This window comes from Saccharicrinis aurantiacus, from assembly GCF_947489045.1.
In the GTDB taxonomy this organism is placed as follows: Bacteria; Bacteroidota; Bacteroidia; order Bacteroidales; family Marinilabiliaceae; genus Saccharicrinis; species Saccharicrinis aurantiacus.
This window is the reverse complement of sequence record NZ_CANLCN010000002.1, coordinates 288,357-403,699: the sequence shown is the minus strand read 5'-3', so window position 1 is coordinate 403,699 and position 115,343 is coordinate 288,357. Positions and strand designations below refer to the sequence as shown.

Genomic DNA, 115,343 nt, shown 5'->3' with positions numbered 1-115,343 from the left:
CTCACCTTCGCTCATTTCTTGCACTGCGTGCGATATTACCTTAAGCTCATCAATCCTATCGTTATTTAAGGCCGTCATTAAACCTCGCGATAAAAAGTAATCGCCAACTAAAACCGATATTTTTGTTTTCCAAAGTGCATTAACCGAGAAGAATCCGCGTCGTTGGTAGGTTTCATCCACAACATCATCATGAATTAATGTAGCCGTATGCAGTAATTCAATTAAAGCAGCTGCCACATAGGAGGCATCGTTGGTTTGCCCATTCAGTTTAGCCGATAGAAATACCAACATTGGCCGCATTTGTTTTCCCTTACGGCGTAAAACGTAATTGGTAACTATACTCAGTAGTGGAATTTTTGATTTGAGTTGCTCCTTAAAATAAGGCTCAAAGGCTTCCATCTCTGATTTAATAGGCTGCTTTATCTTTTTTAATCCTGACATTATTCTCCTCTCCTGTTCTTCAGCCTTATTGATAAAGGCAATTTTGATCAGTCAAATTTAGTAATTTATACCAATTTGAAGATTCAAAAAGATGAATTGTTAGCATAGAGTTAATTCGTGGGTGATTTCGTATTCATATAGTGTAACTAAGCGTTAAGTTTTACGCCTTCCCGACGTAGGTATTCACGATACCCGACGTAGATTTTTACGCCACTCGACGTAAATATTCACGCTACTCGGCGTAGATGTTCACGCAAGGGCTGCGTGAAATTTCACGGAAGCTCTAAGTAAATAGTAGTAGTATTCGTTATGATGATAGAACTGGATTTAATTTCTAAAAAAATCCTTGTACCTTCAATGCAGACAAAATAAACCAAAATTTATGGCAAAGTATAGATGTTTAGCATGTGGTTACGAGTATGATGAAGAAAGTGAGCACAAAGTTTGGAGCGAATTAGAAGACGATTACCTATGTCCTATCTGTAGTTCCGACAAATCCTTCTTCGAGGAAGTTGAAGAAACCGCAGAAAATACAGTAGCAGAAACAACAAAAAACGTTGATCAATCAAAAACCTATTTATCAGAGTGGGCTAAAAGCGATGAAGCTACAGAACCTTACTTTAGAAAGATTCATGCTATGGCAGATGGTTTACCCTTGGAAACGGAAGCCATGAAAACACTTCGCCCAATAATTTCATGGGATAGTGTTTTAATTAAAGGAGCACAATTGGCTAAATTTCCCTTGAACAATGACGAAGAAGTAAAAACCAAAACCATTATTGGCCCCAATGCAAAGAAACCTTTAGAAATTGATACGCCTATATACATCAGTCATATGTCTTACGGGGCCTTATCGGCCGAAATAAAAACAGCATTAGCTAAAGGAAGCGCCAAAGCCAAAACATTAATTTGCTCTGGTGAGGGTGGTATATTACCCGATGAAATTGATAATGCCTACAAATATATTTTTGAGTATATCCCCAATGAATACAGTTGCACTGATGAAAACTTTAAACGCGCCGATGCCATTGAAATTAAAATAGGACAAAGTGCAAAGCCTGGTATGGGCGGACATTTACCGGGCGATAAAGTAACGGCTGAAATTGCCAAAGTACGAGGCAAAAAAGAAGGTGAAGATATTCATAGTCCTGCTAATTTTAAGGATATCAAAAGTAAAGAAGACCTAAAAGCTAAGGTAGATTGGCTGAGAGAGAAATCAGATGGTCGCCCTATCGGGATAAAAATTGCTGCCGGCAATATTGAAGCCGATTTAGAAGTAATTCTTTTTGCCAAACCCGATTTTATCACCATTGATGGCAGAGGTGGTGCAACAGGTTCAGCCCCAAAGCACATTAAAGACCACACCTCAGTTCCAACGTTATTTGCACTAAGCAGAGCTCGCAAATACCTCGATGCCAATAACGCTTCAGACATTAGCTTAATTATTACTGGTGGCTTACGAGTAGCTTCCGACTTTGCCAAGGCAATTGCCCTCGGTGCTGATGCCATAGCTGTAGCTTCTGCTGCAATGATTGCAGGCGGTTGTCAACAATACCGCATTTGTAACACAGGAAACTGCCCAGTAGGAATTGCCACACAAGATCCTGAACTCAGAAAAAGATTAAATATTGAAAAAAGTGCCGAACGTGTTGCAAACTATTTAATTCAATCCACTGAAGAATTAAAAGATTTTGGACGAATAACAGGCAATCATCATATCCACAATTTAAATGTAAGTGATTTGTGTACTGACAACAGCGAAATATCAGATCATACAGATATAGAGCATGTTTAATTAATAAATAAGGGTGCAAAAGGTACAAGTACTATGAGTAATTGAGAATAAAAGATTTGGCGTAAAAGCTGACTTTTATCTTTTATTAAATCAATCACTTTTAGTACTTATGCCCCATAAAATTTAATTATTATTCATGAGTCAAGGAAAAAGAAAGTTTTCGCCAGCATTCTGGACAGCAAACTTTGCCGAATTGCTAGAACGCGCGGCGTATTACGGAGTATTTATTGTTATCACGCTATATCTATCAAGAATATTAGCCTTTAATGATATAGAGGCAGCAGCTATTGCAGGTACATTCTCTGCATTATTATATTTTTTACCAACATTTGCCGGTGCTTATGCCGACAAAATTGGCTTTAAAAAATCCTTATTAGTTGCTTTCTCATTTTTAACACTAGGGTATTTGGGACTTGGCTTATTTCCAACTATGTTAGAAGGAGCAGGTTTAGCACATTATGATATTGAAACCACATTTACAGGTTTAGAGGATAGCAATTGGCGTTATGGAATAATACCAATAATGGCACTTATTATTATTGGTGGTAGTTTTATTAAATCGGTAATTACAGGTACCGTATCCTTAGAAACCACAGCTGAAAACAGAGCCACTGGTTTTTCAATATTCTACACCATCGTAAACATTGGTGCGTTCTCTGGTAAAACAATCGTAAAGCCACTAAGAGATGCTATGGGTAATGTGGGATTAATTCACATTAGTTACTTCTCTGCGGGTATGACCTTATTAGCACTAATAGCTGTTTGGTTCTTCTTTAAGCCATCAACAGCACAGCGTGAGGGTAAAACTTTTTCTGAAATATGGACTGCTTTTATTAAGGTATTAGGCAATACTCGTTTAATTGTACTAATTGTTATTATCACAGGTTTCTGGATGGTTCAACATCAACTTTACGCTACCATGCCTAAGTATGTATTGCGTATGGCGGGAGAAAGTGCTTCACCAAGTTGGTATGCAAATGTTAACCCATTAATTGTATTTACAACAGTAGGTTTAATAACCTCGTTAATGAAGAAACGCTCTGCCTTATATTCAATGACCATTGGTATGTTTATTATGCCAGTATCGGCATTTTGTATGGCTGCTGGCAATATGATTGGCGGAGAAACCATGAGTTTTATAAATATGCACCCAATTGCTTTTATGATGATTGTGGGTATTGCTTTTCAAGGATTGGCAGAATCATTTATCTCGCCAAGATTCTTAGAGTACTTCTCTTTTCAAGCACCTAAAGGTGAAGAAGGATTGTATTTAGGATTTAGCCATTTACATTCTTTCTTATCAAGTATACTTGGATTTTTAATGTCGGGGGTATTATTAGATCAATACTGTCCTGACCCAATTAAATTTGGAGGTAGAACAGCTGAATGGGCCGAAGCTACTTCGCATGCTCATTATATTTGGTACTACTTTGGAGCCATTGCGCTTATATCAGCAATATCATTAGTAGCATACGGATATATTGTAAAAAGAATTGATGCTAAAAAAGCATAAGTAAACTAGATTATATCTATACAATACACGTTGCAAAGTGTATTCACTCGCGCAACTAAAAGAGTCGGCATTATTACCCATCCCACCGGGTAAGCCGGCTCTTTCTTTTTTTATACAACTTTGTACTCAACAGTATTTCGTATTCGTAGACACACTATAATTACGTCTGTCCCCCATAAAATTTTATGCTTACACTACTTTTATAGCTCTTAACTATAACAATCGTAAAAAGCACTAAAAGTAAATGAAATACCTAAAACTTCTCATCCTTCTGGCAATGCCACTAATTAGCCGGGCTCAAAATGAATCGTCAATTACAGGAATAGTTACCAATAGCAAAGGCGAAACAGTGCCCTTTGCAAATGTAGCGCTATACACACAAGAAGAAAATGCTTTAGTTGGAGGCGTAACTACGAATATCGATGGTGAATTTACCATACCGAATCTAGCCTCCAACACATACTCTATAATGGTTTCTTTTTTAGGATATGAACCATTAACCACAAACAATATCGTCGTCAATGGTAATGTTAACTTAGGAGCCCTTCAACTACAGGACCAGTTAACGGAGTTAGAAGAAGTAGAAGTAAAAGCACAACGCCCTACCATTGAACAAGGCTTAGGAAAAACTACACTTAATGTGGGCAATGATTTAAGCAATGCCAACGAAAGCGCTTTAGATTTGATTCAATATGTACCATCCGGTTCAACCGATGCCGATGGTAACGTAACGCTTAGAGGAGCACCTGCAACCATATTAATTGATGGCGTACCAACCGATTTGCAGAATGCCTTAGAAACGATACCTGTTGATGCTATCGATAAACTAGAAATTATTAATAACCCATCGGCCAAATATGCTTCACAAAATGGTGCTGGTGTTATTAATATCGTATTAAAAAAGGATAACCTAAAAGGATCAAATGGAAGAGTAACTGGGATGTTAGGAACTCCTGATAGACAGCAACTGAGTGGCAATATCATGTTACAGGATAACAAACTGAGTTCGAGTACGAATGTAAACTACACTCATGTTTATGATGAAATTGATGCCAATTCAAAAAGAATTACGATTTCTGATACCAACCCTACTTTTTTAAATAACACCGGAACTAGCGAAAAAAACACCAGCAAAATTACCATCCGTCAGAAATTTAAATATCAAATCAATAAGAAATCATCAGCTAGAATTTCAGGAAACTACCAAAAATACGATACGGATAATAATGGTTATAACAGGGCCTTAAATTACAAAGCTGATTCTACACTACGAAGTGATAATAGAAACTCTACAATAGCAAATTATGAACGTGAATACTGGAGCATTAATGCACGCTATAATTACGACTTTAGTAGTAATACGAGCCTAATAATTAATGCCAAACACGAAGGCCAAAATAGTTTGAACCAATCAGACCGTACTATTAACTTTTACGAGCCTGATACTGGTGAAGAAGAAAAGAGGTACAAAACTCAGGATAGATTTGTGCCCGAATATATGAACAGCACAAGATTAAATATCGATTTTGAACATAGCTTTAACAAACATCTAAAAATAGAATCGGGTCTATTCTTTGTTAATAAATATGCTAATACTGATAATCAGTTTCTAAGAACTGATTACAACTGGAGTGAAGATGATGATGACTATATTCCTGATGTAGATAGTTCACAGTTCTACATTTTTGAAACAACAGAAAGAAATGCAACAGGATATTCTGTTTTATCAACTCAACTTGGGAAGTGGGAGCTTGCCGGTGGATTACGCTATGAATATATTACGCTTGAGCCCTACTCTCCTACTAATGATTCTGGTGCAGTAAATAGAAATCATAATTTTTTACCTTCACTACAAGTTCGAAATGTAGTCAGTGATAATTTCGACTTTGGTTTTAGCTACTCTAAAAGAGTAAAAATGCCCAACTATCGACAATTGAACCCTATGGTGGTCTACAATGGTTTATATAATAAAAGCAGTGGTAATCCTTACTTGTCGCCTGAGCAAATTCATAATATCGAACTAAGTGCAAATCTTAGAATTGGTAATCACCGTTTTATGCCTTCTATATTCTACAAGCATCATACCGATGTTATAACACAATATCAAGAGTTAGTTGAGGAAGATGGAGAAGAAATATTACATCGTAAGTTTGAAAATATTGGTGATATGGAACAAACTGGATTTGAGTTAAATATAAGCAACCGATTTTTTGAAGTATGGCGCTTGAAGACAAACTTCCTAAGTTATTACCAAGGCATTGATAATTTTAAAGATGGTGAGTTTGAAAGAATAAATGATTGGGTAAACAACGTTAAAATAACTTCGGATATTACTTTTCTGAAAACCTTTAAATGGCAAGTTACCGGAACCTATGAATCTCCAAGGAATACAACTGTTGGGCAAAATTACGAACGTATGTTTGTAAATACCAACATAAGAAAATCGTTTTTAGACAATCAGGCTACACTTACCTTTAGAGTTAATGATGTATTTAATACACTTGATAGAGGCCGAGAAAACACCTCTTCTCCGAAATTTGTATCCACAAGCTACACCAAAGGAATCAGTAGGTATATGGCCCTTGCCTTTTCGTATCGATTCAATACAATGAAGAGAAACTAAAACAAAATAACCTATGTAACTGAAACTTCAATTACATAGGTTATTGATATCTTTTTACTTATTGATCACTTGCATGCCACTCAGCAAAGGAGTTGGCAGTTTCGTTTAATCGTAAGCTATGTAGCTCTACTTCTTTTGGTAAACGTGCAGAAATACGTTCTGCCATTTCAATAATCATGTTTTCACAGGTTGGTTGGTAATCTGTTAGTATTACACGTTCGCCCATTTGTGGAATTTCTAAGAACCCTTTAATATCAGCATTTTTATTAAGCACCACTGTGTGATCCATCCTATCCACCACCTCTTCGTGTACTATCCGTTTTAGTACACCAAAATCAAGTACCATCCCATCTTTAGGGCTATTATTATCAGCAATAGGTTCTCCTAGTACTGTAACTCGCAATATATATGAATGCCCATGAAAATGCTTACATAAACCATCATAATTCCATAAGGCATGAGCCATCTCAAACCTAAATTCTTTTGTTAATCTTACTTTCCTCATCTATCCCAACTGTTCACGAACATGATAATTGACAACTGCAATTAAGTTCGGGCACATTTACTTACACAATTAATAATATTTTGAATGCTCTCATACTTTAATGAGTAGTACGTGTTTTTACCTTCACGCTGAGATACAAGCACTCCTTTATCCTTTAGTATCCCTAAATGATGAGAAGTAGTACTTTGTTCTATATTAAGATTTTTATGTATCTCTGAAACGGTAAATCTATTATCCTCAAGCAAACTTAAAATTGCAATACGCGTTGGATGCGCAATTGCCTTTAACATACTTGCCGCTCTATCTAATTCATTTGCATCTAAGTCCTGAATCTTCATCTCTTTATAATATTTTTCCTGTTTAATATAGATTAAACTAGCACATTTCCGCGGTAAATATATAATATTCATTCCAAAACACATTTATTACATATAGATATTTAAATATATTTATTAAAAATTACCGTTTTTCAGAATATTCAATTGTATATTAATGAGCTTAATGCATATTATTATATTTGCGGAAAACTAATTTTCATGCTACAAACTACCAGAGGAATTGTACTAAATTATACTAGATATGGAGAAACAAGTGTTATCTCTCATATTTTCACTGAAGAATTTGGCAGACAATCCTATATGATTAATGGCGTGAAAAGCAGAAAAAATAAAGGGAAGAATATATTCCTTCAGCCTTTAGCCCTAGTTGATTTAGAGGTATACAATAAAAATAAATCACAAATTCAGCGAATAAAAGACTTTAAAGTCAATACTCCATTCTTCCAAATTCCATTTGAACCCCTCAGAAGAAGCATTGCCTTTTTTATGGCGGAAGTTTTAAGTAAAAGCCTCACTGAAGAGCACAAACCCCATAATAACCTATTCGACTTTTTACATCAAAGTATTGAAATATTAGATTCTGATATTCAAGGACTCGAAAACTATCATCTATTTTTGCTTCTGCAATTAACAAAACCACTAGGGTTCTTCCCTAACATTAATAACCATATTAACAGCAGGTATTTTGATTTAAACAACGGGCACTTCACAGATATAGAACCAAGCCACAAACATTATATGAATGCATGGGAAACTGAGATATTAAAAGAAATAAGCCAGTTAGGTTTAACTCAATTAGGAGAACTAAAGCTTAATCGCGAAAGTAGGACACAGTTTCTTGAAAAACTCCTTCAATACTATAATTACCATCTTCATGGCTTTACTAAAATCAAATCATTAGAAATACTAAAAGAGCTATTTGAATAAAACAGCTTTGTGAATTTTTATATCAGAAAAGTTTTGTAAATTGTGTGAACGCATTTTTCATTAAACCCCTCACTAACCTATTTAAAACCTCTAATTATGAATTCACCATTAATCAATTCAGATAGTAGAACCTTTACATCCCCAAGAAGTATCATTGAGTACGCACGAAACAATAACCTGATTAACCTTGCTGAGAGTTCATCAGCATTACTGGCAAATAATGAACTTATAGATAGCCTCCAAAAATATTCTTTAGAGTATTCAAATCAAAGAAGTCCGAAGTTTGGTAATATTCAACTAAGAGAGTTTATTGCTGCAAAAACAAAAAAGCTTTACGATTACGATTACTGTCCACAAAAAGAAATAACAATTACGGCTGGTATTAAACAAGCGGTGTTTTCAGCAATACTAGCTCTTATAAAAGAAGGTGATGATGTGGTAATATTTGAACCTACACACCAGAGCTATAAAACAGCAATTGATATTGTTGGGGCAAATGCAGTATATGTTCCTTTAAAACAGCCTTCATTCGAAGTGAATTGGGATGATGTGCAGAAGGTGATTACTGCAAATACCAGAATGATTATAATTAATACGCCTCAATACCCTGCAGGATCGATTTTTACTGAACTTGATATGCTTAGGCTACAGAAAGTAATTAATGGTACTAATGTTATAATTGTTAGTGACGAATCCTTTGAACAAGTTTTGTTTGATGGCAATATGCATCAAAGTGTTTGCCTATACCCTAAACTGCAAAAGAAGAGCATTATTGTTTCCTCATTTAGCGAATCTCTTTTAATTCCTAATTGGAACATTAGTTATTGTAGTGCCCCTGAACATTACATGAAATCTATTAGAAAGATATTAGCATCCATGAGTGAAGGAGTGCCTCTACCTTACCAAATGGCAGTTAAAAATTATCTTCAAAAACAAGGTTACGATAGCTCTTTGTTTAAAACATATCAAGATAAAAGAGATCAACTATTATCTGGTTTAGATGATACTGAAATTAAACTTGTTCCTTCAATGGGAACTTATTTTCAATTAATTAATATTGAAAGTCTAACTTCGAAAAACGATGTTGATTTCGCAATTGAATTAATGGAAAAACATGGGTTAGCAACAATGCCTACTAGCTTTTATTATCACCAAAAGGTAAAATCTAAACACCTCCGTTTAAATATTTCTGTGGGAGAGAAAGATCTTGAAGCAGCTATTGAAGTATTAAATAAAGTTGCCAAATAATCTCGATCAACTTATTCTGAAATAACGTTATATAACTAAACCACTATGGACTGCAAGTCCATAAGTTTAAGAAACAGAATAACTGAAAGTTATTCTTCAAAGCATTTTTGGTTTTTTGCATAAATCATCTTAAAATTCTTAAGAATGATAAAACATGTTTAAAAACTCAACTCCAACAATAGAATTTTTAGAAGCTAAAGCGGATGCACTAAAGTGCATAGTTTTAACTACTATTGAGACCAATAAAAAAGCCGATGAAAGTTTAATAATCATCGGCTTTATCTTTTCTCTGTAAACTTCTATCCTAGCGAAGCCAATATCTGCACACATATAATCAATAATACCATAGCTACCGGATATACAGTTGCATAGGCAATTGAAGGGGCATTAGTATCTGTCATTGGATCAACAGCTGCTAGTCCAGGTGTACTGGTCATAGATCCTGTTAAAGCACCAAGCATAGACAACACATTTACCTTAAAGAATATTTTTGCTACCAAGGCTCCTAAAAACATTGGTACAAGAGTAATAATTGCACCTGCTAAAAATAGCATCGATCCGTATTCATTATAAGTTTCTACAATGCTAGAACCTGCTTTTGTTCCAACTGCAGCTAAAAAGAACATCAATCCCAGTGTTCGTAATAATTGGTTGGCTCCACCGGACATAGACCAAATTATAGGGCCTGTTTTTCCAATTCTACTTAATATCATCGCAACTGTTAAAACACCTCCGGTTAAACCTAAAGAGAATGTAAAAGAATCACCTAGGTTCAATGAAAACTTACCCAATAAAAAGCCAAGTACTATACCGGCAGCAATTGGAAAGAAATCAGTATCCGATAGTTTTTTACTATTACCCCCAAACATTTTAGTAACCATTTTTAAGTGGTCTTTACTTACGGATATTTTTATTTTATCTCCCATCTGTAAAGTTAAGTTAGGACTTGGTGTAATATCGATACCAGATCTGCGTACTCTAGTAATGGTTAAGTCATATGTAGATGTCCACTGACTTATTTCTCTAATTGTTTTATTAACAACCTCTGGGTTAGAAACTAATATAGATTGAATCTCATATCCCTTAATTAGTGGAATAGACTCTTGTGTTTGAGATCCTATTAAGATCTCAACTTTTTTAAGCGCATCTTGTGTACCAACCGCTTTAATAATGTCACCCTTTCCTAAAATCATTGATGAGGTTGGTGCTTTTACTTCCCCTCCTGCTTTAATTCTTGAAATAACACCTTGTGTCATTGTACGCACCTTTAAATCTCTAATAGACTTACCAACTACGTTATCATTTTCAACTACAAAGTGGCAAGTGCTAATCTCTGGAAAGGCATCTACTGTTCCCGATTCGTATTCTTCTTCTGCTTTCTTAATATTTACTCTAAATATTTTAGGATATAACCTTACAAAAAGAATTACTCCAATTACTCCAAAGGGATATGCAATACCATAACCAATAGAAACGTTAGGCGATCCGGTACTTTCAATGGCTGCCGCTAAACCAGGTGTAGATGTTAATCCACCAGTTAACAAACCTATGGCTACAGGTACATCTATATCAAACAACAATATACACCCATAGGTAACCAATGACGCCGATATTATTACAACAGCTGCCATTACCACCAATGTTCTACCCTGCTTTTTGAAAGAATCAAAAAAACCTGGACCAGCCTGAATTCCAATGGTGTAAACAAATAATATTAATCCGATCTTTTCAATAATCTTTGGCATCATGACACCATGATGTCCGAAAACCAGAGCTACAAAAATAATTGCAGATATATCTAAAGAAATTCCTTTAAACTTAATGTTACCAATAATATAACCGATACAAATAATTAAAAATAAGGCGATATACCCTTCTTGAAAGTATTCCATAATTGTTTGATATTTTTTTTGCAAAAATAAACAATATAATGCGCAATAATGACAAAAATCACTTTTACAACTGTTAAATTTAACTAAAGAACCATCTCTTTTTTGCAAAAATAGACTAACGCCCTCGTCAAATTATATACTTTTGCGCAAAAGGTGCATATTTTATCATAAGCACCTATATATTTTTAATACATTCTCCAGAAAAATGAAAAACAAAAGAATTATTACTGTTCTTATTATGTCAATTGGTTTAATAATTTCAGTGAATGCACAAAACCATCACCAAACTATCACTAAGAGTGAGCATCATCACGAATCAACCAACTTAGTTCATGCAGAGCATGGCAAACATAAGATTGCAGCCTATGGCGGATTTACCCATATTAGCTCAGCCTTTTATGAACACGAAACGCATGTTGAAAGTACAGGTAAGTGGGTTCCAACATTTGGTATAGAATATTATTACAAACTAAACCACCACTTCGAGGTAGGATTTATTGGAGATGTTGAAACGGATCAATATTATATTAGAACCACACATGAAGAAGAATTAGAAAGAAATAACGTACTTGTGGTTGCTGCTGTAGTTCGTTACTCTCCTATCAATAGACTTGGTGTATTTTTAGGGCCTGGTTATGAGACTGAATTTGTTGGTAAAAATGAAGCGACCTCTTTCTTTGTAGCTAAACTAGGGATTGATTATGAAATTGAAATTGAAAATGGTTGGGAGTTAACCCCTATATTTTCATACGATATAAAAGAGGAATATTCAGCTTATTCATTTGGAGTTTCCCTTGGTAAACGATTCTAATAGTTAATAAACTAAGCTAAAGCCTTTCATTTATAATGGAAGGCTTTTTTTGTATACAAAACATTTTTATATTCACGATGCATTATAAATATTAAGAAAATGAATACATACGCATTAATTGCCGGTATAATAGCACTTTTTGCCACCTTGGGACACCTTACAATAGGCAATCAGTCTTACTATAAACCTTTAAACAAAAGTGATATTGACATCACAGTTAAAACCATATTTAAAGCCCTATTTCATTACATAACAGGCTTTCAAGTCTTATCATCTTTCATATTAATTATGATAGGAATTAGAGGTAATGGGTGTAATTTTGAACCGCTTTTAGTATTAGGGTTTATTGCAGCTAACTATATCTTTTGGATGATTACACAACTAATTATTGCCGCTAAATCTCCAATTAAAGGAGCTATTACAAAACTATTCCAATGGATTTTTTGGCTACTGATATCAGTCTTTACAATATTGGCCTTTATTCATTCGTGGAACTACATTAACGAATGGGTGTAAATTTTTAATTTACATCAGGATATAAATCACTTTTAAATCTTGCCTTGTTAATAAGTACTGAGTACATTTACGCCGATTTTACAATAACCTAAGGGTATGAAAGATAAGAAAAGAGCCAAACGACAGCTGATTAATTCATATTTTACTACAGTAATAAGTATAACGCTTGTACTATTTTTATTGGGTTCTGTTGGGTACCTCATTTTAAATGCCAACCGCTTATCAAATTATGTAAAAGAAAATATTGGTTTTAATGTTGTTTTAAAAGATAACATTAGAGAAGTAGAGGTGAAACGCTTACAAAAGTATTTGGATGCCTCTTCGTTTGTTAAATCAACCGAATATATTGATAAAGATGAAGCTGCTGAAGAATTGCAAAAGCAGTTAGGAGAAGATTTTGTTGATTTTTTAGGATACAATCCTCTTCTTTCTTCTATTGAAGTAAAACTATACGCACAATACGCAAACCCCGATAGCATTAAAAAAGTAGAAGCAATCTTTAACTCCTTTACCCAAGTTAAAGAGGTTTATTATCAAAAAAACCTAATTGAAAAGGTAAATGATAATGTAAATAAAATTAGCATTGTACTACTTGTATTTAGTGGTTTACTACTTTTAATTGCCATTGCTCTTATAAACAACACCATAAGATTATCGGTATATGCCAAACGTTTTTTAATAAATACCATGCAACTTGTTGGCGCTACAAAAGGATTTATAAGGCAACCCTTTATCAGCATAAGTTTATTTCATGGTTTTATTGGCGCAATTATTGCAAACGGAATGTTGGCTGGAGTAATTTATATTCTTCACCATGAGCTAGGTGGCTTTATAGGTTTTGATAACATTGAACTCATCGGAATACTTTTTATTTTGGTGATTTTACTTGGCATAACCTTATCATTTACATCAACTTACTTTGCTGTAAATAAATATTTAAAATTAAAAACAGATCAATTATATTTCTAACAATCTCGATATGTCTAATAAAGAAAACTCCAAATTCGAATTTGCCCTTTCTAAAGAAAACTATATTTTAATGGCAATTGGTTTTGGTATAATTATTCTCGGTTTCATTTTAATGATAGGTGGAAGAAGTGAAGACCCAAATGTTTTTAGTGAAGAGCTTTACGGATTTCAAAGAATTACACTTGCCCCAATGCTAGTTTTATTTGGCTTTATATTTGAAATATATGCCATCATGAAAAAACCAAAACAATAGTATTAAACATCACTTCCATAATCACAACAACTAATTACACTTATTAAATGACTTGGATTGAAGCATTAATTCTTGGAATTATTCAAGGACTTACAGAATTCCTGCCCGTAAGTAGCAGTGGTCACCTCGAAATTGGCAAACAACTACTAGGCGTAGAAGCCACTGATAACCTAACCTTTACTGTTATAGTTCATGGAGCAACTGTATTGAGTACAATTGTAGTATTTCGTAAAGAGATACTTCAACTACTTATGGGTCTATTTTCTTTTAAATGGAACGAGGACACCCAATACATTGCAAAAATTGCGGTAAGTATGATTCCAATCGGCATAGTTGGTGTCTTTTTCAAAGACTATGTTGAAGAAATTTTTAACTCTGGTAATATCTTACTTTTAGTAGGTTGCATGTTATTAATCACAGCAACCCTATTAGCATTTACCTTTTATGCAAAATCGAAGCAAAAAGAGATTTCATTTAAAGATGCTTTTATAATTGGTATTGCTCAAACTGTTGCAGTACTTCCTGGTATTTCGAGGTCGGGATCAACCATTGCAACAGGATTATTACTTGGGAATAAAAGAGAATCAGTAGCTAAGTTTTCATTTTTAATGGTACTTGTACCAATTTTAGGAGAAAATGTATTAAGCATACTTAAAACCGATTTCTCAGCAGAATCTTCTATTGGTGCCCTTCCTCTTCTAATAGGTTTTATTGCTGCTTTTACAGCAGGTTTACTTGCCTGTACTGCAATGATTAACCTAGTAAAAAAAGGTAAACTAATTTACTTTGCAATCTATTGTGCTATTGTTGGTGCTATAGCAATAACATTTGCTCTATAAATTTATATTTGTGAATACAGAATCAGAATACGACTTTAAGGAAGGTGCTCTCCTTCTTTTTGATAAACCATATGAATGGACTTCATTTGATATGGTTAATAAGGTTAGAAAAAGAATATGCAGTTACCTTGGCGTTAAAAAGCTCAAAGTTGGTCATGCCGGAACGCTTGACCCTTTAGCAACAGGTTTACTAATCATTTGTACTGGTAAAGCCACTAAAACTATTGACAGTTACCAAGCCAAGGAAAAAGAATATGTGGCTACTCTTAAATTGGGCGCCACTACTCCATCGTTTGATTTAGAAACTGAAATTGATAAGACTTTTCCAACAGAACATATCGATAGAGCTCTAATAGATAAAGAACTTTTAAACTTTGTAGGAGAATTAGATCAAATTCCTCCTGCTTTTTCTGCGGTAAAAGTAAAAGGTAAAAGAGCCTATGAGTTAGCTCGCGAAGGAAAAACGCCTGAACTAAAACCTAAAAAGCTTGTTATAAAAGAGATCGAAGTTGTTGATTTTAAAAATGATGAACTTGTTTTAAGAATTGTTTGCAGCAAAGGTACGTACATAAGAGGGTTGGCTAGAGATATTGGTTATGCTTTAAAAAGCGGATCACACCTAACTACCTTACGCAGAACCAGAATTGGTAAATATTCTGTAGAAAATACTCTTAGTTTAGAGGAATTTGAAAAAAAATTAAATTAATTTGTAACTTATTCAAAAACCTTACGTATAACCGACCTGCAAATCACTGCAGAATAATATCGAATAATTTAGTATTAATCACATAATATACTGCCACTTACTATTATTAAGTGGAGTAAAACTAAAGAAAGCAAATGAAGTTATCGAAGTTTAAATACGACCTTCCTGAGGAATTAATTGCATCTCATCCTACCTATAATCGCGATGAATCTCGCATGCTAGTGTTAGATAGAAAAACTGGAGAAATAGAGCACAAAATCTTTAAAGATATTGTTGATTATTTCGACGATCAAGATGTAATGATCTTCAACAACACAAAAGTTTTTCCTGCCCGCTTATACGGTAATAAAGAAAAAACAGGTGCTGAGATTGAGGTGTTTTTACTTCGTGAATTAAATAGAGACCAGAAACTTTGGGATGTTTTGGTAGATCCTGCTCGTAAAATTCGTATTGGTAATAAGCTATACTTTGGCGAAAACGATGAGATGGTAGCCGAGGTTATTGATAACACAACTTCAAGAGGAAGAACGCTTCGCTTTTTATACGATGGTCCGTATGACGAATTTAAGAAGTCACTTTTTGCTTTAGGAGAAACTCCACTTCCTAAGTCTATCGACCGTGAGGTTGAGCCTGAGGATAGAGAGCGTTACCAAACCATTTATGCCAAACACGAAGGAGCTGTGGCTGCCCCAACTGCAGGTATGCACTTTAGCCGTGAGTTAATGAAACGCCTTGAAATTATAGGGGTAAACTTCTCAGAAGTTACATTACATGCTGGCTTAGGTAATTTCCGTTCTGTTGACGTTGAAGATTTAACAAAGCACAAGATGGATTCAGAGCAAATTTTTATTACTGATGAAGCGTGTGATATTATTAATAAAGGAAAAGACCAACGAAGAAAAATTTGTGCTGTAGGAACTACGGTAATGCGCACAATTGAAACTTCGGTTTCAACATTTGGTCATGTTAAACCTTTTGAAGGTTGGACTAACAAATTTATTTTCCCTCCATATGAATTTCGTGTTGCAAACTGCATGGTTACTAACCTGCACCTACCTTTGTCTACTCTAATGATGATGGGAGCTGCATTTGCAGGTTACGATCATTTAATGAATGCCTATGCTGTTGCAGTTAAAGAGAAGTATCGTTTTGGAACTTACGGAGATGCACTATTAATTATCTAATAAAGCATCACTTAAAATATAGAAAGGCTGTGTTTAACTCACAGCCTTTTTTTGGCCCTAATCCAAGCATAATGTCTAAAATATTTGGTTAAAGTTGAGTTAATTGACGATTAAAAAAGTTCGAGTAGCTTTATAAAACAGTATTTTTCAATTAAATTTACCATTTCACAGATTATTTCTAGAATCATGGCAAATAAAAAATTAAAGATTGGCATTCTTTCTGCTGGCGGCGATTGCCCTGGTATTAATGCCGCCATCCGTGGCGTTGGTAAAACTGCAATTGTACAATACGGAATGGAAGTAATTGGCATATCAAATGGCTTCAGTGGCCTTATTGACATGAATACACAACCTCTTACAGAAGATCACCTCTCTGGGATATTAACACTGGGTGGTACCATCCTTGGAACTTCAAGAATGAAACCATTTAAACCTCAGGAAGGAGATACTGTTGAGAATAAACCTGAAGTAATAAAGGAAAACTACGAAAAACTTGGTTTAGATGCCCTTGTATGCATTGGCGGAAATGGAACCCAAAAAACTGCAAATCTACTTTCTAAAGAAGGTTTGAATATTGTTGGGCTACCAAAAACAATTGATAATGATGTTTGGGGAACTGATGTTACATTTGGATTTGATTCTGCTGTAAATATAGCAACAGATGCCATTGATAGACTTCATACCACAGCAAACTCGCACAAACGAGTAATGGTAATTGAAGTAATGGGACATAATGCTGGTTGGATTGCTCTATACTCAGGTATGGCTGCCGGTGGCGATATTATCCTTTTACCTGAATTAGATTATGATATGAATGTAGTAGCCAATACACTCAAAGATAGAGCTGAAAAAGGCAAGGCCTATTCAATTGTAGTTGTTGGCGAAGGCATCGAACGCCCAGGCAAAAAAAGTGCAGCCCGATATGTGGCCAAGCAAATACAAGAATTAACTGGTCTTGAAACCAGGGAAACAATATTAGGATACATTCAACGAGGTGGAAGCCCATCTCCTGCTGATAGAATTTTAGCAACACGATATGGCGCTCATGCTGCCAAATTAATATACGAAGGTAATTTTGGTACAATGGTTTGCCTTGATAAAGGAAACATAACCTCTATCCCACTTGAAGAAGTTGGAGGGAAAACTCAATTACTAAGCCCCGACCACTCCCTTATTGAGAAGGCTCGCAACATGGGCGTATGTTTCGGCAATAAATAGGCTACCAAAGATAGAAACAAAACTTAATGCGGTTTGTGATGTTAATAATTAAACATCAAAAACCGCTTATTTACTATAAAGCATATAATAATTAACGATGACCAAAGAACAAATAAACGCACTAAATCAGCAATTTAAAGATGCAAGCCCAATTGAACTAATCACTTTTTTTTTAGATAAGTATGAAGATAAAATAGCCCTATCTTCAAGTCTTGGTGCAGAAGACCAAGTTCTTACACAAATGGTAACATCTATTAAATCAGATGCTAGTATTTTCACATTAGATACCGGACGTTTATTTCCTGAGACTTACGACTTAATTGACCGCACATCAAAAAAATATAAAACCAACATACAAGTATACTTTCCACAGCCTACTGCCGTTGAAGCGATGGTGAAAGAAAAGGGAATTAATCTATTTTTCGATAGTATTGAAAATAGAAAGCAATGCTGTAATACTCGTAAAATAGAGCCTTTAAAAAGAGCTTTTAAAGGATTAGATGCTTGGATATGTGGTTTACGTGCAGATCAGTCTGTTACGCGATCTGAAATCCAATTAATTGAATGGGATGAAAATAACAACATCGTAAAAATTAATCCGCTTGCATTTTGGAGCGAACAAGATGTTTGGGATTATATTGATGAAAAAGGAATTCCGGTTAACCCATTACATAAAAAAGGTTTCCCAAGCATTGGTTGCCAACCATGTACAAGAGCCATCATGGAAGGTGAAGATGTTAGAGCTGGTCGATGGTATTGGGAAAACCCGGATACCAAAGAATGTGGCCTACACAAAAAATAATCCACAATATTTAAATTTATCATTTACCAAAAAATCATTATAAATGAGCAAATTAAAAAAACAAGGTCGTGCTAAATGGATAGGTATCTCGCTTATCGTTGTGCTTTTATCAGGAGGCTTAGCTGGCTTTATTAACGATGATCAACGCAATTTCTCAATAGTTAAGAATCTTGATATTTTCTATACTTTATTTAGAGAGTTAAACAGTTATTATGTTGACGAAACAGATCCTGAGGATCTTATTAAAACTGGAATAGACAACATGTTAGAGTCGCTTGACCCTTATACTACCTATATTCCGGAAGACGACATGGAAGATTTCAATTTCATGACTACTGGTGAATATGGAGGTATTGGATCTCTCATCTCAAAAAGCGATGAATATATTATTATTGCTGAGCCATATGAAGGTTTCCCTGCACAATTGGCTGGATTAAAAGCAGGTGATAAATTACTTGAAATTAACGATGTTGATGTTGTTGGTAAAAAATCAAGCGAAGTAAGTGACTTATTAAAAGGGCCTGTAAATACACCTCTAAAATTAAAAATTGATAGACCGGGTGAAGAGAAAGCCCTAACCATTGATTTAACTCGTCAGAAGATATCCATTAACCCAGTGCCTTATTACGGAATGGTGAATGATAAAACGGGTATCATCATGCTAAATAATTTTACTCAAAATTGTTCTGCTGAGGTAGCAAAAGCTTTCAAAGACTTAAAAGAAAACCAAGGTGCCGAGAGCATTGTACTTGACTTACGCGGAAACCCAGGTGGTTTATTAGATGATGCTGTTAAAATAGTTAACCTATTTATTGAAAAAGGAAACGAAGTAGTTTCAACAAGAGGTAAGGTAAAACAATGGGATAAAGTTTATAAAGCAACTTCAACACCTTTAGATACGGTAATGCCATTAGCAGTGTTAATCAGTCGTGGTTCTGCTTCTGCTTCCGAAATTGTATCTGGTAGTTTGCAAGACTTCGATAGAGCTGTTTTAATAGGCCAACGTTCATTTGGCAAGGGATTAGTACAAAGTACACGCAACTTATCATATAACGCCAAATTAAAGGTTACTACAGCCAAATATTATATCCCAAGTGGAAGATGTATTCAGGCAGTAGATTATACACACAGAAATGATGATGGAAGTGTTGGTTTAGTGCCAGATTCACTAATTACTGAATTTAAAACCTCAGGTGGCCGTTCTGTATACGATGGTGGCGGTGTATCACCAGATATTATGGTTGAAACAGATAAATTCAAGAACATCACTTTTGCCTTGGTAGCTCAATCTATGATGTTTGATTATGCAACTGAATTTGTTCTTAAAAACAAAGAAATTGCAGCTCCAAATCAATTTGAAATAAGTGATGATGTTTACAATGAGTTTGTAAGCTTTGTTGAAGCCAAAGAAGATTTTTCTTATAAATCAGCAACACAAGAATCTTTAAAAAAGCTAGTTGATGTTGCCAAAAAAGAAAAGTATTACGATAAAAACAAAGAAGAATTTGAAGAGCTTGAATCCTTACTTACTCTGAATGTAAAAGAGGATATGATGTTGTTTAGAGACGAAATTGAAGAGTTCTTAGCTTCTGAAATTATCAAACGCTACTACTATCAAAAAGGAGCCATTAAGTATACCCTTAAAGACGATAAAGAATTAGCTAAAGCTATTGAAGTGCTTGGTGATAAAAGTACGTACAATGGTATTTTAGATGGAAGCATAGCTTCACACGCTGGTGATAAAAGAAGCATGAAATCGAAAGATTAAATAATCTGATATATTATATAAAAAATCCGATGCCATTTGGTATCGGATTTTTTTATGCCCTTAATTCAAATGTAATACAATTAAAGGTTTCAGTTATTTTATAATGATAAATCAATCTAAACATAAGCACGAAGTTAAAAATACCCAGTGGCTATTTTAAAATAGCCACTGGGTAAATAGAAATAGCCAGTGGATAAATTTAATTACCCACTGGCTATTTACTAATTTATAGTTATAGTTTTATTACTTTAACGGCATCTTAAAACTAAACTTAGGTATAAAAACACAAAACCCACAAGTAATGAATAGCTTCCTTAAACATGGGTTATGTGTTAGAATAACGTTATTTCACTTTATAGAGAAATAATACTATTGGATTATCAACTTTTGCGTAGCTGTTGAGCCATTCTCAAAATACACCTCTACAATATAAATCCCCTTATTTAAGTTTAACTTGAGTTGAGAAGTAGGGTTTGAATTTTCTTGAACAACCAACCCTTGTGTACTTAAGATACGAACATAGCTAATTATATTAACTGAATTAATATTAATATAGCTATTCGCAGGATTAGGGTACATACTAAAGCTTGTATAATCAGTTTTCTTAACAGCATTATCCCCAACAACTGATAAATCCCACTCAAATTGTGCATCGCCCTTTACTGACCAAGCTATGTAATATTCAACTCCTGCTAAAGCAGAAAATACTATTTCTGATTGAAGTTTACATACATCATCATTATAAGCAATTAACTTGCTATTCTCACAAGATTCAAAAACATAAAGTTTGGTATCTAAGTCTGTTTTATCGCAAGAACTTACTTTTATTTGTTGGTCTTCTTCTGGTATATAAACAAACCATTGGGCATTTTCTCCTTTGTATGTATTATTACCCTCAATAGAAGTATGTGCTGAGTTACAGAACTCCCCAGCCAACAACTCACTTTCTGTAATAGTCCAAGTAAATTCAGGTATGCCATAACCTGTTGACCACTTGATAAGATAAGTTTGGCCTTTTTCTACAACGAACGTTGAAAAGTTGCTACCTGAAGCCATATAATTACTGCTACAATTATTATATACTTTAAAAGTAGAGCCCCAGAAATCATCATTCTTATTAATAGTAACTTTGCCATCTTCAGCTGCGGTATAACTATACCAGACATCCTTATTCAGGTTTGATGTAAAATTGATATCCGTATCAGATTCAACAGATATTGGATTTAAACAGCCTTCTCCTAAATCATAAGAACCTCCTTCATTTATAATCCATTCAAATGGAAATGCAGAATTATTCACCCACTCAATATAGTAGGTCATTCCTTCTTCTGCACTAAATTCAATGATATTACTAGAAGAATTTATACTTGATAAATTACAATTATTAGATACACTAACATATGCATTTAAGACACTTCCGTTAGCTGTAAGTGTAGTTTTACCAGTTTGTGTTGCAGTATATTCATACCACCTTGTTTTTAAATCATTATCGAATAGAATACTTTCGGCAATAGGAGCAGTAATAGCATCTTCACAAATCTCATAGTCATAAAATTCGCGCTCTGAAATTTGCCATGTGCAAGATTTCCATGCTTCAATATCCAAATAATACAATTGTCCTTTTTTAACCCTCATAGATCTTCCTGACGAAACCCTATCATTACAATCTAAATACCAGTAAGTATTTAGTGATGAGTTATCACTAGTTACAATATCGGCAACACCATCAACTTGTGCTTCAAATATAAACCATTGACTTAGGTAATTTTCCTTTGTGTATTCTATATCGGTATCAATCACTACAGGGATAGCTTCATCACAAGTATTTCCTGCTGTATCGTCAGAAACGCTTGGTGACAATTGCCATTTAATGGTTTCATCAATATTACCATATACCTTAATATAGTAGGTAACTCCAGCTATTGCATCCCAACCTGAGGATTCGTATCCTTCAAAGAAAACTTGTGTACCACAAGCTTTATAAATATCATATCCAATAAGTTCACTTTTATCACTATCTAAAGTAGCTACATGTAATTTAATATCCTCAGCAGGGGTATATTTAAACCATTTCTCAGAGATACCAGGTAACCAATCATAGCTATTATTGATGCGCATTTCTTCAGCAAAAGAACAATGTTCACCCTCATTGTAAGATTCTTCTGTGATGGTCCAATTAAAATCGGATGCTATATTATTAGTCCATGATATATAGTATGTAGTTCCCTCTTCTGCATCGAAGAACAATTCATTAACACCACTTTTTATAAAAGAATATAAACCACAGTCTCGTTTGATACTAACAAAGGCATCTGAACCTTCAGTTATTGATTTAACAACTACCTTACCTGTTATATCAGCTGTTAGTTCATGGTAAACTGTTTCATCAATTGTAGAATTGTGAGTTATCTGATCATCTAAATTTGCTATAATAGCTGTTGTACAATCTTCCCCTACTTCATAGTCAGTAAGACTTAAACTCCACATTACAGAGGAATAATAATTAAAAACTCTAAAGGTTATTATATCGCCTTCTTCAACATAGAAAGAGACAGTGTTAGTGTTACCCTGAAATAAGTTTTGAACACATGATTTCCTTATAAACAATTCTGCCTCTATTAATTTATTAGTTGTTTCGAATGTTAACTTACCACTTGATGTTGCCTCAAAAGTATAATAATAATAACCACTCCATGGTGTAGAATAAACCTGATCAAGAGAAACTGGAATTCCATTAGAACAATCAGTACCTTCTATTAAATCACCTTCATTAATAGAATATGTTAATGGGTCACTTTGCTTACTATTAATATAGAAATAGTATACATTACCTTGAGATACTGATTGGGTAATACTATTTTGACTTATATTATTTAAGCTTGAAGAATTTGTACAATTACTTTTTATACCTAACTCAGCTAAGCCACCATTATTTACACTAACAGTAACAGTACCAGACGTTTTAGCAATATAATAATACCATTTATACTCTCCAATTTCACCTTCATGCACATTTGCTTCACCTTCATTTGCAAGAATTGCAGTAGAGCAATGTTCAGCTTCCGAATATGCATTTGCTGTTAAAACCCAATCGAATTCAGCTCCTAAACTATTGCTCCAATTAATAAGGTAAGTTTCTCCCTCAATAGCAAAAAAGTCCAACTCATTTTGTTCCACTTTCACGTAATTGTTACATCCATTATATACTGAAATATTATTATAATTATTATCACTTATTGTTTTGCGAATATTAATATTACCAGTAAGAGTGGCAGTGTACGAGAACCAATTACCGAACTCATTAACTACTGCAATATCCTGATTATCATAAACCTCAACCGGATTATTGCAAAAATCACCAGGCTCAGTAACTACGTTGGTTATTTTCCACTCAAATTTATCACCTGAGTTATTAATCAACTTAAATAAATATGTAATTCCAGCTTCTACTTCGAAATACCCTTCTGAATAACTTGTTGAATACATATTCCAGGTGTCGCATGATGTAAAGGCTTCAAAACGAATACCTGAAACTTCAGATAAATTTTCATAGATAACTTTACCTGTTACGCTTGCAGTAAACTGATACCATTGATCTATATCTTTACCCTTATCGTGTTCAATGCTTACATCTGCATCTACCTCAATTGGGTCAAAGCAAAAATCACCTAACTCGATATCCTCTTCTGATATACTCCAATTGAAAGAATTTAAACCGTAATTATCACATTTAATTAAATATGTAGTACCAAGAGTTGATTCAAATACACAAAGATTACTATTATAGGCAATGTAATTGCTTTCACATTGTGTATATACGGTAAAATTGCCATCAACCTCGTCTGATAAATTATTTAAAGTAATCTTACCATCTTTTGCAGCTGTATAACTAAACCATTGAGAGCCGTATAAATTATATTCGTTATCAGAACCAATAGTTGCCGTAATAGGTATAGAACAGTCTTCTCCTTCTTGAAATTCTCGCTCTATTATACTCCAACTAAAATCTTCAATAGTATTATTAATCCAACTAATAGTATATGTAATACCTTCAGTACAAACAAAACTACCCATGTTATATCCAGAGTAATTGTTCCATTTAGAACATGATGAGGTAAATACTTCGTATTCTGAATTGGGATTTAAGCTTAAATTATTAAGCTCAATTATACCATTTTTAGTAGCCTTATAAATATACCATTGTTTAATGCCCTTACCAAAAGTGTGTACATTTATAGCTTCAGTATTAACAGTTATAGGTGTAGAGCAATCTTCACCGATTACAAATTCGGTTTCTTCTAAACTCCAATTGAAGTTATTAACATCATAATTTCTCCATTTAACATAATAAGTAACTCCGGCTTCCGCTTTAAAAAAGCCCTCATTATCACCAGAAATGTCACTCCAATAACCGCACTGAGTATAAACGCTGTAACTAGAGTTGGCAGTAGAACTTAAATTCTTAATCTCTATTTTACCTGATAGAATAGCTGTGTAGCTAAACCATTGATCAGTATTATGGGCAAAATTAAATTGATTATCCGCACTTGCACTAGCCTCTATAGCAACGTCACATTTTTCGCCATCTAGGTAATCTTCCTCTTCAAGAGTCCAAGAAAATACATCAGAAGCATCATACCAACTAATATAAAAAGTTTCTCCAGCTTGAGCTTCGAAAGATCCATTATTAAAACCTGAAGCATTTGAATAGTTATTACCACAAGATGTATATACTCGATATCGTGCTGATATATCTGTTGTTATATTGTTTAATTTTATTCGGCAAAATTTTGAAGCTGTATACTTATACCATTGTGTTAAACCATTACTAAAAGTGTAGTTATTATTACCATCAAAATTAACAGATGAAGCCGTTGAACAATCTTCCCCTTCTATAAATTCATCATATTCAATCGTCCACTCAAAACTATTAGGATTATTGTTCGTCCACTTAATAAGATATTCTTTCCCTTCTTCTGCATTAAAATAACCAGAAGTGTTACCTGAATTCGAGTAACCATAATCACTACATGTATTGTATACAAAGTAATCAGAGTTCCCATCTGTAGTTATATTACTTAAAATTAACTTTCCAGATTGGGTTGGTGTAAAAGAAAACCATTGCTCTTCTCCCTGGTTAAGCGTAAAAGAATTATTGTCAGTTGAAGTTGCTGCTATTGCTACATTACAAAATTCCCCATCGAGCAAATCCTCTTCAGATAAACTCCAATTAAAATTTTCACTTCGATAATTTCTCCATTTAATATAATATGTAACATCTTTGCTACATTGAAATTTTCCTTTATTATAACCATCCAGATCTGAATAACCTTGACAGTTTGAATAAATATAATAGTAAGAACTTCCATCAATAGAGAGATTCTCTAACAAAATTTTACAATCTCGGGTGGCAGTATAACGGTACCACTGATCAGTGTAGGAGCCTAATGTATGCTCATTGCCATCGTCGGCTGTAGCTGTAATAGCATTTGCACAGCTAACGCCAGGAGTTTCGCTTGCAAAAATACTAATAGCACATAATACCATTAGTATGGTAAGGTAAGTCTTTTTCATGTATGATTGTGTTTAAATTAGTTTACAATTATACTAAAAATCAATACATACAAATCACTATAAATTATACATTTAACACTTAATAATAGAATTACATCAAATATATATAAATGATAATCCAAGTAATAAACACATCCTATACTTATATCACAGTTAATCTTTTAATTTAGGAAATACCACTAATAAACAACATACCTGACACTTAAAAAAAAATCCTCTAAGTAGAACACTAGAACATTTCAATTTATTAATAACAAAATATACTATACCCGTAAATAGAAGTATTGCAATTTAAATTTATTCTAAATCAAACCCCTATCCTTAACCTCTAAGTATTTATTAATTACTGAAATCGTTAACTCATCAGGGCGCACGCTAATGTTTAATATGCCATGATGTGTAAGTTCTTCCATCAAAGCATACTTATTATTAATATAGTTATTAGCTAATGCCTTCTGGTAAATATCCTCCATGTTTTTGGCAGAATCATGAGTAAGTTCCTCTAGCTCGGTATTAATAAAGGTAACTAGCAATACGAGGTGTCTTTTGGCCATCTTTTTTAATAATGGTAACTGACGTTCAAGACTTGGGTTACTCTCAAAATTAGTGTAGAAAATAAGCATGCTCCTACCCTGCGTATTTTTTTCTAATGCCGCAAAAACCTGTTCTAGATTTGATTCATTAAATTGGGTTTCTTGTGCATAAAGAGTTTCTAAAATACGATTGAGTTGCAATTGCCTGTTATCACTTTTTATGAGCGAATGTACTTTTGAAGAATAGGTTAACAACCCCGTTTTATCTTGCTTTTTTAAAATTATATTTGATAATGCTAAACTCGAGTTAATAGCATAATCTAGTAAAGTCATTCCTGAAAAAGGCATCTTCATGGTACGCCCCATATCTATAAGCTGATAAATATGTCGCGATCGTTCTTCTTGATACTCGTTTACCATCAATTTATTAAATCGAGCTGTAGCTTTCCAATTTAATTTTCGGTAATCATCGCCAATTACATATTCTTTTATTTGCTCAAATTCACGACTATTTCCTGGTCGTTGGTATAATTGGTTGTTTTGTTGGTTTCTATTGTAAGAAAAGGCTAATAACTCATGCTTTTTTAGCTGTATAAACGAAGGGTAAACAGCCACATCTTTATTTGCATCAATACTATAACGCATTGAAAAAAAACCAATTTTACTACTAACCAACACATGCAATTTCCCGAAATGATAGACACCACGCTTTACCGGTCTAACACTATAATCGAAACTATGAGATTCGGATGGCGCAAAATCTTTATTTATTAAGCTGCTGCGCTTCTGAAACTGCACGGGTAGTTCATCAATAAAAACAACCCTAGTTCTAATTCGATAGGCACTTTTTAGCTCATACTTAATGCTATTATAATCTCCATTTGAAAAGCGTTCGGCCACTGTACGAGAAGCCGAGAATGAACCTTGCCAAATCAAAAACAGATCAACAATGATTAAAATTGATAATGCAAATAACAACACCCTTGAGAGTACAAATAAAGGGCTAAAGAAGTGCCCGAATACAAACAATACGATCAATATAAAAAGAGCAGTATAAAAACGTTGATTCAGAAATATATTTAAAACTCGCTTCATTGAAGAATAATTTGTTTTGGGCTACCTAGGTACCTCAACCTTACTTAGTATTGATTGTACAATATCGGCTGAACTAATTCCTTCTATTTCCTTTTCAGCGGATGGAATAATACGATGAATTAATGCGGATGTGGCCACCATTTTAATATCATCAGGAGTTACAAAATCACGACCTTGGATAACAGCAAAAGCTTTAGCACTGCGCAAAATTGCCAAACTAGCTCGTGGCGAAGCCCCCAAATATATATCGGGGTTATTTCGGGTACTATTAACAATTGCAGCAATATAAGCTAACAAAGACTCCTCAACATGGATCTCATCTACTTGCTCACGTAACTGTATTAATTCATCAGCACTCAAAACAGGTTGAACATTTTCCATTTGCTGATTTGAGTTTTGCTTACTAAAACGCATTAAAATAGCGGTTTCCTCTTCAAGTGTTGGAAAACCCATCTCTATTTTAAATAAGAAACGATCGAGCTGAGCTTCAGGTAAACGGTAAGTTCCTTCATGCTCAATAGGGTTTTGAGTACCAACCACCAAAAAAGGTTTGTCTAATTTATATGTTGTTCCTTCAACACTAATGCTGCGCTCTTCCATAACCTCAAATAAGGCCGATTGTGTTTTAGCCGGAGCTCTATTAATCTCATCAATCAATACAATATTAGAGAACAATGGTCCTTTCTTAAACTCAAAATCTGATTTTTGTGCATTGTAAACTGAAGTTCCAATTAAATCTGCAGGCATCAAATCGGGGGTAAACTGTATACGAGTAAAATTAGTATTTACCAATTTCGCCAATAATTTGGCAGATAATGTTTTGGCAATTCCAGGAACTCCTTCTAACAAAATATGCCCATCGGCAATTAAAGCAGTTAGTAATAATTCAACTGTTTTATCCTGACCAATTAGGAGTTTTTGAATTCCTGTTCTAACTTGATCTAGTTTTTCTTTTATCTGATTAATATCGACACGTTGTATATTTTCCATAGGATATATCTCTCTTTAAAATATCTGTTACAAAAACTTTTCGATGGTTTTATTTATTTCAATTAATTGCTCTTGCGATATGTTTGTACCACTTTTGGCTATGTTAATTTGTTGCAATAATTTATCAACCTCAACTTCCGACTTACCTGTTTTTTTCATCAATTGATCCTTAACTTGTAATGTAGGCCTATTCCATTGTATAAGGTACTTTCTCTTGGTTTTAATACGTAGGTTACGTACAACATATTGGGCTATTGTTCCATTGTTTTTATTACTTAAATACAAATTTGTTAAGGTATTAAGAAAAGCAATTGAAGCATTCTCAGGAGGATTAATTACCGGAATCAATTCTTGCTTACGGCGCCAAAAAAGTGAGAAAAAGATAACGAATACGAAGGTTAATAGATAGAAAGCATAACGCATTGGTGCAGAACTTAACACGTAACGCAACTCTGATTGCGAAGAAGAACTTCCATTATTAAGAAAATCATCCCAAACAATTGGAGCATCAGGCATTTTTGAAAACACACCATTAACATATTGGTAATTATACCCATGCGCAAAGTAATAGTTGGTAAAAACCAGTGGCGATAAATGCATTAATATTGTTCCGTTAGAAAGCTGAGCTTCAATAAAATTGGGTTTATCGTTAATTGTACCTAAAACTTTTACATTCTTAACACTATCTGCTACACGAAAGTAATAGTGATTATTATAAGCCTTTATCTTATTTAAGGTATCTGTAAAAACAATGTTGCTATCACTTAACTTTAATTGCTTTACAGTATGGTTTTCGTAAGCGTATTCTTTACTTATTCCTAGGGTATCCATCAACTTATATGGCATTTGCTCTGAAACAAGCATTATAGTGTTTCCTGCGTTTAAATGTTTGAGTAAGCTTTCAGTTGATTGCTCATCAAAACCAATACCAGGTGCCATAAAAACAAGGCTATAATCAGAAGAATCTTCTTTGCCGTATTCAAAAAATGTTTGATTAATACGCGTTAAACTATCCTGCCAAAGCCCTGTTTTAACCATCTCATATAAAATACTTGTACCATATGGTATTTTGTCGCGGCTTGATAAAGTGGCTTTCCAATTTAATTCTTCCTTTTTATAGAATTCAAAAATCCCCATCAAAATAAAGCCTACGCTTAACCAGATATAATATTGCTTTGGTATCTTCATTTTGAATGTATTTGTGCTGAAATAGCTGTAATCTCAACTTTTAAACTATCATACTTACTCTTATACTCATCGTTGGTCCATGGCATTTCTCCATACCAAGCATCCTCAAAAGTACGAGTAGCGTATGTAAATTGATTATAAAATGGTTTCGATTTTAATTGCAGTAAATATTCAAAATTCGATTTTTGCTTCTCCCATACAATAAGCTCTACTTCATCAAGCTTTTGTAACAATTGCAAATAAGAATATCGGATGGCTAACCTATAATCAAAGTCTGATATAGCTGCCAAAATCAGGTTATCAAAGTTCACTTTCCCAATAACATCATCACCTATAAATCCATCTGCATTTTTAATGGTTTTCAGTTTAGGCTTTCGAAGATCGCTAAAACTTAAACCTGCAATTTTCATTACAATTAACACAAGAGTTACTATAACAATTATATAAGGCAATACTTCTGCAAAATGAAAAGATGCCTTGTTGCCAAATAACTTTGAAAGAAACCAAACAATCCACTTTTTAAGTGCAGATAAACTAAAGGTATTATCCTCAACCTCAATATAGGATGTATAAGGCTCCTCCAACTGAAGCTGCTGCAATGTTTGCTCACTCAAAACCTCATGGTCATCGGCAATAAATACATGAGCCTGAAGTTTTGATACACTATGCAATTGAATGATTGCAAATACGATAAAGCAGATGTATCGGTTTACTAAAATGGGTTTGCGAATCATAAATCTAGAACAAAGGCTTTTCTGTACTATCATCTATCACATTCATAGCTTCAATTTGCTCGGTTAAACCAACCTCTTCTTTTAATTCAACTAAAGAAAAGTATCTCATGCCAAAACCAACTGAATAAAAACAGTATAGAAACAAAGAAACGAACATGACAATTGGAATACCAAAAGTCATTACAGAGCCTAAGTAAGAAAAATCAGGCTGAGTATTAGGGTTAGTAATTAGTTGCGAAAACATTTTATAAAATGCCAAAATGTAAAAAGGGACTATTACTATAGCTGAAATAAAGCCTTGGATAAAGTATAATAAAATATAGTACCCAAATGTACTCCACCAATTACCTTTAATCAACTCAAATGATCGTCCGAAAGAATCTGTTACTGAAGCATCCTCAATACCAATTGAAAAAGGATAAATACTAAATGCAATCATCAGGTATATTAAACCGAACATCATAACAAAAACACCTAAAACCGGCGATATTATAGATAACACCAATGTTACTATAAATCCAACAAAACCAATACCTATGCCCAACAATAGACCAGCGCCCAAGTATTTCCAGAAATACTTTTTTATATCACTAAATATTAACTGTAAGGTAATTTCATCTTTGGCATGTTTTAAACTCATTTTCATATAAGAAACAATAGATGCTTGATAAAAAATCCCTCCGATTATAAGAAGAATATATGCCGGAATAAAAAGAGCAAAATCGAATGGGTTGGGCTCAAGGGTTGTTTCAAACATTGAAAACATGGTACCATAAACCCGTCCTATTAGGATACCTCCTAGTATAAAAAACGGACCTACTAAAACCATCATAAGTTTAAGCAAATTCCAAATATGAATTTTTAAATAGTTAAATACATCACTAACGGATTCTGATACAGTTCTTTTTTTTCTAAGCTGAAATGTGTTGTACATGCTTTTTATAAACTAAGTGTGGATAAATAAAAAAGTAAAATATAATAGTAATTAACGATATAGTTATGACGAAAATACTAAGCCATTGAATTTGTGAATGTCTGGTTAAAAAAGATTCAATAAACCCTGCAATTATAAAAAAAGGCACTAGGCCGGCAACAATTTTGACTCCTGTTATTGCCCCTTTCTGGAAGGAGTGTATACGAGAGTAGGTACCCGGAAACAATATGCTATTTCCCATAACAAGACCAGCCGCACCTGCTACAACTATACTAAATATTTCAATAGTTCCGTGCATCCAAATACCAGATGCCGACTCCCAAAGTAAATTGTAATTGTAAAAAAAGTATTGAAAAGAGCCCAACATTACACCATTTTTAAAAAGCATAAAAGCTGTTCCAACAGATAAAAGCGCGCCCATTGCAAAGGCAATTAAAGCTACTCGTATGTTGTTAAGTGTGATCATAAAAAACATCGAAATTTCGTTTTGAGAAGCGTATACCCCAAGAGGCTCCCCTTTTTCAATATTTTCGATGGTCATATTAACGTAATTATCTCCTGTAATTAAACGTACGTAATCAACATCATTTGCGGCAGAAAAGGCTCCTATTAGAACCGCAATTAAAAAGATTAGGCAACTATAGAACAGTTGTTTGTAATGAGAATGAATTAAAAGTGGGTAGTCCTTTTTGAAAAATGTATATATTCGTGACCAGTTTTCGCGCTTAGCAGTATGCATAAACTGATGCGAATTAAGCACCAACTTATTTAAATAAGCTGTAGTGTTACTATTAGGATAATAGGTTCTGGCATAGGACAAATCATCGCTTAATTGCATATAAACTTTAGATATAACCTCAGGGTCAACCTTTTGCTTTTTTGTCAGCAGTTGCTCTGCTTCAAGCCAACGTTTTTTATTAATTTTAGAGAAGATTATTTCACGCAAAACCTTAAATCTTTAAATATGGATCCGAAATTTAACATAAATAATTCTCAAAATGTAAATATTGAGGTCAATTTTGCAGGTGTAGGCGAAAGATTACTTGCACTCATTATTGATGGCCTCGTTTTAGGTGGCATTGGAATGGCACTTTCAATTGCCGTGGCAACAGCACAACCGGGAGATACAATTGTCATCATAGTATTTTCAATATATACTTTTGCAGCCATGCTATATTATTTTTTTATGGAGTGGCTTTTTAAAGGACAAACCATTGGAAAAAAATACCAGAAGATAAAAGTTATACATAAATCGGGTACTGATGCCTCTGTATTTCAATTACTCATCAGAAATTTAATTCGTGTATTCGATTCTATTTACGGACTTGGTTTACTAGTCATATTCTTTAGTAAGAAATCTCAACGTTTAGGAGATTTAGCAGCTGGTACTATAGTGGTAAAAACGCATCAGAACATTAAGTTTAATGAAACTGCATTTGCTGAAACCGAAGAAAACTACTCTCCTACTTTTGATAAATTAGAGATACTTAGAATTGACGAGAAGGATATAGAAATTATTAAGCACGTGATTGAGCGAGATACCATGGAAATTAATTGGAAAATAGTTGGTGCCTTGGCTACAAAAATTAAAGCCAAAGCACAAATCAATAATAATGAATTAAAATCGCTTGAAGTTCTGAAATGTGTGGTTAAAGATTTTCAGTATTACCATGCAGGATAAATTACTTTCCTGTTAAAGTTCTGATGACATAGGAAGCAGCATAACAACCAAACATTGCAGGTAAATAAGAAATAGTGCCCAAAGTGGACTTTTTATTTCTTTCTCCTTCAGTTTTAATTACATATTCTTTGGGTGCTTCCTCTGTTGAAAATACAACCTTAACACCTTTTCTAATGCCTTGTTTGTACAAACGTTTTCTAACACTACGGGCTAACATACAATATTCAGATTTAGAAATATCGGCAATTTTAATTTGAGCAGGATCAAACTTCCCACCTGCCCCCATGGCTGATATAATAGGTGTTTTAGTATCAACGGCCGACTTTATTAAAGCAACTTTTGGCGATAAAGTATCAATAGCGTCCACAACAAAATCGAAACCCTTTGCTACCAATTCTTCAAAACTATCTTCATCAATAAAAGAGTTGATAACAGTTAAATTAAGCTCTGGATTAATGTCTAATAAACGTTGGGCTACCACATCTGCTTTAGCCATATTTATAGTACTTGTTAATGCAGGTAACTGACGGTTTATATTACTTGCATTCACAGTGTCACCATCAACAATTGTAAAATTACCAACACCTGCCCTTGCAATTAATTCAGCAGCATAAGAACCAACTCCTCCTAAACCAACAATAAGAATATGTTTGTGCTTCAAATCCTGCAACATATCCTGTCCTAACAAAATCTCTGTACGTTCTAACCAATCCATCACTTACCAAATACTCTACTAAAATTTTTACTAATCTGATCTTCTAATAAATCAGGTGGCAAATTTAATAAGCTTTGTGCTTTTTTATACACATCACTAACTAATAAATCAGAATCATCGGTTTCAAAAAGCATATAATTTTGATCTATATTTTTTATGGTTTCCTCAAGCTTCGCAGAATTGTTGAGTAATGATGCACCAAATGATAGATATACTCCTTTGGCTACTAATTGCTTTGCCATCTGATACGATCCATTATAGCCATGTAATACCCAAGGCTGTTTGGCCTTAAACTTAACCCTATACTCTAAAATTAAGTGATGCATTTTTACCGAATGAATAATTAATGGTAATTCGTACTTCTCCGATAACTCTATTTGTTTAACAAACACAGCGACTTGTATATCAGTATTTTTAATAAACTTATCTAAACCACATTCTCCTATAGCATCTATTTTTTTATCAGAACAATAAGTATCTAATAATTGTAGGCCTAAATCAATATTAGCAGTATTTATATGCCAAGGATGGATGCCACATGAAACAAGGCGAGTTGATGTTTTGTCAGCAATGGCATCTGAATGAAAAAAGCTCACACAATTAACATCAGCACTTGAGTCTATTTTATGAGTATGGGCATTTATAATCATATCATCAAAATAATTGAAGTAATTTGTTTTTACAAATACTCACTAACTTTATATTATGAAAGAGATACATGTAAGTTGTGCCATAATAATTAAAAATGATAAAATTCTGCTTGCTCAAAGAAGCATAAATATGCAACATCCGCTTTTATTTGAATTTCCTGGAGGGAAAATAGAGATAAACGAAAGTCCTGAAGAAAGTATCCAACGAGAAATAATTGAAGAACTTTCATGTGTAATCACCATTCATGAGAAACTTCCCCTTTTTAGACATAATTACAATAACCGAGCAATTGTATTACATCCCTTTATTTGCCATATAAAATCAGGTACTGCAGTTAATTTAGAGCACCACAAAATAGTATGGTCAGAGTTAAGGAAACTGAATACTTTTGATTGGGTTGAAGCAGATATTGCCATTTATGAGTATTTAACGCAAAAATACACCACATTAAAAAACGAATGCTTTAAGGATGATTATTAAATATTTATCAAACAAAACATGATTTTAGTATAAGTATTAAACACTATAAATACCTTGCGTGTTATAAATGATAAAAACCCACAAATCATAATATAACAAACTATGAAAAAGAGAATTATTATTCCTTCAGTATTGCTCGTAATTGTTTTTATATTTCTCTTCTTTTTATCAACAATTGCTAAGAATTACGTTAATAAAAATGGAGAAGAACTAACAAGCAGAAAGATTCTTATAAACGAATTACACATTGACTATTTTAATTTGAAGGTTACTGTGGACGGATTTACATTATTTGAAGAAAATAAAACAGATACCTTCGTTTCTTTTGATCAACTTCTTATCGATTTTAATCCTTGGAAACTATTCAATAAAGAATTCTCGTTCTCGCAAATACAACTCAGTAACTCTTATATTAACATTGAACAGAATGATGATATATTCAATTTTACGAGTTTAATAGAACATTTTAATGACACCACAAATATTGAAACCGAAGCTGTTGATAATGACACTACTCAATCGGATATTAAATACTCCATAACCGACTTTAAATTAATTACTGGCAGGTTTAAATACTACGATAAATCGATTGATAATTTAATTGAAGTTGATGATATTAACCTACAATTACCTGAGTTTGCGTGGGACAGCCAAAGCAGTAAAATGGGACTTGAATTTGCTATTGGTAAAGAAGGATCTGTTATAATAAATACCACTGTAAGTGAGCAATTAGCCTACTATAAAGTAAATTTTCAGACTAAGAATATACAGTTAAATAATTTCACTAATTACTTAAAAGAAAGTGTAAACATTACAGACTTTAATGGCTATTTACAAAGCAACATCAACATTGAAGGAAGTTTAAAAGAAACCTCTGAGGTTAAAATTGATGGCGTTATTGCTGTAGATAGTTTAATTATTATTGATGGAAACAACAATGAATTATTATCCTCAAAATCAATTAAAACAGAATTAGAAGATATCGATATTGCGAAGAATTCATTTGTGATTAAAAATGTAATTATTGATGAACCTAATATCAATGCTACCCTAGGAAAAGCGCAGAGTAATTTTGAATACTTTTTTGCACCTATCATAAATTCCGCAGATACTATTGAACAAGAAGAAACACCTAATACTCCTCAAGAACCTGAAACCGAAATCTACTATAATATTAAAGAGTTTGTAGTAAATAATGGTAAAGTAATTTTTAGAGACAGTACTTTAAATAGATCGTTTAAATACGATATATCAAATATTGATTTAAAAGTAGCTGATATAAATACTACAAATAGGGCAATTCCTGTTGACTATAGCATGAATTTTATAAACGATGGAAACTTTAAAGGAAAGGCTATAATTGATTCAGAAGAACCTACAAATTTAACTTATAACGGAAAAATATCTCACCTCGACTTACATAGTTTCTCGCCGTACACTGAATATCATTTGGGCTATCCTATCAACTCTGGTTTATTCTATTACACCTGTGATATTGAAATGAATCCTACTGAGCTTTTAAACGAAAATGACATTTTTGTGCAAGACATAGAGTTTGGTAAAAGCACCGGAGATACCACTGCTGCAAAGGTTCCTTTAAAACTTGCCATGGTCATATTAAAAGATTCAAAGGATAATGTTGAAATGAATGTACCTGTCCGAGGTAATCCTTCAGAACCAGGCTTTAGACTGGGTAAAATAATGCTTAAAACTTTTGGAAAGTTCTTAGTTAAAGCCGCCGCATCTCCGTTCGGAGCACTGGGTAAAATGGTTGGCACTACAGCCGATGAATTAGACCACATTCCATTTGAATATACACAAGATTCAATGGCTATTAAGCAAAAAAACACATTGGATAAAATTGCTAAAATATTGGTGAAGAAACCCGACCTAATATTTACATTCAGACAAGACTTATCAATGGATGATGAAACATATTTCTTATCTGAAAAAGCTATAAAAGAAAAGTACATTACTGAAAAAATGAGTTCTAAAAATCTTAATTGGCTTGATATAAAAGATAATGATGAAAAGTTTGTTTCGTACGTGGATAAACTAAGCCCAGAAACCACAGGCATACCAATGAGTGAACGATATTCATCATTAACAGATGAAAACACAATAAAAACCAGTTTTAAAGACCTCTATAATAAACGAAATAATGCCATAGTTGAGTACTTAACTGTCACAAAAGGTTGTAAGCCAACAAGCGTTAAAACCCTTAGTGCCGATTTTGAAAATATGCCAGAGGAGTTGAAAAACCCTAGTTTCAAGGTTGACGTGGGTATTAGGTAATCCGATTATAATTGTTGGTAGATTAAATCTTAATAGATTCAATAGGCTTATGTAATTATAGATTTAAAGATACACTTCAATCATATTAAATATAAATTTAATATGATTGAATAATTACTTAATACTCCTACAAATAGCTTTAATCCTGTTACAAATAATTTTCATCCTATGTATAGGATGAGCCAATAGCTTATGGCAAATAATGATTTAATTTGATTAGTTATTGGGTATTGCCTGAAAATTCTATTTGATTATCATGACAATATAAAATGCTTTTAATAATTTCGAAGCTTCAAAATTAATTATAGCAGATGAGATTGATAATAAAGAAACTTCTCAACCTTATAGGAGGAGATCATTTTTCTGAAAAGATATACATACGATTCTTTCAATTAAAAGAATCTATACAATATCAATTCTTATATCCATTAATACTAAATATACCCGGATTAAAAACCATCTACTTTATATTCTCTAAGGCATTTAACTATGAAGTGGCGATGTTTATTGCTGCAAGAAAGGACTACATCTACAAAAAAAATAATAACACTGAAAACCTCTTCCTTCTAAGAAGAAACATTCATAGAATTGAAAAAGGATTATTGATGAAAAATAGGCGAAGTATCTTTGCTCTAGATTATATTGAGGATACAACAATTCTTTATAAAAAGATAATAAGCCTGAACTCACAAAATGATCAATTAAATTGGGCACACGATATACTTGAAAAATACTTTAGCGTAACTGATTCTCATCCAACAATAGATAAGGCAAAAAATATTTTCACAAACATTGAAAATAGGGCTTTTAGGCAAGTTGAATTTACACCTTATTCCCTATCCAATGAAAATAAGGATAACTCATTTGAGGAGTTTAAAAAACTTGCTCATAAAAGAAAATCAGTCCGTTTTTTTACCAATGAGCAATTACCAGAAAGAAGCCTAATAGATAAAGCTATTACCGTTGCGGGATTAGCCCCAAGTAGCTGCAATCGTCAGCCATTTATGTTTAGGGTTATCGACGACCCTCAACTAGCTAAAAAAACATCTAATTTAGCCGGCGGAACAACTGGCTTTGCCGATCATATACCCGCAATTATAGCCGTAATTGGGCAAATGAATGTTTCTCCGTCTATTGGCGACAGACATTTAATGTATATAGATGCAAGTTTAGCTTCAATGAATCTGATGCTTGCATTAGAAAGTATGAACATAGGCTCTTGCCCATTAAATTGGCCCGAAGACAAGACAAAAGATAAAGAAATGGCAGAATTACTCTCGTTACAAAAATTTGAACGACCAATAATGTTAATTGCCTATGGATATCCTGAAAAGAATAGTATGTTAGCGTGTTCAGTACGTAAGCCCATAGAACAATTAAGACAGTACAACTAAAATGAATAAGATTTTAATTACAGGAGGTAATTTTATAAATAAAGGCGCACAATCAATGCTTTTCTGTGTGGTTGATTCTTTGAAAAAGGAATATCCAAATTCAGATATCGTAATGATTGATCTATTCCCTTCTCTTACCGCTAACGACAAAAATAAATATGCATTTGAAATTGTGAATATGCATATTAGAACTGTGCTTAGATTAGGGTTTCCAATTGTAAAATTACTTGTTAAGCCTAAGCCAATTAGTAATCCTGAAAAAGAAATAATGGAGCACTTTAAAACCGCTGATCTTGTATTTGATATTAGTGGCTATGGTGTAAGCTCTCATAATCAGCACCCTTTGTGGACCTATGCTACTCTATTTCCTGTAAAAGTCGCAAAAAAATTCAATGTGCCATTTGTCTTTTTGCCGCAGTCCATTGGACCATTTAATTTTAAAGGCTGGAAAAAGTTAATACTATTCCCCTTTATTAAAAAGTACCTCAGTTATCCTAAAAAGATCTTTATCCGAGAACCTAAGTGCAGAGTAGAACTTAATAAGATTAGAACAGAGGGTGTTATTGATTCATTCGATATTGTTTTACAATCAGAGAAAGTTGATATAAATAATATACACAAAGCACACTCAAATACTGCACATTACCAAGTTAAGGAAGACTCAATAATAATTATACCTAATAAACAACTAACCAAATTAAGACCTCAAAGTGAGGTTATCAGTCTATTTTCAGAATTATGTAATCATTTATCAGAAAAAGGCTATAATATTTCAATCATCCGCCATTCGGCAGATGACGCGCAAATTTGTAACGCAATTTTTGAAGAAACTAAAAAAACGAACATTGAATTAATTAATGAAGATCTCGATCCTTACGAAATTCAACAATTACTTGCACAAAGTTCAATAGTAATTGCTTCGAGATACCATGGATTAATCCACTCTCTAAAACTAGGTAAACCATGTTTAGTTATTGGATGGGCACATAAATATGAGCATGTTATGAAATCTTTTAATTTAATGGATTATTATTTTAGTGTTACTGATAGTTCTACAAAAGGCATTATTGAATCAACTGATAAATTGTTAAATAATAAGACATCCTTAAATAAATCGATTAAAAAGTATCTTGAAGCAATAAAAGGAATAAACTTATATAAGGACATTAAGTAATATTCACAAGTATAACCATATGAATAACTTTGCACCTATAGCACTTTTTACATACAATAGACTTGATCACACAAAAAAAACGATTGAGGCATTGGCTAATAATAAAAATGCGCTAAAAAGCAGTCTTTTTATATTCTCAGATGGAGCAAAGACAGAAAGCGATATTCCTTTAATCAAAAAATTACATAATTATTTAAATACCGTAACTGGCTTTAAGGATGTTAAACTGATTATTTCTGACACAAATAAAGGTCTAGCTCACTCAATTATAGAAGGGGTTACTTCAATTTTTAAAACTCACAATGAGGTAATTGTTTTAGAGGATGATTTAGTTACAACACCTGGCTTTATCAACTTTATGAATAAAGCCTTACAGTTCTACAACCCGAATAAAATTTGGTCTATTGCAGGCTATACACCTCCAATAAAATTGGAAACTGATTACTCATTTGATAGTTATTTGGCACCACGCAACTGCAGTTGGGGTTGGGCTACTTGGAAAAAAAATTGGCTTAATACAGATTGGGATATAAACGACTTTAAAAGTTTTATTGAATCAAAAGAAAAACAAATACTATTTAACGCAGGAGGAAATGATTTAACAACAATGCTTTTAAAACAGCAGCAAAAAGTGATTAACTCATGGTCGATACGATTTAACTACGGTGGATTTAAAGCTCAAAAGCCAAGCGTTTATCCTTCTAAATCATTGATAAACAATATTGGGATTGATGGATCAGGCACTCATATGAAAAAAACCAGCAGGTATAATTCAGAACTTGAAAATGTATCTGAATTAAATTATAATTTTTGCCCTGATAATTTATCTAACCCTATTATTCAGTCACGTTTTAAACGATTTTATGACACTTCTCTACAGAGGAAACTAATTAATTGGTTTAAAATAAAACTAGCCAAATATACTTTATCCTAGAAAGGGTAGTTTCTTACTCCATTTTGCCCAAAACTGTTTTATTCGTAAAAGCTCTTCAGGCAATAAAAACCTGCTTACGAGCAATAAACCCGTCCACAAAGCCACAATAGATACTTTAATCAGTATTGCAATGATAATTGAATCTACCTGTATCAAATAGCCTAGTGATACACAAAAAACAAAGGCTATTGTTAATAGTAATAACCTCAGCCACTCAAATTTTATTTTCACATACTTGAGTGTAAAATACAATAAGGTTAAAGCCGACAATAACTGCACTATTCCAGTAGCATATGCCGCTCCCAAAGCTTTCCATTCAGGAATAAGTAAATAATTTAGTAATACATTAATTGCTCCGGCTACAACTGAAACAATACCAATAACTTTCGTCTTCTTAACTTTATTAATAGGTAATAAGAGCATTTGCCGAACTCCTCCGAATATTAAACCTATTGTAAGCACAGGAATTATAGCACTTGATCCTCCATACTGCTCATTATTTGCCGTAAGAACTAGTACCAACTCATCGATAAACAAAATAATTAGCAGGCTAAAAAAAGAAATAACCAAATAAAAATAGGTGAATGATCGGGAAAAAAAGGAATCACTATCCGCAGAATCCACAGTTTTAAAATATGAATGCATATAAGCACTAATAAAACTATTTACAACCAACAAGTTAACTACATTGGATATTTTATGAGATAAGGTAAAGGTTCCGACCTGTTTTAAGTTTGAAAATATATTGATGAAATATTTATCAGTAAAAGCAAAGGCTACATTCACCATATTTCCTAATGCCACAGGAAATCCATAACGAAGCATTTCTATAGTTTTCTTCCATTCTATTTTTAAAAATACATTTTTAAAGATATCAGGAAGTAATAGTAAGGTTTGGATTAGAAATGAAAGAATTGTAGCCCAGAATATCCCATATAAGCCTAAATCAAAAATAGCTAGAAATACAGCTACAAACGCAACAAAACTGAGTAATTGAATAACTTGAAAAACAGAATGTCGTTTCGCCTTATGCTGTATACGAAGCAATAACATTGGCACTTCAGTAAATAATCGAATTAAATTACCAACAACAAATAGTAAGGCAAGTGAAGAGTTTATTGGAGACTTGAAGTAATAATCACTTAGAAGGTTAAATGAAAAATAGATGATAAAACTTAATAGTATACATACTATTGAATTAAACAGAAAAGTTGTAAAAAATAAACTCTTACGATCCTGTTCCTCTTTCTGATCCCAATACCACCTTGAAAGTCCCAGTTTAATACCTAGTCCTGAAAATACTTGAAACACTTGAAATATTGCTTCAAAAAGGGCATACAAGCCAAATTCTTCAATAGGTAAATAAAATGAATAAATAGGAAGCAGGATAATTCCTGAGAACTTTCCAGCAAAATTCCCTAAGCTGTAAAAAAAACTTTGAATTACGGTAAGCTTAAACTGTTTAAAGGTATTACTCATTTACTTTAATTAGAAACAAACACCAAATTACGCACTGATAGCGCAATTACGGCTAATATTTACTTCAAACTTATAAAAAATATAATAGAGTATGGTTAAACCTGTTCAACTCACTATAACAATACTATCAATCATAACAAGAAGGGCTTGTTTTATTGCTTATGACGGAATTCTAAAATATAATACTGGAGAAAGTATTGAGCACAAAAAAAACCAGCATCAATCGGATACTGGTTTTAATTTAAAGTTTTATAGAAATTAAAAGAACTTCACTGTTTCTTTAGCCTCTCCATTTAATTTTAAAATATCATTTAGCAATTCATTTGCTAGTCTGCTTGCTCCAATGCGGAACCAAGTATTATTTAACCACATTGTACCTAGTACTTCTTTAACAATTGAATAATATGCAACAGCATTACTCGTTGTTGAGATGCCTCCAGCCGGCTTTAAACCTACTACTCTACCCGACTGCGCAGTATATTCTTTAATTGCCTTACTCATTACGTAAGCCGCTTCGTGAGTTGCTGCTGGGTCAACTTTTCCTGTACTGGTTTTTATAAAATCGGCACCGGCTTCCATTGCTAGCATCGAAGCTTTCCAAATTAATTCAGAATCATTTAATAAACCTGTTTCCAAAATAACCTTTAAATGAACATCGCCACATGCTTCTTTTAGCTTCACTAACTCATCAAAAACGTGCTTATAATTACCTTCGAAGAATTCTCCTATAGAAATTACCACATCTATTTCGTTAGCCCCTCCATCAATTGCTAATGAAGTCTCAGTAACCTTAATTGATTGTAAGGCCTGTGAGTTAGGAAAACCCGCAGATACAACTGCCCTATTAACTCCTTCTACTTTTAAAACTGTTTTTACAGTATCCGCATAATTAGGAAATACACAAATAGCAGCAACATTTGGCATTTCTGCATATTCCTTAGAAAACTGATTTACTTTCTCAACAAAGGCAGTTACTGATTTAACTGAATCTGTAGGACTTAATGTAGTTAAATCAATACAACTAAAAATAGTTTTTAAAGCATCTACATCCTTATTCAGGTCTATATTTGATGATATAATATTTTCAATTTCAGCTTTAATCAATTCATCGTCTAATTGATAAGGGTATTTTTCAAATATTTCTTCCATCTTATTCTATTATAATTTTTCGTTATTCTTATGTCTATCCTTATCTCTTAAGGTTTTCTTCTTTATATTATCCTCTAAAGCTTTTGTTAAATCAACACCAGTTTGATTAGCCAAGCAAAGTAACACCCACAAAACATCTGCCATTTCATCAGCAAGGTTTAATTCTTCACCTTTTTTAATACTTTGCTCACCATACTGTCGAGAAATAACTCGGGCCAATTCACCGACTTCTTCGGTTAAAATAGCCATATTAGTTAACTCATTAAAGTATCTTACACCAATAGTATTAATCCAATTATCTACTTGTTTTTGAGCTTCTTCTATTGTCATGTTAAATACTTAAGTTAATTATTTTAAAGCATATACCTGCCCCTTATCAAAAGAACTTTCACTCATTATAAGGTGGGAATAATCATGGGTTAAAAAACCAAATTTATATTTACCACAATTATCCTGCATAAAAGAAATAACCGACTCTTGATTAATAAAGTTCAAATCAAATATAATGAGTTGTTCAGAATCTATTTTGAGCGAAGTACTGATATTTATATTTCTACACAGCGCCAAATTACTCAAATATTTCTTTACAGACTGATTATTTGAAATAAGTCTTATATCCAATTCTGCTCCATTAATAGTTTTTTTTCTACTAAAAAGATCTAAATATTTAGATCGAAACATCTGAAAATAAGATAAACCTTTAATCCCTAAATAAACAGTAGCATTGGTAACAATATTCTTTTGAGGTTTAACATGAAGCTTGTAGAATACCCACATAGAGTGGAAAAAATGATAAATAATATGTGTAGATGCCTCAGTACTTTTCCCTTTAAAATGAATTATTGATTCATCACCTATGTATATATTTTCTCCAAAGTTCTGCTGTAATCTGTAGGACAAGTCAACATCCTCTCCATACATAAAAAAAGAAGTATCAAATAATAAGAAGTCCCCACTTTTTAATCGTGGTAGAGTCATAAAGGCTCCCGCAAGTATATCGGTTTTATGAATATCAAACTCACCTATATGCCCCGCATAATACCTAGTAAATTTAGTTTTATTTGGAAAGAACTTGGCTAAACCACTGAACTTACAGAAAGAGGTGAAAATATCGGGGAATCCACGTTTTGATTCACGCAAAAAGGAACCTGTCCCATTAATCATTCTAAGCCCGATTCCTCCAACCTTACTATTATTTCGATAATATTGGATGACACGATTTAAAGCACTTTCTGTAATTATAGTATCAGGATTCAAGAGAAGTGCCAAATCTGATTTACAATAGCGTAATCCAAGGTTATTTGCACCTCCAAACCCTAAATTCACATTATTACCTATCACATGTACAAAAGGAAAATTGGTTGTTACCATAGAGACCAACTCAGGATTGTTAGAATTATCTATGAAAATAACCTCTGCCTTTAAATTTTCAATTGATTTTTTAACTGCAAACAAGGTTAATTTTAAGAATGCTGCAGCATTATATCCAACTATAATTATACTTATCTCGGGTTTATTCATTTAAATCGTAACGAAAAAAATACGTTTTTATTGAGTTACTCTCTATTTTTACTATCAATAATAATAGTTACAGGTCCATCATTATTTAAATTAACGTCCATATCTGCTCCGAATTCCCCGGTATATACTTGCTTACCTAATAAAGTACTTAACTGAGTAACGAATTCTTCATATAATGGAATGGATATTTCGGGAGAAGCGGCGTTAATATAGGACGGCCTATTTCCCTTTTTAGTTTTTGCCATTAAGGTGAATTGACTAACAACAATAATATCACCTTCGGTCTCTAAAATCGATTTATTCATAATTCCATCTTCATCGTCAAAAATTCGAATATTCGATACTTTGTTGGCGAGCCAATCAATATCTTCATTCGAATCGTCATTGCCAATTCCCAGTAGAATCAATAAACCATCAGAAATCGATGATTTAACAATTTTATTAATTGTTACCGAGGCTTTACTTACACGCTGAATAATTAATCTCATTTCAATTTTTTAATCTTTAATCCATTTTTGGTAAAACTATTCAAATAGATTAAAAGTTTACCCCGAATAAACAAATTAGTTACATTTATACTTATATTCTCAAAAGAATGCTTTTTAGAATCTATTTTATGAAAATAAATATTCATTAATATTACAAAAGAACAATAAACATAACCAACTAAACAACAGCAATTTAAATCAATTTATCAATCTTAATCATTTAGATTTAAGGGCTTTAGAATTCAATATTTATTTTAACACGTACAATTAGCTTACAATATGAAAATCATACTCAGTAAAACAGACGATCCTTATTATAATATTGCCACCGAAGAGTACCTTTTGAAAAATTGTTCTGAAGATATATTCTTCCTATATATTAATTCAAAAAGTATAGTTGTGGGAAAACATCAAAATACACTTTCTGAAATTAATTATAATTATGTAATTCCAAATAATATTCCAGTTGTAAGGAGACTATCTGGTGGAGGTACAGTTTTTCATGATAAGGGCAATATTAATTTCTGCTTTATTACAACCGGAGCAAAACGCGAATTGGTTAATTTTAAAAAACACACCCAACCTATGGTTGACTTTTTAAAGTCGATAAATATAAATGCTCATCTTGGAGGGCGAAATGATATACTAATTGAAGGGTCGAAAATAAGCGGTAATGCGTGTCATGTTTTTAAAAGTAGAGTTATGCATCACGGTACACTACTCTTCGAAAGTGAACTTTCTGCACTTACAAATAGCTTAAAAAATGATCCTCTTAAGTTCAAAGATAAAGCCGTAAAATCGGTTAGAAGTAAAGTTACCAACATAAAAAGTCATCTGAAGGATGAATTAACGGTTGATGAGTTCGTAAAAGGATTGGCTAAATTCATTAGTGAAAATTACAGTGCAGAATATAAAACATTAAATAATGAAGAGGGTGATATCATCAATACCCTGTCAAACGATAAGTACAATACTTGGGATTGGAACTTTGCTTATGGTCCAAAATTCGAACTTAAAAAACGTATTAAAGGTAATAACGGAAAACGATTTGAAATTAGCATGAAAGTGAATAAAGGAATAATTACAGATGCTAAACTTAAGGGTAACTCTAAGGATCAGAAAATGATTGAAGCTATTGAAACTACACTTCAAAATACTAAACACCATCCAGAACTTCTATACAAGGCGTTAAACAACTTAAATGGTGAGGGTAAAGACTTATCGTCAGAACAAATTATTGAGGCTATTTTTTAGTCTTAAAATAGTTATAAACAAGTGTTGCTTTTGATAAACCTATCACAAGTTTTATACTATCTAAATCCTGCTTCTTTAGCTGATCTACCGATTTAAAAGTAGATAACAGCTTCTCTTTTGTCTTATCCCCAATTCCTTTTATCTCATCTAATTCCGACGATACAAAATTCTTAGACCGCTGATTACGATGAAAAGTTATTCCAAATCTGTGCGCTTCGTTTCGAGCGTGCTGAATAACTTTTAATGACTCTGAATTTTTATCAAGATATAAAGGAATAGGGTCACCTGGAAAAAATATTTCTTCTAGTCGTTTTGCTATTCCTATAACAGAAACCTGATCTGTCACACCTATTTCTCTTAACGATTTCATGGCAGCTCCCAATTGCCCTTTTCCTCCATCAATAATTATTAGCTGCGGTAAAGATTCGTTTTCTGCAAGTAATCGCGAATAACGTCGTTTTAATATCTCCTCCATCGATGCAAAATCATCAGGACCTACAACTGTTTTAATATTAAAATGACGGTAATCTTTCTTACTAGGTTTACCATTCTTAAAAACAACACAAGCAGCAACAGGAAACGCACCTTGAATATTTGAATTATCAAAACATTCAATATGCTTTGGCAAATAAGGCAAACGAAGATCTTTCTGCATTGTGTTCATTAATCGTTCTTCTCGAGTTTCTTTCTTTCGTATAGATTGTTGTTTTAACTTTTCGAGTCTATAATACTTAACATTTCGCTCAGATAAATCTAGTAAATTTCGTTTATCACCCTTTTGAGGAATACTAAATTTAATGTTTTTAAAATCAGTATCGGGATTTATATTTACAATTACCTCTCGAGATGTGCTATGTAATCGCTCCCTAATTTCTGTAATTGCAATTGATAACAACTGCTCTTTGGATTCGTTAAGGCGCTTTTTAAGTTCAATTGTATGTGCTTGAATAATGGCTCCATTTACCACCTTTAAAAAATTAATATAGGCAGAATCTTCGTCATCAATAATTGAATAAACGTCAATGTTAGTAATATTAGAACTTACAACAGTTGATTTACTTTGATAAGAACTAAGCTGATTAATCTTTTGCTTTATTTCTTCAGCATCTTCAAACTTAAAATCAGCAGCATAAGCCATCATTAATTCCTTCAGATATTTTATAACAGAACCAATATTACCCCTAAGAATATTCTTAATAGCATCAATATTTTTGCGATATGACTCTTCATCATACTCACCTATACATGGCCCCTTACAGTTACCTAAATGATACTCCAAACAGACCTTATATTTACCCTCTGCAATTTTATTTGGAGAAAGATTTAGCTTACAATTTCGTAAAGGATAGAGTGATTTGAACAAATCAAGTAATGTTCTAACCATAGTTGTAGAAGTGTAAGGACCAAAATATAAACTACCATCCTTAATTACATTGCGAGTAGAGAATACGCGTGGAAAGTTTTCATTCTTTATAACTATCCAAGGATATGATTTATCATCCTTCAGCAGCACATTATAACGAGGCTGATATTTCTTTATTAAGTTATTTTCGAGTAGTAAGGCGTCCTCTTCACTACCTACTACAATATGTTCTATATTGGCAATATTACGAACTAAAATAGCTGTTTTACCATTCTCTGGCCTACGAACAAAATAAGAGGAAACGCGATTTTTAAGATTTTTAGCTTTGCCTACATAAATGATTTTACCATCAGAATTAAAGTATTGGTATACTCCCGGGTCTGATGGTAATACAGCTATCTTTTGCTTTAAGAAGTCAATCTTAGGATTGATACTTTTATCCATTAAACAAATAAACTAGTAAACGAGAATCTATTTACGTCGAATAAACCTTTATCTCCTATTTTAAGAGATGGGATAACTAATAAGGACATAAATGAAACAGTCATAAAAGGAGCTTTTAAAGGAGATCCTAACTTTTGAACCTTCGTATTTAACTGCTCATACTTTCGAGCTACCTCTACTCCATCGGATGCTGTCATTAAACCAGCCACCTCTAGAGGAAGTATATCTACCCCCGAATCGTCTTTTACAGAAATTCCACCTTTCTCTTCAATAATAGCATTTAATGCTTCAACTATTGATTGATCATCCACTCCAACCGCAATCAAGTTATGACTATCGTGAGCTACACTACATGCAAAAGCACCTGCTTTAATTCCAATATTTTTAATAAATCCAACAATTGGTTTTTCAGACTTATAACGATTAACAACAACAATCTTTAATATGTCATCTTCCACTGAAGGTTGCAAATATTCATCTTCAGAATTGGTTTCCCACAAATACTCATCAGTTAACAAATCACCATCTACAGGAACAATAACCCGAACCTTCTTCCCTATTTGGTTTTCAATTTTTATATCACGTTCTGAAAGCGAACTAATATTAAAATTATTAATAGGTGTAGATTTTTCAACCTCAAACTTTAAAGAATTATTATAAACACACGTTCCGTTTATATATGTTTCTAGAATATTAAAATCAGTCAAGTTATCTATAATAATAAAATCTGCGGCATCCCCCTTCCTTAACAAACCAACAGGTAAATTATAATGTTGAATTGGTTTTAATGTTGCGGCTCTTAATAGCGACATAATATCATAACCTTGTGTAATACCCTTCTTTATAATTTTATCTATATGACCTTTATTAATAATTTCATCAGGATGACTATCATCAGTACAAAGCATTACTTCATCAGGATGAGTTCGAAATAAATCAGCTAAAATATCGAAGTTTTTTGCAGCACTACCCTCTCTTATTTGAACGGTAATACCTCTATTTATTTTTTCAATAGCTTCTTCTGTTGATACACATTCGTGATCAGAACTGATACCTGCTTGCGCGTATTTACGCAAACCTTCCCCAACTATTCCTGGTGCATGACCATCAATTTTCTTTCCCCTTCTATGGGCAGCTTTAATTTTACTAAGTACTTCTTCATCTTGATTTATTACCCCAGGAAAATTCATCATTTCTGATAAAAACCAAATATCATCCCTTTCTAATAGCTTCTGTATATCATCACTATTCAAAACTGCTCCACTCGACTCAAAAGGAGTTGCTGGAACACATGATGGGGCGCCAAAGAAACATTTTAAGGGCGTTTGTTCTGCATCCTTAATCATATAATCAACCCCCTCAATACCCAACACATTGGCTATCTCATGAGGGTCGGTAACTACAGCCACCGTTCCACGTGGAACAACCAATTTAGAAAACTGACTAGGCGTTGACATTGAACTCTCAATATGAACATGAGAATCAACTAGACCTGGCAAAATATAGTGATCAGAAACCGTATCACATTCCTCAACCTTAAAAACTAATCCGTCTTTAACTTCTATCCTACCCTTAAAAATTCGAGAATTAATAACATCAATAATATTACCTTCGTAAATCATAATTCAAGTTCCACGTGGAACATTAACGTCCCATTAATACTAATAATACATTTATATCACTCGGACTAACACCAGATATTCTACTGGCTTGACCAATTGTTTCAGGATTTACTTTAGCGAGTTTTTGTCGCGCTTCAGTAGATAATGAATTAAGTTCGCTATAATTAAAACGACCTTGTATTTTAAGATTTTCTAAACGTGTTAATTTTTCAGCCATCAACTTTTCTCTTGAGATATAGCCCGAGTACTTAATAAGTATTTCTGCAGCATCCAGAATTTCATCATACCTCTCCTTATCAATTGAATCTAGAAAGTTTTTAAAAGGCTCAATAGTTTCTGCAAGTTCAAAAATAGAAATTTGTGGACGAGTTAAAATATCTTTAAGTTTAACTGTTTGTTTTAAAACGGAGGTATTTTTAGTTTGAAGAAATTCGTTTATAAATTTTGGCTTAATACTAAAATCCTCAAGGAACTTGATTACTGAATCGCGTTGTTCAATCTTCGAGTTTAGTAGTTCGAGACGCGAATCTGTTGCAAGACCAATTTTGTAAGATTTAGGAGTTAATCTAAAGTCTGCATCATCTTGACGCAATAATATTCTATATTCTGCACGCGATGTAAACATTCTATAAGGCTCATCAACACCTTTAGTAACTAGGTCGTCAATTAAAACACCAATATAAGCTTCATCCCTACCGAGTGTAAACTTCTCTAAATTATTAATTTTCTGATGGGCATTTATACCGGCCATTAAACCTTGAGAAGCGGCTTCTTCATAACCAGTAGTTCCATTAATCTGGCCAGCAAAATAAAGATTATCTACCAATTTAGTTTGTAGTGTATGATGAAGTTGAGTTGGAGGAAAATAGCCATATTCTATAGCATAGCCAGGTCTAAAAATGGAAGCATTCTCCAATCCAGGAATATCTTTTAATGCTTGTATCTGAGTTTGCCAAGGTAATGAACTACTAAAACCATTTAAATAATATTCAATTGTGGTCTCCCCCTCTGGTTCCAAATGTAATTGATGTTTATCTTTTTCAGCAAAAGTTACAATTTTTGTTTCTATACTAGGGCAATATCTAGGACCTATACTTTCGATAGTACCATCATACATAGGAGAACTATCAAGATCACTACGTAAAGTATCATGTACATCAGAATTAGTATAGGTTAACCAACAACTTTTTTGTTGAAGCGGGCTAACTTCATTAGGTAAATAGGAGAATTTATAAAATGTTTCCTCGCCTGGTTGCTCAATACATCTAGAGTAATCAATAGTTCTGCCATCAATACGAACAGGTGTTCCTGTTTTCATACGTCCGGTAGTAAAACCGAAATCTGCAAGCTTTTTAGAAAGTCCATAAGAACTTGGCTCACTAATACGACCGCCTTCCATCTGAACTTTGCCTATATGCATTAATCCATCAAGGAAAGTTCCATTCGTAAGAATTAGAGATTTACAAGAGAACTCTACTCCCATTTTCGTAAGAACAGAGCTTACATTATTTTCATCAAAATTAATATCTACAACAGTATCTTGCCAAAAGTATAAATTATCAGTTTGTTCAAGTATACTTCTCCAATTAGAAGAAAAAACCATCCTATCACACTGGGCCCTAGGGCTCCACATTGCTGGTCCTTTACTTCTATTGAGCATTTTGAACTGAATAGAAGACCTATCGGTAACAATACCAGTATATCCACCTAGAGCATCAATTTCACGAACAATTTGACCCTTTGCAATACCGCCAATAGCAGGATTACAGCTCATTTGAGCAATTTTATTTAGATCCATCGTAATTAATAAAGTACGTGAACCTAATTTAGCAGCAGCAGCGGCTGCTTCACATCCAGCATGCCCCCCACCAACTACAATTATATCATAATTAAAATCCATAGCAAAAAAATAATTTGCAAAGATACAAGTATTCAGTTTCTTACATCCTATTATGGAACAGAAAATTTAGGAAATTGTTTTTAATAATTCTAAGGACAAGTTCTCTTGTTTAGTCATTTCCAGTTGATCTTCATCAGATTGATCATCATAACCAATTAAGTGAAGAATACCATGGATAATTACTCTATTGAGCTCTTTAGTAAAAGGAGTATTAAATAATTGAGAGTTACTTTTGACAGTATCTAAGCTAATAAAAAGGTCGCCTGATATGATTGAGCCTTCGTTATAGTTGAAAGTTATAATGTCAGTGTAATAATCGTGATTAAGATAATCTTTATTAACTTGAAGAATATACTTATCAGAGCAAAATATATAAGAAATATCCCCTATTGATTTATCATTAGTATCAATAACTTTTGATATCCAACTACTTAAAACACTATTAGAAAGTGTAATTTCATCAATATCTTCAAAATAGAAATTAATCATGTAGATTAAAAGTAAGCTTAACTAAACGACCTTCATTTTCAAAATCTAGCTCATCACTAAGATGTTTCATTAAAAAAATTCCACGTCCGTGAGACTTTTCAATATTTTCTGGTAAAGTTGGATCAGGAATAGTAGTAAAATCGAAACCAGAGCCAGAATCTTCTATTGAAAAAATAAGTTTAGTTTCAGTTAATTTATAGGATACAGATACTAATAAATCATGGTTCAATTTATTACCATGTACTATAGCATTATTAACCCCTTCCACTACGGCTAAAGATAATTTACCATAAACATCAGCATGTAAATCGAATTTAACAGAAATATCATCGATAAGTTTTTCGACAGTATTAATGTTTTGTATGTCGGAATTGATAACAATTTTTTCCACCATAATTTATCTTAATTACAAAATCTGTTCAAATTTAATAATTATACTAAAAATTAAACAAATGGTTACTTTATATTGACAAAATAACATTCATGTAACATTAGTTAATACTTTTTCCCAACCAAATGAGAGGATTGATTTTTTTACTACCCTCCCAAACCTCAAAATGCAAAATAGCATTATTATCTGTACTAGAAGTAAAAATTCTTCCAATTTTTTGATTTTTAGCTAATATTTGCCCGTTTTTAACGCTTACATCCTTTAGGTTTGCATAAACTGTTAAATATTTACCATGACGAACAATAACGGCCTTATTGTATCCAGGAATGGCAATTACACGGCTAACCTTACCATCAAATATAGATTTAACATCATTATCCTTGGTCGTAGTGATATCTATACCATTATTCTTCACTTTTACGCCCTTTAAACTCGGATGATTATGTTCACCAAAATAACTAGTTACTATTCCATCACTAACAGGCCATGGCAATTTTCCTTTAAATTTATAAAAATCACTAGGGTCAAATGTTGCGGATTTATTTGCTTCACGTGAAATTAATTTCTCAATTTCTTTTTGTAGGCTTTTACTTTTTTTAGTGTTATTCTTAATATTTTGTTTCAACCATCTTTCATCAGTATTTAATTTAGCTATCATAAGCTTTTTTGATGATATAGATTTTTCTATATTACGTGATTGATTAAATAAACTATCGTAAACGGATTGTTTCGAATTAAGAATACTTTCTTGTACTTGTAAAATACTATCGTGCTTTATAATGCTCTCGTTCAAAACTATTCCTTGCTTTTTACGATAACTACTATATTGACGCAATAATTGAAACCTACGATACGCTTCAGAAAAGGAAGAACTGCTAAATAATAGCATAAACTCATTATAATTAGAGGTACTAAATTTATTAGCTTCGATAATCAAATTAGAATAATTCTTTTTTAACGATTTAATGTCATCATTTAAATCATTTAATAATAGAAGATTTCTATTTACTTCATCATTTAAAAGACTAATTTCTTCTTTGTAGGATAAAAGTAGCTGATTTTGAATACTCAATTTGGAGTTTAATAACTCTAGTTGATTTAAAGTATTATTCTTAGATTTCTTTTTTGATACAAGTAGTTTATTTGCCCTATTAATTTCAGAAATATATTTTGCATGTTCTGATTTTAATTTCCCAATATCATCAGATTGCGCACTTATATGCACAAAAGAAAAATAAAGTAAAATAAAACTACATATTCGTAACTTCATAACTAGATGGGATTTTAAAATGTAGGCTACCTCCATCATTTACTTCAAGATTATTGGTAGTCAAAGACAATTTGAAATGATTTATTCCATCAATAACATCGACATTGATAAGTTTAGGAAAAACAAGATTAGCAAATTTAGTAAATTCTGAATAAGTAATTTCTGTTGTTCTATTAGTTGAAAAATCTTTAATAAAGTGATTACTTATTCTATATAATTCCGGAAGAATTAACATATCATGAATTAATAAATCACTATTCTGGCGTTTTACAAGCCTATTTAAACGCCTTTCCTTAATTACACCAAAGGTATATTGATTATCTCTAATTCCATGCTTATAACGCTTTAAAACATCAGATATAGGTTCATCTGATGGAGGATATGTAAACGCCATATTTGCTAGGATGGATTGGAGTATATCGAAATTAATATCAAGATTATATTTATTAGCAAAAAAATCATAGTCAGTATGAAATACCTTTTTATTATGCTTATCCAAAATAATAATACTATTAGGTAAGAATTGAGCCCTAACAACCTCAATTCCCATTACAGCCATAATTGAAACAACAATAGCAGAATCCTTTTGTATCACGTAACTACCTTTGAAGCTCTTTTTTGTTTTACCATCGTTAAAGCTAATATTTAGCTTTTTAGAATACAGTTTTTTAAAATCAAGTTGATTTTCAAGGATAGAATTTCTTAGTTTGGAGTCTGTGATATTAGAGACCGTACCTTCATTAAGAGTACGTGTGGTCTTACAACTAGTAATGAAAACTAGTATAGTAACTACAAAACTAATTCTCAATATATGATTCACTTTCAATCTTTTTTAATAATGTTTCTGATTTATTCCCCATATCCAATGATTTCTTCCACTGCTCAACTGCACCAAGAATATCCCCATTTTTAAAAAGTATATCACCGTAATGCTCAACAATCACATCACTAGTATCTCCACCATTATCAATAGCACGTTCAATAATATATTTTGCCTCAAAAAAACGGCTTCTCTTAAATAAAACCCAAGCATAAGTATCAAGATAAGTACTATTGCCTGGTTCCAATTCAACAGATTTAGCAACCATTTTTTCAGCTTTATCAAGGTCTTTATTTTCTAATGATAAATAATAACTATAGTTATTTAAAACAATAATATTGTGTTCATCAATTAAAAGCGCTTGGTCATAGGCCTTAAAAGCAGACTCAGTATCTTTTAAGCTATAGTATACATCACCAAGACTAGCATATATTTGACCTTTGAGTTTCATATTGGAATCCGCATTCTTTTCTCCTTGAATAAGAATTACTTTTGCTTCCTCCCATTTTTCAAGCTGCATGCAAGAAATACCATGGAAGAAACAAAAAACAGCTTCATCAGGATAAATCAATAATGCTTCTTTAGAATCACTGTATAATAAATCAATTTCTTGAAGCTCAATTTCCAAATATAAAAGATCCTGCCAAACAGCAGCATTTTCAGGTTCAATTTCTAAACCCTGTTTATATAGCGATAACGCTTTGTGTTTATCTCCTGACTTTTGCACATAGTTAGCCTTATAATAAAAGCTACGCGCATCATTTGAGTGAACCTCGGTTAATATTTCAAAAAGACTAGTGATTTGAGTCGTATCAGAGTAATTTTTAAACTCATCAGACATTAGGAAAGGTAACATACGTTGAAACTTAACCTCTATATTTAAGTCAATATCTTTTAATCCATTTTGAAAATAGGAGAAGAACTTTACTGTATCCTTTCTTTGTAGCTCAATATTAGCAAGTGAAAAGTAGCCTAAACCATTAGTAGAATCAAGCTCTAATATTTTCATGTAAGCAGATTCAGCCTTATCAAGATCTTTAGTATAAAGATAAACATCACCAAGGAAACCATAATAACGTGGTTCATAAGGATTATCTTTAATTAAGGCATTAACTTCTTTATAAGCGGAATTATTCTTACCTAATTCCAGATACAATTTTTCTTTTTCAAGAGAAACCATTTCATTTAGTCCCAACTGCTTTTCTAATAAATCTAGCGACGAAATAGCTTCCTCAAACTGTTTATTCGACGTATAAAGTTGAGACAAAACATACAAGTATTCGATATTATCAGGGTACTTATTACTCAAATTCTGATAAGTAGAAATAGCACTACCAATTTGACCATTCTGCTGATAGATATCACCGAGTAAACGTTGGTAATATTTATTGCTAGAATCGAGATTAGAAGCTTTAACAAGTAAATCTTGAGCTCCGGTATAATTCTTAACGCCAATTTCTATATTAGCCAACTCGTAATAACACACACTACTGTTAGGGTCAATCTTAAGGCATTCAACGTAATACAATTTAGATTTATTTAAATCGCCATGTAATTTTAAACGCTGAGCTTCGTAAAAGAAATAATCAAACTTTCTCTTTTCTGAAGAATTAAGAGATGTATGTGTTTTAATCCCCTTATTAGAATCGGAACTACTTGTATTTTTAACACTTCCGCATGAAGCTAGGAAAAGTAATACGAAACCTAAATAAATATATTTAACCATAGAAATTTTAATTTTTACCTGTATGTCCAAAACCACCTTCTCCACGTACTGAGTCATTTAGTTCTTCAACAACAAAGAATTGTGCATGGACATATTCTTTAATAACCATTTGACAGATACGCTCACTGTTTTTAACAACAAAGGCTTCATTGGATAAGTTTACTAGTATTACTTTTATTTCTCCTCTATAATCAGCATCTATTGTTCCAGGGGTGTTTAAAACAGTAATACCAAACTTAGCTGCTAAACCACTTCGAGGCCTAATTTGAGCTTCGTACCCCTCAGGAAGTTCAATGAATAAACCAGTTGGGATAATAACCCTTTCAAGTGGCTTTATAATAATATCTTCAGTAATGAAAGCTCTTAAATCTACACCTGCAGAGTGCGGCGTAGCATATTCAGGAATGTTATTTGTACTCTTGTTGATTATATTAATTTTAACTGCCATTATATTGCTTTCTTTAAATTCTTGAATTCGTTTTTATACACAATCAGTAAAAATACAATTAATAATCCTATACTTAAACTGTATCTAAATATATAGTTTAAAAGTGTATCAAACGTATTTGAGAAAAATGTATTGAAAATATACGTGATAAGGTATAAGCTAATAGTTAATAAACCATACAAACTTATCTTTTTCCAATTATAATAGATAGGATATATTTTATTCGAATAATATATGGATTGCAGCACCATTATAGCATAGCCAAATAAACTACTAATTGCTGCTCCTATATATCCGAAAATGGGAACAAGTACAAAATTTAATAAAACTGTTACAATACATCCAACAATACCCATTAACGCGCCATATTTAGTATTATCAGAAACCTTATACCAAACAGATAAAGTGAAGTAAACACCACTAAGTAACTGTGCAAGTAAAACAATAGGAATAATAACGTTTCCTTCTAAATAATCACTTGTTAAAAAAAGGTTGATAACATCTAAAAAGTAACAAACTCCAAGAAATATGAAAAACCCAAAAATAGTGAAGTAAGTAAGTATATTATTATAAATCGAATTATCGTTAGATTCGCGATGATGCTTAAAGAAAAAAGGCTCAAAAGCCATACGGAAAGATTGGGTAAACATGGCCATCAATACCCCAATTTTAAAATTTGCACCATAGATCGCCAATTGCTTAATACCTTCATCTCCACCTATTAATTTAGGAAGAAGAATTTTATCTATATTTTGATTTATCATACCTGTAATACCAACAATTAATATCGGTAAAGAGTATTTATACATTCTAAGCAATAAGGTAAAGTCAAACTTACCAATGGAGCTAATAGCAGTTTTTACCAAAAACAGAAGAACTACAATTGAAGCCAATAAATTGGATATTAAAACAAAATAGGCTTCTCTACCAGGCGAGTAAACAATATGAACAAATTTGTAAAGGATAGAATCTGCAGAATAATTCTCAACAATTATAGGACATATCCTTAAAAAGAAAACATTTAGTCCAATAATAACAAGAACATTAATTAGTTTTAAAAGTGCGAATTTTATACTTCTATTGTCAAATCTTAGCTTAGCAAAAATTAAGGCACTAACAGCATCAATAGCAACTAGTAAACCTGCAACTTTTATAAGATCAGTATAGTTACTACTAGCTATATTATCCGAGATTGGATAAAGAAGTAATAGAAACAAAATAGAACTAGAGCAGATGCTAATGAAAGCTGTTGTGAATACGGTTTTAAAATCGTCTTTTTTAGCAAATCTGAAAAAAGTAGTTTCGAAACCATACGTTAAAATCACCAAAAATATGGCGATATAACTATAAATATTCGTTACTAATCCGTATTGAAATAAATCCATTGTACGGATATAGTAAGGCATTAAAAGCCAGTTTAAAAGACGAACCAAAATAGTCCCACCTCCGTAAATGACAGTTTCGCTAGCTAAAGATTTAAACTTTCCCAAAATGAAGTATTAAAAAAGTGAGAATTGCTCTTGGTTACTATTGTTCCTACCCAAATGATCATATGCAAGTGGAGTTACCATCCTACCACGAGGAGTTCGTTTTATAAATCCTTCTTTAATAAGGAAAGGTTCATAAACTTCTTCTATGGTTCCACTATCTTCGCCAATAGCTGTACCAATAGTAGTTAAACCAACAGGTCCTCCTTGAAATTTATCGATTAGGGTTAACAAAATTTTATGATCCATTTCATCTAAACCATGCTGATCAATATTTAAAGCTTCTAAAGCATATTGAGCAATATTTAAATCGATGGATCCATTTCCTTTTACTTGAGCAAAATCCCTAACCCTACGCAATAAGGCATTTGCAATACGAGGTGTGCCCCTGCTCCTTCGTGAAATTTCTAAACAAGCATCTTTACTAATTTCAGTATTTAGAATATTCGATGATCTATTTATAATACCCGACAAAATACTATTATCGTAATATTCAAGGTGTGAGTTAATGCCAAACCTTGCTCTAAGCGGACTAGTTAATAAACCGCTGCGAGTGGTTGCACCAACTAAGGTAAACGGATTCAGATCAATTTGAATACTTCGAGCTCCTGGACCTTTATCTATAACAATATCAATTCTAAAATCTTCCATTGCGGAATAAAGGTACTCTTCTACAATAGGACTTAAGCGATGAATTTCATCGATAAATAACACATCGTTAGGCTCAAGGTTTGTTAATATCCCTGCTAAATCGCCGGGTTTATCAAGAACAGGACCACTAGTAATTTTAAAACCCGCATCCAATTCATTTGCTATAATATTTGAGAGTGTTGTTTTCCCTAGACCAGGAGGTCCATGCAAAAGAACATGATCAAGAGCCTCACCTCTCATGGTTGCCGCTTGAACAAATATTTTTAAATTTTCAACAATTTTAGGTTGACCTTTAAAATCTTCGAAACGAAGAGGACGTAACTTATTTTCTACGTCATGTTCAGCTGATCTATATCCTTCTTCGCGAATATCAAAGTTATCATCCATTAAGAAAATCTAATTTAAACAATTCCGAGTTTTTTTATTTTATTAAGAAATAATTCAAGACTAAAAGGCTTTGTCATATATTCATTCATACCAGCCTCAATACATCTTTCTCTATCAGAATCAAAGGTATTTGCAGTTAAACCAATAATAGGTGTTGAATACTCGAATGAACTTTCATATTCTCTAATCAATTTAGAGGATTCTAATCCATCCATAACAGGCATCATCAAATCCATAATTACCAAGTCATACCTAGTTGATTTAACCTTTTGAAAAGCCTCTTCTCCGTTAGAAACAATATCTATTTTATAACCCAACCTTGTTAAATTAACAAAAATCAGTTTTTGGTTGAGAGGATTATCCTCAACTAATAAAACAAACAAAGCCTTTGACATAATTAATAATTAGAATATGATAAATACTCAACAAAAAAATAAAAATTATAACAAAAACGAGAACTGTTGGTCAAAAAAATAGTGTATTATAGCTTTAATTTTGCTGAGATATCAAGCATACGCTCAATTGGCTTAACAGCTTTAACTCTTACATCCTCTTCAACTTCAACTGTTGGCCAAGAATATTTTAATGCATTATAAATTTTTTGCATGGTATTTAAACGCATAAACTCACACTCATTACAAGCACAAGTACTATCGTTAGGGGGAGCAGGTATAAAAACTTTATCAGGGCTTTTTAATTGCATTTGATGCAAAATACCAGCCTCAGTAGCAACAATAAATTTATTTGAGCTACTAGATTGACTATAATTTAATAATGAAGCTGTTGAACCAACATGATCTGAAACCATTAATAATGGCTTTTTACATTCAGGGTGCGTTAAAATTTCAGCATCTGGATTTTCCTTCTTTAGTTCTAAAATTTTCTCGAGTGAAAACTTCTCATGAACATGACAGGCTCCATCCCATAGGATCATTTCTCTTCCTGTAATACCGTTTATGTAATTACCCAGGTTACGATCAGGTCCAAAAATTAACTTTTCATCAGCAGGGAAACTATCTACTATGGCTTTAGCATTTGTAGAAGTAACCACAATATCAGATAATGCTTTAATTTCAGCAGATGTATTTACATAAGTAACTACTTTATGATCTGGATACTGATTGATAAATTTCTCAAATTCATCGGGAGGACAACTATCTGCTAAACTACATCCGGCATTTAAATCAGGAACAAGAACTGTTTTCTTTGGCGAAAGAATTTTAGCGGTTTCCCCCATAAAGTGGACACCAGCTACCATAATAATATCTGCATCAGTTTTAGCAGCAAATTGAGCCAAGGCTAAACTATCTCCAACAAAATCTGCGATATCCTGAATTAAGTCATCTTGATAAAAATGAGCCATTAAAACAGCATTCTTCTCTTTTTTCAATTTTGCAAATGACTCTTCTAAATTATCAATATTTGATATAGATTCATCTACATATCCTTGTTTCAACCAATTTTCCTTTAACTCCATTATAATAAAGAATGTATAAAAGATATTTAATATCTAAAATTAAAACGACAATAGACTGTTGATAAGATGTATTTCAAATTTTTAATAAAAAATTAATTGTATTTGAAATTCGAGTCAAATATGAAATAACAACTAAAACACTTATTATCATCATAATAAATAGCAACACTTACTACTTATAAAAGAATGCAAATTTAATAAGAATATTGATTCAACAGTACTTAATTTTATAAAATAGTGTTGAATCATTTAAAAGCTGAAGTAAGTAGTAAACTAGAAGAAACACGTATCCTTGAAAATCGAAATACAAGTTATTTTAAGACATTAAAGAAGAATCATGAGTTATTCCTTATTTTATGTAATTAACTAACTAAAACAAGCTTTAGAATTGATTAGAAGCGAATATTAAAGTCAATCTCTATAGAATAAAATGAAACCCTGCTTAAATTAAAAAACGCAACAATTGGTTACTAAACTTTTCTTTCACACAATAGATTAATATAAACTGATAGAATTTTAAAAAGAAAAATGATAATGATAATAGGCTGTTAATTCGGTTTATAAATAATTGAGATTTTAGTTGCTTTAAATTGCAATGAACATTTACATTCTATCAATTAAAACTTAATTAACAGTAATTTTAAATGCTAACCTATTGTATAATAGTGATATTTAATAGTTAATTAACATACTGTTTAAACTAACAATATCTAATAACATTACCTTATTAATTCCCAATTTTCATGTTTAAACACTGTTAGAAATTAGTAGTAAACTATTATAAAATTTACTTGACATTTAATAACTCTCATAGGCTTATTTAAAAATTACAAAACTCCAAGAAAAACTTTTATATTCTTTTAATTTACAATTCACATATTGTTAACATGAATCCACACGTTATTCACAGTAATGAATTGTTGACTAGTAAATTACCGGTCATAATTGTCATTTCATATGTTGAAAAGATGTGTAGTATGTTGTTTAAATAGTTATCACATTACTGCATATAAGTGCATTATCCGTTTATAAACTAATGTGTATAAAGTAGCTTATTAGCAACTTATATGCAGTACATTTTCTATCTTTGCAAAAAAAAAATGAAAATTACTAAAATTGCTTTTGCTGCCGATCATGCAGGTTACGAATTAAAGGAGGAGTTGAAAGAATTTATTAGCGCTAAAGGTATTGTTGTTGCTGACTTTGGTACTAATTCAACAGAGAGTACTGATTATGCTGATTATGCACATCCTATGGCTAATTCAGTTGAGAGTGGCGTTGCCGATTTAGGTATTTCAGTTTGTGGAAGCGGAAATGGTATTAATATGACAGCTAATAAGCATCAAGGAATTAGAGCTGCTTTATGTTGGAATAAAGAAATATCAGAGTTAGCTCGATCTCATAATAATGCTAATGTTTGTTCGTTACCAGCTCGTTTTATTTCAGTAGAGGAGGCTAAAGAGATTATTGAAGCTTTTATTACTACAGAATTTGAGGGTGGCAGACATCAAAACCGTATAAATAAGATTCCTTGTTAATACACATCATTAAGTATTAGTATAACAATGAATTAACAATTTATTAAAACTGTTAATATCTTAAAAGAATACCAATAGTGAGTTTAGAATCAAAAAAATTTCAAAAAAAATCTGAGGATATCGCTTTTGATATAAAGCATCGCGATAAAATAAAATTTAATATATCGCGCTATAATGCAGCTGTTGAAAAAGGAGAGCTGCGTTATGCAGATATTAATATCGCAAGAAATCGTGCTGCTGCTCAAAAAAGAGAGGTTCTGAAAAACTTACATACTTACTTGTTGCAGTTTGAAGAAAAGGCTATTGCTAACAATAATGAGGTTTTATGGGCGCAAGATTCAGAGGAAGCTATTGGTTATATTCAAGATATTTTAAAAACAGAAAAAGCCAAGCTTGTTGTTAAAAGTAAATCAATGACCACTGAGGAAATTGAATTTAACGAAGGAGCAGAGGCTATTGGTGTTAAGTCGGTTGAAACTGATTTAGGTGAATATATTGTTCAGGTTGCTGGTGAAAAACCATATCATATTGTTACACCAGCAATGCATAAATCAAAGCAAGATATTGCCGATTTGTTTCATGAACACTTTGGTACAGATATAGATGGATCACCTGAGTACCTAACTAATTTTGTAAGAGAAAAGCTTCGTGATGATTTTATAAATGCTGATATAGGTGTAACGGGTGCTAATTTTTTACTAGCGGATATTGGTGGTATTGCAGTTACCGAAAATGAGGGTAACGCAATTATGTCTGCATCATTTCCTAAAACACATATTGTAATTGCGGGTATAGAGAAAATTATACCTTCATATAAAGACTTAGGTACCTTTTGGCCTTTATTATCAGCGCATGGTACGGGTCAGCAAATGACGGTTTATAATACCATTTATACGAGTGCAAAAAAGGACGGTGAAATAGATGGTCCAGAGAGAATGATTATTATTTTATTAGATAATGGCCGATCTGAACTCTATAGTCAGCCAACACAAGCAGAATCTCTATCGTGTATTCGCTGTGGAGCTTGTTTAAATGCTTGTCCTATTTATAAAAATATTGGTGGTTATACTTATGATGCTACCTATAGCGGACCAATTGGTAGTGTTATTACACCACATTTTAAACATTTCGGAAGTTATAAACATTTAAGCTTTGCTTGTAGTTTATGCGGACGCTGTGAAGAGGTTTGTCCGGTTAAAATACCACTTCCTAAATTGCTATTACACAATAGAAAGGATTCAGTTGAGAGAGGTAATGTATCCTTTGTTGAAAAGATGTCAACAAACTTCACTTCCTCTGTATTTCAATCTAGGGCATTGATGGATTTTCTCCCAGGTTCACTAAAAAATGCTGGATTAACAATGGTACAATCCAAGCTGATAGGAGACAAAAGAAAATTAGATGGTATTGCTAAAGAATCCTTCAGTAAACAATGGTCAAAAAAAAGAAAGTAAAATAAGTACTTATTCTATATTTGTGTATTTTAGCATTTCAAAATCTTTATATATTGTTTATAAGTTGAAATCTTGATAAACCAATATAGAAAATTGCACTTTTAAAACTTTAAGATAATATGTTATCAAATACGTGTAAATACGCTGTTCGATCAGTAATTTATTTAGCTATCCATCAAGAAGAAGGAAAGAAAATTGGCATTAAACAAATCTCTTCTGATTTAGAAATTCCTACCCCCTTTTTAGGTAAAATACTTCAAACCTTGGCTAAGCAAAAAATATTATCTTCCAATAAAGGCCCCCATGGTGGTTTTTCATTAGCTGTTGATCCCGAAGAATTAACACTATTAGATATTGTTAAAATAATTGATGGAATGGATATATTTGAAACCTGTTTAATAGGTATGAATAGTTGTAAAGCTGCAGATTCAAATAGTAAACCGTGTTCTGTTCACGATCAGTTTAGTGATATTAGAAAACAACTTTATAATTTATTTAAAAATGAAACTTTTGCCAATATTGTGAATAAGGTTGGTGAGAAGGAAGATTATTATTTATTATAATCTACTTTTATCAGAAATAACTTGTATACAATTGGCTTGTTTTTAAGTATTAAAAATAAGCCAGTGCCAAAACATACACCTAAGAAATTAAAAATAGCATCGTAAATATTTCCGTTTCGAGTGCTTGTTAAATACAGTTGTAAAAACTCCATTATTATACCAATCGCAATGGTATCTAAAACAATCCATCTTTTTTTAATGTGTATTTTATGAGCATGGTTCTCAAGTAGAAATACGAAGCTTAACCCAAAATACATACAAAAGTGGACTAACTTATCAATGTGTTTGAAAAAATGAATATCGTTTGGTACTACTTTACCAACATTCATAAGGCTTAGTATCGATATAGATATTATTACCAGTATGGTTCGTATATAAGATTTTAATATGCGCATTGTATTATCGTAAAAGTTTTTAAAAGTTGATAAGCTGTTAATAACCTCTCTATTTTATTATAAACTATTGTTTCACGTGAAACGTTAACTAAAACAAAATTAGTTCCAATGATTGGTATATATATACATGTTCCGTTTTGCTCAAAAAAGTGTGGTTATTGCGATTTTTACAGCATTATTCGTTTAACTAACAAAAGTGACTATTTAAATGCACTTATCAAAGAAATAGAATTACGAGCTTATGAATTTAATACACGAAAAGTAGCTACTATTTATTTTGGTGGAGGAACACCTAGTTTATTGTCATTAAGTGATTTTAAATCTATTTTCGACGTTATTAATAAAACTTTCGATATATCATTAACAAAAGAGATTACTGTTGAAGTAAATCCGGATGATGTTACTGTTGATTATATAAAGGGTTTAAAAGCCTTAGGTGTAAATAGAATTAGCATGGGCGTTCAAAGTTTTAATAATAGAATTTTAAAGTTTATGAATCGCAGGCATAACAAAAGTCAGGCGGTAGAGGCTGTAAATAATATTAGGAAAGCAGGTATTAATAATTTAAGTATAGATTTAATTTATGGAATACCAGGAATGACCTCAGAAGAGTGGAATTCTTCAATTAATGAAGCTTTAAGTTTAGGAGTTCAACATATTTCAGCTTATCACCTTACCTTTGAGCCTGATACTCCTTTTTATAAACGATTGCAAAAAAAGGAAATATTAGAGATTAATGATTCCGAAAGTGTGAAACAATATGATGCACTTGTTGAAGGTCTAGCAAAAGGTGGGTTTAATGATTATGAAATTTCTAATTTTAGCTTGCCTGATTACGAATCTAATCACAATTCTAATTACTGGAATGGTTATAAGTACTTTGGTTTCGGACCCTCAGCGCACTCCTTTGATGGTACAATAAGGCGATGGAACTATTCTAATTTAGATAAGTATGTTGATGGTATAAGCACAAACCAACAGTATTTCGATTCTGAATCATTAAGTTTAATAGATAACTATAATGAAACTATAATGCTCAGTTTACGAACGAAAAAAGGTTTAAGTTTAGATGTGTTAAGGAGTAAATTTGAGAATACATTTTTATCTCATTTTAATACTGTATTACAAGATTATTTAGATAACAGTAAATTAATAATTGATAATGGTTTTGTTAGTGTTAAACGCGATAGTAAGTTTTTGACAGACAAAATTATTAGCGATTTTTTTATGGTGTAGTTTATGAAGAATTTGATTATTGTTTGTATACTGTTTATTGTCCATTCTACTTTAAAAGCTCAAGTTAAAGAGGTATGTTCTATTAATTGTAAGCAGTTTTATGAGTTGTCACAAAAGGCAGAAAATGTTTTAATTGTTGATATTAGGGAATCAAAATATTACAAAAAGGGACATCTTAATAAAGCGGTTTACGGTGGTAAAAAAGAAATATTAAAACCTATATTAGATAAAACTCCTAAGGATACGCCAATCTTTATTTATTGTGAAGTTGGAAAACGATCAAAACAGGCTGGCGAGTGGATATTGAAACAAGGATATCAAACTGTTTATCAGTTAAGTGGAGGTGTTAAAAATTGGGATACAAAAACATACCCTTTCATTAAGGAGTAAATAATAATTGGATGAAACGAAACATTGGTGTTATAATATCTTGGTTATCAATAGTACTTAATATTGTACTATTTGCTATTAAACTTTGGGTGGGTTTGTTATACAACTCGGTAGCATTAATAGCTGATGCTTGGCATACTCTAACTGATTCAGTTTCTTCTTTTGCAGTATTAATAGGTATAAAAATATCTGATAAACCGGCAGATGAAGAACACCCTTTTGGTCATGGAAGGGCAGAATTAGTATCAACAATATTTGTTGGTTTTTTATTGGCTCTTGTTGGGGTTAATTTCACATACGAATCCTTTATTAAGCTGCGCGATCATCAAGAATCTCAGTATGGGATGTGGGCAATTATAGTTACAGTTATTTCATTAGTTGTAAAAGAAATAATGGCTCAGTATTCTATCATTTTTGGCAAAAAAATAAACTCAAAATCTTTGGTCGCTGATGGATGGCACCATCGTAGTGATGCATTCTCCAGTTTAATAATATTGGTGGGGTTATTTTTAGGTAAATACTTTTGGTGGATGGATGGTGTGTTGGGATTAATTGTTTCAGCATTAATATTTTATACTACCTACTCTATACTCAAGGAGGCATTCTCTTTATTTTTAGGAGAAAAAATTGATGACGACCTAAAAGAAAGTATCCTTCAAATAGGGAAGTATAATTTTGAATATCCGCTCGAAGCGCATCATTTCTTATTGCATCAATATGGAAACCATGCTGAGCTAACTTTCCATATATATTTACCCGGGGATATGTCTTTAAACGAAGCTAGTAAAGTTGCAATGGATTATCAAAAATTGATCCGCGATGAGCATAATATTGGAGTTACTATTCATATCGATTCCTTAGAAAAGTAAAAATATTTACCCTAAACATTGGTCAGATGTTATTTTTGGCACGCAGTTTGTTTTATTCCTATACGAAGAGCAAGAGAGTTTTTCATAGATTAGGTTAGGGTTTAGGTTATTAGTCGGAACACTTCTAAAGTGTTCCGATTATTTAAAGCTCACTACACAAAACAGACATAAGAAGTTTTTTTTCATAGATTAGGGTTTAGGTTAAAAGAAAGGGATTCAACAACGGTTGAAATCCCTTTTTTTATGCACTAATTATTATTTTTCTAGAGCTTCATTTAAAAAGTCATTCAGTGGTTTTATAGTTTTAAAAGTGTTTTCAATTATTGTATTTAATTCAGATGATTGGACTTCATCATCACTTAATTGAGTTATCACAGTGTATGATTTATTTCTTATTAAAGCAATATTCTCATCATTCTTATCAAATCCTTTAGGAGCAGTTTTTAATTTATCTCCATATATTTCAGGAAACATTGTATTAAATGTTTTATAGGTAATAATGCTTCTATACTCCTCGGGATTCTCTAAAATGAAGGAACGTATTTTCCTTAACTCGTTAGGTTGCGGAACATGAATGCCACCGCCTATAAAGCTATTATCAGGCTCAATATGCAAATAATATCCTCCATATATACTCTTGCGTCCATCGCGGTTAATATGGGCTCCAAAGTTATTTTTATAAGGTAGTTTATTATTCGAGAATCTTACATCTCTAAAAATTCTAAACGTACAGTCTTTTGCTTTAGGATGACCTATCCTTTTATCAATATTGTTAGTTAAGCCAATTAATTCATCCACATAAGTTTCAAAATCTGTTTTAGCTTTTTGGTAGAAAGGCTTATTGTTATGAAACCATTCTTTATTGTTATTAATACTTAACTGCACTAAAAAATTAAATATTCCTTCTGGTAGCATATTTTCTATATTTTTATTTTGGATTTCAAGGTACGAATAGAATACTAAAAAATCATTAGATAAATATTTACACACTGATTTAATCTGGATGCCTAACTTTTGATTAATTTTGATGCTGAATCATCAAATTAAAAGTATGAGAAAAGCTGTTATTATTGTTGCAGGGGGTAGCGGATCGCGAATGAAAAGTGATATACCAAAACAATTTTTGTTATTGAAAGGCGAACCGATTTTGATGCATACTATCCGTGCTTTTCACAATTTTGATGATGAAATGAAGGTTGTTTTAGTGCTTCCATCCACTCAAGTGAGTTATTGGAAACAATTGTGTATTGATCATTCTTTTAAAATTGAGCACACGATTACTGAAGGAGGAAATACTAGATTCCATAGTGTACAAAATGGTTTAAAGGAAGTAAGCGAACCTTGCCTTGTTGGAGTCCACGATGGAGTTCGTCCTCTTGTTAGTTCTGGTACTCTGGAGCGATGTTATGCTGCGGCAGAAATTAATGGCAATGCCATACCAGTTACTGATGCCATTGAATCCATAAGAGAAATTCAAAATAGTACCAGTGTTGCTGTTGATAGATCGGTTTATAAGATGGTACAAACCCCCCAGGTTTTTACTTCAGAAATACTACAAGAAGCCTATAAACAAGATTTTAGTGAATTATTTACAGATGATGCTAGTGTTGTTGAAAAGCTCGGAAAACAAATCCATTTGGTTGATGGTAATAGAGAAAATATAAAAGTAACCACACCAATGGACTTAAAGATTGGAGAATGCCTACTTTAAATTCAGTTTATCTTTTATAAAAATTACAGCTCTAATTATGATCCATATACTTATTAATGCAAATATTATGGTTGCACCCGATGGGATATCCATAAAATAAGAAGCACTTAAGCCGGCAATTATTCCTATAAAACCAAAAAGGATAGACCAAAATATTATTTTTTTATAATCTTTAGTTATTAGCATTGAAGCTGCTTGTGGTATAGTGAATAGGGATAATACTAGTATAATACCAGCAATTCGTATGCTTAATACAATTGCCAATGCAACAGCAACTGCCATGCTATATTTGATGAGTTTAACATTTAAACCTGTGGTAGATGCATAGTTCTCATCAAAGGCAGTGTACAAAATAGGTCGAAAAAAAAGAATGTTGGCGGCAATAATAATTAACGCAAATATGGCTGTAACAATTATATCAGTAGTAGTAACTGTTAGTATATTTCCGAAAAGAAAACCCATTAGGTTTGGTGTATAGCCAGGTGTCATAAAAACAAAAATGATACCTATCGCCATTCCTAATGACCAGAGAATAGCAATGGCACTATCCTCTCTTACTTTTGCTTTTTGCGCCGACCACTCAATACCTAAAGCAGAGAAAACTGCAAATACAGCAGCCCCTAAAAATGGATTAAGCCCGAGAAAATAAGCAATTCCAATGCCTCCAAATGAAGCATGGGTAATACCTCCACTAATAAAAACAATTCTGCGCGATACTATATAGGTGCCAATAATACCAGCTAAAATGCTTGTTAATAAACCCGCTAAAAGCGCATTTGTGAAAAATTTGTATTGAAATAATTCGAAGAATTCTAACATTTTAATGTTGGTTTAGTACCCTATGCGGAACGTGTCCGTGTGCAACTAATTCAATAGGGCACTTATAGGTTGAAAGTACTTTTTCTGAAATTTTATTACTGTTATGATAATGAAGTTCTTCATTAACACAAGCTATTGTTTTTATTATAGGTGATATTGTACCAATATCGTGCGAAACTAGCAATATGGCCATTTCTTTATTTAGCTCACTTAGCATGTTGTATAATTCCCCTTCAAAATGCTTGTCAACATAGGTATTAGGTTCATCTAAAATTAAAACAGATGGCTTATTAATAATGGCTCTCCCTAGGAAAGCTCGTTGTCTTTGCCCACCCGATAACTCTCCAATTGTGTTATTTTTATATTCCGTTAACCCTAATTTATCTAATAACTCGTTAGCTTTATTTTTGTCGGATTTAGAGTATTTTCCAAAATAACTTTTACTACCCATAATACCAGATAAAACAACTTCGCTTACCTTGATGGGGAATTTTGTATCTATTTCATTGCTCTGCGGAAGATAACCAATGTAGTGTTTGTTATTTTTCCAGGCGTAATTTAGTTTCCCTTTCTGAATTGGTAATAGCCCTAGTATAACCTTTAACAGAGTGGACTTCCCTCCCCCATTTGGACCAATTATACCAATAAAGTCATTCTGCTTAATATCTAAATTGATATTTCGCAAAACGGCTTGGTTCGGTTCATAACCTGCAGATACATTATGTAATGAAATTAAACTGTCCATTATTAATCTTGTTGAAAAGAGTTAACAAGTGTATTGAGAGTATTGTTTATTTCTGTAATCCAATCCTCCGCTAATGGGTTAACACTTATAATATCAATATCCAATTCTTTAGCAACTAATTCAGCATTTCTTGAATCAAATTCCTTTTGTATAAAAATTGCATTGATATTATTTGCTTTGGCTTTCTCAATTATAGTTTGTAACCACTTTACACTTGGCTCTTTTCCATCATTTTCAATAGAAATTTGCTCTAAATTATAATCTTGTGCAAGATAGGTATATGCAGGATGAAAAATTAAAAATTTGCTTCCCTCATGTGGTTTAAAACTTTCAGTAAATTTAAGATCTAATGCTTTTACTTTTTCTAAGAGTGTTGGATAGTTTTTTTCTATTAACGCACTGTGTTCAGGAAAATGCTTAACTAATGCATCTTTAGTATTTGTAATTACAGTCAACATCGTTCTGGGCGATGTCCAAATATGCGGGTCAATACCTCCTTCGTGCACATGATCTCCATGAACCACAGCTTCGCCTTTTATTAACTGAACACCTTCAGAAACATCAGCAATTATAATATCACTATCAATAGATGTTATTTTATCCATCCAGTTTTGCTCAAAACCAATATGTCCGATACGTAAATAAAGTTTTGAACTGTGTAGGTTTTTAATTTGGGAAGGAGTTGGTGAATATGTAGCCGGACTATTGCCAGGTAATACCATAACATTTACCTTAATAGAATCTCCGAGCAATTGGTTAACAATATATTTTTGAGGTAGAATACTGACTGTAATTTCAGTTTTATCAGTTTTACTTTCAGTACATGATGTTTGTGTAATGGCTAGAAGTACTAATACAATACTTAATATTGAGAAATATTTATTTGTGCAGTTCATTTTAATAAAATCTATAAATGTATAGCTGCAAATGTACTTTTTAATTTTATAGCTATAAGCAGAAAAATAACTAAAGAGCGGGTGTTTATTATTTAAAACCTATTTAAGCGGGAGGGAATAATAAGAAGATGGCCAAGGGGCATAAAAAAAGGATAGATGAAAACATCTATCCTTTACCCTTAAAATCAGCTTTGTTAACCAAATCTAAATCTATGAAAAAAAATCTACATTACAAATGTAGCTCAAAGTATAGTGAACTAGTACAAACAAAAGTTAAACGATGTTAATGTTACGCGTAATTACTGATGTTTATATGTATTTGTATCTTTTGATACTCTTTTTGGGGGTCTTATCAAACTCTTCTGGAACTTCAGTTACCTTAGATAGGTTCATATAGGCAGGTAATTCTGCATTAGCTTTATTTTTTAAATCAGCTATTATTACTGATAATTCCTTTTCTTGAATATTTTCGGCATCTGCTAATTCAAAATCTGGGTATACTAAAGCTTCTAATTTGCCATCGCCCATATCTCTAACTAAACATTCCTGAACGTAATCCATACTGCATAGTTTGGTTTCAATCTCTTCAGGATAGATGTTCTGACCTGATCCACTTAAAATCATATTTTTACTGCGGCCTTTTATAAATATGAAGTTTTCAGCATCAATAACACCTAAATCTCCAGTATGTATCCACCCTTCAGCATCTATTGTTTGTGCTGTGGCTTCGCTATTTTTAAAGTAACCAAGCATATTATTATCACCCTTCACTAAAATTTCACCAACTTCATTATAAGGATCTTTTGAGTCGATTCGAACTTCCATCCTATCAACTAAGCGACCTGCAGAGCGAGGTTTAGCTGTTTTATATGGCTCGTAACTAATTAGGGGACCGCATTCAGTCATTCCATATCCAATAGTAAACGGGAAGCCTATTTTTCTTAAGAAATCTTCAACATCCTTATTGAGTGCTGCCCCACCAATTATTATTTCTCTAAACTCTCCACCAAAAACATCAACTAATTGGTTTTTAACTTTAGAGAATACCACCTGATTTAACAGAGGCACTTTAACTAGTGTTTTTGCTGCTCCTTTCTCTAAAGCTGGCTGAATTCGTTTTTTAAATATTTTCTCAAGAATTAATGGAACCGCTAAAATTAAGTGTGGTTTTATCTTTTGAAATGCTTCTGTAATAATTTTAGGTGATGGAACTCTACTTAATAGAGTTATTTCGCAACCAACAGTAAATGGCCACAAAAATTCAAACAAACAACCATAAGCATGGGCAAGGGGTAGAAACGAAACAATTCGTTCTCCTGATGTTAAATCAAATTTATCTTGAGCGAATTTAACATTAGACCAAATGCTTCTGTGTGGAATCATAACTCCTTTTGAAAAGCCTGAAGTACCTGAGGTATATGAAAGAACCATCAACTCCTCCTCTCCTATTTCATCAAATTTGAGGTCCTTTATTTCAAAAGGTTCTTGCATTAGTTTTTCCAATAGAATTGAATTCGCACTAATGTCATCACAGCCATTTGCCAATGCAACAAACTTATCAATACTAATAATGCCTTTTAAATTTGGCATTTTTGCTTCATCAATCTTGTTAAAGATAACTTCTGTAGAGAATAGTAATTTAGATTCAGAATGGTTTACAATGTGGTGTATTTCACTACTTCCGAAGTCAGGCAGAATTGGAACAACAACAGCTCCGTAGGTTACCACAGATAAATAGCTTATGGTATAGTTACTGAGGTTTCTACCGATAAGAGCAATTTTATCGCCCTTTTTAATACCACAGTTATTATACATTTTGTGCAAGCTATTTATGCGTTTAGCTGCATCATTGTATGTAAAAGAATCGCCATCAAAATCAGCGAATGCTTTTTGGTGATTAAAGCTTTTTAGGGCTTTCTCCACCATTCCAATAAATCCATTATTATCCATAATATGATATGCTAGTACTTTTTACCAAAAATTAATTACGGTTAGTAGTTAAAACAAATTTAGGTATTGTAATATTTAAAAAACATGTTAAATATCGCATGTAATAATTATTACCTTATTCTATAGGCAATAATCTTGCCATCAGAATTATAATAAAGTTTTACGTAGCTACTTATGCAATTGGATTAGTTATTATCGAAGAAGTTTAATTTTTGTGTTATAAAAAACTGTAAACGATTGTGAGAAGTAGCGTCTGAATAATTGATTTTCATATAGCCTCCTTGTAAATGGGTGGTTTCGGTTATTTGGTAGCCCAACATTGCATAGGTTCTATTTTGGCTTAGGTTTAAGCTTGGTTTAGTATTTAGAAGGATTTCGTTACCAATGGTTGTAAAAAATACGCCTTTCCCCATTTCTTTGGCATTTAATGGTATCCCAAGTTGCAGACGATACCTTGCGCGTTGTTCGTTTGTGTTTTCTAAAAACCTAAATTCATACCTGTATCTATGTTGAAAGTTTACTCTTCCAACCTTATGTTTGGCAATTGCCTGAAGTGTTGTTCTAAACTCTTCATTCTTTGTTTTATCCTCTTTATTTTCTGTGTAGTTATATCCCATATGGTATTCCTGACCAAGTCCAACTTGAAAACTTGGGTGAATATTATAACTAAAGAATGGTCTGAAGAAAACGTTTTGATTGTTTGATATCGGTTCGTAAGTTCGCCATTGACCTTCAACAAATAATTCAGTTTTGGGGCTAAAATTGAAGAAGCCATTATAAACATACCAAGATCCTAGTTTATCATTACCTTGGGCTAATACAGATGTTGTTATAGACAACATTATAATACTTAACGACAGTTGCAGTTTGTAGTTCTTCATTGTTATAAGTTCTTTATTTTTTTGTGAATTTTTTATTGCAACAATAATTAAGCCTATTTTGTGTGTTTTATAATAAAAAAAGCCTGTTAGATAAATTTCTAACAGGCTCCTCGTATTTCTTAAAATACTATTTTATAAGTAACCAAACATCTTGATTATTTGGTAATTTTCTTTCCATTGAGAGTTCATTAAAAGCTTCATCTCTATCACTAAAACCTTTATACGATACTTTATAGAACTCTTGATTTTCTCGGGAGTGTCTTACTATTACTTCAGAGTCAAAACCTTGTTCAGTCAACTCGTCACGCAATTTATAAGCATTACTTTCTTTCTCAAAAGAACCAATAATTAAAAAGTATTTATTAGGTTCTACTGGTTTTGGCTCCTCATAAACAGGTTCCTCAATAGGTTCTTCTGGGATTGTATCTTTAACAACAACTGGCTTTTTAACTACTTCTTTTTTAACTTGTTTCTTAGCTTCTTTTTCACTCTCTCCACATGAAGTGATAATTAAAACAAGGGCTATTGATAGGAGCAGGATTTTATTCATGAGTCTGTAAAATTAGTGAATCGCCTAAAAATATAAATTATTTAATATAATAATGGACTTTTTTTAACTTATTCAGCAAAAAAAAGCATTCTAATACAAGAATGCTAATTTTATTTTATGAATTGTTTATTTTATTCAACGAACTTATATCCTACCCCCTTAATGGTTTTGATATGGTTTTGGCCAATTTTTTCTCTAACTTTTCTAATATGCACATCAATAGTTCTATCACCTACAATAATACTATCGCCCCATACCGAATTATATATTTCATCTCGTGTAAACACTTTATCAGGCTTAGAAGCTAAAAGCATCAATAACTCAAACTCTTTTTTAGGAAGTACAAGTTCTTCGCCTTTATTAATGATAACATACTTTTCTCTGTCGATAGTTAAATCTCCTATTTCAATAATACTGCTTTGTACATTATCATTTGAAGAACTTTCAGGTTGATATCTTTTTAAAAGAGCTTTAACTCTTGATATCAATACCTTTGGTTTTATGGGTTTTGAAATGTAATCATCAGCACCAGCTTCGAAGCCAGCAATTTGCGAATAATCTTCATTTCTTGCTGTTAAAAATGCAATAATGGCGTTTTTTAAAGATGGAATCCTTTTAATTTCTTCACAAGTTTCAATGCCATCCATTTCAGGCATCATAACATCTAGAATAATTAAGTGAGGTAGTTCTTTCTTGGCTACTTCAATAGCAGCACTTCCATTTTCTGAGGTAAGAACGTGGTAACCTTCTTTTTTTAGGTTGTAACTTACAAACTCTAATATATCTGGCTCGTCATCAACCAGTAAAATCTTATAACTATTCGCTTCCATCATATTTTTGGCGCATTATTTATCGGCATGAAATTACATAAAACAATTTATATTACATTTCGATACCTTTATTATAACGTGAAATTATCGTTAATTAAAGTTTTTAGTATCCTTACTTAGCCTTTTTCAAGGGTTACCGTAAAGCTTGTTCCTTTACCAAACGTACTTGTAACATTAATTGTTTGATTGTGTGCTTCTATAATATGTTTTACAATTGCTAAACCTAAACCAGTACCGCCTTGCTGACGTGATCTACTTTTATCAGCTCTGTAAAAACGTTCAAAAACTCGCGGCAAATCAGCTTCTTTTATACCGGTACCATTATCTTTTACTTCAATAAGGTATCTATTATCCATATCGTAGAAGTTAATGCTGGTTTTTCCTCCTGTTTTACCGTAATTTATAGAGTTAAGAACTAGATTACTAACTACTTGAAAAATTCGCTGTTTGTCTGCATTTACTAATAATTGCTTTTGGCCTGCTTTGTTTAGTTTTAAAGTAATATCTCTATCCTTAGCACGTATATCTTGCATATCATATACATCTTCAATGAGCTGAAATAAGTTAAAGGTTTCTTTTTTAATTTCTAACTCACCTGCTTCTAGTTTAGATATGGCTTCAAGATCTTCAATTATACTGATCATTCTATCAATACTTTTTTCTGTTCTATTTAAGTACAGCATATTGATATTCGGATCGTCAATGCCCCCATCCATTAAGGTTAAAATATAACCTTGTATATTAAATATTGGTGTTTTTAATTCGTGTGATACATTACCTAAAAACTCTTTTCTATATTTTTCGGTTTGCTTTAATTCTTGTATTTCTTTGGTTTTACCTTGTATCCAATCTGCCACTTCGAGCGATACTGTTTTTAAGGGTTCACTGTTGGATAGGTGCTGAAAATCAGGAGTACCAGCATTAAAGTTGTGTATGGTTTTATAAATGGGTTTAATTTTGGTATTTATATAACTCTTTATGGAAAAGTGTGTGTAAATTGCAAAAATACCAATTGAAATAGGAGTAGATATCAATAAGGAAATCACAATGTTGCTTGAGAAATAATTAATTAAGAAAAAGAGAATTGTTATGGTTGAGTAAACAAAAGTAGTTATAGTAGTTACTCTTTTTAATGTAATATTTCGCATATTTTAAATAGGTAATAGTGTGTGTTTTGTAGTATACCTTATGAACAAGCAAATGTATAAATTAGAAATAGATTTAATGTTAATTGAAAATGAAATAAGAATATATTAATAAGAATAGTTACAATTTACTTAGACTTATTTTATATTAGAAATATATTTTATTTTAAGTTGATAATTCCATTGAATTTGTTGCAAATTACTTGCCAAATTGTTTTCGGTATAGATGTTGTTCCCAAGAATGTAAATGAGTTTATATTCTTACAATTTAGCTTTAATAAAGAGGATGTAAGTTTTAATACAATAATAAATTTAATAAATAATAAGATGAAGAAGATTAGCTTATCAACAATGTTTTTAGCGCTTTCAGCTGCTGTTTTTGCTCATGCAGGGCATAATCATTCAGAAATGAATAGTAATGAATTTTCTCTCCATTTATTATGGATTGCTGTTCCCGTTGTTATTGGAGTTGCTACTTTTTTTGTAATGAGAAAAAGAAAAAATGCTGAGCAGTAGATAATGATTGATACACATTACAGTAATTGGCCTTCTTGTATTTTACCCAGGAAAACTTGAAGGCTGCACACAAATTAAATAAACTACACAATGGACAGAAGAAATTTTCTTAAAAAAGGTGCCACAGCAGCGGCTGTTTCAACAATTGCACCTCAGATAATAGGTGGTAACGAAGCAAATGCAGCCAATACAAGTGTTGAAAAAAGGGGTGAATTAGTTGCTGTAATGGGAGATTCACCTTCTGTTATGCTTACAAAGGCTATTGAAGAATTAGGTGGTATTACCAAATTTGTAAAAGTTGGACAGAAAATAGTTATTAAGCCAAATATAGGTTGGGCAAAAGAACCCGAAATGGCTGCTAACACTAATCCTGAAGTTGTAGGTGCTTTAGTGAAACTTTGTAAAGATGCCGGAGCAAGTGAAGTTTTAGTTTTTGATCATACTTGTAATGAGTGGAACTCCTGTTACGAAAAAAGTGGAATTAAAGAAGCTACCGAAGCCAATGGTGGTAAAATGGTTCCGGGTAATAACGAGAAGTATTATAAAGAGGTAGATCTTCCCAAAGGGGTTTCTATAAAATCAACAAAAATTCATGAAGCTATTATTAATTGTGATGCATGGATTAATTTGCCCGTATTAAAACATCATGGTGGAGCCAAAATGTCGCTGTCTATGAAAAATTCTATGGGTATTATCTGGGATAGAAAAGTTTTCCATAAGGATGGTTTGCAGCAATGTATTGCCGATTTAGCAACTTACGAAAAGAAGCCAATTTTAAATATTATAGATGCTTATAGAGCCATGACTCAAAATGGACCTCAAGGCAAAGGTGTTGAAGATACATTAGTAACAAAAGCATTATTCGCTTCTGCAGATCCTGTGGCTGTTGATACCGCAGCTGTTAAGTTCTTTGGGCAAATTAAAGACATGCGTTTAGAGGATGTAAAACACATTTCTTTGGCAGAGAAGCATCAATTAGGAACGCAAGATTTAAGTTCGGTTAATGTAAAAAGAGTGAAACTGTAAGTCTCATATCCACATTAAATATTAGAACTTTATGATGCAAAAAATAAGACAAATTATTGCTGCAATAGTATTTGTACTGTCCACATTATACATTTGCGGAATAAGTGGATTTTTACCTGAATGGTTAAATCCAAAAATATTAGTCGAAATTCAATTAATTCCTGCAATTCTCTCTGCTTCTTTTGTAACAGTTATTGCCCTAATAGCACTTACTTTTATTATTGGACGTGTTTATTGTTCTGCCATTTGTCCTTTGGGTATTTTTCAGGATTTAGTGATGCGTTTATCCAAGTGGATTAAAAAGAATCGTAAAATAAAACGAGCAAAACCACACTATGCGCAAGCTAATAATGTATTACGCTATAGTATTTTACTTTTAACAGCCTTGTTTCTTTTATTAGGCAGTACTTATTTGGCATTATTACTCGATCCGTATTCTATTTTCGGAAGGTTTAGTGCAGCTATATTAACGCCAATCATCACGTTTGTGAATAATATTTTTGCCAGTGTTGGAAATGCTGCAGGTAATTACACATTTAATTTTAAAGAATATCACCTTCCTACTTTTGCAGTTTTATCCACGGTTATTCTTACCATCGGAACCATAGTTTATTTAGATATAAAGTACAACAGACTGTGGTGTAATACACTTTGTCCGGTTGGTACAGCCTTAGGTTTGGCTTCAAGGTTTTCACTTTTTAGGATTACTATTAATAATGATAAATGTGTGGATTGTAAGGCGTGTGCTCGTACTTGCAAAAGTAATGTTATCGACCATTTAAATGATTACAAAGTTGATCACAGTAGATGTGTTTCGTGTTTCAATTGTATTGATTCTTGTAAAAAAGATGCTTTAAGCTTAAGTGTAATTAAAAAACGTGCTACCAATGATTGATTCAAAAAATAACCGTCGTGCCTTTTTTAAAATATCGATGGCAGCTTTGGGTGCTGGAGTGGCTTCCAATTCTTTACTAGCTTCAAATGTTGAAAATAAAACAAAATTATACCCTTTACCTCCAGGTGCAGTTTCTTTAGAAAGATTTAAAAGCAAATGCACCGCATGTCAATTGTGTGTTAACCATTGTCCAACTGGGGTGCTTAAGGCATCTCTGTTTGAGAACGGTTTAACAGGAATGATGCAACCCATATTGAAGTTTGATGTAGAACAGTTTTGTGAATATGAGTGCAAAACCTGTATCGATGTTTGTCCGAATGATGCTCTTGTAAAGCTAAGTTTAGATGAAAAAAAGGTAACTCAAATTGGCGAAGTACAACTAATTTTAGAGGAGTGTGTTTTAATTACTGATAACGAAGATTGTGGTGCCTGTGCAGAGCATTGTCCTACGGCAGCTTTAAAGATGGTTCCTTGGAAGAATGGTTTAACAAAGCCGAAAGTGGTTAATCCAGAGATGTGTATTGGATGTGGTGGCTGTGAGTCAATATGTCCTACAAATAAAAGAGCCATATTTATTGCAAGAAACGAAGTACATATTGAGGCAGATAAACCAAAGGTAGAAGTACAAGAAGAAGTTGAAATTGATGGTTTTGGTTTTTAAATTGAAGGCCAATTTGATCTGTTTCTAATAGATTGAAATATATATTTGATGGAAATTACATACAACTGCTTTGCAGGAATTAGTGGAGATATGAATTTGGCAGCAATGCTAGATTTAGGGATGGATTTGGAACTATTAAAGAAAGAGCTTTCAAAACTAGGTGTGGATGATGAATTTGAACTTCAGGTATATCCCGCTCAAAAAAGTGGTATTAACGGAACTCAGGTAAATGTTCTTTTAAAAAATCAAGCACACTCGCATCAATTAGGTGAACATAGCCATCATCATTCTCATGATGAAGAGCATCATCACCATGAACATTCGCATGATCACCATCATCACCATTCTCACTCGCGTAATTATGCCGATATTGAAAAGCTAATTAATGCTTCAACTCTACACGAACAAATTAAAACGATAGCTAAACATATATTTTGGGAAGTTGCTGTTGCTGAAGGTAAGGTACATAATAAGCCACCACACAATGTGCATTTTCATGAGGTTGGCGCTACCGATTCGATAGTTGATATTGTTGGAGCAGCCATTTGTTACCACCATCTAAATATTACGCATGTTACATCTACAGTTCCGGAATTGGGTGGCGGTTTTGTAAAGTGTGATCATGGTAAAATGCCTGTGCCAGCTCCTGCTACAGTAGAAATATTTAGAGGTGTAAAATGCAGTTCGGGTGCTGTAGATAAGGAAATGACCACGCCAACGGGTGCCGCCATTTTAAAGGTGCTAACAAATGAATGGATTGCTCATCCAGAAATGGAAATTATCAGAACAGCATATGGTATAGGACACAGAACTGTTGAAATACCCAATGTATTGAGGGTGTTTGAAAGTAAGCGATCTGCTGAAATAAACCAGAGTAAGTCACTCATGATTGAATGTAACATTGATGATATGTCGGCCGAAGATTTAGCGATAGTGCCAGATCTATTATTAAAATCGGGTGCACGAGATGCTTATTTATCTCCTATTGTTATGAAAAAAGGAAGGGCTGCAACTAAACTATCAGTACTTTGCTTAGCGCAAGATGCAGAAGTAATTGCCAATACTATTTTTGAACATACCACAACAATCGGACTAAGAAAATACCCTATAGATAAAATAGAATTACCCCGGGTTTCTAAAACAAAAGAAACACCTTATGGTGAAGTTAGATACAAGGAAAGCACGCTTCCGAGTGGAGAAAAAAGAATTAAAATTGAATTTGATGATTTAGAAAAACTTGCGAAGGCAAATAATCTTTCAATTTCAGTTTTACGCACTAATACCAAAAACATCATCAAATGATTGATATAAGTTAGATTTAGACTAATTGTTTTAAGTTGCTTAAATATCAAAACCCTTTTGTAAACTCCGTCTTTAAAAAATACTTATGAATCAAGCACATTTAACAAACTTGCTACAGCAGTTTAAAAATAATGAGTTACCCTTAAATGAGGTTTTAGAAGCTTTAAAAACCCTTCCTTTTGAGGATATTAACCATACTAAACTTGATTTTCATAGGGAACTACGTAATGGTTATCCTGAGGTTGTTTTTGGAGAGAATAAAACCATAGAACAGCTGATAGATATTGTTGCTAAAATGGAAGAACATCAAGTTAATTTATTGGCAACCCGTATTAGTGTTGAAAAAGGGAGTGCATTAAAATCGCAATTTCCGAAATCAGAATACCATTCCTTATCAAAGTGTTTTACCTATAAGTTTTCCCTTTCGAAGCCACTAAATGAAAATGAAATACTAATTGTAACTGCCGGAACCAGTGATTTAGCTGTTGCTGAAGAGGCGCATATAACGGCTCAAATGTTAGGGCATGCTGCCAACATTATTAGCGATGTTGGTGTGGCCGGAATCCATCGTCTTTTTGCTCAGTTAGACAGGATAAGAAAAGCAAAGGTTATTATTGTTGTGGCAGGTATGGAAGGTGCATTGGCAAGCGTAATGGGAGGATTAGTTGATGTGCCATTAATTGCAGTACCCACAAGTGTTGGTTATGGGGCTAATTTTAATGGGGTGAGTGCTTTATTGGGCATGTTAACATCTTGTGCAAATGGCATTACGGTTGTGAATATTGATAATGGTTATGGTGCAGCTTATGCGGCATGTAAAATTCTAGATTTAGATAAGGGAAAATAACTCAAAACTTTTTAACTCAACTTAATAGTCTAATATTTAATATACAGTTCATATTACAAATCGAGTTTTATGAGGAATCCTTATATATTTGCACTCTAATTTTTGCGCATACATGGACCAAATTTATTTAATCGTATTTATTTTAGTATTACTTGGCTTTATCGACCTGATTGTAGGCCTTTCGAACGATGCTGTTAACTTTTTAAGTGCAGCTATTGGATCAAAAGTAGCTAAAAGGAAAGTAATATATTTGGTTGCTGGTATAGGTATTATAGCAGGATGCCTACTCTCAGGAGGCATGATGGAAGTAGCTCGAAAGGGCGTGTTTTATCCGCAAAACTTCTATTTAACTGAATTAATTATACTATTTCTTGCCGTAATGATAGTGGATATCATTTTGGTAGATGTATACAATACATTCGGTTTTCCCACATCCACCACAGTGGCCATTATTTTTGAGTTACTAGGCGGAGCTTTAGCTATTGGTTTAATTGTAATTAGCGGAGATAATCCGAACAATTTAGTAATAAGTGATTTAATAAACACCCACAGTGTATTTATTATTGTAGGTGGTATTTTATTTTCAATTGTATTTGCATTCTTATCAGGGGCAATATTTCAGTTTATAGCCCGGTTAATATTCTCGTTTCGCTACAAAAAACGTTTTAAGTTTTTATTTTCCTTAGTGGGAGCACTTGCCATTACAGCCATTCTTTTTATGGTAATAAAAAAGGAAGGTGCATTTGCCGATATCTTTTATGGCGATTTAGAGATGATAATTAATCAGAACCTAGTATTAGCTTTAGGTATTATTTATGCAATATCATTACTTATTTTCTTAGTACTTTCATTTGTATTCAATGCTGATATTCCTAAAATAGTAGTTTTCTTTGGCACGTTTGCATTGGCATTATCCTTTGCTGCCAACGATTTGGTTAACTTTATCGGAGTTCCTTTATCGGGTATCGAAGGGCTTATGGCTTTTGCTGAATCCGACATTACTGATCCGGCTTTATTTTCAATGAATATTTGGGGTTCGGGTTATCTTAATCAGTCACTTTTTCATAAAAATTGGTATCCGTTTATTTTCTTAGGATCGGGACTTGTTATGATGATTACTTTGTTTGTATCTCGTAAGGCGCGTTCTGTTACTGAAACCGAAGTTTATTTGGGCCGACAAGACTCGGGTTATGAACCCTTTGAGCCATCGCATACTTCAAGAGCCATTGTGCGTAATTACTTTATTTTTTACGAAAAGGTAAAGTCCGTTATTCCTGTTAAGGTAGCCAACGTTATTAGTAAGCAGTTTAAACGCGATGAATTTGAGGAGGATATTAGTGATAATAACGACATAGTTTATTTTGATACAATTAGAGCCAGTGTAAATTTAGTTGTAGCAAGTATTTTTATAGGTATTGGTACTTACTTTCGTTTTCCATTATCAACCACTTTTGTTGTGTTTATGGTAGCTATGGGTACTTCATTATCTGATCAGGCCTGGGGACGCGATAGTGCTGTGTATCGTATTTCGGGTGTGTTATCGGTTTTAGGCGGTTGGTTTTTAACAGCCTTAATTGCCTTTATAGCATCGTTTTTAATTGTATTGATTTTGTGGTGGGGAAAACTATATGCCTTATTCCCTTTATTAGTTGCGGTGGGCTACGTACTTTATCGCACTACTAAAAGCCATAGAAAAGCAGAAAAAGAAAAACATTTATTAAAAGTTGAAGCTGAAAAGCAGCTTATTAAAAATGTATCAAAGTTGGTTGATTTGGCTAGTGAGCGCATCAGAAAACAACTTTTAGAATCTTCAAAAATATTTATTCTTGTGGTTCAAGGTTTTGTTGATGAAAACTCAAAGCAATTAAAAGAAGCTACTGAAAGAATAGATTATTTAGACAAATTATCGCAGAGTACTAAGAAGGAATTGTTTAATAACTTCTCGTTTTTTGGAGAAGAACACTTTGAATCGAGTCACTTTTTTGTGCAAGCAATGGATTATATAAGTGAGTTGGTATCGGTATTAAAGCATCTTACAAAACCAATAGTTTCTCACGTTGATAACCATCACAAGGGTTTATCAAACTCTCAGCAAGAAGATATATTATTACTTCTCGAAGAAATTACGGGTTTCTTTAATTACTTGGTTCACATTGAAAAAGAACACCGTTTTGATTCGATGGACGAAATTATCCAGCGTCAGCAATATTTAGGTGAGTTAATTATTGATTTACGTAAAAAGCAGATAAAGCGCATTATGGATGGTAATGGCAAAACACGTGGTAGCATTTTATTGCTCGAGTGTTATGCCGAAACCAAGAATCTGGTATTATACACAATCAATTTAATTAAAGCACACCGCGATTTTTATCAAAGTAGCCAGAAGTAGTTTTTTATAGGATTGTATTTTTCGTAGGATTCTATTTAAGCGCCTTGTTTGGCTGGCCTCTTTACTAAAAGCTTTTATTTTATTGGTAGCTTTAGTAAGACTGGCTAGCTGAGAGCTTAGCTCGAAGATCCGCCAGCCGCACTTAAGCTTCAAATAAATAAAAAAGTTTTTTGTAAAGCAGCCTTGAATTTCTTTGCCCTGCCTATGCCGGCAGGCAGGTTACGTTTCTTGCTTCAAGGCAAGAAATGAAGTTGGGTTTGGGCAAACAGCCCAATGTGTAATGTTATTTTATTCTTTTGTATTACATAGGTTTTATTCCGTACTTGATTTATATTCCTAAGTTAATTGCGAAAGTGCTACTCTGGGCCTTATATAGTTTTATATATAGCCCACATTTTCCTCAGAGGCCATATATAGTTCTATTTATTGCTCTAATTTTCACCAAACACCAATATATAGTATTGTTTATTGACAAAATGATTGCCTGCAGCCATATATAAAACTGTTTATTGACTTAATTCTTTCCGGATGGCCATATATAGTTTTATGTAGGCCTCCCCTTCTTGCCGCCTGCAAAATATAGTTTTGTGTAAAAACTCAATAGAAAAGTGGCCTTAATATATTATGGTGTTATTTGTATATCAAATACATATTGCAACCTAAATCAATAGTATAAATTCTATCCCCATAATCGAAATAAATAGGATATCGAGTACCGAAGTAGTTCGATAAATGGCTTAATGTTATCAAATATTTAATTCAATATTACTTAAATGAATTCTTAACATTAACAACTTGCCTAATAATTGCTTTAACTATCTGATATATAGTGTTCAATAATTTATTTCGATTAACCAATAATTCACACACCCTTAATATTTAATTAGCTAACAGTCCGTAATAGCACTCTATTTTTGCTTCCACTAATTAACAACTGATTCTTATCATTTTTCTTTTTACACAGGAAAGGAAAAAGAATTGAAGAAGTTGAATATGACTAAAAACACTTATTGGAATGAAAAAAAGTTTAATTGTTGCAGTACTGTTAACTATTTTGGGAATAGGAACAGGTTTTGCTCAACAAGGTTTTTTAAAGGGGAAAATCACCGATGCTAATACTGGGGAAGAATTAGTTGGTGCAGCAGTTGTTATTGATGGAACAACAATAGGAACAATCACAAACTTTATGGGTGAGTATGCCATGCCACCTATTGATGCAGGAACCTACAAAATAAGAGTTCAATATATCTCTTATGATCCACAGGTATTCGAAAGCATCACAATCACAGCCGATCAAGAAACCGTATTGGATATTAAGCTTTCGCAAGCTACCATGGATATTCAAGAGGTTAGTGTGGTTGCCAAAGCAAACAGAGAATCAGAGAATATGCTTTTAATGGAGCAACGCAATGCCGTACTTGCTTCACAGGCCATTGGAGCTCAAGAGTTATCCCGAAAAGGAGTTAGCGATGCCGAAGGTGCCGTAACAAAAGTATCGGGTATATCAAAACAAGAGGGGGTTAAAAATGTATTTGTTCGTGGTTTAGGCGATAGATATAATGCAACAACTTATAATGGCTTGCCTATTCCTTCTGAAGATCCAGAATACAAAAATATATCGCTCGATTTCTTTTCGTCTGATATTATCCAATCGGTTGGAGTTAGTAAAGTTTTTAATGGAACTAATTATGGAGATGTAGCAGGTGCCGTTATTAATATTAACTCAAAAGAACTGTTTGAAGAAAGCGAATTTAATATCGATTTCGGTTTAGGCGCTAATACGCAAACCGTATCACGAGACTTTTATCAAGTAGATGGCGTAAGTAGTATGGGTTTTGCCCAAAGTACTAATTTACCTACACCTCCATCAACTCAGTTACCTAATGCTCAGTTTAATCAAATAGATCAGTTTTCTTATACCTATAAGCTTGATCCTAGTTTGCGTTCTACTCAATTAAACGGAAATTTCGGATTCTCAGGCGGTAAAAAGTTTTACTTAGGAGACAATAAGAATCCTCTTAATTTGTATGGGGTAGCCGCTTATAGTAACGATTATTCGTATTCTAAAACAGCCATTCGTCGAATTACTACTGATGGTACTGTTGATCAAAACCAAGAGGGTGATAAATATGCTCAAAACACCAGTCATTTAGGAATGCTAAATGCCGATTATACCACCTCAAACAAAAGTACCATTGCCTATAATTTTATGTATTTACATAGCACCAATCAGTATTTAGGCGATTTTATAGGTACCAATAGTGATTACGAAGCTGGTGTTGGCCAGCAAGGAATGATGCGTCGTCAGCAAATCAATGATAATGCCTTATACGTAAATCAATTGACTTCAAAATGGTTGTTGGGCGAAAAAACAGCTGCCAACATTGGGCTATCATATAATATTGTTGATGGTCAAGAACCTGATAGACGTATTAATAACTTTGAGCTACGAAATGGTGCTTATTACGGATTACAAGGTGGTAACGGAAAACAACAACGTTTTTTCTCTGAATTGAGTGAGAACGATTTAAATATTCAAGCTAGTTTAGAGTACGATTTAAATGAAAACCATAATGGTAATTCGGTATTAAAAGTTGGTTATACAGGTCGCATGGTTAATCACGATTTTAGTGCTGTAGAGTACGATATGAGAGCAAGTAGCGATGGTGAGTTTTATCCTCCAAACTTAAATCTTGATGATTTCTTTAATCAAGATAATATGGATATTGGCGATGGCAACGGTGGTGATTTTAGAATTTTGTATTCTGATCAAAGTTATAATGTAAATAAAAGTATACATGGAGCTTTTGCTGATGCTGTATATCAAGTATCGGATAAAGTAACCCTTAATGGAGCCCTTAAGGTTGATAAAGTAAATATGGATGTTACCTATTACAAATACCAATCTACAACGCCCGAAGAATCAAGTATTGATGAGCTATTTATTTTACCAAGTTTAAATACAAAGTATGAATTAAGCAGTAAGGCATCAATGCGTTTGGGCTTAAGTAAAACATATACGCTACCACAGAGTAAAGAAATTAGTCCTTTCCGCTACAATAATTTAAGTTATACAAGTCAGGGTAATAAAGATTTAAAACCTTCTGAGAATTATAATGTCGATCTTAAATGGGATTACTTTTTAAGTGGCAGTGAGTTAATTAGTATTACGGGGTTTTATAAATATATCAGTCAACCCATTTCTCGTATTAACGCCAACAATTCTGCGGGTGTATTAACCTATGAAAATGTAGCCGACTTTGCCAGTGTGGCAGGTATCGAGTTAGAGATCCGTAAAAACATTTTTTCTCATGCTGCAGGAAGCAATAATGATGGTATCAGTAAATTATCTGTTGGTTTTAATGGGTCCTATATTTACTCTAATGTAAATTTCGACAACCCAACTTCAGATAATATATCAGGTGTGTTTACTCATTCATCTTCGCAACTCGAAGGTGCTGCTCCATACATTGCAAATATTGATTTAACGCATACTTTTAAAACTGGCGAAAAATCATTCTCCAATGCTGTGGTGTTTAATTATACTAGCGAAAAGATTTTTACAATAGGTCGTGATGGTTTTAACCCAATAATTGAAAGTGCAGTTCCTTCACTCGACTTTGTATCATCGGCCAAACTTAACACACACTTTACAGTGAAGTTTAAAGCACAGAATTTATTGAACCCTAATTATCAACTATACCAAGAGCCCCGATTTGATGGCGTAGATCAAGAAAGAGTAACGCTATTAGATTACCAAAAGGGTGTTAACTTAAGTTTAGGAGTTACCTATTCATTCTAGGTTTTTATTAATAATAAAGTAAAGTTTTTGTAATGATTAAAACAACTACAACTGTCAGGTATTCTGTAGGTTTGTGGTGTAACAGAAAACAATAATTTAAATCAACAACCATTAAATTAAACATTGAATAAAATGAAAAAATTATTATTTGCATTCGCTATTTTATCAACATTATTTGTTGCTTGTGATAAAGAAGATGATAAAAAAGAAGACGACAAAAAAGACAATGAATTAAAAGGTGATATCACCGATGTTAAAGAATTAGATGCAAGTATCGAATATACTTTATCGGGTTCGTTGAGTATTAAAGATGGTGGTAAATTAATGATACCAGCAGGTACCGTAATTAAAGCAGAAATAGGTTTTGATAAATATATATTAGTAGAAACAGGAGGACAAATTTTTGCAGAAGGAACAGCCGAGGCTCCAGTTACATTTATGTCTGCAGCAGCAGATGCTAAAGCAGGTTATTGGGGTGGTATAATCATTAATGGTAAAGCCAAAGTTTCTGGTGCAGATGCTTCTGGTTCAAACCAAGGTTCTACCGAAATTGATGGTACCATTAAGTATGGTGGTAATGATGATACCGATAACTCAGGTGTACTTACATATATTAAATTATTTCATACTGGTGCAAAAGTTGATGCTGAAACTGAGCACAATGGTTTAACATTAAACGGTGTAGGTAACGGAACAAAAATTGAAAACTTATATATTGCTGAAGGTGCCGATGATGGTGTTGAGTGGTTTGGAGGTTCGGTAAATGTTAAAAACCTATTGGTAGTTAACTCACAAGATGATATGTTTGATGTTACGCAAGGTTGGACAGGTACTTTAGATAATGCTTATGGTATTTGGGAAGAGCCTTTCTTTACTGATGAGGGAGATCCACGTGGTATTGAAGCAGATGGTAATCTTGATGGAAAAGGTAACGACCATATTGATCAGTCTGATTTTAAAATGAAAAATGTTTCAATTGTTGTAAATGCATCTAAAGTTGATGATAAAACATTTATGCATGATGCTGTTAAAATTCGTCGTGGTGCCAAAGCTACTATTACAAACTGTTTAGTTTGGAATATTAAAGGTGAAGTTAAAGACTTAGTTGATGTAGTTGATAAACGTGGTGGTGCTACTAACGATTCAAACATTGAAATTACCTTCAAAGGAATCGATTACATTGGTAATGATGTTACTCGTTCAACTACTAGTGAGGATGGTGATTCTGAAATTACTTCTGATGCAGTAGTAACTATCTCTGACAGTAATACAGGTGCAGATGTTAGCGCTTTTGCATGGACAGGGTATGCCTTCCCAAAAATGTAAGACTAATATTTTTAAATACAAAAGGCTGCTCAATATGGGCAGCCTTTTTTGTTTTATAATAATCAGAGTTCATAAGTTTTAATTGAACCCCATTAATTAGTATGGTAAGCTTAGTTTAAAATACGATCCATCTCTGCTTTAATTGTATTCCAACGTGTTTCATCCATTTTTGGTCCAACTACTTCAATAACTTTACCCGATAGTAATGCGCCTAATTCTCCACACTTTTGCAAAGGTAAATAGTTAACCAAGCCATATAAGAAACCAGCTGCATATAAATCGCCTGCACCCGTTGTGTCAATGCTATTGGCATCAATAGTACCCACTTGTACAGTCTCGTTAAACTGGCGGATTAAAGAACCCTCTTTCCCTAATTTTAGAATAGCAATATTACAATCCTCAGCCATTGCGTTAACAGCTTCATGATTTTCTTTTTGTGTAAAAGCTTTGGCTTCTTCTTCGTTGGCAAATAAAATGTCAACATATTTGGCAACCATATCTTTTAAAAATGCCAAGTTATCCTCAACAACGTTGAAACTAGCCAAGTCTAATGAAACGATTAAACGAGACTCTTTAGCCATTTGAAGTGCTTTCTCTATCAAAGGTTGGTTATATACTAAATAACCCTCTATATGGAAGTGTGAGTAGCCTTTAAACAAGTCCTCTGTTATTTCATCAGCTGCTAATTCGCAGGCAGCACCTAAATAGGTAGCAAAAGTTCGTTCGCTATCCGGACTAATTAAGGCAACCGCTTTTCCAGAGTCCATGTCGCTTTCTAATAATAGAGGCTCAATATTTTTAGCACTCATATCTGATTTAAAAAAGGCGCCCATTTCATCTTTACCAATTTTACCAAAAAATCCGGTATTAACACCTAAGTTTGATAATCCATGTATGGTGTTGGCAGCCGACCCACCTGAAGCTTGTTCTTTAGGTAAACTAGCAGTTTGTTCTAATATTTTTGCAGACGTATCTGCATCCACTAATTGCATACTTCCTTTAGGAAATTCAAGGTTTTCAAGAATTTCATCGTTTTCCATTCGAGTGAGTATATCAACCAATGCATTACCCATTCCTAATATCTTGCTCATAATCTGTTGTTTATATTTTTATTGGTATTTTTTTTGAAAATTTTCCTCAAAGATATTGCATAATATCAAATAAGCTATTACTTTTGCTGCGCATTTAGAAAAAAGCATTGCTCAAACGAGAGTAATATAAATGTTCATACTCCTTCTTAGCTCAGCTGGTTAGAGCACCTGACTGTTAATCAGGGGGTCCTAGGTTCAAGTCCTAGAGAGGGAGCATTTATTGGAAATACCAGAGGAAACATTCCTTCTTAGCTCAGCTGGTTAGAGCACCTGACTGTTAATCAGGGGGTCCTAGGTTCAAGTCCTAGAGAGGGAGCAAAAAAAGAGATTCAATTAATTTTGAGTCTCTTTTTTTTTTGCACCAAACTGTAGTTACTCTATTTTCAATTACTCACCATCCATTTTCTATTAGAATTCTATTATTATTTCTAAGATTCGAAATTATCGAACAAACATTGAATAGTCTTCATTTTTGTAATTCATCAATTCACTGAAAAAATATCCAAAACTTTAATTGTGTATAGTTTTGTTATATAGCTGGTTAGGGTTGTGTTTTTAAGTTTATTTAAAAAAAGTGAATTAAATTGGTAGGGTAAATCGCGGCTTAAACGGTATCCTATTGTAAGCATGTTATAAACTATAAATTTTGAATTATGAAAAAGATACTAAGTGGTACTGTTGCGGCATTAATGATATTATCATCATGTAATAAAGATAAAGTAGATTCTTTACCTGAGTTAATTTCAAGTACTGAAGATATAAGCCTTACTTCAGAATCTGTTGCAACTACAGAGGCCTCGGTTGATGATGTGGTTGAAGCTGCAGAATACGAGGTTGAATTATTCTCAGGAAGCGAATCTTCAATGGAATCGTTTACTGTTGAAGCAACATCAAGTGAGTTGTTAAAATCTGCAGAGTCTGAGTATAAGTACAAGCATAAAAATCGTTATCGTTGGGGAAAATGTCCGAACTTTACTATTGTTTCAGAAGATGGAGGTTTCCCGAGAACTGTAACTTTAGATTACGGCGAAAGTACTGAGTTGATGAATGGCAGAATTATTAGTGGTATTGTAGAAATTGTTATTTCCGACAAAAGAACTATAGATGGAGCCACTCGCACTATTACCTATAAAGATTTTACGGTTGATGATGTAATAATGAATGGTACTTCTGTAAAAACTTTTACGGGCGTGAAAACGGAAGACAAAGTGGTTACTATAGTTCGTGACCTAGTAATTGTATTACCTGAAGGTGTAACCATTAACCGTACGGCTGAAAAAACAAGAACTTGGACGACAGGTTTAGATACACCAGACGATCATTCGGATGATGTTATGGAAATAACAGGATGGGTTGACTGTGAAGATTCTGATGGTAACTCGTACAGAAGAGATATTACTACTCCACTTGTTAAAAAAGGCGATTGTAGATTTGTGGTGAGTGGTGAGGTTAATATTACTAAAGGCGATGATACTTTTGCAACTATTAATTATGGCGATGGAGAATGTGATAACATTGCTGTGATAACTACAGAGGAAGGATCGAAAGAAATAACTATCGGAAAACGTAAAAGAGATAAAAAAGAATCAACAGAGCTTGAAACCGAGGAATAGTAAAAATCATCATAGAAGTCCGTGAAAACGGTTAAATTTACGGACTCAATTAATTTTGGGTTCGTAAATTATTTTTAAATAGATAAAGTTGAAATTGATTTGACATCTGCCGAATTTAAAATATTATTTGACGAGCACTTTTCCGAAATACGAAGGTATATCTTTTATAAAGGCGCCTCTGAGGATGAGGCCACCGATATTGCCCAAGCTGTTTTTGTAAAACTTTGGGAAAAAAAGCCAAACACCAAACCAAAAGAAATTATAGGTTTGCTTTATAAAATGGCCTCCGATATTTTTATTAGCAAATACAGACACGATAAGGTAGTAGCAAATTATGCCGCCAAAGCTCCACCGCCAGATACTTACCAATCGCCCGAAGATGAGCTTGAGTATAAAGAGCTAAATCAGAAATACGAAACGGCATTAAAGAAACTCCCCGATAAACAAAGAGAAGTATTCCTCTTAAGCAGGATGGAAGAGCTTAAATATTATGAAATAGCCGAACGATTAGAATTAAGTGTAAAAGCAGTTGAGAAGCGCATGAAAAATGCTCTTCAGTTTTTAAGAGAAGCGATATTAGTAACATGAAGAAAGATAAATCACATAACAACTCAAAAGATCTTAAGAAAGGAGCTAATTCTTTTCCTGAGATAGAGGTTTCGTTTTCGAAATCGGAGGCTGAGGTATGGAGTGAGTTATCAGATATGCTTTCTCTTGAAGTAGATACTCCTCAAAAAGAAATAGAAAAGAAAAAAGGTAAAGTAGTAAAACTAGCATGGATTAAAATGAGTGCTGCGGCAGCAATTGTAATGTTGTTATCAGTTACTAGTTTTTCATATTTATATACTAAATCGGTAATTACAAAGGCCTCTGAGCATATGTCAGCAACTTTGCCCGATGGCTCAATAGTAGAGCTGAATGCAGTATCTAAAATTTCGTATAAACCTTTGTGGTGGAGAATAGACCGTAAATTACAATTAGATGGTGAGGCCTTTTTTAAAGTAAAGAAAGGGAAATCTTTTACAGTTGAATCATCCCGTGGACGTACCATTGTTTTAGGTACCAGCTTTAATGTTTTTGCCCGATCAGAGCAATATAAGGTAACCTGTTACACTGGTAAAGTTAGGGTTGTATCGGTTTACAACGGACACATAACCGATATTGTACCTAACGAATCTGCTGAAATAAATAAGGATGGATCTATAGCTTTACGTAAAGTAAAAAATGTTGATAATGAAATAATGTGGATGAACGATATGTTCATTTTTACAAGTACACCGATAAAATATGTTTTTGAAGAAATTGAACGCCAGTATAATACTAAAATTGTTGTAACAGCTAAGCTAAATAAACTTTATAGTGGTAACTTTAAGCGAAACAGATCAGTAGAAGAAGTTGTTAAAATGGTTTGTTTGCCCCTTGGTCTAAGTTTTGAAAAAACACTAAATGGATTTGTTGTTACTGAAACAAAAATGCCTGAATAAATATATTCTTATTACTGTACTATTATCAACTTTGTACTGTAGTAATGCTATTGCGCAATCTTATACTGTTAATTGTGAAAAGAAGCCTTTAAATCAAGTTTTAATTGAATTAAGAGAACGTGATCAATTACAATTTTCATTTGATGATAACTTATTATCGCAGTTCGATATTACCATAAATGCTGAGTTTAACTCAAGCGATCAACTTGTTTCTAGATTAATAGAAAACCTTCCCCTTAAATACGAAAAGAGTGGGGAGGTTTTCGTTATATACCCCTTCGAAGTAAAAACGCCTAAGAAAGTCTACTCTTGTTCTGGTCAATTATTGGAAAAGGGAAGCGGCAACCCTCTCCCCTTTTCACATGTATTGATAAACAATTACAATACCGTTACTGATGTTAAGGGGGTTTTTGTACTTCCTGAATCTGAGGATAGTATTTTTAAAATTTCAGCATCTCATCTGGGGTGTTATATGCTTGATACTACAGTTACTTCAGATACTAAACATCTTCTATACCTCACTCCTGCTAGTATTGGATTAAAAGAAATTACTATTCAGCAAAGTAAAGTTAATACAAGTTATCAGCTTGGAGAACAGTCTGGCCTAACAAAGTTGAATCATTATATTGCCAAATATTTACCTGGTAATGGCGATAATTCTGTATTTAATCTTTTACGATTACAGCCCGGGATACTTGCGGCAGGAGAACAATCAAATGATTTAGTTATTTGGGGAAGTGCAGAGGGAACCAGTCGCGTTATTTTTGATGGATTTACCATTTGGGGTTTACGTACCGTAAGCGATAATATTAGCACGGTAAATCCATATCTGGCCAAAAATATTGAAGTGATGAAGGGAGGTTATGATGTTCAGCATGGCGATATGAGCGGAGGCATCGTAAACATTATCGGATCCAATGGTAATCAAGAAAAGGCTGGAGCCAATCTTTTTGTGAACAATCAAACGCTTAATGCAATGGTTGAGGTTCCTATTTTTAAAAAGTCATCTATGATGCTTGCCTATCGCCAATCCTATAAAAACTTGATTGATGCTAATAGTATCCGATTTGTAGAGCGCTATAATTCTAATCCTGAAAATGTTTATCCACTAGATGTTAAGCCCGATTATCAATTCTACGATATCAATTTAAAGTATACCTTGCAGGGAGATAATAAAGATTTGTTTTTTGTGAGTTTGTTAACCGCAAAAGATAACTTCTCCTATTTTTTGAATCAAGAAAGAGAGAAATCTGAAATAAAAGAAAATTCGCAGGAGGATAATAAACAGAATGGAGGAACCATCTTTTATGGGAAGACATGGAAAAATGGTAACTCATCAGATATTAAACTAAGTTATTCAAGTCTTAATTCTGATGTAGATAAAGTAAGAGGTGCATATATATTTAGAAAGGATGTAACAAACCCAAGAAGAGATGACTCGAACATAGACAATGTATCAGAATTAGAATTGCGGTCTAGCCATAACTTCTTAATAAGTAAGGTGCATAATATTCAAACCGGACTAGCCTTGATTGAAAATCGGGTTGTTTTACAAGAAGATTCTTTCAGCTATAATTTATTTAAGTATGAAGAACAAGACCTTCGCTTTAATGGTTTTATTCAGGATGCAATCAAGCTAGGTGCTCGCTTGGAACTTAAGGCTGGCTTACGCTTTAACTATTCCTCAAATGTCAATAAAATATATTGCGATCCGCGCGCATCACTTCATTACAAAGCTAACTCTCGAATAAAGCTAAATTTTGCCATTGGCAAATACCATCAGTTTTTGGTAAAAAGTTCGGTGGTTGACGATGATGGTAGTTACAAATACTCTTGGGTTATTTCGGATAATAGTACTATTCCTGTGATGCTTTCAAATCATACTGTAGCTGGTATTACATACTCACACAAAGGATTTACCGCCAGTATGGAATCTTTTTATAAGAAAAACGAAGGACAAACGCGATATGTAAAAACACGAAAGTTAGATGATGTTTTTATTGGTAAGAGCAGGAGTTATGGTATTGATTTTTTAGTGAAGAAGGAATTTAAGAAGCATAATATTTGGGCTAGTTATTCTTTAGGGAAAACAGAAGAATTGTTTTCTTATTTTAGAGATGAAGAATACCGAAGAGCACCACAAGACCAGCGCCATGAATTAAAATTAGCTGGATTGTTTAGTATCCGTGATTTCTATATGTCAGGTAATTATGTTTATGGTAGTGGTCTGCCATATTATACAAGCTTCTCCAATCCAGAATATACCGAAACACCTTATAATCGATTTGATATATCCTTGATCTATAAATTTAATATCTCAAAGTTAGATACAGAGTTGGGTCTCTCAATACTTAACGTATTTGATACAGATAATACCAAATATTCAAGTTTTGAGAGAATTCCTTACAACCAATTGAGTACTATATTTACAAATTCAGAATCAATACCCTTTACCCCATTGCTTTATTTAAAAATGCAGTTATAATAGATGTTTTGTGGCCTTTGCTACCCAAGCATCAGAATCATCAATGTGCCATCCATCAATACCTAATTTTTTTGCTGATGTGATATTGAGTTCAGAATCATCTAAAAACAAGGTTTCTTCAGCTAAAATATTCGAATCTTCAATTAGGCTGGTATATATTTCAGCATTGGGTTTATGCATTTTCATTTCGTGCGAATAATATAACTTATCAAATAAATTATTGAGAGAACCAGCTATGGGAACTAAATTTTCGCAGGCACTAATGTGCAGAGGATTGGTATTGCTCAGTAAATATATATTGTATTTCTCCTTAAGTTTTAAAATACATTCAATACGTTCTTGTTTATAATCCAGAATTAAGGCATTCCAGGCATCTGTAATTTCTTCTGAGGAATTATTTTTGGTGGTTAATCCCTTTATTTCATTAATAAATTCATCAGAATTAATCTTTCCTTTTTCAAAATCCCCGAAAAATGAGGCTTGTTGATATTTATCTAAAAAATTTTCTTTACCCTGCCACCCCATATGTTTAAATCGTTTGGTGGTGATATCCAGGTTAATATCGACAACGACATTACCTAGGTCGAAGATTAAATTTTTAATGTGAGAATATTTACTCATAATTTTTCTACAATGTATTTGTTAGTTAGCGAATACTTACTATTTTTGCAACCGCAATATACAAAAACACTTTGTATCAGTTGCGGGCTCATAGCTCAGTTGGTTAGAGCACCTGACTCATAATCAGGTGGTCCCTGGTTCGAGCCCAGGTGGGCCCACTGGAAATCAAGCAGTTACATTAGGTTGTAACTGCTTTTTTATTTTGATACATACAGGATACATACAAATAGGCTAATAAATAGCAAGTAAAAATAAAACCTGCCACATAAATGCAACAGGTTTTTAATATAAATTGGCCTTAGTATTTTTAAGCTACAGTTACAGCTCCAATATATTTACTGTTAGAAACAGAAGTGCCATCTTCACTAATAAATGCAATAAAACATTCCACTTGATCTCCAGAATAATTATCCGGTACTGTTAATGTTTGAGCCCCTAAGCTTCGCAATTCTCCATCAGTTATAAATATACATTCGTTTTTTATGGCATTAAATACCAATAACATCGCTTTATCTGTGGCTTGAGCATTTCCATCTGTTGAATTATCAGACCAAGTAAAGGAAACATTTCCTGCACTTGCAGAATCAACAACACCATTTAATACTCCTGCTAAACTCCCTCGACTGATTAATGCACTAGCATAGTCGATTGTAAAATCGGGATAAGCACCCGTAATTGCATTTTTAAGATTATACGACATTGCACTATTAAACTCTGTCATTTTATTGGCATAACCTTTATAACCAACTTTAACGAAGTCTTTCATTGGTTGTAAGAATCTCAATACAGTTGAGAATTTAGATCGTTGGTCAACTTGACCTTCAGTTTGTGGATTTGCTACACTTGCAGGTTTTACCCTCATGTAATCAATACCCTTCCAGTTACCACCGATAACGTTTCCTACCTTACCGCTGAAACCTCCTAAAATACCTTGATTAATTTTACCCATCTTTTAAATATTTATGTGATACAACAATTAGAGAACTCGGACTTGGCACGGACTTGATAGGGCTTTGTCCTTGAGTTTTTAAGAATATATGTTATCGGTTTCGTACTGAAAGAATTATCGATTCTTATGCTTTTATTTGCATTCAATTACTAAAAGGGCTGCATGGTAGTGTAAAGTGTAGAAGGAGGCTTAATTGACCGCTTAGGCATCCAAAAAGAATAAGGGCTGAACCAGACAAAAGGAAACGGAATAAATAGCGAAGCGGTTTTATGCCGTAGTCTTTTGGCTGCTTTCAGACCTGTTGCTTAGATTTGACGTTGCGATCAATTTAGACGTTTGTAAATAATAGTGTTTCGGGTTGAAATAGATGTTTTTAATTTAGGGTTTACTGCTTGAATATTTGTTTGTTGAAAAGTAACAGTTTGGTTATACAGCCTTGAGCTAGCGGTGGGATGGAAGCGCAGATAATGAAGTGCAACGAAATGGTTTGCGGTGGAATTGTGCGTCGAGCCGCCTGCGAGTGGAGCAAGGGTGGCAGTTTGAGAATGACCAAAGGGAATGGAAACTGGCATATGTTTTTTTTCAAAACACAAGGCTACCGATTTAATGGCTAGAGCGCAGCGGAAGCAAATAGATATAATAGCTGCAGCCTGCAGCGACCCGCAGGCGAGCCTAATATTAGTAGCGATTGGATTTTTAGTTTATTGAGTGCGTAGAGCAACGTAGCATTTAATGTACTAAAAATACAAGGAGAGCTACCGTGAGGAAGACTGTTGGAACGCAAAAGGCATGACAGGCTTATAGGCTCAGTTTTGAAGAATGGTATTAGCATGCTTGAAACGTGGCTTAGAACTTTAGTGAGCAGCGTTATTATAGTGCCTTAATTATAGACCTTATAGAATAATGCTGCGATAGCCTGGCGTGATCTTTTGCTGACGAAGGATGACGAACACCTTATAACCTTTACACATGCTTTTGTGTTATAAATTAAGTATCTCTTTATAATATTGTTATTCGTATAATCGTAATCTAATTAATTTTGATTATATTATAAATACATACACACTAGTATCGAGTAATAATATTGGATATATATAATATTTATCTAATTTCGTATTTGCTTTTTTGTAAAGTATGGCAATAAACTACTGAAATAAAATATCATGAACAACACTAAGCACCACATATTTGAATATATCGTATTTAAACTAAGGGAATGGTATGCATCAAAAGATGGTCAAGATATTAATAATAATGACCTATCATTACTTAAGGTATTTAAACTACATTTCTTTGTTTGTGCAATAAACTCTGAGAACGATAGTAGCTTACTAGATACATTCGATAATTTTCATGCTTTACCATATGGCCCTGTGGAATCTGATATTTATAACTCTGATACCACAGAAGCTATCTTTAATTTGACTAGAAGTACTTGCAAGGTTGTTAGCGAAATAGAGCTTACTGTTGATCTTTTTAATGATATTGATGAAGTGATTAGAGCTAGTGTAGATGAGTCCATTAAGACTCTAAAGGATACCCAACCTGATTTGGTTCTTGAATCTGCAGGAGTATTGGTTGAATTGAGTCATTTGTGGGATAGTTGGAGAATGGCCTATCAGAGAGGTAAACGATTAGGACGATATTCTTATCCAATGAGTAAGGATATGATTAAAGAAGATGAAAAGATTATTGATGTTGATATGCTCAATTAATAATTAAAGGACACTACTGACAACCTACTTAACTTATATTTTGATGGAGCATTTGCTTACAGTAACAATACTAATAGACAAACTTAGTGATGATAATGATGAGATAACAGTAAAAATTGAATCTTTATCAGAGAAGCTAATTAAGTTATATTCTATTAAGTCTGATTGTAACAGTAAGACCGACGAAGCGAAACAAAAGATTGAATCCGAAGAAATACCCGAAACTGATGATGCCACTGTTGAAACGACTACATGTTGCAAAAAAGGTAATGATGAAACTCAAAAGGAAGATATAAAATTTCAGATTGAAACAGAACTACGAACATACTTTGATAAATCGTTCGAAGAATTAATTCTATCATTATGTAAATCTATCTTGGTAGGTGAGTTTATTGTTGACTTTGATGCATTTAAGGAAAATATCCAAAAAATTGAACAGGCTGCTGATTTAATTTCTGAACCAGAAAAGGTTAGTAAAGCAATACAGAATATTGGACACTCTGTAAGTCCAATATCTCCAAAAGTTGGTGTTGAATTGCTAGGATTATTAGAAGATAGAGTAGAGCCATATAAAGAAATACTTCTTGATATACTTACTTGTTATAAAAGGTTAGCTAAGCATATCATGAACCTAAATCATATAGGACGTGATATTATTTTGTTTGATTTAGCTGATGAAACAAAAGTAAATTTAAGTAAGCGTGTAGATTCGTCATATAAAACTGGAATAGATCAATATGAGCGGCTATTTTACTACATACATGATTTACTCAAAAGAGATGCTAAACAAAAATTCACAACGAACCTTAATAATGATTTAAAAGATGCTGAGGAATGTTTGATTGAACTTATACAAGTTAGAAAAAAGATAATCAAACTAAACTTTAAACCTTCTAAAAAAGAAGCCAAAAAGATTAAAGATGCAGCTCTTGAAAAATGTAATTTCCTAATCCGAAAATACATCATTACATTGGAAAAGAGAAGGAAAAGTCATGAGCTTAACTTTTCTATTGGGCTTGATGGTGAATATTTTAGATTAAATAAGCAATTTGATCATTTTAAACCCCAAAGTGATGATTTTAGACTATTAGATAATTATTGTGTTCTTATAAATAATGAAAAGATTGGATTATTTGACCTTTTTGAGACTACTGACCCATTAGTAGAAAGTAAATACCCTAAATGGATCACCCACTATACAAGCCTAAGAACTCGCCAACAAGAATTTCTAGGTCGAGCAGAAAAAATATCTATTGAAAATAAAGTTGAAACAACTAAACACCCTAAGTCTTTTGAAGAATATGGTGCCCTGTTGAGATCAAATTTTTTGCATAACAGCTATTTTGACATCAAATTACTTTCTGACAAGGAAATATACGGTTATCAATACTTTAGTGTGCAATATGAGAGTTTGAAAGCCCAATTTCCATTAGATCATTCTTATATACAGAATTTCTACCCTTTTTACAAACTTAGTCAAGCGATTAATGAGTATCTTGAAACTAGGTTAATAGGAGAAGGATATGGGTATGAAGGTGAGAAAAAAATAAGAATTGATGCAATTAAAGAAGAGTATGACAATAACAATAAATTAATACAGAATATACAGAATGAACTACTAGATATACAAATTAAGTACAGATTGAAGTGGTGTAAGTCAAATTATTATTACAGATACCAACTGCCATATTCCGAAAGTATTTTTTCACATGATAGTATACAGGTATATGTTATGTCTTCTTTTGTTTTGCCAATAGATTATGAGACGGTTTATGATAATATCGATAAACTTTCACATCAAACAATCACTCTAAAGTCATTAAACGAGCATAGGCTTACGTATCTCCAAGCAGCAGCAAAAACAAAAGAAGGTGTAAAGAAGTTTAAGAATAGTACGAAAATGCTATTGGATAACTCCAAAAGAGAAATTGAAAAGGACCAAAAAAACATGCAAGGCTTAATTGCTATATTCCTAGCCGTTACAGCAATTGTTGTTGGAGGTTCTAATATTGTATCTAACATCCAATCAGTTGCTGAGGGTGTTTTATACTTAAGTTATTATGCGTTTATATTTTATATCTTTTTTGCTGTATATGGTACTTTTAGTCAATTAAAAGCTGGAGAATATGAATGGAATAGTGCGCCAAATAAATTTGTGCGCAGGTTTGGTATTGCTTTACTAATTGCTCTATTATCTGGAACTTATTTTGTTAGTGCTAAGTTAGAGCCTCAATCAGATTGCGATTCAAGAAAAGTAAATAAAGATTACCGGAAGGAAGATGTAGGGCAAGAAGAAAAAAGCACATATTTAATTAATAATATTAGCATTAAGGAACAACAAGCCGCTGTTGCTATCGATAGTGTAAATACTATTAATAATACAAAAGGAGAACCAACAAGCCCTAAAAGAGCTAATAATAAATAATATCCCTTTTATGGGCTAGCAAAGACCAGTTACGGTCTTGTGATTCCGTTTATAAATGTTTCGACGAAGGAGAGGATTTTATCGCTTACTCTTTCGGCTACTGTTTTGCGTTCTTTGAGTGATGGTCGTTTGTTCATCATGCCAATGATATCGTCGCGAAGTGGTTTTTTTTCGGTGAACATATAGTTTCCGATTACTTCTTGCAGGCGTTCTGCATCGAGATTTTCTTCTTGACTTAGTTTTTCTACGGCTAAGAGTCGTTCTTTACTCCAATAGTTTTCGAATTCTTCTTGTATGTCGTCGGAATCTTCGATGTTTGGAAGGTTCTCTTGGATGAATCGTTCTATTAATTCGCGTTTGCTACGCATGCGCGAATCGCCAGACATGACTTCTAGTATTGATTTTTTCTGTTTCTCTTGTTCTTCTTCGGAGGCGTCTTTTAGTTTGGCTAATAGTTTTAGGATATAAGTTACATTGATTTCGTCGCGATGAATTAATTCGAGTTCGAAATCGATATCGTCGAGTATGGATACTTTTTCGCTGTGTTGAGCGGTTTTTGCTTTGTCGTATAAATCGAGGTACTTGCTTTTGTAATCTTCGAAGCCTTGTTCCTCCATTGATAGATCGTTGAAGGTAAACTCTGTGAATGTAGTGAGCACATTTTTTAGGCGCATGAGTTCACGAAAGGCTTTTATGAATTCTAGTTCCTTTTCTTCGTCTTTTAGGTTATTAACGCTATTTACAGTTGGTGCTATTTGCAATAGGTTAATAAATGCCTGGTTGAACTTCTCGACATATTCTTCGTAAGGCTGCATGATGATTTCATCCTTGGCATTGATATTTGAGAATAGCGAAATGGCATCGTCGGTTGCTGTTTTTAGATTTCGGAAGCAAACAATGTTACCTTGCGATTTGAGTTCGTTTAATATGCGGTTGGTACGAGAATAGGCTTGTATTAAGCCATGGTGTTTGAGGTTTTTATCGACGTATAGTGTATTTAGTGTTTTACTATCGAAACCTGTTAAGAACATATTTACTACTAGTAGTATATCGATTTGTTTGTGCTTTACACGCTTGGCTACATCGTTATAGTAATTGTAATAGCTTTTACTGTCTTTGGTGGTATAGTTGGTTCCGAATTGTTTGTTGTAATGGCCAATGAACTCTTCGAGGTGATCTCGGGAGTGTTGGGTATTGTATTGGGCTGCAGGTTCGGCAGCGGTTAAAAACTCATCATCTACAAAATTGCCAACGGCATCTTTATCGTCTTCGTTGGCTTGATATGAAAATATGGTGGCTACTTTAAGGTTGTGTTGTCCTTCTTCTTTCTTTTTATGGAATAGTTTATAATACTCTACCACTGGACTAAAACCTGTTTCAGGATCGATGCTTGATACTGCAAATATGCTTGTGAATTCTTTGTTGTGGGTTTTTCGGTTATGGTTTGCAATGATGTAATCGGTGATATTATTGAGGCGCTTGGGCGCATTCATGGCTTCTGTTTTGTCGATGGCATCTACATCGATGTCGAGAATGTGGTCTTTCTTTTTGAAGGTTCGGATGTACTCGACAGAGAACTTTAGTACATTCTCATCTCGGATGGCATCGGTAATAACATACTTATGAAGCATTTTATCGAAAAGCATTTTTGTTGTGCGCTTTCCGAATTCGTTTTTACCGGCATTTTGCTCGAATATTGGCGTGCCTGTAAAGCCGAACATTTGACAGTTGGTAAAGAATTTTTTTATGACATCGTGCGTTTTACCAAACTGTGAACGGTGGCACTCATCGAATATAAAAACAATACGTTTGTCTTGCTGTGTTTCCATTTGACTTAAATACCGTTTTTTACTAATGGCGGTATTTAGTTTTTGAATGGTGGTTACAATAAGTTTGTTATCGCCCGACATTTGTTTTACCAGGCTATTGGTATTGTTGGTGCCATCGATGCTGCCTTTACTAAAGGCGTTAAATTCTTTGGTGGTTTGGTAATCGAGGTCTTTGCGGTCGACCACAAAAACGACCTTGTGTACTTTGGGGAAATTGGTTAGTATTTGTGCTGTTTTAAATGATGTAAGTGTTTTACCTGATCCTGTGGTGTGCCAAATATAACCGAACTTTTTGGTGGTTTGCACTCTATCTACAATTGCTTCGACGGCATAGAATTGATAGGGGCGCAGCACCATGAGTATTTTATCGGACTCGTGAACAACAATGTACTTGGTTATCATTTTAGAGATGTGGCATGGCTCTAAAAAGATATCGGTAAATTCAGATAGTTGTGTAATGAGCTTGTTATTGATATCGCTCCAATAAAAGGTTTGTTTAAACGAGCGTGCTTTTAAGGGACTATTGGCATAGTATTTTGTGTTTACGCCATTGCTAATAATAAATACTTGAATAAACTGAAATAGGCCATGCCCTGCCCAATAGGAATGACGTTCGTAACGATTGGTTTGGTTGAATGCTTCTTTGAGTTCTAAACCACGGCGTTTGAGTTCTATTTGTACTAAGGGCAAACCGTTGATAAGAATGGTTACATCGTAGCGATTTTTGTACGAACCCTCCATGCTTACTTGTTGGGTTACTTGGAATTGATTTTTACACCAATGAATTTGATTGATTAGCTCAATGGTTTTTTGTTCTCCTTTATCGTTGGTATAGGGTACGCGGTCGCGCAGTATTTTGGCACGTTCGAATATATTGCCTTTGTTGATGAAGTTAAGAATTTGCTTAAAGTCGTGCGAAGAAAGCGAGACTTTATTGTGAATTTCTAACTGCGCTTTTAGGTTTGCTAATAGGTCATCCTCATCTTTAATAACTACATTTTTATAGCCTAACTTAATCAGTTGCTCAACAAGGTTGTTTTCTAGTATTTGTTCGGGTTGTGATGTCATTAAGCAAAGGTTTCTATGGTTTTTGTAATAGTTTCTTTTAGGTTGATTAATTGCTCGGTAGCATCTGATAACTTTATACCTCTGAATTCAATTTTATCGATGCTTTTTATCGATTGGTTAATTGATGAAAGTTGGTTTTTAAGCACTTTTTCATAAAAGAGGTTTAAAGCAGATAATAATAAGTCTTTTTCATCATGTGACATGTTATAGTCATTTGCTTTTTTTTCGATTAAAAGCAAACTATCTAATACCTCAGTTATTTCATTACGATAGCTTTTGTTTAGAGCTGCTGTGAACTTTTGAAAAGGTAATTTATCTTCATAGTGTGACGCATTTATGATAATATCATTTTTAAAGTATATTAAAGCTTGTTTACCAATAACTGTTCTTTTTTTTTCTTTAGTTGGCACTGGCTTTGAGTCTTGCAACTCAACTCCTGATATGCCAATGTTTTTGTAAGACAATGAAAAGAAACGCTCCTTTGTGTCTTTTAAAAGTGTGTAAAGGATGTCGTAATTTCTTTTTTCGTCAGCATTTTGAGTGGCTTTTTGTTGGGCACTGTATGTAAAATAGATTAAAAAGATGCTAATCAGACCAATAATTGGTGCGGTTGTACCTCCTATTGTACCGCCAATATTGCTGGCATTATTTGTGGAGAAATCGAAATAAGAGCTCCATTGAGTTAATACTATTGGTGCTGCAATAATTGCTATTGCACCAAATATTAAAAGAATCAAAAGAGTATATTTCTTATTTATCATTACACAAACATTTTTTGTAATAAGCCTTTTTTCCACTGCTGCGATGCTTTTATTTGCATGCCTACATTATCAATTTGTTTATCGATGGAGGATAAGAATGAGGCTATTTTTTGTTGTTCGGGAATAGATGGTAAATTAATTGCGACTTTTTCTAGGTATCTAAAATATAAGTTAGAAACATTACCTCCTTCTACGACACGTGCAAATTGATGCTTTAATTTAGCTCGAATATAAGCAACAACATAAGGCTGATGTTGGTCTGTATTATAAACAGAAATCATCTCGCCAATTGCGACATCCTTTATAGGTAGCCAACTGCACTTACAAAAATCCATAGGAGCTTCTCCTACACGCGGAATTAAGATTTCTCCTCCTTTACTGAATTTTAAATTACTCTTAGGTATTTCTGTATATGAATATATTTTATCTATAATGCCATTGTACTTTGTATACAACTCTCCATATCGTACACAAGGAGTTTCTGCAGTTTCACTTAATGAGTGTTTTGGTGCACTTTTCCCATAATAGAATGTACCTACTTCCCCCAATTTTTTCTCTTCCCAATTTGGGAAAAGCTTTCCATCTTCATCATTAAAGCGGATGGCTTGTGAGAAGATTTTTTGCATGATGCCTTTTTTGTACTGCTCTAGTTGGGCTTTCTTTTTTTGCAGTAGGTTTATGCGTTTGTCTACTGCTGTAAGGAAAGAGGCTATGCGGGTTTGTTCATGGAGGGTTGGGAAAACAATTACTGTATTCCTTAATGCTTTACCTGATATACCAAGAACAGTTGTTCCAAAAGCCATTCTATTTATCAGTTTTTGATAGATTGGACATAGCATATAATGTAATAGGTAATTATTATTAATACAATCGTTACCTCTTAATTTAATAACTCTTTGAGCCAAAGCAATATCCTCGTTATCTACCTGACAGACATTGCCTAGAGGCGCTTCAGTTGTAAACAACACATCCCCTTTTTTAGGTGTTCCCTTGCTCATTACAATATTGTAGTTGTCTAAAGGAACATATTCTTTGGATATCTCATAGTCGATAAATCCTTTGCGGATATTTTTTGCAGTAACTAAGAACACTCCTTTTATCGATTTTTCTGGAGCACGTCCTCTATAATCGACATAAGAAGTGATTTTGCCCAGCTTTTTCTCCGCCCACTCACCATCAAACTCAGGAAATCTCAATACAGGGACTAATTTATTTTCCATCTTTATTTACTTTAAAAGGTGGAACAATGTTTAGTTCGTTGCAGAAAGCAAGTATTTCGTTGTTTACAGCATCAAGTTCATCATCAATTGTACTTAGGTTGGTGGCTACCTCATCGAGTTTTATTTTTTCTTCTTCTTCGAAGGTATCTACATAACGTGGTATGTTCAGGTTGTAGTCGTTTTCGGCTATTTCGGCAAGCGTTGCTACGTAAGAATATTTGTCTTTGGTTTCGCGTGCTTGGTAGGTGTTTATAATTTCTTCTACATCGCTATCGCGTAGTTCGTTTTGGTTTCCGTTTTTAATAAAGTGATTATCGCCACTGGCATCAATAAACAGTACATTATCGTCTTTTTGTCGGCATTTTTTAAATACCATAATGCAGGTAGGAATACTGGTACCATAAAAGATATTAGCAGGTAAGCCAATAACTGCATCGAGGTAGTTGCGGTCTTCTATTAGGTATTTACGTATTACTCCTTCGGCAGCACCACGGAATAGTACACCATGTGGTAGTACGGTTGCCATGGTTCCGTTGTCGGCCAATTGGTGAATCATGTGTTGCACAAAGGCATAATCGGCTTTTGTTTTTGGTGCTAGTTTACCGTACTGGCTAAAACGCTCGTCGGTACTATTTAAAGGGTTGGCATCGCTTTTCCAATGAGCTGAGAAAGGCGGATTGGCTACCACAGCTTCGAAGCGTTTGTCGAGGTGTTGTGGGTTTTCTAGTGTGTCTTCTTGCTGTATGTCGAACTCACGAAAGTGTACATCGTGTAGTATCATATTCATACGTGCCAGGTTATAGGTAGTGCGGTTGAGCTCTTGCCCATAAAACTCGCTTATGTCTTTTACTTCTTTGGCTACACGCAATAACAAAGAGCCTGAACCGCAGGTTGGGTCGTACACCGATTTTAATTTGGTTTTGCCAACGGTTACTAACTTGGCTAGTATTTTACTTACTTGTTGTGGTGTGTAAAACTCGCCTGCTGATTTGCCTGCTCCTGCAGCAAATTTACCAATTAGGTATTCGTAGGCATCACCTAGTACATCGGAGTCGAGTTCTTCGAGTTTGAAGTCGATTTGATTGAGGTGGTTTAGTATTTTTACGATTACCTCGTTACGTGCACCAACGGTGCGTCCTATTTTAGTTGATGTAAGGTCTAAGTCTTCGAATAAAGCCGTAAAATCGTCTTCGGATTCTGTACCCATTGTGCTTTGCTCAATGTGGTTCATAACGGCTTGTAAGTCTTCTATAATGTAGTTGCTCTCACTTTCTGTGTCGGCGTTTCCTTTTGCAGCTAGTTCAGAGAACAGCTCTTGCGGTAATAAGAAGTAGCCTAGTTTTAATAGGGATTCTTCTTTAATGGCATCGAGTGTTTCGGGGTCACTTACTTTTTTGTAGTCTTCTACTTCTTCGCCTTGGAGTAATCCGTTGGCGTATATATATTGCTTTTCGCTTAGGTACTTGTAAAAGATAAAACCTAGAATATAGTCGCGGTAATCGTCGGCACTAATTTTTCCTCTCAGTAAGTTTGCGATACCCCATAATTGGGATTCTAGTTGTTTTTTTTGGTCTTCAGACATATGTGTATTTGGTGTTTTTTAGAAGTGCTAATTTAGTAATGTTTGGAGTTTTTTACGTTCGTCCCAATTAATTATTTTGGATGCGGTATGCTTCTGTAAATGATATAGATAATGGCCATTTTTTTCAAGGCTATAACCTAATGCTACAGTATCAACTATAGATAATTTGGCAGTTATATGACTTTTCATTGATGATTCCTCTGCCATCTCGAACAAAGTGTTGGCCTTAAAAATACTGTTAGAAAAGTGTGTATTTGTACTGCCAGTTATATAATTTATCAGCGTTATTTTATTTGGTGTGTTGTAATATAGAGCATTGAATTTTAACTCTTTTTTATCTGGATTTAAATATTCATTTACACGAATTTTATCGCTTGAAATAAATGATTTTAAGAAATTATTTGCCTTTGAAGCAAAGCGTTTAACTGCTTCTTTTTCTTTCTTGTTCTCGAATGTTATATCAGCAACACTCAGTACATTTTGAATAAATGTTGATAAGTCAAAAACTTTTGAAGCAATATTAATTGCATTAGATGTTTTCAAATAATAATACGTGTTACCATTACTAGCTTGCATTTCTTTAATATCGTAAGTGATTTTAAAATGCTCCAATACTTTAACAAAGCAAGGTTCATCGCTTAAACCCACTTCGTTATAAACACCTCCATTTACCCAAGCACCATCGGTTATAACAAATTCGTTACCCTGCTTAGTGAGAAATACTGATACAAATTTATTTTGTGTTGTTGCATAAGGACAAATTACCTCTAAAGTATCACCTCTTTGTTTATATTTCCACAAGGCATTGAACTCTGTTTTTATATTTTTGAATAACGGAACTAAATTCATGGGAACGTAACATTTTGATTCGGATCATTATTATTAAATGTCAAACCTAATTCATTAGGGGACACTTTTATTATTGGATAATCTTCTGCATTTAACCTAGTGTTTGATTCTTGAAAGAAATGCGCAATACATAGGTTGATATCTTCTAAAGCTTTAGCTTCTTCTTTGTTAATTAGTTTATCTGTTTTGAATGCAATCTCTAAACCATCATTATTAAATTTATGAAAATGAGGTGTAGTTATTGATTGCTCGCCTAGAGGAATACCAGTTACTCTATTACGATGTGTTTCTCCATCGCTATCAAAACGAAAGAATGGTTGAGGAATATAATCTTTATAACGTAGTTTAAATTGAAAGTAGTTATGGTTATTATATTTAACATCTACTATTAAGACCATATTATCAGAAATGCTTTTATGCTTTAGCACCTCTTGCCTAGACAAGGTATTGGCATTATTACCTATCTCATTAATTTCAATGACTTCTGAGAAAACAGATTTGCGCTCAGACAGTAATTTACTATATAGGGTATAGTTCTCTTTTACTTTTAGATTTGTTTTAGAAGCCATATAAAACGAACTATTGATTGATTCGCATACAGGCGAATGTACAAAATATATTGTTATCATTTTATAATTACAATTAGATGAGACTGTATAACTATACTATCCTTTAAGATACGTTTTACTATTGTAGGTTAATTGTGCTTTAATCTGCGATTGCGTTTGGCAATAAAAAAGAAGGTTATTTTATCGGGTAGTTGTTCGTATAGTTTGCCATTTTTGTAGAAAAATTTGTGTGCATCAGGGTGAAACTTACGTGCTTTCTTCGATTGCATTACACTGTCTTTTATCTCTTGCTTTTGTTTACGTATATGGATATACTTAGTGCATTTTGCAGCATCTTTCATTTTGGATACGTAACTTGGTGTGATGTTTAGTTTCTTTGCTACATAGTGTATAGGTAAAGAGAAGGACGGAAGGTAGCCGTTCAAACTGGAACGTCCTTTTTTCATTCCGACAGCAACAACTCTCCGTCCGTTTTCTTTAGCCTGTGTAATTTCGTAATAGTCTTTTTTACGTGCCACAACATATAATGCTACTGCCTGTACAAATCCTTTAAAGGAGTTATAATTATAGCCTTGCCATTGGACACTTATAATAGTTGCATCATTTAAACGATTGTGTAATACCTTAAAACTATTGATGTGATAGCTACCTGATTTACTATTCAATCCAATCCAACGCCATTTTAGAAGGTTATTTATTCTCTTTTTAAAGGTTGGCTTTGTTATGGACAACTCTCTGTATGCTTTATCTAACAATTGATTGTTGATTTTGAAATGACCGCTACATTGCAGTTTTAGCCAACAAAACAATTGAAGTTCTGAAATACACTTTTTTTGTACAGCATGGCAGCATATTGAACCAGGAATGCTCAGGCAGCTTGTTTTCATCGTCTGCTATAATTTTTCTTTAAAAGGTTTTCGACATCAGCTGTACGGTAATACATTTTTCCATCTATTTGAGAGAATGGTAATGTGCCATTATCGCGCATGGTTTGTAGCTTACGAGGACTGATGTTAAGTATTGACATCACTTCTTCTTTTGTGATCCATTCCTCTTTAAGTTGCTGTGTATGGGTTTTAGCAAACTTATCTAATTTAGATTGCAATGAATGGATATCTGAACGGATGGTTTTTACCAATAATAATACTTCCTGCATATATTACCCCTCCCTATTTCCAATGGTTAATGAGCTGACACGCTCTTGCACTGTTTGTTCTTCCTCTTGACGGTTACGAAGCAACCAGTTTTGCATATCATCACGTAAGAAGTATATTTTTTTACCCTCTGGACAAAAATGGGGAATACGTTTTTGCGATGTTAATTTATAGAGGTGGCTCTTGCTTAAATCGAGAAATAAAGCTGCCTCGTTAAGGTTTAAAACTGTTTTTGTAGCTATGGTTTGTTCAGTAATTTTTTTTTCAATGGTATCTAATCGTACCATTATTAATTCTTCCTGACTCATTTTTTTATCTTTTGAAGTAAGTAATGAGACTTGCGCAAGTCCTTTATTTGAACGTTTACTCAAAAGTAATTTGTAGCTACTAAGACAGCAACGGAAGTATTAGGTGAGTGTGAGATATCTCATACATCTCATTGTTTTTAATTAGAAATCTTTAAAAATGTTGTCAATCTTTGCTTTACTGGCTGGATTAGAAACTTTGTTTGAATATAGGTTTTGAGCTTTAAGTGGGTTTCCACGATTGGTGTAAAAGAGACCTGAATGACCAATTGTAGTGGGGCTTAAATTTTTAAAGTATGGTTTAAGTTTATCAATTATATAAGCCAGCTGATTGGTATAACAGGCAAAATGTATTTCGATATCGAGCTCTAAAGTATTTTTGGCACTAAGCACATTGTATAAGTCATGAGCTGTAGATAAATCTGTATTTAAAAAATTGAGTTGAAATGATAGTGATTCAATCAGGCTTAATAAAGATTTGGGAGTAGGTCTTAAGCCAAAGGTAAATGTTTTTTTCTCGGGTAGCTGCTTGACTTGCGCACTGGATATGCTATTGAGGATTGGTGTGAAATCGATATTTCTAACATCGTTAATGTATTGTTTTTGTGTTTCGAGATAATCCTGAAATATTCTTGTGTAGGAGTCTTCTGACTTTTCATTGAATTTACCTTGATATCTTTTCAACTCTATTTGACGAATTCTTAAATCATTTAATTTTGCACTAATGTAGGCATCTTTGTGAGGTATAGGACTTTTAGATAAATGTGTAGATAAGTTTTCGATACAATCGAAGAATAAATCGCGCATTGCTTCTTCAGTATTGCGTATTATGAAATCCATAGGTATCCGGAACATCTCAAAACTAAGCATTGTTTTATCAAGTATTTCCCTAACCCTTCTATACAAAAAGAAATCGAACGGCATTTCTTTTACAAGTTTCATTGCTTCCCAAAGATCGTGCGTTCGTTTATCAATCATACTAATTTGCACCTTACCTGTTAGCTCATTCCAAGTTGACCAAAAATGTTCTATACACTCTTGAATAACTAATGCTTTGGTTAACTGTTGAACATGGTTATTGATCTGATTACTCATAAATACATTAATGATAAAGGCATCTTTTAAAACTAATTCATCACGAATAACCTGATAGTAGTTTTGAAATTGTCCTTCTTCATTTAGCTCATGGCGTAATTCTTCTAAATTATCATATAAATGTTGTTTTTTATCGGTACCAGATAAACGAGAATAACCTTTGGATAATTGCTTTATTTTCTTGCTAGCAGATTGTTGGGCTTTTTGACGTGTATTTGTAAACAGGTTTTCAAGATCAGGCTTATCTATTGATTGAAAGAAATTACCCGATGTTAGAGCATCATCAACCCAAAGCATTACTTTATTAATGGAATAAAATAAAGTATAGGTTGGTGAGAATGCAGCTGTTGGCTTATGCTGCATCAGGACTTTTATGTGTTTGATGTTTGAGGGAGTGATTTTGCCCCAATACACTATATCCTCGGAGAACTTGTTAAAGTCGCTTAGTGCATGTGGATTTACTAAAGCACCGAAGTTGCATCCTTTCAAAAAAGGGAGTTGCTCTAATTTACTTATCAGGTGTTTGGGGTCTTCAAATAATTGTCCTTCTATTTTGGTTTCGTAGAAATGTTTTAATTGGTTTAAATAATCTTGAGGGCGTAATTCTGCTTCTAATTCTTTTTGTAAAAGCTTGATTAATATTTGTGTTTCAAATGCGATAACTTCAATAAACTTATCTACTTGCCAACGTTTAATGGCGTAGTAGTCTTCTTTGCTTATGTGATATAAGTAATCGAGCTCTAAGAAATAAGGGCAGTTTTTTCCATTTAAAAATTCCTGATACGTATATGGTGGAATTTTATCTTTTACATCAAATAGTAAACGCGCTAATTTTGATTTAAGAGCACCGTAATAGATGCTATCCCAGAGCATTTCACTTTCGTCAATTCTTAAAATAAATGATCTAGCGGCAAATGCCTTGAGCAGCGAATCGCTATTCTCGTAGTCTTCGGTATAAAATGGGTTTAAATCGTCTACTTTTTCATCGAGTAATTCGTGCTTTTCAGATACAAACTTAAATTGCTCAAACTGGGTTTTATTTTTTATTTTATGCAGATAATTTACATTAAAATCGTGCTCTGCTTTTTGGGTAGCTTGGTTGAAAATGGTATAAAACTTTTCTTCAAAGACTCCCTCGATTGTATTATACTGCATAAAATTAGGTTATAGACTTTAGTGCTAAGTTAAAAATTTAATAGTTTTTTTTGGAATGACTCTTTAAAGTCATCATCAAAACTATCTAAATAATGTTCGGTTGTTTTTAGATCTTTGTGACCTAAACTTTCTTTAATAAACTCTATTGGTGCACCGGAGCGTTTTAATACTGTTGCAAATGAATGGCGTGCAAAATAGGTGGTCGGTTTGAATGGGAGTTCTAATTTTTGACCGATACGCGCCATAAACTTATTAATTGATTTAGTTGCGCTTTTTACTTTTACTAACTCCTGTTCTGGGGTATCCTCTTTATCTATAAATCCGAAAATATAGCTGTCTGCTTCTATTGGTTTAACACCCCATTTATCAATTATATTTTCGATTTCGGGAAGAATGACAACCGTAATTTCTTTTAAATCGTGCTTGGTTGTTCGTTCTGTTTTTGACCTATAGAAATGGATTTTGTTATTGCTTATACTACTGTATTTTAAACGTGCAATATCTTTCACATTAACTCCATTGGCTAAATAACTAAACAACCATAAATCACGAGCTCTAGCCTCATACTTATTTTCGGGTACATATTTCACTAATTGACCAATCTGCTCAATAGTTAAAGCTTTTTTCTTATTATTGGAGGCAGGGATTTGATACTTTCTTTTTCCGAAAGGATATGAGTCACGATCTAAATGTCCATTAGCAATTGCATTATTTAAGATGGTACGTAAGCTTCTCAGGTATATTCCGATTGTTGTTCGAGATTTGTCACTTGCAATCATCCACTTTTCATAATCTTTTAACCAATCAGGTGTAACATCCCAAAAATTTAACTTCTTCCTATTTTTAGCTTCCTGACATTTCTTAAGTGAATTTAGTGCACATTTATAACTCTCTGCAGTGCTTACTCGACCATCTTTTAATAAAGTTTCGATATAGGTTTGGAAAGCTGAAAATACATCAATTGTAGAACGAGGGGCTTCATTAAATTTCTTTTCAAATGCAGCAAACGTAAAAGGATGTATATCTTTTATAATTGTTCGTGCTTTTAACTCAACTTCATTAAAATATAGTAAATGGTCTTTGTAGGTTTTACGTGGTTTCTCCGCATGCACTTTGTCCCATTCATCAATGGTTAAGGATACATTAATTGGATAATACTTTTGAATACGGTTATGTGTAACCCTAAGTTTAACAGCATAGGTTGAATCTTTTTTTTGAATTCTTTTATCCAAAATTACAGATGTTGTTACGCCTATCATAGTCTATAAGTCTTATTTTATAAGTATGTTATGAATTATATTCATACATACAATATACATACAAAGGCTTATAAAAACAACAAATAAGAGTTAAAAAGAATAAGCAAATACACTGTAACTAACAGTTATACAGCACATAGGAAATTAAAGAGCAATCAACAGAAAGAAGTAAGAAATGACTCATAATCAGGTGGTCCCTGGTTCGAGCCCAGGTGGGCCCACTGGAAATCAAGCAGTTACATTAAGTTGTAACTGCTTTTTTATTTTGTGCACACCATGCGCACAAGGTTTT

Annotated in this window: 100 protein-coding genes and 3 tRNA genes (1 of these 103 only partly in view); 47 read left to right on the top strand and 56 right to left on the bottom strand. The window is 33.1% G+C overall.

The annotated features are described in order from the left end of the window. Nucleotides 1–441 carry the beginning of a polyprenyl synthetase family protein gene (locus QMO11_RS04865; RefSeq protein ID WP_282036272.1) on the bottom strand. The gene continues 534 nt to the left of window position 1, outside the view, so the window shows 441 of its 975 coding nt (coding positions 1–441); its start codon is at nucleotides 439–441; the stop codon falls past the left edge of the window. Nucleotides 442–823: 382 nt separating this feature from the next. Here QMO11_RS04865 and QMO11_RS04860 point away from each other — a divergent pair, with 382 nt between their 5' ends. The 3 genes from QMO11_RS04860 to QMO11_RS04850 all read left to right on the top strand — a co-directional run bounded on the left by QMO11_RS04860 (nucleotide 824) and on the right by QMO11_RS04850 (nucleotide 6,372). Beyond that, a complete protein-coding gene (locus QMO11_RS04860) occupies nucleotides 824–2,236 on the top strand; it encodes a glutamate synthase-related protein (RefSeq protein ID WP_282036271.1) in 1,413 nt (470 codons plus the stop codon). A 136-nt stretch (nucleotides 2,237–2,372) separates the two neighbouring features. After that, nucleotides 2,373–3,749, top strand: coding sequence for an MFS transporter (locus QMO11_RS04855; protein ID WP_282036270.1), 1,377 nt, complete (start codon nucleotides 2,373–2,375; stop codon nucleotides 3,747–3,749). 244 nt (nucleotides 3,750–3,993) lie between these two features. Further along, on the top strand, nucleotides 3,994–6,372 hold the full coding sequence (locus QMO11_RS04850) for a TonB-dependent receptor domain-containing protein (protein ID WP_282036269.1): 2,379 nt from the start codon (nucleotides 3,994–3,996) through the stop codon (nucleotides 6,370–6,372). A gap of 58 nt (nucleotides 6,373–6,430) precedes the next feature. Here QMO11_RS04850 and QMO11_RS04845 read toward each other — a convergent pair whose 3' ends face one another. Both QMO11_RS04845 and QMO11_RS04840 read right to left on the bottom strand, forming a co-directional pair. Then, complete coding sequence (locus QMO11_RS04845; protein WP_282036268.1) at nucleotides 6,431–6,877, bottom strand: 6-pyruvoyl trahydropterin synthase family protein; 447 nt, start codon at nucleotides 6,875–6,877, stop codon at nucleotides 6,431–6,433. A 41-nt stretch (nucleotides 6,878–6,918) separates the two neighbouring features. Continuing rightward, on the bottom strand, nucleotides 6,919–7,215 hold the full coding sequence (locus QMO11_RS04840) for an ArsR/SmtB family transcription factor (RefSeq protein WP_075603905.1): 297 nt from the start codon (nucleotides 7,213–7,215) through the stop codon (nucleotides 6,919–6,921). Nucleotides 7,216–7,413: 198 nt separating this feature from the next. Between QMO11_RS04840 and recO the strand changes: the two genes are divergently transcribed. Continuing rightward, nucleotides 7,414–8,142 (top strand): DNA repair protein RecO, encoded by a 729-nt coding sequence (recO, locus tag QMO11_RS04835; protein WP_282036267.1) that lies wholly within the window; start codon nucleotides 7,414–7,416, stop codon nucleotides 8,140–8,142. A gap of 96 nt (nucleotides 8,143–8,238) precedes the next feature. Then, entirely contained in the window at nucleotides 8,239–9,390 is a 1,152-nt protein-coding gene (locus QMO11_RS04830; RefSeq protein ID WP_282036266.1) for an aminotransferase class I/II-fold pyridoxal phosphate-dependent enzyme, read from the top strand. A 138-nt stretch (nucleotides 9,391–9,528) separates the two neighbouring features. On the opposite strand, the gene QMO11_RS04825 is transcribed toward QMO11_RS04830, so the two are convergent. Together QMO11_RS04825 and QMO11_RS04820 are read right to left on the bottom strand one after the other, a co-directional pair. Continuing rightward, nucleotides 9,529–9,663: a hypothetical protein gene (locus tag QMO11_RS04825; protein WP_282036265.1), complete on the bottom strand. Its 135-nt coding sequence runs from the start codon at nucleotides 9,661–9,663 to the stop codon at nucleotides 9,529–9,531. 26 nt (nucleotides 9,664–9,689) lie between these two features. Continuing rightward, nucleotides 9,690–11,282, bottom strand: a complete 1,593-nt coding sequence (locus tag QMO11_RS04820) for an aspartate:alanine exchanger family transporter (RefSeq protein WP_282036264.1) — start codon at nucleotides 11,280–11,282, stop codon at nucleotides 9,690–9,692. A gap of 205 nt (nucleotides 11,283–11,487) precedes the next feature. Between QMO11_RS04820 and QMO11_RS04815 the strand changes: the two genes are divergently transcribed. The 10 genes from QMO11_RS04815 to QMO11_RS04770 all read left to right on the top strand — a co-directional run bounded on the left by QMO11_RS04815 (nucleotide 11,488) and on the right by QMO11_RS04770 (nucleotide 20,348). After that, nucleotides 11,488–12,093: an outer membrane beta-barrel protein gene (locus tag QMO11_RS04815; RefSeq protein ID WP_282036263.1), complete on the top strand. Its 606-nt coding sequence runs from the start codon at nucleotides 11,488–11,490 to the stop codon at nucleotides 12,091–12,093. A gap of 99 nt (nucleotides 12,094–12,192) precedes the next feature. Continuing rightward, nucleotides 12,193–12,609, top strand: a complete 417-nt coding sequence (locus QMO11_RS04810) for a hypothetical protein (protein ID WP_282036262.1) — start codon at nucleotides 12,193–12,195, stop codon at nucleotides 12,607–12,609. A 96-nt stretch (nucleotides 12,610–12,705) separates the two neighbouring features. Further along, on the top strand, nucleotides 12,706–13,578 hold the full coding sequence (locus QMO11_RS04805; protein WP_075603874.1) for a cell division protein FtsX: 873 nt from the start codon (nucleotides 12,706–12,708) through the stop codon (nucleotides 13,576–13,578). A gap of 10 nt (nucleotides 13,579–13,588) precedes the next feature. After that, a complete protein-coding gene (locus tag QMO11_RS04800; RefSeq protein WP_075603873.1) occupies nucleotides 13,589–13,831 on the top strand; it encodes a DUF3098 domain-containing protein in 243 nt (80 codons plus the stop codon). Between the two features lie 47 nt (nucleotides 13,832–13,878). Beyond that, nucleotides 13,879–14,670: an undecaprenyl-diphosphate phosphatase gene (locus tag QMO11_RS04795; RefSeq protein ID WP_075603872.1), complete on the top strand. Its 792-nt coding sequence runs from the start codon at nucleotides 13,879–13,881 to the stop codon at nucleotides 14,668–14,670. 10 nt (nucleotides 14,671–14,680) lie between these two features. Then, nucleotides 14,681–15,376, top strand: coding sequence for a tRNA pseudouridine(55) synthase TruB (truB, locus tag QMO11_RS04790; protein ID WP_282036261.1), 696 nt, complete (start codon nucleotides 14,681–14,683; stop codon nucleotides 15,374–15,376). A gap of 134 nt (nucleotides 15,377–15,510) precedes the next feature. Next, nucleotides 15,511–16,560 carry a tRNA preQ1(34) S-adenosylmethionine ribosyltransferase-isomerase QueA gene (queA, locus tag QMO11_RS04785; RefSeq protein ID WP_075603870.1) on the top strand — a complete coding sequence of 350 codons (1,050 nt, stop codon included), beginning with the start codon at nucleotides 15,511–15,513 and terminating at the stop codon, nucleotides 16,558–16,560. 186 nt (nucleotides 16,561–16,746) lie between these two features. After that, nucleotides 16,747–17,778 (top strand): ATP-dependent 6-phosphofructokinase, encoded by a 1,032-nt coding sequence (locus QMO11_RS04780; RefSeq protein ID WP_075603869.1) that lies wholly within the window; start codon nucleotides 16,747–16,749, stop codon nucleotides 17,776–17,778. A gap of 97 nt (nucleotides 17,779–17,875) precedes the next feature. Continuing rightward, a complete protein-coding gene (locus tag QMO11_RS04775; RefSeq protein ID WP_282036260.1) occupies nucleotides 17,876–18,580 on the top strand; it encodes a phosphoadenylyl-sulfate reductase in 705 nt (234 codons plus the stop codon). A 43-nt stretch (nucleotides 18,581–18,623) separates the two neighbouring features. Continuing rightward, nucleotides 18,624–20,348 (top strand): S41 family peptidase, encoded by a 1,725-nt coding sequence (locus tag QMO11_RS04770; protein WP_282036259.1) that lies wholly within the window; start codon nucleotides 18,624–18,626, stop codon nucleotides 20,346–20,348. A 369-nt stretch (nucleotides 20,349–20,717) separates the two neighbouring features. Here the strand turns inward: QMO11_RS04770 and QMO11_RS04765 are convergent, their stop codons facing one another. The 7 genes from QMO11_RS04765 to QMO11_RS04735 all read right to left on the bottom strand — a co-directional run bounded on the left by QMO11_RS04765 (nucleotide 20,718) and on the right by QMO11_RS04735 (nucleotide 32,342). Then, nucleotides 20,718–25,922 (bottom strand): T9SS type A sorting domain-containing protein, encoded by a 5,205-nt coding sequence (locus tag QMO11_RS04765; protein WP_282036258.1) that lies wholly within the window; start codon nucleotides 25,920–25,922, stop codon nucleotides 20,718–20,720. Between the two features lie 302 nt (nucleotides 25,923–26,224). Further along, a complete protein-coding gene (locus QMO11_RS04760) occupies nucleotides 26,225–27,550 on the bottom strand; it encodes a DUF58 domain-containing protein (protein WP_282036257.1) in 1,326 nt (441 codons plus the stop codon). 21 nt (nucleotides 27,551–27,571) lie between these two features. Next, the gene (locus QMO11_RS04755; protein ID WP_282036256.1) at nucleotides 27,572–28,540 is read right to left on the bottom strand and encodes an AAA family ATPase; all 969 of its coding nucleotides are present in this window, start codon (nucleotides 28,538–28,540) and stop codon (nucleotides 27,572–27,574) included. 27 nt (nucleotides 28,541–28,567) lie between these two features. Further along, nucleotides 28,568–29,728 (bottom strand): DUF4350 domain-containing protein, encoded by a 1,161-nt coding sequence (locus tag QMO11_RS04750; protein WP_282036255.1) that lies wholly within the window; start codon nucleotides 29,726–29,728, stop codon nucleotides 28,568–28,570. Beyond that, the gene (locus QMO11_RS04745) at nucleotides 29,725–30,495 is read right to left on the bottom strand and encodes a hypothetical protein (RefSeq protein WP_282036254.1); all 771 of its coding nucleotides are present in this window, start codon (nucleotides 30,493–30,495) and stop codon (nucleotides 29,725–29,727) included. Before QMO11_RS04745 ends, QMO11_RS04750 begins: the two co-directional genes overlap by 4 nt. After that, a complete protein-coding gene (locus QMO11_RS04740) occupies nucleotides 30,467–31,396 on the bottom strand; it encodes a DUF7847 domain-containing protein (RefSeq protein ID WP_282036253.1) in 930 nt (309 codons plus the stop codon). The genes QMO11_RS04745 and QMO11_RS04740 overlap by 29 nt, the downstream gene beginning before the upstream one ends. Then, complete coding sequence (locus QMO11_RS04735; RefSeq protein ID WP_282036252.1) at nucleotides 31,374–32,342, bottom strand: stage II sporulation protein M; 969 nt, start codon at nucleotides 32,340–32,342, stop codon at nucleotides 31,374–31,376. Before QMO11_RS04735 ends, QMO11_RS04740 begins: the two co-directional genes overlap by 23 nt. Nucleotides 32,343–32,360: 18 nt before the next feature. Between QMO11_RS04735 and QMO11_RS04730 the strand changes: the two genes are divergently transcribed. Next, a complete protein-coding gene (locus QMO11_RS04730; RefSeq protein WP_282036251.1) occupies nucleotides 32,361–33,077 on the top strand; it encodes an RDD family protein in 717 nt (238 codons plus the stop codon). Between the two features lies 1 nt (nucleotide 33,078). Here QMO11_RS04730 and QMO11_RS04725 read toward each other — a convergent pair whose 3' ends face one another. After that, a complete protein-coding gene (locus QMO11_RS04725) occupies nucleotides 33,079–33,792 on the bottom strand; it encodes a tRNA threonylcarbamoyladenosine dehydratase (protein WP_282036250.1) in 714 nt (237 codons plus the stop codon). Then, nucleotides 33,792–34,442 carry a TatD family hydrolase gene (locus QMO11_RS04720; RefSeq protein ID WP_282036249.1) on the bottom strand — a complete coding sequence of 217 codons (651 nt, stop codon included), beginning with the start codon at nucleotides 34,440–34,442 and terminating at the stop codon, nucleotides 33,792–33,794. Before QMO11_RS04720 ends, QMO11_RS04725 begins: the two co-directional genes overlap by 1 nt. A gap of 55 nt (nucleotides 34,443–34,497) precedes the next feature. On the opposite strand from QMO11_RS04720, the gene QMO11_RS04715 reads away from it, so the two are divergent. The 5 genes from QMO11_RS04715 to QMO11_RS04695 all read left to right on the top strand — a co-directional run bounded on the left by QMO11_RS04715 (nucleotide 34,498) and on the right by QMO11_RS04695 (nucleotide 40,720). Next, a complete protein-coding gene (locus QMO11_RS04715) occupies nucleotides 34,498–34,923 on the top strand; it encodes a (deoxy)nucleoside triphosphate pyrophosphohydrolase (protein ID WP_282036248.1) in 426 nt (141 codons plus the stop codon). A gap of 102 nt (nucleotides 34,924–35,025) precedes the next feature. Further along, on the top strand, nucleotides 35,026–37,218 hold the full coding sequence (locus QMO11_RS04710; RefSeq protein ID WP_282036247.1) for a DUF748 domain-containing protein: 2,193 nt from the start codon (nucleotides 35,026–35,028) through the stop codon (nucleotides 37,216–37,218). 311 nt (nucleotides 37,219–37,529) lie between these two features. Continuing rightward, complete coding sequence (locus tag QMO11_RS04705; protein WP_282036246.1) at nucleotides 37,530–38,612, top strand: nitroreductase family protein; 1,083 nt, start codon at nucleotides 37,530–37,532, stop codon at nucleotides 38,610–38,612. Nucleotide 38,613: 1 nt separating this feature from the next. Then, nucleotides 38,614–39,786: a polysaccharide pyruvyl transferase family protein gene (locus QMO11_RS04700; protein ID WP_282036245.1), complete on the top strand. Its 1,173-nt coding sequence runs from the start codon at nucleotides 38,614–38,616 to the stop codon at nucleotides 39,784–39,786. A 19-nt stretch (nucleotides 39,787–39,805) separates the two neighbouring features. Continuing rightward, nucleotides 39,806–40,720, top strand: coding sequence for a glycosyltransferase (locus QMO11_RS04695; protein WP_282036244.1), 915 nt, complete (start codon nucleotides 39,806–39,808; stop codon nucleotides 40,718–40,720). On the opposite strand, the gene QMO11_RS04690 is transcribed toward QMO11_RS04695, so the two are convergent. The 5 genes from QMO11_RS04690 to dtd all read right to left on the bottom strand — a co-directional run bounded on the left by QMO11_RS04690 (nucleotide 40,712) and on the right by dtd (nucleotide 45,357). Continuing rightward, nucleotides 40,712–42,199 carry an oligosaccharide flippase family protein gene (locus QMO11_RS04690; RefSeq protein ID WP_282036243.1) on the bottom strand — a complete coding sequence of 496 codons (1,488 nt, stop codon included), beginning with the start codon at nucleotides 42,197–42,199 and terminating at the stop codon, nucleotides 40,712–40,714. The genes QMO11_RS04695 and QMO11_RS04690 overlap by 9 nt on opposite strands. A gap of 258 nt (nucleotides 42,200–42,457) precedes the next feature. Next, nucleotides 42,458–43,348, bottom strand: a complete 891-nt coding sequence (gene deoC, locus QMO11_RS04685; RefSeq protein ID WP_282036242.1) for a deoxyribose-phosphate aldolase — start codon at nucleotides 43,346–43,348, stop codon at nucleotides 42,458–42,460. Between the two features lie 9 nt (nucleotides 43,349–43,357). Next, the gene (locus QMO11_RS04680) at nucleotides 43,358–43,678 is read right to left on the bottom strand and encodes a nucleotide pyrophosphohydrolase (RefSeq protein WP_075603851.1); all 321 of its coding nucleotides are present in this window, start codon (nucleotides 43,676–43,678) and stop codon (nucleotides 43,358–43,360) included. Nucleotides 43,679–43,696: 18 nt separating this feature from the next. Then, a complete protein-coding gene (locus QMO11_RS04675) occupies nucleotides 43,697–44,869 on the bottom strand; it encodes a glycosyltransferase (protein ID WP_282036241.1) in 1,173 nt (390 codons plus the stop codon). 35 nt (nucleotides 44,870–44,904) lie between these two features. Then, nucleotides 44,905–45,357 carry a D-aminoacyl-tRNA deacylase gene (dtd, locus tag QMO11_RS04670; protein ID WP_282036240.1) on the bottom strand — a complete coding sequence of 151 codons (453 nt, stop codon included), beginning with the start codon at nucleotides 45,355–45,357 and terminating at the stop codon, nucleotides 44,905–44,907. Nucleotides 45,358–45,636: 279 nt separating this feature from the next. Between dtd and lplA the strand changes: the two genes are divergently transcribed. Further along, nucleotides 45,637–46,611 (top strand): lipoate--protein ligase, encoded by a 975-nt coding sequence (lplA, locus tag QMO11_RS04665; protein ID WP_282036239.1) that lies wholly within the window; start codon nucleotides 45,637–45,639, stop codon nucleotides 46,609–46,611. On the opposite strand, the gene uvrC is transcribed toward lplA, so the two are convergent. The 13 genes from uvrC to nadA form a co-directional block, all read right to left on the bottom strand. Next, complete coding sequence (gene uvrC / locus QMO11_RS04660) at nucleotides 46,601–48,418, bottom strand: excinuclease ABC subunit UvrC (protein WP_282036238.1); 1,818 nt, start codon at nucleotides 48,416–48,418, stop codon at nucleotides 46,601–46,603. The two genes, lplA and uvrC, sit on opposite strands and share 11 nt — an antisense overlap. After that, entirely contained in the window at nucleotides 48,418–50,040 is a 1,623-nt protein-coding gene (ade, locus tag QMO11_RS04655; protein ID WP_282036237.1) for an adenine deaminase, read from the bottom strand. Before ade ends, uvrC begins: the two co-directional genes overlap by 1 nt. A 22-nt stretch (nucleotides 50,041–50,062) precedes the next feature. Beyond that, a complete protein-coding gene (gene mnmG, locus QMO11_RS04650) occupies nucleotides 50,063–51,940 on the bottom strand; it encodes a tRNA uridine-5-carboxymethylaminomethyl(34) synthesis enzyme MnmG (RefSeq protein ID WP_282036236.1) in 1,878 nt (625 codons plus the stop codon). Between the two features lie 66 nt (nucleotides 51,941–52,006). Next, complete coding sequence (ybeY, locus tag QMO11_RS04645) at nucleotides 52,007–52,429, bottom strand: rRNA maturation RNase YbeY (RefSeq protein WP_282036235.1); 423 nt, start codon at nucleotides 52,427–52,429, stop codon at nucleotides 52,007–52,009. Beyond that, the gene (locus QMO11_RS04640) at nucleotides 52,422–52,820 is read right to left on the bottom strand and encodes an ATP-binding protein (RefSeq protein ID WP_282036234.1); all 399 of its coding nucleotides are present in this window, start codon (nucleotides 52,818–52,820) and stop codon (nucleotides 52,422–52,424) included. Before QMO11_RS04640 ends, ybeY begins: the two co-directional genes overlap by 8 nt. Nucleotides 52,821–52,920: 100 nt before the next feature. Next, on the bottom strand, nucleotides 52,921–54,090 hold the full coding sequence (locus QMO11_RS04635; protein WP_282036233.1) for a murein hydrolase activator EnvC family protein: 1,170 nt from the start codon (nucleotides 54,088–54,090) through the stop codon (nucleotides 52,921–52,923). Beyond that, nucleotides 54,071–54,910: a lipoprotein insertase outer membrane protein LolB1 gene (gene lolB1 / locus QMO11_RS04630; RefSeq protein WP_282036232.1), complete on the bottom strand. Its 840-nt coding sequence runs from the start codon at nucleotides 54,908–54,910 to the stop codon at nucleotides 54,071–54,073. Before lolB1 ends, QMO11_RS04635 begins: the two co-directional genes overlap by 20 nt. Then, nucleotides 54,888–56,636 carry a tetratricopeptide repeat protein gene (locus QMO11_RS04625; protein ID WP_282036231.1) on the bottom strand — a complete coding sequence of 583 codons (1,749 nt, stop codon included), beginning with the start codon at nucleotides 56,634–56,636 and terminating at the stop codon, nucleotides 54,888–54,890. The genes lolB1 and QMO11_RS04625 overlap by 23 nt, the downstream gene beginning before the upstream one ends. A gap of 7 nt (nucleotides 56,637–56,643) precedes the next feature. Next, nucleotides 56,644–57,084: a dUTP diphosphatase gene (gene dut, locus QMO11_RS04620; RefSeq protein WP_282036230.1), complete on the bottom strand. Its 441-nt coding sequence runs from the start codon at nucleotides 57,082–57,084 to the stop codon at nucleotides 56,644–56,646. After that, a complete protein-coding gene (locus QMO11_RS04615) occupies nucleotides 57,084–58,574 on the bottom strand; it encodes a lipopolysaccharide biosynthesis protein (protein WP_282036229.1) in 1,491 nt (496 codons plus the stop codon). The genes dut and QMO11_RS04615 overlap by 1 nt, the downstream gene beginning before the upstream one ends. Nucleotides 58,575–58,583: 9 nt before the next feature. After that, the gene (gene ruvB / locus QMO11_RS04610) at nucleotides 58,584–59,609 is read right to left on the bottom strand and encodes a Holliday junction branch migration DNA helicase RuvB (RefSeq protein ID WP_075603837.1); all 1,026 of its coding nucleotides are present in this window, start codon (nucleotides 59,607–59,609) and stop codon (nucleotides 58,584–58,586) included. Nucleotides 59,610–59,623: 14 nt separating this feature from the next. Beyond that, nucleotides 59,624–60,004, bottom strand: coding sequence for a response regulator (locus QMO11_RS04605; protein ID WP_282036228.1), 381 nt, complete (start codon nucleotides 60,002–60,004; stop codon nucleotides 59,624–59,626). Between the two features lie 86 nt (nucleotides 60,005–60,090). Continuing rightward, nucleotides 60,091–61,086 carry a quinolinate synthase NadA gene (gene nadA / locus QMO11_RS04600; protein ID WP_282036227.1) on the bottom strand — a complete coding sequence of 332 codons (996 nt, stop codon included), beginning with the start codon at nucleotides 61,084–61,086 and terminating at the stop codon, nucleotides 60,091–60,093. A gap of 1,100 nt (nucleotides 61,087–62,186) precedes the next feature. Here nadA and rpiB point away from each other — a divergent pair. The 3 genes from rpiB to QMO11_RS04585 all read left to right on the top strand — a co-directional run bounded on the left by rpiB (nucleotide 62,187) and on the right by QMO11_RS04585 (nucleotide 64,641). Then, nucleotides 62,187–62,624 (top strand): ribose 5-phosphate isomerase B, encoded by a 438-nt coding sequence (gene rpiB, locus QMO11_RS04595; RefSeq protein ID WP_075603834.1) that lies wholly within the window; start codon nucleotides 62,187–62,189, stop codon nucleotides 62,622–62,624. Between the two features lie 77 nt (nucleotides 62,625–62,701). Then, a complete protein-coding gene (locus QMO11_RS04590; protein WP_282036226.1) occupies nucleotides 62,702–64,078 on the top strand; it encodes a lactate utilization protein B in 1,377 nt (458 codons plus the stop codon). Nucleotides 64,079–64,197: 119 nt separating this feature from the next. After that, the gene (locus QMO11_RS04585; RefSeq protein WP_075603832.1) at nucleotides 64,198–64,641 is read left to right on the top strand and encodes an RrF2 family transcriptional regulator; all 444 of its coding nucleotides are present in this window, start codon (nucleotides 64,198–64,200) and stop codon (nucleotides 64,639–64,641) included. Here QMO11_RS04585 and QMO11_RS04580 read toward each other — a convergent pair. After that, a complete protein-coding gene (locus QMO11_RS04580) occupies nucleotides 64,629–65,036 on the bottom strand; it encodes a VanZ family protein (RefSeq protein WP_282036225.1) in 408 nt (135 codons plus the stop codon). The genes QMO11_RS04585 and QMO11_RS04580 overlap by 13 nt on opposite strands. Nucleotides 65,037–65,144: 108 nt before the next feature. On the opposite strand from QMO11_RS04580, the gene hemW reads away from it, so the two are divergent. Genes hemW through QMO11_RS04565 form a run of 3 tightly spaced genes read left to right on the top strand, consistent with a single transcriptional unit; the run spans nucleotide 65,145 to nucleotide 67,531 of the window. Beyond that, entirely contained in the window at nucleotides 65,145–66,272 is a 1,128-nt protein-coding gene (gene hemW / locus QMO11_RS04575) for a radical SAM family heme chaperone HemW (protein WP_282036224.1), read from the top strand. Nucleotides 66,273–66,275: 3 nt separating this feature from the next. Further along, nucleotides 66,276–66,662: a rhodanese-like domain-containing protein gene (locus QMO11_RS04570; protein WP_282036223.1), complete on the top strand. Its 387-nt coding sequence runs from the start codon at nucleotides 66,276–66,278 to the stop codon at nucleotides 66,660–66,662. Nucleotides 66,663–66,673: 11 nt separating this feature from the next. Then, on the top strand, nucleotides 66,674–67,531 hold the full coding sequence (locus QMO11_RS04565) for a cation diffusion facilitator family transporter (RefSeq protein ID WP_282036222.1): 858 nt from the start codon (nucleotides 66,674–66,676) through the stop codon (nucleotides 67,529–67,531). 255 nt (nucleotides 67,532–67,786) lie between these two features. On the opposite strand, the gene QMO11_RS04560 is transcribed toward QMO11_RS04565, so the two are convergent. Continuing rightward, nucleotides 67,787–68,446, bottom strand: a complete 660-nt coding sequence (locus QMO11_RS04560) for a DUF2461 domain-containing protein (protein ID WP_282036221.1) — start codon at nucleotides 68,444–68,446, stop codon at nucleotides 67,787–67,789. A gap of 136 nt (nucleotides 68,447–68,582) precedes the next feature. Between QMO11_RS04560 and QMO11_RS04555 the strand changes: the two genes are divergently transcribed. Continuing rightward, nucleotides 68,583–69,242, top strand: a complete 660-nt coding sequence (locus QMO11_RS04555; RefSeq protein WP_282036220.1) for a 2-C-methyl-D-erythritol 4-phosphate cytidylyltransferase — start codon at nucleotides 68,583–68,585, stop codon at nucleotides 69,240–69,242. Here the strand turns inward: QMO11_RS04555 and QMO11_RS04550 are convergent. The 8 genes from QMO11_RS04550 to QMO11_RS04515 all read right to left on the bottom strand — a co-directional run bounded on the left by QMO11_RS04550 (nucleotide 69,234) and on the right by QMO11_RS04515 (nucleotide 77,061). After that, complete coding sequence (locus tag QMO11_RS04550; protein ID WP_282036219.1) at nucleotides 69,234–70,061, bottom strand: metal ABC transporter permease; 828 nt, start codon at nucleotides 70,059–70,061, stop codon at nucleotides 69,234–69,236. The two genes, QMO11_RS04555 and QMO11_RS04550, sit on opposite strands and share 9 nt — an antisense overlap. A gap of 1 nt (nucleotide 70,062) precedes the next feature. Then, nucleotides 70,063–70,806 carry a metal ABC transporter ATP-binding protein gene (locus tag QMO11_RS04545; RefSeq protein ID WP_075603824.1) on the bottom strand — a complete coding sequence of 248 codons (744 nt, stop codon included), beginning with the start codon at nucleotides 70,804–70,806 and terminating at the stop codon, nucleotides 70,063–70,065. Between the two features lie 2 nt (nucleotides 70,807–70,808). Beyond that, a complete protein-coding gene (locus QMO11_RS04540; RefSeq protein WP_282036218.1) occupies nucleotides 70,809–71,702 on the bottom strand; it encodes a metal ABC transporter solute-binding protein, Zn/Mn family in 894 nt (297 codons plus the stop codon). A gap of 309 nt (nucleotides 71,703–72,011) precedes the next feature. Continuing rightward, a complete protein-coding gene (locus tag QMO11_RS04535) occupies nucleotides 72,012–73,652 on the bottom strand; it encodes an AMP-binding protein (protein WP_282036217.1) in 1,641 nt (546 codons plus the stop codon). Between the two features lie 185 nt (nucleotides 73,653–73,837). Next, a complete protein-coding gene (locus tag QMO11_RS04530; RefSeq protein ID WP_282036216.1) occupies nucleotides 73,838–74,533 on the bottom strand; it encodes a DUF2490 domain-containing protein in 696 nt (231 codons plus the stop codon). 127 nt (nucleotides 74,534–74,660) lie between these two features. Then, nucleotides 74,661–75,083 (bottom strand): SPOR domain-containing protein, encoded by a 423-nt coding sequence (locus tag QMO11_RS04525; RefSeq protein WP_075603820.1) that lies wholly within the window; start codon nucleotides 75,081–75,083, stop codon nucleotides 74,661–74,663. 131 nt (nucleotides 75,084–75,214) lie between these two features. Next, nucleotides 75,215–75,916 (bottom strand): response regulator transcription factor, encoded by a 702-nt coding sequence (locus QMO11_RS04520; RefSeq protein ID WP_139314958.1) that lies wholly within the window; start codon nucleotides 75,914–75,916, stop codon nucleotides 75,215–75,217. Nucleotides 75,917–76,029: 113 nt separating this feature from the next. After that, a complete protein-coding gene (locus QMO11_RS04515) occupies nucleotides 76,030–77,061 on the bottom strand; it encodes a sensor histidine kinase (protein ID WP_075603819.1) in 1,032 nt (343 codons plus the stop codon). A 324-nt stretch (nucleotides 77,062–77,385) separates the two neighbouring features. Between QMO11_RS04515 and QMO11_RS04510 the strand changes: the two genes are divergently transcribed. The 9 genes from QMO11_RS04510 to QMO11_RS04470 all read left to right on the top strand — a co-directional run bounded on the left by QMO11_RS04510 (nucleotide 77,386) and on the right by QMO11_RS04470 (nucleotide 89,822). Then, a complete protein-coding gene (locus QMO11_RS04510; protein WP_075603818.1) occupies nucleotides 77,386–77,574 on the top strand; it encodes a hypothetical protein in 189 nt (62 codons plus the stop codon). A gap of 90 nt (nucleotides 77,575–77,664) precedes the next feature. After that, on the top strand, nucleotides 77,665–78,600 hold the full coding sequence (locus tag QMO11_RS04505; RefSeq protein ID WP_282036215.1) for a DUF362 domain-containing protein: 936 nt from the start codon (nucleotides 77,665–77,667) through the stop codon (nucleotides 78,598–78,600). A 31-nt stretch (nucleotides 78,601–78,631) separates the two neighbouring features. Further along, the gene (locus QMO11_RS04500; protein ID WP_282036214.1) at nucleotides 78,632–79,495 is read left to right on the top strand and encodes a 4Fe-4S binding protein; all 864 of its coding nucleotides are present in this window, start codon (nucleotides 78,632–78,634) and stop codon (nucleotides 79,493–79,495) included. After that, the gene (locus QMO11_RS04495; RefSeq protein WP_083634594.1) at nucleotides 79,488–80,156 is read left to right on the top strand and encodes a 4Fe-4S dicluster domain-containing protein; all 669 of its coding nucleotides are present in this window, start codon (nucleotides 79,488–79,490) and stop codon (nucleotides 80,154–80,156) included. Before QMO11_RS04500 ends, QMO11_RS04495 begins: the two co-directional genes overlap by 8 nt. Before the next feature lie 48 nt (nucleotides 80,157–80,204). Further along, nucleotides 80,205–81,458 carry a nickel pincer cofactor biosynthesis protein LarC gene (gene larC / locus QMO11_RS04490; protein ID WP_282036213.1) on the top strand — a complete coding sequence of 418 codons (1,254 nt, stop codon included), beginning with the start codon at nucleotides 80,205–80,207 and terminating at the stop codon, nucleotides 81,456–81,458. An 85-nt stretch (nucleotides 81,459–81,543) separates the two neighbouring features. Further along, the gene (gene larB / locus QMO11_RS04485) at nucleotides 81,544–82,305 is read left to right on the top strand and encodes a nickel pincer cofactor biosynthesis protein LarB (RefSeq protein ID WP_282036212.1); all 762 of its coding nucleotides are present in this window, start codon (nucleotides 81,544–81,546) and stop codon (nucleotides 82,303–82,305) included. 112 nt (nucleotides 82,306–82,417) lie between these two features. After that, nucleotides 82,418–84,694, top strand: coding sequence for an inorganic phosphate transporter (locus QMO11_RS04480; RefSeq protein ID WP_282036211.1), 2,277 nt, complete (start codon nucleotides 82,418–82,420; stop codon nucleotides 84,692–84,694). A 1,015-nt stretch (nucleotides 84,695–85,709) separates the two neighbouring features. Further along, on the top strand, nucleotides 85,710–88,496 hold the full coding sequence (locus QMO11_RS04475; protein ID WP_282036210.1) for a TonB-dependent receptor: 2,787 nt from the start codon (nucleotides 85,710–85,712) through the stop codon (nucleotides 88,494–88,496). 132 nt (nucleotides 88,497–88,628) lie between these two features. After that, nucleotides 88,629–89,822 (top strand): hypothetical protein, encoded by a 1,194-nt coding sequence (locus QMO11_RS04470; protein ID WP_282036209.1) that lies wholly within the window; start codon nucleotides 88,629–88,631, stop codon nucleotides 89,820–89,822. Between the two features lie 110 nt (nucleotides 89,823–89,932). On the opposite strand, the gene QMO11_RS04465 is transcribed toward QMO11_RS04470, so the two are convergent. Further along, nucleotides 89,933–90,913: an adenosine kinase gene (locus tag QMO11_RS04465; protein ID WP_282036208.1), complete on the bottom strand. Its 981-nt coding sequence runs from the start codon at nucleotides 90,911–90,913 to the stop codon at nucleotides 89,933–89,935. Nucleotides 90,914–91,053: 140 nt separating this feature from the next. Here QMO11_RS04465 and QMO11_RS04460 point away from each other — a divergent pair. The 6 genes from QMO11_RS04460 (at nucleotide 91,054) to QMO11_RS04435 (ending at nucleotide 96,495) form a co-directional block, all read left to right on the top strand. Beyond that, nucleotides 91,054–91,127: transfer RNA gene (locus QMO11_RS04460), tRNA-Asn, on the top strand. Between the two features lie 28 nt (nucleotides 91,128–91,155). Further along, nucleotides 91,156–91,229: transfer RNA gene (locus QMO11_RS04455), tRNA-Asn, on the top strand. Nucleotides 91,230–91,566: 337 nt separating this feature from the next. After that, the gene (locus QMO11_RS04450) at nucleotides 91,567–92,526 is read left to right on the top strand and encodes a hypothetical protein (protein WP_282036207.1); all 960 of its coding nucleotides are present in this window, start codon (nucleotides 91,567–91,569) and stop codon (nucleotides 92,524–92,526) included. Between the two features lie 99 nt (nucleotides 92,527–92,625). Continuing rightward, nucleotides 92,626–93,114: an RNA polymerase sigma factor gene (locus QMO11_RS04445; RefSeq protein WP_282036206.1), complete on the top strand. Its 489-nt coding sequence runs from the start codon at nucleotides 92,626–92,628 to the stop codon at nucleotides 93,112–93,114. Further along, nucleotides 93,111–94,010: a FecR family protein gene (locus tag QMO11_RS04440; RefSeq protein ID WP_282036205.1), complete on the top strand. Its 900-nt coding sequence runs from the start codon at nucleotides 93,111–93,113 to the stop codon at nucleotides 94,008–94,010. The genes QMO11_RS04445 and QMO11_RS04440 overlap by 4 nt, the downstream gene beginning before the upstream one ends. Then, nucleotides 93,973–96,495, top strand: coding sequence for a TonB-dependent receptor plug domain-containing protein (locus tag QMO11_RS04435; protein ID WP_282036204.1), 2,523 nt, complete (start codon nucleotides 93,973–93,975; stop codon nucleotides 96,493–96,495). Before QMO11_RS04440 ends, QMO11_RS04435 begins: the two co-directional genes overlap by 38 nt. On the opposite strand, the gene QMO11_RS04430 is transcribed toward QMO11_RS04435, so the two are convergent. Then, entirely contained in the window at nucleotides 96,490–97,116 is a 627-nt protein-coding gene (locus QMO11_RS04430) for an HAD family hydrolase (protein WP_282036203.1), read from the bottom strand. The two genes, QMO11_RS04435 and QMO11_RS04430, sit on opposite strands and share 6 nt — an antisense overlap. Before the next feature lie 84 nt (nucleotides 97,117–97,200). On the opposite strand from QMO11_RS04430, the gene QMO11_RS04425 reads away from it, so the two are divergent. Further along, a tRNA-Ile gene (locus QMO11_RS04425) sits at nucleotides 97,201–97,274 on the top strand. Between the two features lie 149 nt (nucleotides 97,275–97,423). On the opposite strand, the gene QMO11_RS04420 is transcribed toward QMO11_RS04425, so the two are convergent. Beyond that, the gene (locus QMO11_RS04420) at nucleotides 97,424–98,065 is read right to left on the bottom strand and encodes a DUF6266 family protein (protein WP_282036202.1); all 642 of its coding nucleotides are present in this window, start codon (nucleotides 98,063–98,065) and stop codon (nucleotides 97,424–97,426) included. 1,163 nt (nucleotides 98,066–99,228) lie between these two features. On the opposite strand from QMO11_RS04420, the gene QMO11_RS04415 reads away from it, so the two are divergent. Both QMO11_RS04415 and QMO11_RS04410 read left to right on the top strand, forming a co-directional pair. Further along, nucleotides 99,229–99,780 (top strand): Panacea domain-containing protein, encoded by a 552-nt coding sequence (locus QMO11_RS04415; protein WP_282036201.1) that lies wholly within the window; start codon nucleotides 99,229–99,231, stop codon nucleotides 99,778–99,780. A gap of 43 nt (nucleotides 99,781–99,823) precedes the next feature. Further along, complete coding sequence (locus QMO11_RS04410; RefSeq protein WP_282036200.1) at nucleotides 99,824–102,205, top strand: hypothetical protein; 2,382 nt, start codon at nucleotides 99,824–99,826, stop codon at nucleotides 102,203–102,205. 29 nt (nucleotides 102,206–102,234) lie between these two features. Here the strand turns inward: QMO11_RS04410 and QMO11_RS04405 are convergent, their stop codons facing one another. The 11 genes from QMO11_RS04405 to QMO11_RS04355 form a co-directional block, all read right to left on the bottom strand. Beyond that, complete coding sequence (locus tag QMO11_RS04405; protein ID WP_282036199.1) at nucleotides 102,235–105,102, bottom strand: type I restriction endonuclease subunit R; 2,868 nt, start codon at nucleotides 105,100–105,102, stop codon at nucleotides 102,235–102,237. Further along, complete coding sequence (locus tag QMO11_RS04400) at nucleotides 105,102–105,863, bottom strand: hypothetical protein (RefSeq protein WP_282036198.1); 762 nt, start codon at nucleotides 105,861–105,863, stop codon at nucleotides 105,102–105,104. The genes QMO11_RS04405 and QMO11_RS04400 overlap by 1 nt, the downstream gene beginning before the upstream one ends. Next, nucleotides 105,863–107,083 carry a restriction endonuclease subunit S gene (locus tag QMO11_RS04395; protein ID WP_282036197.1) on the bottom strand — a complete coding sequence of 407 codons (1,221 nt, stop codon included), beginning with the start codon at nucleotides 107,081–107,083 and terminating at the stop codon, nucleotides 105,863–105,865. Before QMO11_RS04395 ends, QMO11_RS04400 begins: the two co-directional genes overlap by 1 nt. Continuing rightward, a complete protein-coding gene (locus QMO11_RS04390) occupies nucleotides 107,073–108,665 on the bottom strand; it encodes a type I restriction-modification system subunit M (protein ID WP_282036196.1) in 1,593 nt (530 codons plus the stop codon). Before QMO11_RS04390 ends, QMO11_RS04395 begins: the two co-directional genes overlap by 11 nt. A gap of 27 nt (nucleotides 108,666–108,692) precedes the next feature. After that, entirely contained in the window at nucleotides 108,693–109,514 is an 822-nt protein-coding gene (locus tag QMO11_RS04385) for a hypothetical protein (protein ID WP_282036195.1), read from the bottom strand. Beyond that, nucleotides 109,511–110,143, bottom strand: a complete 633-nt coding sequence (locus QMO11_RS04380; RefSeq protein WP_282036194.1) for a hypothetical protein — start codon at nucleotides 110,141–110,143, stop codon at nucleotides 109,511–109,513. Before QMO11_RS04380 ends, QMO11_RS04385 begins: the two co-directional genes overlap by 4 nt. Nucleotides 110,144–110,211: 68 nt before the next feature. Beyond that, the gene (locus tag QMO11_RS04375) at nucleotides 110,212–110,970 is read right to left on the bottom strand and encodes a hypothetical protein (protein WP_282036193.1); all 759 of its coding nucleotides are present in this window, start codon (nucleotides 110,968–110,970) and stop codon (nucleotides 110,212–110,214) included. Further along, nucleotides 110,967–111,239, bottom strand: a complete 273-nt coding sequence (locus QMO11_RS04370) for a helix-turn-helix domain-containing protein (protein WP_282036192.1) — start codon at nucleotides 111,237–111,239, stop codon at nucleotides 110,967–110,969. Before QMO11_RS04370 ends, QMO11_RS04375 begins: the two co-directional genes overlap by 4 nt. A gap of 3 nt (nucleotides 111,240–111,242) precedes the next feature. Then, nucleotides 111,243–111,545 carry a helix-turn-helix domain-containing protein gene (locus QMO11_RS04365; RefSeq protein WP_282036191.1) on the bottom strand — a complete coding sequence of 101 codons (303 nt, stop codon included), beginning with the start codon at nucleotides 111,543–111,545 and terminating at the stop codon, nucleotides 111,243–111,245. 141 nt (nucleotides 111,546–111,686) lie between these two features. Next, the gene (locus QMO11_RS04360; protein WP_282036190.1) at nucleotides 111,687–113,792 is read right to left on the bottom strand and encodes a DUF6617 family protein; all 2,106 of its coding nucleotides are present in this window, start codon (nucleotides 113,790–113,792) and stop codon (nucleotides 111,687–111,689) included. Nucleotides 113,793–113,821: 29 nt separating this feature from the next. Further along, the gene (locus tag QMO11_RS04355) at nucleotides 113,822–115,051 is read right to left on the bottom strand and encodes a site-specific integrase (protein ID WP_282036189.1); all 1,230 of its coding nucleotides are present in this window, start codon (nucleotides 115,049–115,051) and stop codon (nucleotides 113,822–113,824) included. Nucleotides 115,052–115,343 lie beyond the last annotated feature (292 nt).

Bases quoted from the DNA above. Each gene is read 5' to 3' on its own strand.
- QMO11_RS04860 (WP_282036271.1), top strand. From the start codon at position 824: ATGGCAAAGTATAGATGTTTAGCATGTGGTTACGAGTATGATGAAGAA.
- QMO11_RS04855 (WP_282036270.1), top strand. From the start codon at position 2,373: ATGAGTCAAGGAAAAAGAAAGTTTTCGCCAGCATTCTGGACAGCAAAC.
- QMO11_RS04850 (WP_282036269.1), top strand. From the start codon at position 3,994: ATGAAATACCTAAAACTTCTCATCCTTCTGGCAATGCCACTAATTAGC.
- QMO11_RS04845 (WP_282036268.1), bottom strand. From the start codon at position 6,877: ATGAGGAAAGTAAGATTAACAAAAGAATTTAGGTTTGAGATGGCTCAT.
- QMO11_RS04840 (WP_075603905.1), bottom strand. From the start codon at position 7,215: ATGAAGATTCAGGACTTAGATGCAAATGAATTAGATAGAGCGGCAAGT.
- recO (WP_282036267.1), top strand. From the start codon at position 7,414: ATGCTACAAACTACCAGAGGAATTGTACTAAATTATACTAGATATGGA.
- QMO11_RS04830 (WP_282036266.1), top strand. From the start codon at position 8,239: ATGAATTCACCATTAATCAATTCAGATAGTAGAACCTTTACATCCCCA.
- QMO11_RS04825 (WP_282036265.1), bottom strand. From the start codon at position 9,663: ATGATTATTAAACTTTCATCGGCTTTTTTATTGGTCTCAATAGTAGTT.
- QMO11_RS04820 (WP_282036264.1), bottom strand. From the start codon at position 11,282: ATGGAATACTTTCAAGAAGGGTATATCGCCTTATTTTTAATTATTTGT.
- QMO11_RS04815 (WP_282036263.1), top strand. From the start codon at position 11,488: ATGAAAAACAAAAGAATTATTACTGTTCTTATTATGTCAATTGGTTTA.
- QMO11_RS04810 (WP_282036262.1), top strand. From the start codon at position 12,193: ATGAATACATACGCATTAATTGCCGGTATAATAGCACTTTTTGCCACC.
- QMO11_RS04805 (WP_075603874.1), top strand. From the start codon at position 12,706: ATGAAAGATAAGAAAAGAGCCAAACGACAGCTGATTAATTCATATTTT.
- QMO11_RS04800 (WP_075603873.1), top strand. From the start codon at position 13,589: ATGTCTAATAAAGAAAACTCCAAATTCGAATTTGCCCTTTCTAAAGAA.
- QMO11_RS04795 (WP_075603872.1), top strand. From the start codon at position 13,879: ATGACTTGGATTGAAGCATTAATTCTTGGAATTATTCAAGGACTTACA.
- queA (WP_075603870.1), top strand. From the start codon at position 15,511: ATGAAGTTATCGAAGTTTAAATACGACCTTCCTGAGGAATTAATTGCA.
- QMO11_RS04780 (WP_075603869.1), top strand. From the start codon at position 16,747: ATGGCAAATAAAAAATTAAAGATTGGCATTCTTTCTGCTGGCGGCGAT.
- QMO11_RS04775 (WP_282036260.1), top strand. From the start codon at position 17,876: ATGACCAAAGAACAAATAAACGCACTAAATCAGCAATTTAAAGATGCA.
- QMO11_RS04770 (WP_282036259.1), top strand. From the start codon at position 18,624: ATGAGCAAATTAAAAAAACAAGGTCGTGCTAAATGGATAGGTATCTCG.
- QMO11_RS04765 (WP_282036258.1), bottom strand. From the start codon at position 25,922: ATGAAAAAGACTTACCTTACCATACTAATGGTATTATGTGCTATTAGT.
- QMO11_RS04760 (WP_282036257.1), bottom strand. From the start codon at position 27,550: ATGAAGCGAGTTTTAAATATATTTCTGAATCAACGTTTTTATACTGCT.
- QMO11_RS04755 (WP_282036256.1), bottom strand. From the start codon at position 28,540: ATGGAAAATATACAACGTGTCGATATTAATCAGATAAAAGAAAAACTA.
- QMO11_RS04750 (WP_282036255.1), bottom strand. From the start codon at position 29,728: ATGAAGATACCAAAGCAATATTATATCTGGTTAAGCGTAGGCTTTATT.
- QMO11_RS04745 (WP_282036254.1), bottom strand. From the start codon at position 30,495: ATGATAGTACAGAAAAGCCTTTGTTCTAGATTTATGATTCGCAAACCC.
- QMO11_RS04740 (WP_282036253.1), bottom strand. From the start codon at position 31,396: ATGTACAACACATTTCAGCTTAGAAAAAAAAGAACTGTATCAGAATCC.
- QMO11_RS04730 (WP_282036251.1), top strand. From the start codon at position 32,361: ATGGATCCGAAATTTAACATAAATAATTCTCAAAATGTAAATATTGAG.
- QMO11_RS04725 (WP_282036250.1), bottom strand. From the start codon at position 33,792: ATGGATTGGTTAGAACGTACAGAGATTTTGTTAGGACAGGATATGTTG.
- QMO11_RS04720 (WP_282036249.1), bottom strand. From the start codon at position 34,442: ATGATTATAAATGCCCATACTCATAAAATAGACTCAAGTGCTGATGTT.
- QMO11_RS04715 (WP_282036248.1), top strand. From the start codon at position 34,498: ATGAAAGAGATACATGTAAGTTGTGCCATAATAATTAAAAATGATAAA.
- QMO11_RS04710 (WP_282036247.1), top strand. From the start codon at position 35,026: ATGAAAAAGAGAATTATTATTCCTTCAGTATTGCTCGTAATTGTTTTT.
- QMO11_RS04705 (WP_282036246.1), top strand. From the start codon at position 37,530: ATGAGATTGATAATAAAGAAACTTCTCAACCTTATAGGAGGAGATCAT.
- QMO11_RS04700 (WP_282036245.1), top strand. From the start codon at position 38,614: ATGAATAAGATTTTAATTACAGGAGGTAATTTTATAAATAAAGGCGCA.
- QMO11_RS04695 (WP_282036244.1), top strand. From the start codon at position 39,806: ATGAATAACTTTGCACCTATAGCACTTTTTACATACAATAGACTTGAT.
- QMO11_RS04690 (WP_282036243.1), bottom strand. From the start codon at position 42,199: ATGAGTAATACCTTTAAACAGTTTAAGCTTACCGTAATTCAAAGTTTT.
- deoC (WP_282036242.1), bottom strand. From the start codon at position 43,348: ATGGAAGAAATATTTGAAAAATACCCTTATCAATTAGACGATGAATTG.
- QMO11_RS04680 (WP_075603851.1), bottom strand. From the start codon at position 43,678: ATGACAATAGAAGAAGCTCAAAAACAAGTAGATAATTGGATTAATACT.
- QMO11_RS04675 (WP_282036241.1), bottom strand. From the start codon at position 44,869: ATGAATAAACCCGAGATAAGTATAATTATAGTTGGATATAATGCTGCA.
- dtd (WP_282036240.1), bottom strand. From the start codon at position 45,357: ATGAGATTAATTATTCAGCGTGTAAGTAAAGCCTCGGTAACAATTAAT.
- lplA (WP_282036239.1), top strand. From the start codon at position 45,637: ATGAAAATCATACTCAGTAAAACAGACGATCCTTATTATAATATTGCC.
- uvrC (WP_282036238.1), bottom strand. From the start codon at position 48,418: ATGGATAAAAGTATCAATCCTAAGATTGACTTCTTAAAGCAAAAGATA.
- ade (WP_282036237.1), bottom strand. From the start codon at position 50,040: ATGATTTACGAAGGTAATATTATTGATGTTATTAATTCTCGAATTTTT.
- mnmG (WP_282036236.1), bottom strand. From the start codon at position 51,940: ATGGATTTTAATTATGATATAATTGTAGTTGGTGGGGGGCATGCTGGA.
- ybeY (WP_282036235.1), bottom strand. From the start codon at position 52,429: ATGATTAATTTCTATTTTGAAGATATTGATGAAATTACACTTTCTAAT.
- QMO11_RS04635 (WP_282036233.1), bottom strand. From the start codon at position 54,090: ATGAAGTTACGAATATGTAGTTTTATTTTACTTTATTTTTCTTTTGTG.
- QMO11_RS04625 (WP_282036231.1), bottom strand. From the start codon at position 56,636: ATGGTTAAATATATTTATTTAGGTTTCGTATTACTTTTCCTAGCTTCA.
- dut (WP_282036230.1), bottom strand. From the start codon at position 57,084: ATGGCAGTTAAAATTAATATAATCAACAAGAGTACAAATAACATTCCT.
- ruvB (WP_075603837.1), bottom strand. From the start codon at position 59,609: ATGGATGATAACTTTGATATTCGCGAAGAAGGATATAGATCAGCTGAA.
- QMO11_RS04605 (WP_282036228.1), bottom strand. From the start codon at position 60,004: ATGTCAAAGGCTTTGTTTGTTTTATTAGTTGAGGATAATCCTCTCAAC.
- nadA (WP_282036227.1), bottom strand. From the start codon at position 61,086: ATGGAGTTAAAGGAAAATTGGTTGAAACAAGGATATGTAGATGAATCT.
- rpiB (WP_075603834.1), top strand. From the start codon at position 62,187: ATGAAAATTACTAAAATTGCTTTTGCTGCCGATCATGCAGGTTACGAA.
- QMO11_RS04585 (WP_075603832.1), top strand. From the start codon at position 64,198: ATGTTATCAAATACGTGTAAATACGCTGTTCGATCAGTAATTTATTTA.
- QMO11_RS04580 (WP_282036225.1), bottom strand. From the start codon at position 65,036: ATGCGCATATTAAAATCTTATATACGAACCATACTGGTAATAATATCT.
- hemW (WP_282036224.1), top strand. From the start codon at position 65,145: ATGATTGGTATATATATACATGTTCCGTTTTGCTCAAAAAAGTGTGGT.
- QMO11_RS04570 (WP_282036223.1), top strand. From the start codon at position 66,276: ATGAAGAATTTGATTATTGTTTGTATACTGTTTATTGTCCATTCTACT.
- QMO11_RS04565 (WP_282036222.1), top strand. From the start codon at position 66,674: ATGAAACGAAACATTGGTGTTATAATATCTTGGTTATCAATAGTACTT.
- QMO11_RS04560 (WP_282036221.1), bottom strand. From the start codon at position 68,446: ATGCTACCAGAAGGAATATTTAATTTTTTAGTGCAGTTAAGTATTAAT.
- QMO11_RS04555 (WP_282036220.1), top strand. From the start codon at position 68,583: ATGAGAAAAGCTGTTATTATTGTTGCAGGGGGTAGCGGATCGCGAATG.
- QMO11_RS04550 (WP_282036219.1), bottom strand. From the start codon at position 70,061: ATGTTAGAATTCTTCGAATTATTTCAATACAAATTTTTCACAAATGCG.
- QMO11_RS04545 (WP_075603824.1), bottom strand. From the start codon at position 70,806: ATGGACAGTTTAATTTCATTACATAATGTATCTGCAGGTTATGAACCG.
- QMO11_RS04540 (WP_282036218.1), bottom strand. From the start codon at position 71,702: ATGAACTGCACAAATAAATATTTCTCAATATTAAGTATTGTATTAGTA.
- QMO11_RS04535 (WP_282036217.1), bottom strand. From the start codon at position 73,652: ATGGATAATAATGGATTTATTGGAATGGTGGAGAAAGCCCTAAAAAGC.
- QMO11_RS04530 (WP_282036216.1), bottom strand. From the start codon at position 74,533: ATGAAGAACTACAAACTGCAACTGTCGTTAAGTATTATAATGTTGTCT.
- QMO11_RS04525 (WP_075603820.1), bottom strand. From the start codon at position 75,083: ATGAATAAAATCCTGCTCCTATCAATAGCCCTTGTTTTAATTATCACT.
- QMO11_RS04520 (WP_139314958.1), bottom strand. From the start codon at position 75,916: ATGATGGAAGCGAATAGTTATAAGATTTTACTGGTTGATGACGAGCCA.
- QMO11_RS04515 (WP_075603819.1), bottom strand. From the start codon at position 77,061: ATGCGAAATATTACATTAAAAAGAGTAACTACTATAACTACTTTTGTT.
- QMO11_RS04510 (WP_075603818.1), top strand. From the start codon at position 77,386: ATGAAGAAGATTAGCTTATCAACAATGTTTTTAGCGCTTTCAGCTGCT.
- QMO11_RS04505 (WP_282036215.1), top strand. From the start codon at position 77,665: ATGGACAGAAGAAATTTTCTTAAAAAAGGTGCCACAGCAGCGGCTGTT.
- QMO11_RS04500 (WP_282036214.1), top strand. From the start codon at position 78,632: ATGATGCAAAAAATAAGACAAATTATTGCTGCAATAGTATTTGTACTG.
- QMO11_RS04495 (WP_083634594.1), top strand. From the start codon at position 79,488: ATGATTGATTCAAAAAATAACCGTCGTGCCTTTTTTAAAATATCGATG.
- larC (WP_282036213.1), top strand. From the start codon at position 80,205: ATGGAAATTACATACAACTGCTTTGCAGGAATTAGTGGAGATATGAAT.
- larB (WP_282036212.1), top strand. From the start codon at position 81,544: ATGAATCAAGCACATTTAACAAACTTGCTACAGCAGTTTAAAAATAAT.
- QMO11_RS04480 (WP_282036211.1), top strand. From the start codon at position 82,418: ATGGACCAAATTTATTTAATCGTATTTATTTTAGTATTACTTGGCTTT.
- QMO11_RS04475 (WP_282036210.1), top strand. From the start codon at position 85,710: ATGAAAAAAAGTTTAATTGTTGCAGTACTGTTAACTATTTTGGGAATA.
- QMO11_RS04470 (WP_282036209.1), top strand. From the start codon at position 88,629: ATGAAAAAATTATTATTTGCATTCGCTATTTTATCAACATTATTTGTT.
- QMO11_RS04465 (WP_282036208.1), bottom strand. From the start codon at position 90,913: ATGAGCAAGATATTAGGAATGGGTAATGCATTGGTTGATATACTCACT.
- QMO11_RS04450 (WP_282036207.1), top strand. From the start codon at position 91,567: ATGAAAAAGATACTAAGTGGTACTGTTGCGGCATTAATGATATTATCA.
- QMO11_RS04440 (WP_282036205.1), top strand. From the start codon at position 93,111: ATGAAGAAAGATAAATCACATAACAACTCAAAAGATCTTAAGAAAGGA.
- QMO11_RS04435 (WP_282036204.1), top strand. From the start codon at position 93,973: ATGGATTTGTTGTTACTGAAACAAAAATGCCTGAATAAATATATTCTT.
- QMO11_RS04430 (WP_282036203.1), bottom strand. From the start codon at position 97,116: ATGAGTAAATATTCTCACATTAAAAATTTAATCTTCGACCTAGGTAAT.
- QMO11_RS04420 (WP_282036202.1), bottom strand. From the start codon at position 98,065: ATGGGTAAAATTAATCAAGGTATTTTAGGAGGTTTCAGCGGTAAGGTA.
- QMO11_RS04415 (WP_282036201.1), top strand. From the start codon at position 99,229: ATGAACAACACTAAGCACCACATATTTGAATATATCGTATTTAAACTA.
- QMO11_RS04410 (WP_282036200.1), top strand. From the start codon at position 99,824: ATGGAGCATTTGCTTACAGTAACAATACTAATAGACAAACTTAGTGAT.
- QMO11_RS04405 (WP_282036199.1), bottom strand. From the start codon at position 105,102: ATGACATCACAACCCGAACAAATACTAGAAAACAACCTTGTTGAGCAA.
- QMO11_RS04400 (WP_282036198.1), bottom strand. From the start codon at position 105,863: ATGATAAATAAGAAATATACTCTTTTGATTCTTTTAATATTTGGTGCA.
- QMO11_RS04395 (WP_282036197.1), bottom strand. From the start codon at position 107,083: ATGGAAAATAAATTAGTCCCTGTATTGAGATTTCCTGAGTTTGATGGT.
- QMO11_RS04390 (WP_282036196.1), bottom strand. From the start codon at position 108,665: ATGTCTGAAGACCAAAAAAAACAACTAGAATCCCAATTATGGGGTATC.
- QMO11_RS04385 (WP_282036195.1), bottom strand. From the start codon at position 109,514: ATGAATTTAGTTCCGTTATTCAAAAATATAAAAACAGAGTTCAATGCC.
- QMO11_RS04380 (WP_282036194.1), bottom strand. From the start codon at position 110,143: ATGATAACAATATATTTTGTACATTCGCCTGTATGCGAATCAATCAAT.
- QMO11_RS04375 (WP_282036193.1), bottom strand. From the start codon at position 110,970: ATGAAAACAAGCTGCCTGAGCATTCCTGGTTCAATATGCTGCCATGCT.
- QMO11_RS04370 (WP_282036192.1), bottom strand. From the start codon at position 111,239: ATGCAGGAAGTATTATTATTGGTAAAAACCATCCGTTCAGATATCCAT.
- QMO11_RS04365 (WP_282036191.1), bottom strand. From the start codon at position 111,545: ATGAGTCAGGAAGAATTAATAATGGTACGATTAGATACCATTGAAAAA.
- QMO11_RS04360 (WP_282036190.1), bottom strand. From the start codon at position 113,792: ATGCAGTATAATACAATCGAGGGAGTCTTTGAAGAAAAGTTTTATACC.
- QMO11_RS04355 (WP_282036189.1), bottom strand. From the start codon at position 115,051: ATGATAGGCGTAACAACATCTGTAATTTTGGATAAAAGAATTCAAAAA.